Annotated in this window: 95 protein-coding genes (1 of these 95 running past the window's edge); 58 read left to right on the top strand and 37 right to left on the bottom strand. The window is 65.8% G+C overall.

The window, feature by feature from the left end; all coding sequences use genetic code 11:
* Positions 1–283 precede the first annotated feature (283 nt).
* The 6 genes from ACFYOW_RS17715 to ACFYOW_RS17690 all read left to right on the top strand — a co-directional run bounded on the left by ACFYOW_RS17715 (position 284) and on the right by ACFYOW_RS17690 (position 5,414).
* Complete coding sequence (locus ACFYOW_RS17715; RefSeq protein WP_387289098.1) at positions 284–1,204, top strand: tyrosine recombinase XerC; 921 nt, start codon at positions 284–286, stop codon at positions 1,202–1,204.
* 267 nt (positions 1,205–1,471) lie between these two features.
* Positions 1,472–2,200, top strand: coding sequence for an acetoacetate decarboxylase family protein (locus ACFYOW_RS17710; protein ID WP_387289096.1), 729 nt, complete (start codon positions 1,472–1,474; stop codon positions 2,198–2,200).
* Positions 2,201–2,362: 162 nt separating this feature from the next.
* Entirely contained in the window at positions 2,363–2,728 is a 366-nt protein-coding gene (locus ACFYOW_RS17705) for a YidH family protein (RefSeq protein ID WP_387289094.1), read from the top strand.
* Positions 2,725–3,033: a DUF202 domain-containing protein gene (locus tag ACFYOW_RS17700; RefSeq protein ID WP_387289092.1), complete on the top strand. Its 309-nt coding sequence runs from the start codon at positions 2,725–2,727 to the stop codon at positions 3,031–3,033. The genes ACFYOW_RS17705 and ACFYOW_RS17700 overlap by 4 nt, the downstream gene beginning before the upstream one ends.
* A 48-nt stretch (positions 3,034–3,081) precedes the next feature.
* The gene (locus ACFYOW_RS17695) at positions 3,082–4,980 is read left to right on the top strand and encodes an alkyl/aryl-sulfatase (RefSeq protein WP_387289090.1); all 1,899 of its coding nucleotides are present in this window, start codon (positions 3,082–3,084) and stop codon (positions 4,978–4,980) included.
* 254 nt (positions 4,981–5,234) lie between these two features.
* The gene (locus tag ACFYOW_RS17690) at positions 5,235–5,414 is read left to right on the top strand and encodes a hypothetical protein (protein ID WP_387289088.1); all 180 of its coding nucleotides are present in this window, start codon (positions 5,235–5,237) and stop codon (positions 5,412–5,414) included.
* A gap of 172 nt (positions 5,415–5,586) precedes the next feature.
* On the opposite strand, the gene ACFYOW_RS17685 is transcribed toward ACFYOW_RS17690, so the two are convergent.
* From ACFYOW_RS17685 to ACFYOW_RS17675, 3 genes are all read right to left on the bottom strand, one after another.
* On the bottom strand, positions 5,587–6,105 hold the full coding sequence (locus ACFYOW_RS17685; protein ID WP_387289086.1) for a DUF1990 family protein: 519 nt from the start codon (positions 6,103–6,105) through the stop codon (positions 5,587–5,589).
* A gap of 69 nt (positions 6,106–6,174) precedes the next feature.
* The gene (locus ACFYOW_RS17680) at positions 6,175–6,720 is read right to left on the bottom strand and encodes a M23 family metallopeptidase (protein WP_387289084.1); all 546 of its coding nucleotides are present in this window, start codon (positions 6,718–6,720) and stop codon (positions 6,175–6,177) included.
* A 6-nt stretch (positions 6,721–6,726) separates the two neighbouring features.
* Entirely contained in the window at positions 6,727–7,458 is a 732-nt protein-coding gene (locus tag ACFYOW_RS17675; protein WP_387289082.1) for a hypothetical protein, read from the bottom strand.
* Between the two features lie 386 nt (positions 7,459–7,844).
* On the opposite strand from ACFYOW_RS17675, the gene rpsB reads away from it, so the two are divergent.
* The 5 genes from rpsB to ACFYOW_RS17650 all read left to right on the top strand — a co-directional run bounded on the left by rpsB (position 7,845) and on the right by ACFYOW_RS17650 (position 12,584).
* The gene (rpsB, locus tag ACFYOW_RS17670; RefSeq protein ID WP_387289080.1) at positions 7,845–8,690 is read left to right on the top strand and encodes a 30S ribosomal protein S2; all 846 of its coding nucleotides are present in this window, start codon (positions 7,845–7,847) and stop codon (positions 8,688–8,690) included.
* Positions 8,691–8,786: 96 nt separating this feature from the next.
* Positions 8,787–9,611, top strand: a complete 825-nt coding sequence (tsf, locus tag ACFYOW_RS17665) for a translation elongation factor Ts (protein ID WP_387289078.1) — start codon at positions 8,787–8,789, stop codon at positions 9,609–9,611.
* A gap of 249 nt (positions 9,612–9,860) precedes the next feature.
* Positions 9,861–10,589 carry a UMP kinase gene (pyrH, locus tag ACFYOW_RS17660; RefSeq protein WP_063045820.1) on the top strand — a complete coding sequence of 243 codons (729 nt, stop codon included), beginning with the start codon at positions 9,861–9,863 and terminating at the stop codon, positions 10,587–10,589.
* Positions 10,590–10,638: 49 nt separating this feature from the next.
* Positions 10,639–11,196 (top strand): ribosome recycling factor, encoded by a 558-nt coding sequence (gene frr, locus ACFYOW_RS17655; protein ID WP_040693344.1) that lies wholly within the window; start codon positions 10,639–10,641, stop codon positions 11,194–11,196.
* Positions 11,197–11,717: 521 nt separating this feature from the next.
* Positions 11,718–12,584 carry a phosphatidate cytidylyltransferase gene (locus ACFYOW_RS17650; protein ID WP_387290040.1) on the top strand — a complete coding sequence of 289 codons (867 nt, stop codon included), beginning with the start codon at positions 11,718–11,720 and terminating at the stop codon, positions 12,582–12,584.
* Here ACFYOW_RS17650 and ACFYOW_RS17645 read toward each other — a convergent pair.
* A complete protein-coding gene (locus ACFYOW_RS17645; RefSeq protein WP_387289076.1) occupies positions 12,581–12,919 on the bottom strand; it encodes a lipopolysaccharide assembly LapA domain-containing protein in 339 nt (112 codons plus the stop codon). The two genes, ACFYOW_RS17650 and ACFYOW_RS17645, sit on opposite strands and share 4 nt — an antisense overlap.
* 182 nt (positions 12,920–13,101) lie before the next feature.
* Here ACFYOW_RS17645 and rlmN point away from each other — a divergent pair, with 182 nt between their 5' ends.
* Positions 13,102–14,211: a 23S rRNA (adenine(2503)-C(2))-methyltransferase RlmN gene (gene rlmN / locus ACFYOW_RS17640; protein WP_357468738.1), complete on the top strand. Its 1,110-nt coding sequence runs from the start codon at positions 13,102–13,104 to the stop codon at positions 14,209–14,211.
* Positions 14,212–14,228: 17 nt separating this feature from the next.
* On the opposite strand, the gene ACFYOW_RS17635 is transcribed toward rlmN, so the two are convergent.
* Entirely contained in the window at positions 14,229–14,540 is a 312-nt protein-coding gene (locus ACFYOW_RS17635; RefSeq protein ID WP_387289074.1) for a hypothetical protein, read from the bottom strand.
* Positions 14,541–14,673: 133 nt separating this feature from the next.
* On the opposite strand from ACFYOW_RS17635, the gene ACFYOW_RS17630 reads away from it, so the two are divergent.
* The 3 genes from ACFYOW_RS17630 (at position 14,674) to ACFYOW_RS17620 (ending at position 17,897) form a co-directional block, all read left to right on the top strand.
* A complete protein-coding gene (locus ACFYOW_RS17630; protein WP_387289072.1) occupies positions 14,674–15,090 on the top strand; it encodes a CBS domain-containing protein in 417 nt (138 codons plus the stop codon).
* Positions 15,091–15,210: 120 nt separating this feature from the next.
* A complete protein-coding gene (locus tag ACFYOW_RS17625; RefSeq protein WP_387289070.1) occupies positions 15,211–15,777 on the top strand; it encodes a hemerythrin domain-containing protein in 567 nt (188 codons plus the stop codon).
* A 5-nt stretch (positions 15,778–15,782) separates the two neighbouring features.
* The gene (locus ACFYOW_RS17620; RefSeq protein WP_387289068.1) at positions 15,783–17,897 is read left to right on the top strand and encodes a catalase; all 2,115 of its coding nucleotides are present in this window, start codon (positions 15,783–15,785) and stop codon (positions 17,895–17,897) included.
* A gap of 10 nt (positions 17,898–17,907) precedes the next feature.
* On the opposite strand, the gene ACFYOW_RS17615 is transcribed toward ACFYOW_RS17620, so the two are convergent.
* The 3 genes from ACFYOW_RS17615 to ACFYOW_RS17605 all read right to left on the bottom strand — a co-directional run bounded on the left by ACFYOW_RS17615 (position 17,908) and on the right by ACFYOW_RS17605 (position 20,452).
* Complete coding sequence (locus tag ACFYOW_RS17615; protein WP_387289066.1) at positions 17,908–18,861, bottom strand: TIGR03557 family F420-dependent LLM class oxidoreductase; 954 nt, start codon at positions 18,859–18,861, stop codon at positions 17,908–17,910.
* Between the two features lie 88 nt (positions 18,862–18,949).
* A complete protein-coding gene (locus ACFYOW_RS17610) occupies positions 18,950–19,150 on the bottom strand; it encodes a hypothetical protein (RefSeq protein WP_063045826.1) in 201 nt (66 codons plus the stop codon).
* A 273-nt stretch (positions 19,151–19,423) separates the two neighbouring features.
* On the bottom strand, positions 19,424–20,452 hold the full coding sequence (locus ACFYOW_RS17605; protein WP_387289064.1) for an alpha/beta hydrolase: 1,029 nt from the start codon (positions 20,450–20,452) through the stop codon (positions 19,424–19,426).
* A 121-nt stretch (positions 20,453–20,573) separates the two neighbouring features.
* On the opposite strand from ACFYOW_RS17605, the gene ACFYOW_RS17600 reads away from it, so the two are divergent.
* On the top strand, positions 20,574–21,614 hold the full coding sequence (locus ACFYOW_RS17600; RefSeq protein WP_387289062.1) for a hypothetical protein: 1,041 nt from the start codon (positions 20,574–20,576) through the stop codon (positions 21,612–21,614).
* Here ACFYOW_RS17600 and ACFYOW_RS17595 read toward each other — a convergent pair.
* Positions 21,611–22,402, bottom strand: a complete 792-nt coding sequence (locus ACFYOW_RS17595) for an SAM-dependent methyltransferase (protein WP_387289060.1) — start codon at positions 22,400–22,402, stop codon at positions 21,611–21,613. The two genes, ACFYOW_RS17600 and ACFYOW_RS17595, sit on opposite strands and share 4 nt — an antisense overlap.
* A gap of 243 nt (positions 22,403–22,645) precedes the next feature.
* Between ACFYOW_RS17595 and ACFYOW_RS17590 the strand changes: the two genes are divergently transcribed.
* Both ACFYOW_RS17590 and ACFYOW_RS17585 read left to right on the top strand, forming a co-directional pair.
* Positions 22,646–23,185, top strand: coding sequence for an RNA polymerase sigma factor (locus tag ACFYOW_RS17590; RefSeq protein WP_387289058.1), 540 nt, complete (start codon positions 22,646–22,648; stop codon positions 23,183–23,185).
* Positions 23,175–23,441, top strand: coding sequence for a hypothetical protein (locus ACFYOW_RS17585; protein WP_387289056.1), 267 nt, complete (start codon positions 23,175–23,177; stop codon positions 23,439–23,441). The genes ACFYOW_RS17590 and ACFYOW_RS17585 overlap by 11 nt, the downstream gene beginning before the upstream one ends.
* A 49-nt stretch (positions 23,442–23,490) precedes the next feature.
* Here the strand turns inward: ACFYOW_RS17585 and ACFYOW_RS17580 are convergent, their stop codons facing one another.
* Positions 23,491–23,904, bottom strand: coding sequence for a DUF5997 family protein (locus ACFYOW_RS17580; protein WP_387289055.1), 414 nt, complete (start codon positions 23,902–23,904; stop codon positions 23,491–23,493).
* A 154-nt stretch (positions 23,905–24,058) separates the two neighbouring features.
* Here ACFYOW_RS17580 and ACFYOW_RS17575 point away from each other — a divergent pair, with 154 nt between their 5' ends.
* Complete coding sequence (locus ACFYOW_RS17575; protein WP_387289054.1) at positions 24,059–24,982, top strand: LysR family transcriptional regulator; 924 nt, start codon at positions 24,059–24,061, stop codon at positions 24,980–24,982.
* A gap of 40 nt (positions 24,983–25,022) precedes the next feature.
* Here ACFYOW_RS17575 and ACFYOW_RS17570 read toward each other — a convergent pair whose 3' ends face one another.
* Positions 25,023–25,289 carry a DUF2631 domain-containing protein gene (locus ACFYOW_RS17570; protein ID WP_387289052.1) on the bottom strand — a complete coding sequence of 89 codons (267 nt, stop codon included), beginning with the start codon at positions 25,287–25,289 and terminating at the stop codon, positions 25,023–25,025.
* A gap of 161 nt (positions 25,290–25,450) precedes the next feature.
* Between ACFYOW_RS17570 and dxr the strand changes: the two genes are divergently transcribed.
* The 5 genes from dxr to ACFYOW_RS17545 all read left to right on the top strand — a co-directional run bounded on the left by dxr (position 25,451) and on the right by ACFYOW_RS17545 (position 32,127).
* Positions 25,451–26,590 (top strand): 1-deoxy-D-xylulose-5-phosphate reductoisomerase, encoded by a 1,140-nt coding sequence (gene dxr / locus ACFYOW_RS17565; protein WP_387289050.1) that lies wholly within the window; start codon positions 25,451–25,453, stop codon positions 26,588–26,590.
* 191 nt (positions 26,591–26,781) lie between these two features.
* Entirely contained in the window at positions 26,782–27,984 is a 1,203-nt protein-coding gene (locus tag ACFYOW_RS17560) for a M50 family metallopeptidase (protein WP_387289047.1), read from the top strand.
* Between the two features lie 181 nt (positions 27,985–28,165).
* Positions 28,166–29,323, top strand: coding sequence for a flavodoxin-dependent (E)-4-hydroxy-3-methylbut-2-enyl-diphosphate synthase (ispG, locus tag ACFYOW_RS17555; RefSeq protein WP_387289045.1), 1,158 nt, complete (start codon positions 28,166–28,168; stop codon positions 29,321–29,323).
* A gap of 88 nt (positions 29,324–29,411) precedes the next feature.
* A complete protein-coding gene (locus ACFYOW_RS17550; RefSeq protein WP_387289043.1) occupies positions 29,412–30,275 on the top strand; it encodes a GNAT family N-acetyltransferase in 864 nt (287 codons plus the stop codon).
* A 64-nt stretch (positions 30,276–30,339) separates the two neighbouring features.
* The gene (locus ACFYOW_RS17545; protein WP_387289041.1) at positions 30,340–32,127 is read left to right on the top strand and encodes a penicillin-binding transpeptidase domain-containing protein; all 1,788 of its coding nucleotides are present in this window, start codon (positions 30,340–30,342) and stop codon (positions 32,125–32,127) included.
* An 8-nt stretch (positions 32,128–32,135) separates the two neighbouring features.
* Here ACFYOW_RS17545 and ACFYOW_RS17540 read toward each other — a convergent pair whose 3' ends face one another.
* Positions 32,136–33,290 (bottom strand): BTAD domain-containing putative transcriptional regulator, encoded by a 1,155-nt coding sequence (locus ACFYOW_RS17540; RefSeq protein ID WP_387289039.1) that lies wholly within the window; start codon positions 33,288–33,290, stop codon positions 32,136–32,138.
* A gap of 227 nt (positions 33,291–33,517) precedes the next feature.
* Here ACFYOW_RS17540 and ACFYOW_RS17535 point away from each other — a divergent pair, with 227 nt between their 5' ends.
* A complete protein-coding gene (locus tag ACFYOW_RS17535; RefSeq protein WP_387289037.1) occupies positions 33,518–34,633 on the top strand; it encodes a hypothetical protein in 1,116 nt (371 codons plus the stop codon).
* Here ACFYOW_RS17535 and ACFYOW_RS17530 read toward each other — a convergent pair whose 3' ends face one another.
* Positions 34,634–35,140 carry a peroxynitrite isomerase gene (locus ACFYOW_RS17530; protein WP_387290037.1) on the bottom strand — a complete coding sequence of 169 codons (507 nt, stop codon included), beginning with the start codon at positions 35,138–35,140 and terminating at the stop codon, positions 34,634–34,636.
* A gap of 176 nt (positions 35,141–35,316) precedes the next feature.
* Here ACFYOW_RS17530 and ACFYOW_RS17525 point away from each other — a divergent pair, with 176 nt between their 5' ends.
* Entirely contained in the window at positions 35,317–36,621 is a 1,305-nt protein-coding gene (locus ACFYOW_RS17525) for a TIGR03118 family protein (RefSeq protein WP_387290036.1), read from the top strand.
* Positions 36,622–36,681: 60 nt separating this feature from the next.
* On the opposite strand, the gene ACFYOW_RS17520 is transcribed toward ACFYOW_RS17525, so the two are convergent.
* Positions 36,682–37,026 (bottom strand): winged helix-turn-helix transcriptional regulator, encoded by a 345-nt coding sequence (locus ACFYOW_RS17520; protein WP_387289035.1) that lies wholly within the window; start codon positions 37,024–37,026, stop codon positions 36,682–36,684.
* 47 nt (positions 37,027–37,073) lie between these two features.
* Here ACFYOW_RS17520 and ACFYOW_RS17515 point away from each other — a divergent pair, with 47 nt between their 5' ends.
* Positions 37,074–37,847 carry an SDR family oxidoreductase gene (locus ACFYOW_RS17515; RefSeq protein ID WP_387289034.1) on the top strand — a complete coding sequence of 258 codons (774 nt, stop codon included), beginning with the start codon at positions 37,074–37,076 and terminating at the stop codon, positions 37,845–37,847.
* 222 nt (positions 37,848–38,069) lie between these two features.
* Positions 38,070–38,507: a DUF4254 domain-containing protein gene (locus ACFYOW_RS17510; RefSeq protein WP_387289032.1), complete on the top strand. Its 438-nt coding sequence runs from the start codon at positions 38,070–38,072 to the stop codon at positions 38,505–38,507.
* Here ACFYOW_RS17510 and ACFYOW_RS17505 read toward each other — a convergent pair.
* Complete coding sequence (locus ACFYOW_RS17505; protein ID WP_387289030.1) at positions 38,504–39,004, bottom strand: hypothetical protein; 501 nt, start codon at positions 39,002–39,004, stop codon at positions 38,504–38,506. The two genes, ACFYOW_RS17510 and ACFYOW_RS17505, sit on opposite strands and share 4 nt — an antisense overlap.
* A gap of 408 nt (positions 39,005–39,412) precedes the next feature.
* On the opposite strand from ACFYOW_RS17505, the gene ACFYOW_RS17500 reads away from it, so the two are divergent.
* Positions 39,413–40,312, top strand: a complete 900-nt coding sequence (locus ACFYOW_RS17500; protein WP_387289028.1) for an ABC transporter permease — start codon at positions 39,413–39,415, stop codon at positions 40,310–40,312.
* Positions 40,309–41,133: an ABC transporter permease gene (locus ACFYOW_RS17495; protein WP_387289026.1), complete on the top strand. Its 825-nt coding sequence runs from the start codon at positions 40,309–40,311 to the stop codon at positions 41,131–41,133. The genes ACFYOW_RS17500 and ACFYOW_RS17495 overlap by 4 nt, the downstream gene beginning before the upstream one ends.
* Here ACFYOW_RS17495 and ACFYOW_RS17490 read toward each other — a convergent pair whose 3' ends face one another.
* Positions 41,134–41,994 carry a helix-turn-helix domain-containing protein gene (locus tag ACFYOW_RS17490; protein ID WP_387289024.1) on the bottom strand — a complete coding sequence of 287 codons (861 nt, stop codon included), beginning with the start codon at positions 41,992–41,994 and terminating at the stop codon, positions 41,134–41,136.
* Between the two features lie 315 nt (positions 41,995–42,309).
* Between ACFYOW_RS17490 and ACFYOW_RS17485 the strand changes: the two genes are divergently transcribed.
* The 3 genes from ACFYOW_RS17485 (at position 42,310) to ACFYOW_RS17475 (ending at position 43,844) form a co-directional block, all read left to right on the top strand.
* Positions 42,310–42,741 carry a hypothetical protein gene (locus ACFYOW_RS17485; protein ID WP_387289023.1) on the top strand — a complete coding sequence of 144 codons (432 nt, stop codon included), beginning with the start codon at positions 42,310–42,312 and terminating at the stop codon, positions 42,739–42,741.
* A 94-nt stretch (positions 42,742–42,835) separates the two neighbouring features.
* A complete protein-coding gene (locus ACFYOW_RS17480) occupies positions 42,836–43,075 on the top strand; it encodes a hypothetical protein (protein ID WP_387289021.1) in 240 nt (79 codons plus the stop codon).
* A gap of 325 nt (positions 43,076–43,400) precedes the next feature.
* The gene (locus ACFYOW_RS17475) at positions 43,401–43,844 is read left to right on the top strand and encodes a DUF4254 domain-containing protein (RefSeq protein WP_387289019.1); all 444 of its coding nucleotides are present in this window, start codon (positions 43,401–43,403) and stop codon (positions 43,842–43,844) included.
* Positions 43,845–44,095: 251 nt separating this feature from the next.
* On the opposite strand, the gene ACFYOW_RS17470 is transcribed toward ACFYOW_RS17475, so the two are convergent.
* Positions 44,096–44,236, bottom strand: a complete 141-nt coding sequence (locus ACFYOW_RS17470) for a hypothetical protein (protein WP_387289017.1) — start codon at positions 44,234–44,236, stop codon at positions 44,096–44,098.
* Between the two features lie 496 nt (positions 44,237–44,732).
* Between ACFYOW_RS17470 and ACFYOW_RS17465 the strand changes: the two genes are divergently transcribed.
* Positions 44,733–45,152: a hypothetical protein gene (locus tag ACFYOW_RS17465; protein WP_387289016.1), complete on the top strand. Its 420-nt coding sequence runs from the start codon at positions 44,733–44,735 to the stop codon at positions 45,150–45,152.
* A 27-nt stretch (positions 45,153–45,179) separates the two neighbouring features.
* Here the strand turns inward: ACFYOW_RS17465 and ACFYOW_RS17460 are convergent, their stop codons facing one another.
* Positions 45,180–46,064 carry an EamA family transporter gene (locus tag ACFYOW_RS17460; protein ID WP_387289015.1) on the bottom strand — a complete coding sequence of 295 codons (885 nt, stop codon included), beginning with the start codon at positions 46,062–46,064 and terminating at the stop codon, positions 45,180–45,182.
* A 193-nt stretch (positions 46,065–46,257) separates the two neighbouring features.
* On the opposite strand from ACFYOW_RS17460, the gene ACFYOW_RS17455 reads away from it, so the two are divergent.
* Together ACFYOW_RS17455 and ACFYOW_RS17450 are read left to right on the top strand one after the other, a co-directional pair.
* Positions 46,258–47,490, top strand: coding sequence for a cytochrome P450 (locus ACFYOW_RS17455; RefSeq protein ID WP_387289013.1), 1,233 nt, complete (start codon positions 46,258–46,260; stop codon positions 47,488–47,490).
* 19 nt (positions 47,491–47,509) lie between these two features.
* Positions 47,510–48,487, top strand: coding sequence for an AraC family transcriptional regulator (locus tag ACFYOW_RS17450; protein ID WP_387289011.1), 978 nt, complete (start codon positions 47,510–47,512; stop codon positions 48,485–48,487).
* On the opposite strand, the gene ACFYOW_RS17445 is transcribed toward ACFYOW_RS17450, so the two are convergent.
* Positions 48,453–49,658, bottom strand: a complete 1,206-nt coding sequence (locus ACFYOW_RS17445) for a cytochrome P450 (RefSeq protein ID WP_387289009.1) — start codon at positions 49,656–49,658, stop codon at positions 48,453–48,455. The two genes, ACFYOW_RS17450 and ACFYOW_RS17445, sit on opposite strands and share 35 nt — an antisense overlap.
* 194 nt (positions 49,659–49,852) lie before the next feature.
* Between ACFYOW_RS17445 and ACFYOW_RS17440 the strand changes: the two genes are divergently transcribed.
* Positions 49,853–50,488, top strand: coding sequence for a class I SAM-dependent methyltransferase (locus tag ACFYOW_RS17440; RefSeq protein WP_387289007.1), 636 nt, complete (start codon positions 49,853–49,855; stop codon positions 50,486–50,488).
* Here the strand turns inward: ACFYOW_RS17440 and ACFYOW_RS17435 are convergent.
* The 7 genes from ACFYOW_RS17435 to ACFYOW_RS17405 all read right to left on the bottom strand — a co-directional run bounded on the left by ACFYOW_RS17435 (position 50,485) and on the right by ACFYOW_RS17405 (position 57,143).
* Positions 50,485–51,081, bottom strand: a complete 597-nt coding sequence (locus ACFYOW_RS17435) for a DUF4126 domain-containing protein (RefSeq protein WP_387289005.1) — start codon at positions 51,079–51,081, stop codon at positions 50,485–50,487. The genes ACFYOW_RS17440 and ACFYOW_RS17435 overlap by 4 nt on opposite strands.
* Positions 51,082–51,099: 18 nt before the next feature.
* Complete coding sequence (locus tag ACFYOW_RS17430; protein ID WP_387289003.1) at positions 51,100–51,897, bottom strand: ABC transporter permease; 798 nt, start codon at positions 51,895–51,897, stop codon at positions 51,100–51,102.
* 2 nt (positions 51,898–51,899) lie between these two features.
* Positions 51,900–52,793 carry a 2-aminoethylphosphonate ABC transporter permease subunit gene (locus ACFYOW_RS17425; RefSeq protein ID WP_387289001.1) on the bottom strand — a complete coding sequence of 298 codons (894 nt, stop codon included), beginning with the start codon at positions 52,791–52,793 and terminating at the stop codon, positions 51,900–51,902.
* Positions 52,794–52,968: 175 nt separating this feature from the next.
* On the bottom strand, positions 52,969–54,156 hold the full coding sequence (locus ACFYOW_RS17420; RefSeq protein WP_387288999.1) for an ABC transporter ATP-binding protein: 1,188 nt from the start codon (positions 54,154–54,156) through the stop codon (positions 52,969–52,971).
* Positions 54,157–54,183: 27 nt separating this feature from the next.
* A complete protein-coding gene (locus ACFYOW_RS17415; RefSeq protein ID WP_387288997.1) occupies positions 54,184–55,257 on the bottom strand; it encodes a 2-aminoethylphosphonate ABC transporter substrate-binding protein in 1,074 nt (357 codons plus the stop codon).
* Between the two features lie 62 nt (positions 55,258–55,319).
* Positions 55,320–56,006, bottom strand: coding sequence for a phosphonatase-like hydrolase (locus ACFYOW_RS17410; protein WP_387288995.1), 687 nt, complete (start codon positions 56,004–56,006; stop codon positions 55,320–55,322).
* A gap of 9 nt (positions 56,007–56,015) precedes the next feature.
* Positions 56,016–57,143 carry a TIGR03364 family FAD-dependent oxidoreductase gene (locus ACFYOW_RS17405; RefSeq protein ID WP_387288993.1) on the bottom strand — a complete coding sequence of 376 codons (1,128 nt, stop codon included), beginning with the start codon at positions 57,141–57,143 and terminating at the stop codon, positions 56,016–56,018.
* 135 nt (positions 57,144–57,278) lie between these two features.
* On the opposite strand from ACFYOW_RS17405, the gene ACFYOW_RS17400 reads away from it, so the two are divergent.
* Both ACFYOW_RS17400 and ACFYOW_RS17395 read left to right on the top strand, forming a co-directional pair.
* The gene (locus ACFYOW_RS17400; protein ID WP_387290034.1) at positions 57,279–58,001 is read left to right on the top strand and encodes a GntR family transcriptional regulator; all 723 of its coding nucleotides are present in this window, start codon (positions 57,279–57,281) and stop codon (positions 57,999–58,001) included.
* A 123-nt stretch (positions 58,002–58,124) separates the two neighbouring features.
* Positions 58,125–58,673 (top strand): hypothetical protein, encoded by a 549-nt coding sequence (locus ACFYOW_RS17395; RefSeq protein WP_387288991.1) that lies wholly within the window; start codon positions 58,125–58,127, stop codon positions 58,671–58,673.
* Between the two features lie 7 nt (positions 58,674–58,680).
* On the opposite strand, the gene ACFYOW_RS17390 is transcribed toward ACFYOW_RS17395, so the two are convergent.
* Entirely contained in the window at positions 58,681–59,691 is a 1,011-nt protein-coding gene (locus ACFYOW_RS17390; protein WP_387288989.1) for an LLM class flavin-dependent oxidoreductase, read from the bottom strand.
* A gap of 143 nt (positions 59,692–59,834) precedes the next feature.
* On the opposite strand from ACFYOW_RS17390, the gene map reads away from it, so the two are divergent.
* The 3 genes from map (at position 59,835) to ACFYOW_RS17375 (ending at position 63,012) form a co-directional block, all read left to right on the top strand.
* The gene (gene map / locus ACFYOW_RS17385; protein WP_387288987.1) at positions 59,835–60,698 is read left to right on the top strand and encodes a type I methionyl aminopeptidase; all 864 of its coding nucleotides are present in this window, start codon (positions 59,835–59,837) and stop codon (positions 60,696–60,698) included.
* A gap of 127 nt (positions 60,699–60,825) precedes the next feature.
* Positions 60,826–62,355 carry a cobyric acid synthase gene (locus ACFYOW_RS17380; protein WP_387290031.1) on the top strand — a complete coding sequence of 510 codons (1,530 nt, stop codon included), beginning with the start codon at positions 60,826–60,828 and terminating at the stop codon, positions 62,353–62,355.
* A 93-nt stretch (positions 62,356–62,448) separates the two neighbouring features.
* The gene (locus tag ACFYOW_RS17375) at positions 62,449–63,012 is read left to right on the top strand and encodes an alpha/beta hydrolase (protein ID WP_387288985.1); all 564 of its coding nucleotides are present in this window, start codon (positions 62,449–62,451) and stop codon (positions 63,010–63,012) included.
* On the opposite strand, the gene ACFYOW_RS17370 is transcribed toward ACFYOW_RS17375, so the two are convergent.
* Entirely contained in the window at positions 62,992–64,059 is a 1,068-nt protein-coding gene (locus ACFYOW_RS17370) for an alpha/beta hydrolase (RefSeq protein ID WP_387288984.1), read from the bottom strand. The genes ACFYOW_RS17375 and ACFYOW_RS17370 overlap by 21 nt on opposite strands.
* 260 nt (positions 64,060–64,319) lie before the next feature.
* Between ACFYOW_RS17370 and mqo the strand changes: the two genes are divergently transcribed.
* The 6 genes from mqo to ACFYOW_RS17340 all read left to right on the top strand — a co-directional run bounded on the left by mqo (position 64,320) and on the right by ACFYOW_RS17340 (position 72,098).
* Positions 64,320–65,834, top strand: a complete 1,515-nt coding sequence (gene mqo / locus ACFYOW_RS17365; RefSeq protein ID WP_387288982.1) for a malate dehydrogenase (quinone) — start codon at positions 64,320–64,322, stop codon at positions 65,832–65,834.
* Between the two features lie 18 nt (positions 65,835–65,852).
* Positions 65,853–66,302 (top strand): GNAT family N-acetyltransferase, encoded by a 450-nt coding sequence (locus tag ACFYOW_RS17360; protein ID WP_387288980.1) that lies wholly within the window; start codon positions 65,853–65,855, stop codon positions 66,300–66,302.
* A 298-nt stretch (positions 66,303–66,600) separates the two neighbouring features.
* Complete coding sequence (locus ACFYOW_RS17355; protein ID WP_387290029.1) at positions 66,601–68,748, top strand: VWA domain-containing protein; 2,148 nt, start codon at positions 66,601–66,603, stop codon at positions 68,746–68,748.
* 285 nt (positions 68,749–69,033) lie between these two features.
* A complete protein-coding gene (cobO, locus tag ACFYOW_RS17350) occupies positions 69,034–69,648 on the top strand; it encodes a cob(I)yrinic acid a,c-diamide adenosyltransferase (RefSeq protein ID WP_387288978.1) in 615 nt (204 codons plus the stop codon).
* Between the two features lie 241 nt (positions 69,649–69,889).
* On the top strand, positions 69,890–71,596 hold the full coding sequence (locus tag ACFYOW_RS17345; protein ID WP_387288976.1) for a cobyrinate a,c-diamide synthase: 1,707 nt from the start codon (positions 69,890–69,892) through the stop codon (positions 71,594–71,596).
* Complete coding sequence (locus ACFYOW_RS17340; protein ID WP_387288974.1) at positions 71,490–72,098, top strand: cobalamin biosynthesis protein; 609 nt, start codon at positions 71,490–71,492, stop codon at positions 72,096–72,098. The genes ACFYOW_RS17345 and ACFYOW_RS17340 overlap by 107 nt, the downstream gene beginning before the upstream one ends.
* Positions 72,099–72,104: 6 nt before the next feature.
* Here the strand turns inward: ACFYOW_RS17340 and ACFYOW_RS17335 are convergent, their stop codons facing one another.
* The 3 genes from ACFYOW_RS17335 to ACFYOW_RS17325 form a co-directional block, all read right to left on the bottom strand.
* The gene (locus ACFYOW_RS17335) at positions 72,105–72,803 is read right to left on the bottom strand and encodes a hypothetical protein (RefSeq protein ID WP_387288972.1); all 699 of its coding nucleotides are present in this window, start codon (positions 72,801–72,803) and stop codon (positions 72,105–72,107) included.
* A 167-nt stretch (positions 72,804–72,970) separates the two neighbouring features.
* Positions 72,971–74,101, bottom strand: a complete 1,131-nt coding sequence (locus ACFYOW_RS17330) for a hypothetical protein (RefSeq protein WP_387288970.1) — start codon at positions 74,099–74,101, stop codon at positions 72,971–72,973.
* Between the two features lie 8 nt (positions 74,102–74,109).
* On the bottom strand, positions 74,110–75,240 hold the full coding sequence (locus tag ACFYOW_RS17325) for a phosphotransferase family protein (RefSeq protein WP_387288968.1): 1,131 nt from the start codon (positions 75,238–75,240) through the stop codon (positions 74,110–74,112).
* Positions 75,241–75,580: 340 nt separating this feature from the next.
* Here ACFYOW_RS17325 and ACFYOW_RS17320 point away from each other — a divergent pair, with 340 nt between their 5' ends.
* Complete coding sequence (locus ACFYOW_RS17320; protein ID WP_387288966.1) at positions 75,581–76,864, top strand: DoxX family protein; 1,284 nt, start codon at positions 75,581–75,583, stop codon at positions 76,862–76,864.
* A 16-nt stretch (positions 76,865–76,880) separates the two neighbouring features.
* Here the strand turns inward: ACFYOW_RS17320 and ACFYOW_RS17315 are convergent, their stop codons facing one another.
* Together ACFYOW_RS17315 and ACFYOW_RS17310 are read right to left on the bottom strand one after the other, a co-directional pair.
* Positions 76,881–77,333: a nucleoside deaminase gene (locus ACFYOW_RS17315; RefSeq protein ID WP_387288965.1), complete on the bottom strand. Its 453-nt coding sequence runs from the start codon at positions 77,331–77,333 to the stop codon at positions 76,881–76,883.
* A complete protein-coding gene (locus tag ACFYOW_RS17310) occupies positions 77,330–77,512 on the bottom strand; it encodes a hypothetical protein (protein ID WP_387288963.1) in 183 nt (60 codons plus the stop codon). The genes ACFYOW_RS17315 and ACFYOW_RS17310 overlap by 4 nt, the downstream gene beginning before the upstream one ends.
* 114 nt (positions 77,513–77,626) lie before the next feature.
* On the opposite strand from ACFYOW_RS17310, the gene cobA reads away from it, so the two are divergent.
* From cobA to ACFYOW_RS17295, 3 genes are all read left to right on the top strand, one after another.
* A complete protein-coding gene (gene cobA / locus ACFYOW_RS17305; RefSeq protein WP_387290028.1) occupies positions 77,627–78,886 on the top strand; it encodes a uroporphyrinogen-III C-methyltransferase in 1,260 nt (419 codons plus the stop codon).
* Between the two features lie 128 nt (positions 78,887–79,014).
* Positions 79,015–80,565, top strand: a complete 1,551-nt coding sequence (locus tag ACFYOW_RS17300; RefSeq protein WP_387288961.1) for an MFS transporter — start codon at positions 79,015–79,017, stop codon at positions 80,563–80,565.
* Between the two features lie 2 nt (positions 80,566–80,567).
* Positions 80,568–82,049, top strand: a complete 1,482-nt coding sequence (locus ACFYOW_RS17295) for an MFS transporter (protein WP_387288959.1) — start codon at positions 80,568–80,570, stop codon at positions 82,047–82,049.
* A gap of 17 nt (positions 82,050–82,066) precedes the next feature.
* Here ACFYOW_RS17295 and ACFYOW_RS17290 read toward each other — a convergent pair whose 3' ends face one another.
* Positions 82,067–82,474 carry a PPOX class F420-dependent oxidoreductase gene (locus tag ACFYOW_RS17290; protein ID WP_387288957.1) on the bottom strand — a complete coding sequence of 136 codons (408 nt, stop codon included), beginning with the start codon at positions 82,472–82,474 and terminating at the stop codon, positions 82,067–82,069.
* Positions 82,475–82,524: 50 nt separating this feature from the next.
* Positions 82,525–84,141 carry a PucR family transcriptional regulator gene (locus tag ACFYOW_RS17285; protein ID WP_387288955.1) on the bottom strand — a complete coding sequence of 539 codons (1,617 nt, stop codon included), beginning with the start codon at positions 84,139–84,141 and terminating at the stop codon, positions 82,525–82,527.
* Positions 84,142–84,261: 120 nt separating this feature from the next.
* On the opposite strand from ACFYOW_RS17285, the gene ACFYOW_RS17280 reads away from it, so the two are divergent.
* The 4 genes from ACFYOW_RS17280 to ACFYOW_RS17265 all read left to right on the top strand — a co-directional run bounded on the left by ACFYOW_RS17280 (position 84,262) and on the right by ACFYOW_RS17265 (position 89,464).
* Entirely contained in the window at positions 84,262–85,752 is a 1,491-nt protein-coding gene (locus ACFYOW_RS17280) for a CoA-acylating methylmalonate-semialdehyde dehydrogenase (protein WP_387288954.1), read from the top strand.
* A gap of 17 nt (positions 85,753–85,769) precedes the next feature.
* Positions 85,770–87,137, top strand: a complete 1,368-nt coding sequence (locus ACFYOW_RS17275; RefSeq protein ID WP_387288952.1) for an aspartate aminotransferase family protein — start codon at positions 85,770–85,772, stop codon at positions 87,135–87,137.
* 464 nt (positions 87,138–87,601) lie between these two features.
* Complete coding sequence (locus ACFYOW_RS17270) at positions 87,602–88,279, top strand: NADPH-dependent F420 reductase (RefSeq protein WP_387288950.1); 678 nt, start codon at positions 87,602–87,604, stop codon at positions 88,277–88,279.
* A 369-nt stretch (positions 88,280–88,648) separates the two neighbouring features.
* A complete protein-coding gene (locus tag ACFYOW_RS17265; protein ID WP_387288948.1) occupies positions 88,649–89,464 on the top strand; it encodes a hypothetical protein in 816 nt (271 codons plus the stop codon).
* An 88-nt stretch (positions 89,465–89,552) separates the two neighbouring features.
* On the opposite strand, the gene yaaA is transcribed toward ACFYOW_RS17265, so the two are convergent.
* Positions 89,553–90,299 (bottom strand): peroxide stress protein YaaA, encoded by a 747-nt coding sequence (gene yaaA, locus ACFYOW_RS17260; protein WP_387290026.1) that lies wholly within the window; start codon positions 90,297–90,299, stop codon positions 89,553–89,555.
* Between the two features lie 215 nt (positions 90,300–90,514).
* On the opposite strand from yaaA, the gene ACFYOW_RS17255 reads away from it, so the two are divergent.
* A complete protein-coding gene (locus tag ACFYOW_RS17255; protein WP_387288946.1) occupies positions 90,515–92,269 on the top strand; it encodes a proline--tRNA ligase in 1,755 nt (584 codons plus the stop codon).
* A gap of 159 nt (positions 92,270–92,428) precedes the next feature.
* Positions 92,429–94,180: an acyl-CoA dehydrogenase family protein gene (locus tag ACFYOW_RS17250; RefSeq protein WP_387288945.1), complete on the top strand. Its 1,752-nt coding sequence runs from the start codon at positions 92,429–92,431 to the stop codon at positions 94,178–94,180.
* Positions 94,181–94,332: 152 nt separating this feature from the next.
* On the opposite strand, the gene ACFYOW_RS17245 is transcribed toward ACFYOW_RS17250, so the two are convergent.
* Positions 94,333–94,394: the 3' end of a ferritin-like domain-containing protein gene (locus ACFYOW_RS17245; protein ID WP_387288943.1), read on the bottom strand. 373 nt of this gene lie beyond the right edge of the window; 62 of the gene's 435 nt are visible here — the last part of the coding sequence; the start codon falls outside the window, past its right edge — the gene reads right to left on this strand; the stop codon is at positions 94,333–94,335.

Raw genomic sequence — 94,394 nt, 5'->3', positions numbered from 1 at the left:
CGGGGCCGATGAGCGCTCACCCTCCGGGCCAATGAACGCTGACGCCCCGAGCCAATGAACGCTGAGGTCCCGGGCCGATCACAGCTCCGCCATCGGGCGAGCTGACCGGTCGCTACGCGGTGAAGGATTCAGGTCGGCGCCGGATCGGTGCAGGCGGAGGCTCGGAGTGGTTCGGCCATTGCGGTCGGAGGTAAACCCGGTCGAGACGCGGTTCACGCGGTAAACCTGCGGCGTTGCGGCGTGCTTACTTGCCAAGGGGAGTGGGGGCGGTGACGGTGGGGGGATGGAGTTGCCGGAGGATCTCGTGGCGTTGCTGGCGGAGTATGAGCGGCATTTGCGGCTCGGACGGAATCGGTCGGTGCATACGGCGCGGGCGTATGTGGGGGATGCGCGGTCGTTATTGGGGCATTTGGTTGCGCGGTCGGCGGATTCGGCGGTGCGGGAAATGGATTTGGCGTTGTTGCGGTCGTGGTTGGCGGCGCAGTCGGCCGGTGGGGCGGCGCGGACAACCATGGCACGGCGGGCGTCTTCGGCGAGGACATTCACGGCGTGGTTGACCAGTACCGGGCGGCTGTCGATCGATCCCGGGTTGCGGCTCGGGTCGCCGAAGGCGCATCGGGTACTGCCTGCCGTACTCGGCACGCAGCAAGCTGTCGCGGCTATGGATGCGGCGGAATCCGGTGCGGTGCAACGTGATCCGATGGCATTGCGAGATCGGCTGGTCGTGGAGCTGCTGTACTCGACCGGCATTCGGGTGAGCGAGTTGTGCGGCTTGGATCTCGACGATATCGATCGGGAACGGAAGCTGGTCCGGGTCATCGGCAAGGGTAATAAGGAGCGCTCGGTGCCCTTCGGAGTTCCGGCCGACGAGGCGATCGCGAATTGGCTGCAGTACGGCCGTCCCGCCCTCGCGACAGCCGAATCCGGCCGTGCGCTGTTGCTCGGCCGTCGCGGCAAACGGCTCGACCAACGTCAGGCCAGAACGGTTGTCCACGAGGTCGTTTCGGCAATCCCGGGCGCACCCGATATGGGTCCGCACGGCCTGCGGCATTCGGCCGCAACCCATCTGCTCGAGGGCGGCGCGGACCTGCGCGTAGTGCAGGAACTCCTCGGCCACGCCAGCATGGCGACCACCCAGCTCTACACGCATGTCTCCATCGAGCGCCTGAAAAAGGTCCACGACCAAGCCCACCCCCGAGCCTGACCGCCCATAGCGCGGCGGACGAAGATCGCGATGGAGGCGGCCCACTCTTGTGCGGCGGCCGATCGTGTGCGACTTGGACCCGTACTGCCCAGCAAGCGACTCAACTGTAATTCTGAAACGTGTTCGTGCCAATGAAAGTGGTGTGGTAAGCGCGAAATAGTCGCTATTCTGACACGAGTTCTAATTTGGAGGATTCGTGGACGCCGCACGATTTGTCGACCGCTCGGTGGTCGACGCATGCTGCATTGCTGTCTCGGGGTGGAGCCGATGAGTACCCATACTGTGCTGGGCAAGGAAGTGCAGATGCCGGTGCGGATTCGGCTCGCGCATGCCTTCATGGCGACCTACTCGGTACCGGCGGCGGCCGCGCAGAGAGTCGTGGACTACTCCGGCCTGGAGATTCTTCGGCTGCCGGGTGGTCGTGCCATGTGCACGCTCGTCTTCGTCGATTACGTCGATGGCGACCTCGGGCCGTACAACGAGTTCGGTGTCTCGTTCATGGTCCGGCACCACACCGCTGGGCCCGCCGGTACGCTCGGCGATCTGCGTGCTCTGTCCACGGGCGGCGCGGGTGTCTTCATTCATCGTCTCCCGGTCGACGGCGAATTCACGCTGGCCGCCGGCCGCGGCATCTGGGGCTTTCCCAAGGAAATCGCCGCTTTCGACGCACAACACGAGGGCAGCGTGCGACGCGGCGTTTTGCATCAGAACGGGCAGCTGATCGTCGATCTCACCATCCGTCCCGGCCTTGCGGTCCCGCAACGCGGCAAGGGCTCCTCCTTCGACGCGTACTCCCACATCGACGGCGTCACTCGCTGCACACAGTGGCAGATGGAACCGTCCGGCACGCGCGCTCGCCCCGGCGGCGCCGAACTGTCCCTCGGTGAGCATGCCTGGGCCGACGAATTGCGTTCCCTCGGCTTACCCAAGCGCGCACTCATGGCCTCGACCGTCGATCGGCTCGCGATGACCTTCCAGGACGCCATACCTGTCTGACCGGGAGTGCGGCATCCGCGATGGTGATCTTCGTAGACGACGACAACGCCGCTCGTTAACCTGACGTAGCGGAGCGTTCGCATGCGGCAGTAAACCGACCAGCGATGGAGAGGTGCCCGTGAATTCCGACGACGACCATGGTGCAGTCCGAGCCGAGGCACCATGACACTGCCCAACCCCGCCGAGGAATCCGAGGAGGGGGAGGAGGAGGTCGATTACCGCTTCACCCTCGCCAACGAACGCACCTTCCTGGCCTGGATGCGCACCTCGCTCGGCCTGCTCGCGGGCGGTGTCGCGGTGCATACGCTGGTGCAGCCGGTGCGGATGTCGGGGTTGCGCCGGACACTCGCGATGAGCTGCATCGTGCTCGCCGTGATCATCGCGGTCGGTGCGTATGGACATTGGCGGCGCGTCGGTCGGGCCATGCGAAACGGTGAACCGCTACCCGACACCATCATGGTGCCGATTCTGTCGTGCGGTATCGCCGTCGTGTCGGTATTTGCCTGCGTGGTGGTGTTGATCCGATGACCCCCAAGAGTCTGGCCGCCGAACGTACCGCATTGGCGTGGCGACGTACGGCCATTGCCGCGATGGTCGTCGCCGCGCTTTTCCTCAATCATGCCGCGACCAACGGGTGGCGTGCCGTCGCCATCGCACCGACGGGGGCGGCGATCACCATGGCAGCCGTTGCGGCCCTGTCTTTTTCGCGCAATCGCGCCTTGCATCAGGGGCGCGTCGGTCACGGCGGGAGAGTCATCGCGGCGACGATGCTGGCGGTGCTGGCCGTCGCATGCATCGCGGCCGCAATCGGGTTTACGGATCCACGGCCCTAATGCGTTGCGGGCCGGACATGTTCGGCTGACAAGCACAGGAGGATGGATATGAGCACAGCGACCGAGCCGAGCGAATTCATCGTCGCCGAGCAGCAACGAGCGGCGGCCGCACTGCCCACGGATACGGCCGATCTCGCGGATGCGGACCGCGGGTTCATCGCGGCACTCGAGCCCGGAGAGGTGCGCGCATCCGACGGAAAAGTGGTGTGGAACAGCGTCTCCTACGCTTTCCTGCAGGGAACCTGCCCGGCGTCGGTCAATCCGAGCCTGTGGCGGCAGTCCGGGCTGGTCGTCAAGCAGGGGCTGTACGAGGTCGCAGCGGGCATCTATCAGATCCGCGGGCTCGATCTGTCGAATATGACGCTGATCGAGGGAACCGCCGGTGTGCTCGTGATCGATCCGCTGATCTCAGCGGAGACCGCCGCGGCGGGCTTGGCGCTGTATCGAGCGCACCGAGGCGATCGGCCGGTGACCGGGTTGATCTATACCCATTCGCACGCCGACCATTTCGGCGGTGCGATGGGTGTGACGACGGTCGACGATGTTGCGGCTGGCCGCTGCCCGGTACTCGCACCGGCCGGATTCCTCGAACACGCGGTTGCCGAAAACATCTATGTGGGAACTGCGATGGGGCGTCGGTCTGCCTATATGTACGGCGCCGCACTGCCGCGGGGACCGAAGGGACAGGTCGGGGCCGGACTCGGACAGACCACATCGCTGGGCACGATCACCTTGATTCCGCCGACGGTGGATATCACCAGCACCGGTCAGGAAGAAACGGTCGACGGAATCCGGATCGTCTTCCAGCTCACCCCGGGCACCGAGGCGCCCGCCGAGATGAACTTCTACTTCCCCGAGATGCGCGCGCTGTGCATGGCCGAGAACGCAACGCACACACTGCACAACCTGCTGACGCTGCGTGGTGCGCTGGTCCGTGACCCGCATGTGTGGGCCAAGTATTTGACCGAGTCGATCAATCTGTTCGCCCGCAAGTCCGACGTGGTCTTCGCCTCGCATCACTGGCCGACCTGGGGTACCGAGCGGCTGGTGGAATACCTTTCGCTGCAACGGGATCTGTATGGATATCTGCACGATCAGACGGTGCGCAGGCTCAATCAGGGTTATCTGGGTGGTGAGATCGCCGAGATGCTCGAGCTGCCACCGGCCATCGCCGATGCGTGGCATACGCACGGGTATTACGGTTCGGTCAGCCACAATGTCAAGGCCATCTACCAGCGCTACATGGGGTGGTTCGACGGCAATCCGGCGCACCTGTGGGAGCATGCGCCGGTCGAATCCGCCAGGCGTCATGTGGAATTCATGGGCGGTGCCGACGAGGTGCTGCGTAAGGCGCAAACCGCTTATGACGCAGGGGATTACCGGTGGGTCGCGCAGGTGGTCAACTACGTCATCTTCGCCGATCCGGCCAATGATGTGGCGAAAACGTTGCAGGCCAACACCTTCGAGCAGCTCGGCTATGGTGCGGAGAACGCCACCTGGCGCAACTTCTATCTCAGCGGAGCCTATGAGTTGCGCAACGGCTCGTTCGGCACGCCGACGACGACGAATGCGCCCACGATGCTCGACGCGCTGACTATCGAGCAGATCTTCGATGCGATCGCGCTGCGCATCGATGGACCGAAGGCGTGGAATCTGCGCGTGGTGATCGACTGGCACATCACCGACGAAAAACGCACCTACCGCCTCGAGTTGCGCAACGGCCTGATGGTCCACTACGACAAGCCCGACGGCGCCGACTTACCCGATCCAGACGCCTCTTTCACCTTGACGAGGTCGATCCTGATCCGAGCCTTATTGGCGGGGGAGAATCTCGGCGCACTGGTCGCCGCGGGCGATATCGCCATTGCCGGGGATCCCAGCGGGCTGAACGCGGTGGTCGGTGTGATCGACGTGCCGGATCCGGACTTCGCCATCGTCACCCCCTGAGATAGCGCTCGCGTGCCGCTCGGCTGAATCGCTCGACCCGCGAGGTACCGGTGCGTACGGTCGGCGACCATGTCCACCGAAGCTATCGACAGCTCCGTACCTCTGCGTGCGCGCCTCCGCACCGCGTTGTCTGCCGCTATGAAGACCCGCGATCGCAGCGCGATCTCCGGACTGCGCTCTGCGCTCGGTGCCATCCATAACGCCGAAGCCATCGACACGGTGGACATCAAGACCGGTGCCGTCGAGAGCAGCCGGTGGGACTCGGCGCCGCCGAAGCTCGCCGTCGCGATCTCCCCGAGGCCGATATCGAACAGATCGTCCGCACCGAAATCGCCGACCGGCAACAGGCGGCCGCCGAATACGACACCCTTGGACGCGCCGATCACGGTGACCTGTTGCGTGCCGAAGCTGCCGCACCCGAGGCGCAGCTCTAGGTACCCGAGCCGTGCGCTCTTGCGTGAGCCGAGCTGGTTACGCGACGTCCGGATGGCCGTCGAGCACATCATTGCCGCATGTTTTTGGTGTTGCCGCCCATCCAGACAACTGCGCTGAATTCGGCTGCCCTGCAGCGGAATCCGGTGTTCTGACCTGGGCGTTGTGCGGATCCTAGGCCGAGGTCGGGAGCGTGTCGATGTACTTTCCGGCGATGACGCGTTGGATGGCTCGCACCACCGGTCCGCCGAGTCGGACGTACCAGGCCCCGGGGCGGGAGAAGGCTGTGACCAGGCCGTAGACGGTGTCATCGGTGGGGTCGTATTCGACGGCGAACAGTTCCTCGCCGATCTCTGGATGTCCGGGCAGCGTGCCGTACGCGAAGCCGCGCCGGTCGGGTTCGTCGAGGACGTAGACGACCCGGCATGGTGCGGTGATGCTGACCGGACCGACGCCCAACCGCACGGTCAGCCGAGTCCCCGGCTCTGCGGTCGGTGTGTCGGCCTCCCGAAAGATGCCGATGCCCTTCTGCATTCGATATGACAGGATCTCCGCACCCGCGCGCTCGAACAGTGCCCGCCCGGACCCGATACGGCGGCGCAGCCGAAACCGGTGATAGCCCGCAGGCAGCACCTCCTTCGTCGCGCCGACCTCGATATAGGTGAACGGCGGATCTCCGAACGCATATCCCATAACCCGATCCTCGCGCCGAAACCGTCACTGCGGAAGAGGATCCTCCGAAGCTGCTGCTCGGCCCTGAAGTCAAGTCACCGGCTTCAGTCGCAGGGGAGTCGGGTGCAGTAGTCCGAGTGGATCGATGTACTCACGTCGGCTGTGACCGCTTGCTTCTCGTCTCGCACCCCAATGCAGGCACGCGGCCGCCACGCAACCCGCGTGTCCCGGCTCCAAAGCGCCGATTCGCGTTCCGCGACCGACTCGCATGCCTACCGAAACCTCTGCTTGCACCGGCTCGTACGTGGTTCGCAGCCCGCTGGGGTGATCGATCGATACGACCGGTTTGCCTGCCACCGTTCCCGCGAACACCACAATTCCGTCTCCGGCCGCGAGTACCGCCTGCCCAGGCGCACCTGCCAGATCAACCCCGCGATGTCCGGGCAGCCAGTCCTGCGCCGGTTTGTCGAATTGCCGCTCGACCGCGGGCCGTGGTTGCAGCGGCCAGCTGAACTCCCCGTGCGGAGCAGCCGAAACCGACTGCTCCGCAACGAGTCCCAGCAGAGCGATGACCCCGAGGACGATCGAAATCAGCCGCCGCCCATGCGGGCCGCCGATTCTGCTGAGGCGGTTCATCCGAGATCAGCGCGACAGCGGGAGCGGAGCCCGCTGAACCAGATCCAGCAGCCGCGACAGCAGATCGCTGAAAACCGGCGGCAAGGAACTCGCCGACCCTGTGCTGGCCCCACGTGCAATGTCGGTGGCGAGCGGCGTCGCGCCCTCCTCAGGGACCGGTGTCTGCGCCCCGTCGGCTGAACGCAGGTCGGATGCAGTGTCCACCCGGAGCATGTTGGGTGCAATGCCCACGCGAAGTGCGTCGGGCGCCATATAGACGCGGAAAGCGTCCGGCGCGACGTTCACGCGCGGTGCATCGGACGCGACGTTGACCAGTGGCTCGGAGGCGACACTTCCGCGGAGTCCGTCGGAAGAGATGTTCACGCGCAATGCATCCGGCGCGACGTTCACCCGGAGCGCATTCGGCGCGACGTTTACGTGAATAGCATTTGGCGCGACGTCCAGGTGCAGTGCATCGCGCGCGACGTACGCGCTCAGCGCACTAGGCGCGACATTCACAACGAGCGGCGCGGCACGAAGCGGAGCCGGCACCCGCGCAGGCCCGCCGCCCGCCGAACAGGCCGAACCCGTGCACTCCCCGAACACGACTTCCGATCCAGGGAAACCGCCATCAGGCGCAGTGGTTGCCGCAGGTCCCCAAGGCAGCGCCACCGGAGCCCCGCCATTCGGTGGTGCGGCCGAAACCGGCTGTGCCAGAGCCAGTGACAGCAGGAACAGCGGTGGGATGAGCATGGTCATCGAGATAGCTATGCGATTCATGTTTCAAGCGTCGGCCGCGTACGGCACCCGCAGTACCCTCGCTTCGGCGAGTGTGGACAACTTGCTCGGTTGTGGAGATTGCCCGTTTCGACCCATGACAGGGCGATTTAGAAACTCACCCCCTCAGCCCGTAGACTGGTCGAGCGGTCTGTGCCTGCACGGACCGACTTCGCGCGCCACCCCGTGCTTGTTCGTAACGGCGCTGTTCGAACCGGAGCTCGACTTCGTGAATCGGCAGCGCATGCGGAGCAGGGAATCATCGGCTGGTCCTGATCTTCGTGATCGGGTCCGATGGTTCGGAGGCGCCAGGGCGGCGGATCACCGATTCGCCGCGGCAACCGGCAACGAAAGAGAGATACGGCACCATGGCTGTCGTAACAATGAAGCAGCTGCTCGACAGCGGCGCACACTTCGGACACCAGACCCGGCGCTGGAACCCGAAGATGAAGCGGTTCATCTTCACCGACCGCAACGGCATCTACATCATCGACCTGCAGCAGACGCTGACCTACATCGACAAGGCCTACGAGTTCGTCAAGGAGACCGTCGCCCACGGTGGCACCGTTCTCTTCGTCGGCACCAAGAAGCAGGCCCAGGAGTCGATCGCGGCCGAGGCGACTCGCGTCGGGATGCCCTACGTCAACCAGCGTTGGCTGGGTGGCATGCTCACCAACTTCTCCACCGTGCACAAGCGCCTGCAGCGCCTCAAGGAGCTCGAGGCGATGGAGCAGACCGGTGGCTTCGAGGGTCGCACCAAGAAGGAAATCCTCATGCTCACGCGTGAGATGAACAAGCTGGAGCGCACCCTCGGCGGTATCCGCGATATGGCCAAGGTGCCCTCGGCCATCTGGGTCGTCGACACCAACAAGGAGCACATCGCCGTCGGCGAGGCGCGCAAGCTGAACATCCCGGTCATCGCGATCCTGGACACCAACTGCGATCCCGACCTGGTCGACTACCCGATCCCGGGTAACGACGACGCGATCCGTTCCGCCGCTCTGCTGACCAAGGTCGTCGCCTCCGCGGTGGCCGAGGGCGTGCAGGCGCGGGCCGGTATCTCCTCCGGTGACGAGAAGCCGGAAGCCGGTGCGGGCGAGCCGCTCGCCGAGTGGGAGCAGGAGCTGCTCGCGCAGGCCGCCCCCGCCGCGACCGAGGCCGAGGCTGCCGTCGAGGCCCCCGCTGAGGCCCCTGCCACCCCGGCTGACGCCTGATCGTCGCGTTTGTTCACCTTGCCGACCTCTCCTGCATAGGAGCGGTCGGCAAGGTGGTGTTACCACCCGAAACAACACACAGGAGGATCGCCACCCATGGCGACATACACCGCCGCTGACGTGAAGCGGCTGCGGGAGCTCACCGGCTCCGGGATGATGGACTGCAAGAACGCGCTGGTCGAGACCGACGGCGATTTCGACAAGGCCGTCGAGGTGCTGCGCATCAAGGGTGCCAAGGATGTCGGCAAGCGCGCCGAGCGCGCCACCGCCGAGGGCCTGGTCGTCGCCAAGGACGGCGTGCTGATCGAGATCAACTCCGAGACCGACTTCGTCGCCAAGAACGACGAGTTCCAGGGCCTCGCCGACAAGATCGTGACCGCCGCCGCGGCTGCCAAGCCCGCCGACCTGGACACGCTGAAGGCGCTGAAGCTGGACGGTCAGACCGTCGAAGAGGCGCTGCAGGCGCTCGCCGCCAAGATCGGCGAGAAGCTCGAGCTGCGTCGCGTCGTCGCCTTCGACGGCCCGGTCGCCGTCTACCTGCACAAGCGTGCCACCGACCTGCCGCCCGCCGTCGGCGTGCTGGTCGAGTACCAGGGCGAGGGTGACGCCGCCGCCGACGCCGCGCGTGCGGTCGGCATGCAGGTCGCCGCGCTCAAGGCCAAGTACCTGACCCGCGAGGATGTGCCGGCCGACGTGGTGGAGAACGAGCGCCGCATCGCCGAGCAGACCGCCAAGGAAGAGGGTAAGCCCGAGGCCGCGCTGCCGAAGATCACCGAGGGCCGCGTCAACGGCTTCTTCAAGGACGTCGTCCTGCTGGAGCAGGCATCGGTCACCGATTCGAAGAAGACCGTCAAGGCGCTGCTGGACGAGGCCGGTGTCACCGTGACCCGCTTCGCCCGCTTCGAGGTCGGCCAGGCCTGATAACGCCCCGCGAAACCCCTCGTGCTCCGGATGCGGTGCACGAGGGGTTTCGGCTGTCCGGACGCCGGCCGTTCATCCGCAATTCCCGAGCCTGACCGGGCGAGTTCGTTGCGTCCGAGGGGGTCTTCTACCCACATCGAATCCGAGTAGGGCAGGATAAGGGCGCTCCGTATTGAGCCTCCGCGTTGCCATCCGGCCCACGTGCTGTGTCGACAGACCGAAATCTATCGCCGAAGGAGACGAACACCCATGACGGACCCCGGGACCGACCGCCCAGGATATCGCCGGGTGCTCCTCAAATTGGGTGGGGAGATGTTCGGCGGCGGCAAGGTCGGGCTCGACCCCGATGTGGTGCAGACGGTCGCCGAGCAGATCGCCGAGGTGGTCTCCAGCGGTGTTCAGGTCGCCGTGGTGATCGGCGGCGGCAACTTCTTCCGCGGCGCCGAACTCGAGGAGCGCGGTATGGAACGCGCCCGCTCGGACTATATGGGCATGCTCGGCACCGTGATGAACAGCCTTGCGCTGCAAGACTTTTTGCAGCAGCAGGGCATCGACACCCGGGTGCAGACCGCGATCACCATGGGGCAGGTCGCCGAGCCGTATCTGCCGCTGCGCGCCAAGCGGCATCTGGAGAAGGGCCGCGTTGTCATCTTCGGCGCGGGCATGGGCATGCCCTACTTCTCCACCGACACCACTGCCGCCCAGCGCGCGCTGGAGATCGGTGCCGATGTGGTGCTGATGGCCAAGGCCGTCGACGGGGTCTTCACCGCTGATCCCCGGGTCGACCAGAGCGCGACCATGTACACCGAGATCACGCATAAAGAGGTCATCGAGCGTGACCTCAAGGTCGCCGACGCGACGGCCTTCAGCCTGTGTATGGACAACCAGATGCCCATCCTGGTGTTCAATTTGTTGACGAAGGGCAATATCGCCCGTGCGGTCGCCGGTGAGAAGATCGGCACATTGGTTCGGTCCTGACCCCGCGCCCGCGGATCATGACGATGACGACGCTGTGGAGGAAACGGTCGTGATTGAAGAAGCGCTCTTCGACGCCGAGGAGAAGATGGAGAAGGCCGTCTCGGTGGCGAAGGACGATCTGGGGTCCATCCGCACCGGTCGGGCGAATCCGGGCATGTTCCAACGGATTGTCATCGACTACTACGGTTCGCCGACCCCGATTACCCAGGTGTCGAGCATTACCGTGCCCGAGCCGCGGATGGTGGTGATCAAGCCGTACGAGCAGTCGACGCTCGGCGCGATCGAAACCGCGATCCGCAATTCGGATCTCGGTGTCAATCCCACCAACAACGGTGACATCATCCGGATCTCGGTCCCGCAGCTCACCGAGGAGCGGCGCCGTGAACTGGCCAAGCAGGCCAAGGGCAAGGGCGAGGACGCCAAGGTCTCGATTCGGAATGTCCGCCGTAAGGCCATGGACGAACTCTCGCGGATCCAGAAGGATGGCGAGGCGGGTGAGGACGAGGTCGGGCGCGCCGAAAAGGAACTCGACAAGACCACCGCGAAATATGTCGGCCAGGTCGATGAACTGGTCAAGCACAAGGAAGCTGAACTGCTCGAGGTCTGAGGTCCGAAGCCGGATCTTTCGGGCCCGCCCGGGCGGGGGACGAACGGAACGACGAGTTGAGCGACGGGACAATCGTGGCCGAGAACGCCGCCGCGACCGGTGCGGCCGAGGAGCCGAGGCCGGCCAACGGCACTGTTGATGCGACGGACGGGCGCGCGGTCGATGCCGCGATTCCCGAAGCCGCACCTCCCGAACCCGTGCACACCGACTCCGTGACGTCTGAGGCCGAACGTCGGGGATCCTCGGCGCGGGTGGCCCCGACCGGTCGGCCCGCGACTCCGGGCGATGCGACCGTCGCACCCTCAGGACCGACGACATCCGGACCGGCGACCGATGGTGTCGCGACCGTCGGCCCCGCGACACTCGGCTCGGCGACCGATGGTCCCGCGACACCCGGCCCCGCGACTGATGACCCTGCGACTCCGGGACCTGCGACCGATGGGCCTTCGACCTGGGGGCCGGCGACGCCCGGACCCGAAAACGACGGTTCCGTGACCTCCGAATATTCTGCCGCCGAGCCCGTGAATCCCGCAGCCCAGCAACAGAACTCGGACGAACCCGCGGCACCCGCCTCGCGCGCCGGCCGCAATCTCCCCGCCGCCTTGGCCGTCGGTTTCGGCCTCGGGCTCTCGCTCATCGCGATCCTGCTGTTCGTGCCGAAGGTATTCATCGGCGTTGCGGCCGCCGGAGTCGGCGTCGCCACCTGGGAGGTCGCCAAGCGACTGCGGGAGGCTGATGTCCTCGTCCCACGGATCCCGCTCATCGTCGGTGGTCAGGCGGTGTTCTGGCTCGGCTGGCCGTGGGGCGCCAGCGGCGTGGCGGGCGCCTTTGCCGCGACCACGCTGATCTGCATGGTGTGGCGCCTCTTCGATCACGGCTTGCAGACCGCGCCGCGAAACTTCTTGCGCGACACCGCGATCACGATCTTCACCCTGGCCTGGATTCCGCTGCTCGCCTCGTTCGCGACGCTGCTGCTGCTCGAGCCCGACGGCAATCTGCGGGTGCTGACCTTCATGATCCTGGTGGTCTGCTCCGATGTCGGCGGTTACGTCGCGGGTGTGCTGTTCGGGCGGCATCCGATGGTGCCCGCGATCAGCCCGAAGAAGTCCTGGGAGGGCTTCTGCGGTTCGCTGGTGTTCAGCGTGATCGGCGGTCTGCTGACGGTGACCCTGCTGCTGGAAGCCAATTCGATGATCGGCGTGGTGCTCGGCGTCGGTTTGGTGCTGGTCGCGACGGTCGGCGATCTGATCGAATCCCAGGTCAAGCGGGAACTGGGCATCAAGGATATGGGCACCCTGCTGCCCGGCCACGGCGGCATCATGGATCGCCTCGATTCGATGCTGCCCTCGGCGTTCGTGTCGTGGCTGGTGCTCAGCAGCTTGATCTAGCGCTTCGCGGCGTGGCGGAGCTGAATGATTCGCACCCCGCCGACGAGCGCCATCACCAGCGCACCGGCGATCACCGACAGCAGCATCATGATGCCGACCGGCATGGAGAAGCTCCAGAACAAGAGATCCACCCGCTGCTGTTCCAGGTTCTGCAGGATGAAGATCAGCAGCACGATCCCGATCAGCGTCGCGGCGGTCAGGGCGACCCAAGTGTCACCGGTCCGGCTCTTCACCAGCGACTTGCGACCGGTCGGCTCTACCGGCTTACGGCCGGTCGACGCAGGTGCGACGTCTTCGGTGCGCTCCGGCTCGGATGGCTCGGCGTGACTGGTCATACTTCGATCATTGCCGATGGCTATCTCGGGTGCACGTATTTCTGCGCGCTGACCGGTATGTCGTTATGTCCTGGCAGGGGGTGCGCAGCCAGCCCGATCGAAGGTGACGTTCGTCGCGTAGGGCGTCGTGATGGTCACCTTCGGTCCGGGCCGCGCACGCGAGATGGGACACTGGAGAGACTATGACCGTCTCCCTGCCCCTCGTCTTCGATGCTCCGCGCCGTGGCATGCCGCCGCGGCACCTCGCCGACCTCGATGCCGACGGGCGCAAGGCCGCGGTCGAGGAGCTCGGTCTGCCGAAGTTCCGTGCCGATCAGATCGCGCGCCAGTACTACGGCCGGCTGCAGGCCGATCCGGAGCTGATGACCGATCTGCCCGCCACTGTGCGCGAAAAGGTCGGCGCGGCGCTGTTTCCGCCGCTGATGTCGGTGGTCAAGCATGTCGCGTGCGATGGCGGCGAGACGCGAAAGACCCTGTGGCGTGCGGGCGATGGCACCTTGCTGGAGAGCGTGTTGATGCGCTACCCGGACCGCGCCACTCTCTGCATTTCCAGCCAGGCAGGCTGCGGTATGGCTTGCCCGTTCTGTGCCACCGGTCAGGGCGGCCTCAACCGCAATCTCTCCACCGCCGAAATCGTCGACCAGGTCCGCGCCGCAGCCGCTGCCATGCGTGATGGCGAGGTCTCGGGCGGTCCGGGCCGCCTGTCCAATATCGTCTTCATGGGCATGGGAGAGCCGCTGGCCAATTACAAGCGGGTGGTCGCCGCGGTTCGTCGCATCACCTCACCCGCGCCCGACGGCTTCGGTATCTCTCAGCGCAACGTCGTCGTTTCCACCGTCGGCTTGGCTCCGGCGATCCGCAAGCTCGCCGACGAGGACCTCTCGGTGACCCTCGCGGTGTCGCTGCACACCCCCGATGACGAACTGCGCGACACCCTGGTGCCGGTGAACAACCGATGGCCGGTCGCCGAGGTCCTCGATGCCGCCCGCTACTACGCCGACAAGAGCGGTCGCCGGGTGTCCATCGAATACGCGCTGATCCGCGATATCAACGACCAGCCGTGGCGCGCGGATATGCTCGGCGCGAAACTGCACAAGGCCCTCGGCTCCCGCGTGCACGTGAACGTCATCCCGCTGAACCCGACGCCGGGCAGTAAGTGGGATGCCAGCCCGAAACCTGTTGAGCAGGAATTCGTTCGGCGCGTCAACGCACAGGGTGTTCCGTGCACCGTGCGCGATACGCGGGGCCAGGAAATCGCCGCGGCCTGCGGGCAGTTGGCCGCAGAAGGCTAGGCTGCTTCCCTTACGCGTCAGTGGCCGCCCGGCTCGAGGAGTTCGCGGCCTTCGTCGGCTTTGACGCGGCGGTGTTCGGCGAGGATGAGTCCGCCGCCGCAGATCAGGCACAGAGCGGTGGCGATGCCGGCCACGACGGCCCAGCCCGCGAATCCGTAGCCTGCGGCGGTGAGCGTCAGGGCGGCGCCGACTACGCCGAGCAGCACCAGGATGACGCCGGGCCAGTTATGGGTGTCGGCGATCATTTCGCCCGCGTGATTTCTGGTGTTGCGTGCGCGGTCGGGGAAGTCGGAACGCAGCCGATCGGATGCGTCGGATCCAGGAAACATGGCGTCCTCTCCGTTCGGATGGATCGTCTCGTTCGAACGGATACCCGACATGTTCCGGATCAATCAGGGTGTATCGGCGACCGCGTCGGGTACCGCGAACCCGAATCTGCTTGCGACGAACAGGAGGGCAACCATGGCAACCGCGCGGGAACTCATGACCGAAGGCGTGCAGTGCGTGCGATCCAGCGATTCGGTGGTCGAGGCCGCCAAGCTGATGAAACAGCTGAGTGTGGGCGCACTGCCGATATGCGGTGAGGACAATCGGTTGAAGGGCATACTGACCGACCGCGACATCGTCGTGAAGGTGCTTGCCGAGAACAAGGACCCGATCGGCGTCAAGGCGGGGGAACTGGCCGAGGGCACACTGATCACGGTGCAGGCGGGCACCGATGCCGATGAGGTGCTCAATGTGATGGCGGTGCATCAGATCCGGCGGGTGCCGGTGCTCGACGGTGACCAGTTGGTCGGCATTGTGGCGCAGGCCGATGTGGCCGTCGCGCTCGGCAACGCCGATACCGGCGGCGTGGTGGAGGCGGTGTCGACGGACTGACCGCGACCTGCGAACCGTCTCGTCCGCGCTGCCCTGAGTGCAGGTGTGAGTATGCCGCTTGCGGGTATGCGCGGACGAGAGGAGCCGCGGTGGCTCCGTCCCCGATCGAGGAGGTACGCAATGGCCACCGGTCAGAAGGAAGACGTCGTCACGCTCTTGCTGGCACAACACGAACTGATCAAGGGGCTGATCGAGAAAGTACAGCTTGCGCAGGGTGCGGCCAAGCGCGAGCCGTTCGAGGAGTTGGTCCGCGCACTGGCCGTGCACGAGAGCGCCGAAGAGGAAGTGGTGCATCCGGCATCACGGCGCGCAGCTGTGCCCGCCGGCGTGGTCGACGACAGGCTGCACGAAGAACAAGAGGCCAAACGCGTGCTCGCCGAGCTCTACGACATGGGTGTGCAGCACGAGGATTTCGATACCGAATTCCGCAGCTTCGCCGAATCGGTGATCGAACACGCCGATATGGAGGAGAAGGAGGAATTCGAGCAGCTGCGCCAAGTGCTTTCCGCAAACGAGAGCGCGGTGCTCGCCGATGTCGTTCGGGTCGCCGAGGCCGTCGCCCCGACCCGGCCGCATCCGGACGCTGGTGCGTCGGCGCTGGTGAATATCGTTGCCGGACCGCCACTTGCGCTCTTCGACCGGATTCGCGACGCGGTGCGCGATTGGCGCCGTAAGACCGAGGAGTGAGCGACATGCCCGACGGAACCGATAGGAACGGCGCACCGAATGACAAGCAGCGCCAGCTGGATCGATACCGGGTGGATCGCGAACAGGGGAAGCTGACCACACAGCAGGGCGTACGGGTGGACAGCACCGACGATGCCCTGAAGGTGGGGGAGCGCGGGCCGACGCTGCTCGCGGATTTCCATGCCAGGGAGAAGATCACCCACTTCGATCACGAGCGGATCCCGGAGCGAGTGGTCCATGCCAGAGGTGCGGGCGCCTACGGACACTTCCGGCCATATGACGGCTGGCTCGGCGACTTCACCACCGCCCGCTTTCTCATCGATGCGAGCGTGGAAACGCCGGTGTTCGTGCGATTTTCGACCGTCGCCGGTTCGCGCGGATCCGCGGATACCGTGCGCGATGTGCGCGGCTTCGCGACGAAGTTCTATACCGCCCAAGGCAATTACGATCTGGTCGGCAATAACTTCCCGGTGTTCTTCATCCAGGACGGAATCAAATTCCCCGACTTCGTGCACGCGGTGAAACCCGAGCCGCACAATGAGATTCCGCAGGCCGCCTCCGCGCACGACACACTGTGGGACTTCGTGGGCCAGCAGCCGGAGACACTGCACGCGATCATGTGGCTGATGTCGGACCGGGCGCTGCCGCGCAGCTATCGCATGATGCAGGGCTTCGGCGTACACACCTTCCGACTTGTCAACAGCGAGGGCCGAGCCACTTTCGTGAAGTTCCACTGGACGCCGAAACTCGGCGTGCACTCACTGCTGTGGGATGAATGTCAGCAGATCGCCGGGCGTGATCCCGACTTCAACCGACGCGATCTGTGGGACTGCATCGCGGCCGGCCAGTATCCGGAGTGGGAACTCGGCGTGCAGCTCGTTTCGGACGAAAGCGAATTCGGCTTCGACTTCGACCTGCTCGATCCGACGAAAATCATTCCGGAAGAACAGGTTCCGGTGCAGCCGGTCGGCCGCATGGTGCTGGATCGCAACCCGGACAACTTCTTCGCCGAGACCGAGCAGGTGGCCTTCCACACCGCCAATCTGGTGCCCGGTATCGATTTCAGCGATGATCCGCTGCTGCAGTTGCGCAACTTCTCCTACCTGGATACCCAGCTGATCCGTTTGGGCGGGCCGAATTTCGCCCAGCTGCCGATCAACCGACCGGTCGCCGATGTGCGCAATCACCAGCAGGACGGCTACGGTCAGCACGCCATTCCGCAGGACGAGGCCGCATATACCAAGAACACCATCGGTGGCGGTTGTCCGGCATTGGCGGATACCGAGATGTTCCAGCACTACGCCGAGCCACTATCCGGTTCTACTATTCGAGAGCGCGCCAACAGTTTTCGTGAGTACTATCGGCAACCGCGGATGTTCTGGCGCAGTATGTCGCCGCCGGAGGCCGACCACATCGTCGCCGCGTTCGCCTTCGAACTGGGCAAGGTAGAGCGGCCGATCATCCGGACCAGGGTGCTCGAACATCTGGTGCGGATCGAGCCCGAACTGGCCGAGCGGGTCGCGAGTGAACTGGGTATGCCGGTGCCGCAATCGGACTCGAATGATCGCGAGGCGGTGGTATCTCCCGCGCTGTCGCAACTGAATACGATCACCGACACCATCGCGACCCGCAAGATCGCTATCCTGGCCGCCGATGGCGTCGACACACTCGGTGTGCGCCGCATCAAATCGTGGTTGACCGACCGTGGAGCTGTTCCCGAAGTTCTTGCGCCGCATGCCGGTACGTTGGGCGGCGACGGTAGTGACGGCGAAACCCTCCCGGTGGACCGGTCGCTGGCCACCGTTGCCTCGGTTCTCTACGATGCGGTGCTGGTCGCGGGTGGCGCACGGTCCGCCGAAACCCTGGTGGGCAATGGCGCGGCGGTGCACTTCGTCCTGGAGGCGTTCAAACACGCCAAACCGATCGGCGGCTTCGGCGACGGTGTCACGCTGCTGCGGGTCGCCGGTGTGCTATCCGATACCGATCACGACGCGCAAACAGGTGTCTTCACCACGACCGCCATCGGCGCGGGCGTGTCCGATGAGTTCATCGAGGCGTTCGCGAATGCGCTTGCCCAGCACCGGGTCTGGCGCCGGTCGACCGTAGCGGTACCCGCCTAGCCGTCGCGGTTCAGCTCAGGGCGGGCTGGATCTCCTTCTCCCACGCGGTGCAGAAGCCATCCAGATCGGGCCCGATCTGCTGGACGTACAGTTCGTCGACACCGGCATCGAGATACTGCCGGAGTCGGCGGATATGACGTTCCGGATCGGGGCCGGTGGCGAAGTGCTCACGGGTGGATTCGCGATCGACCAGGCTCATCGCGTCCTCGAAATCGCGTGGCCGCGGCAGAGTTTGGGAAAGTTGGCCGGGCAGCAGCTCATTGGCCCAGAGGCGATGTGCGGCATCCAGACCAGACTCCTCGTCGCGGGACCAGCTGACCTTGGCGCCCGCCTGTACCGGTTTCGCGCCGCCGCCCGTGGTGCGGAAGGTGTCGATCGCTTCGGCGTCGGGCAGTACGGTGCAGAAGCCGTCGCCGATCCGCGCCGCCAATTGCGTTGCCTGCGGGCCGAATCCGGAAATGTAGATCGGTACCGGAGCATCGGGCAGTGTGTAGATTCTGGCGTCCTGCACGGTGTAGTACTCGCCGCGGTGATTGACATTGCCGCCGCGGTGCAGCCGCCGAATCAGCTGGACCGCCTCCTCCGGCATTTCGAGCCGGACCGCGGGCGACGGCCACGGATCGCCGAGAATGTGCTCGTTGAGCGCCTCACCGCTGCCGACGCCGAGTATGAAATTGCCGTCGAGTTGGACGGCGGCGGTCGCCGCGGCCTGCGCGATGATCAGCGGGTGGATGCGGATGGTAGGGCAGGTGACCGCCGTGGTGATCGGCAGATCGGTGGCCTCCGAGAGCGCACCGATGGTGCCCCAGACGAAGGGGCTCTGCCCCTCGGCGTCATTCCACGGATGGAAATGGTCGGAGATCCACAGCCGCTCGAACCCGGCCTGCTCGGCGCGTTTGGCCTGCTCGACGAGTTCTTTCGGCCCGAACTGTTCGCTGGCTAGGAAATATCCGAAGGTGACCATGTCGGGCGCTTACCCAGGTTCGCACGTGATATTCGACGCATGCGGACGGGCCCCGGATATATCACCGAGGCCCGTTCGACAGGTTGACCTAGCCGCCGCTGTGGCTGTGCTGGCCACCTTTCTGCTTGGCCGCCGTCGGCTGTGCCTGTGCGCCCTTACGACCTGCCTCGTGCGGGTCGGCCGCGTTGCGCTGGCCGAAGCTGCCGGTACTGGCCTTGCCGCCCTTGCTGGCCTGCTCATGGGTGTCCTTGCGATTGCCGAACTGCCCGGGGTTCTTCGGATCTGCCATGTCGGCACTCCTCTCGGTAGTTGGAACTATCTGCGGCCCCGGTTCGGACCACATGTGCGATCTACCCGGGATCCGGTCGGCTAATCGAGCGGATATCACCCGATGGTCAGGCTGTTTCGCGGCTTGAAAATGGTGTTTACCAGTGGTATTCGCGGGTAAGTCGACAGCGGGGAGGTGGCCGAATCCGACATCGCGGCCGCGGCGGTGCGCCCGTACCCTCTGCAGATCGGTCCGCTGTGATCACGGAAATCGGACTGCCGCAGGCAGATCCAGCTATCCGGCGACCGACTTCATCCAGTCGATGACGGCGGCATGATATTGCGCGGTGTTCCGTGCGAGATTCACCGAATGTCCGCTGCCGGGCAGCACGAAGGTATGCAGCCGCGCGGCCGGACTGAAAAACGCGGCCTCCGCGGCCTGCAGGGTCGTGCTGTCGGCGCAGATCGCATAGGCGGGTCCGCACGACAACCGGTCCAAACTGCCATTGACGACCATGACCGGGGCGGTGATCAAGCTGGACATCCCTGGCAGGGTAGAGGTGAGGCCGTCGGGATATTCGGTGAGCGAGAAGGTTTCCTTCGTGGCCTCATCGATCGCGAGCACCTGCGGATCATAATTATCCGGCCCGAAGAAGTCACTGGCCCGGGTGCCCGGCCGGGTCACGAGATAGCCCGAATCGTATCCGCGGCTGGCGAATACGGGATCCTGCACCGCCTGGTAGTACGTGCCGATCACGCCGAGGACATCCGGCACGCTCAGGGTGTGCGAATATCCGGTGAGCAGCACGCCGTCGACGTCATGGTAGGTGGTGGCCTCCATGACCGATGTGCCGGAGCTCAGCGAATGACCACCGGTGACGACCTTGCCGAACGGCTGTGCGCCCGCGAGTCCGTGGCGCAGGGCCTGCACGATGTTGTGCAGGGCTTCCGCGGTGGCGGACGCGGTCAGTGACATGCTCGGCGGCCGGGTGCTCACGCCGTTACCGAGCCGATCGGCCACCAGCGTCGCGTAACCGGCTGCATTCATCGCGCGCCGGAAGTTGTAAGTCTCTGGGGCGTAAGGGAAATCCCAGTAGGTGTGGTTGTAATTGGACCCCGCCATCAACACCATGACGGCATCGGTCGGCCGGTCCGGCAGGCACAGGGTCGCGCCCAACGTCCCCTGCGGTACCGGGAAAGAGATCTCCTGACAACGGTCGGGCGAGGTGGCCGGATCAGCACTGGCCCCGCCCGGCACCACACCGAGCATTGTCGCCGCCGCGGTAGCGGCCACCAGCATTCGGGCGTAGAGCTTCTTCGTCACCGCGTTCCCTCCGAATGGGAAATATCGTGCGCCGCGCCATCTTCTGGCGAATCACCATACCGCACACGAAGATCCGTAGCTATGGGGTTGCGTGACGAAGATACGATCTACGATGCACGGCATGGGTTCGCGTGGTGTGCACTTTGTCGGCAGCTTTCCGGGTACGAGTACCGACGATGCGATGCGCGCGATGCTCGATGCCGCGGGGCCCCGCCTACGCACGCTCCCGACTGGGGAAACGCGTCGCTACGAGTTCTACATCCAGCCGATCATCGAGGATCTGGTGGCGCAGGGCGCATTGGAAGTGAAGAAGTCGGGTACGTGGCGCTCGAGTCGGGAGCGGACCATCCATCGCGTTCCGACTGGTCGCGAGCTGACGGGCGACATGATGGAGCTCGGTTATCTCGCCGAGGCCCAGGAGGCGCTGCCGATATTCCAGGGTTTGCGTACGGCGCGCGAGCTGCCCGAACTCACTCTCCAGATCGGGATGCCGACCGATTTCACCCTGGCCTTCATCGCCATGGGCATTCCAGGTGTCCGGTCGCATCGCAAGGCATTTCGTGACGCGACCGTGCGCGATATCGCGGCCATCCACGAACTGGTCGGTACCGAGGACGTGGTCGTGCAATTGGAGGCGACCGCGGAAATGGTGCTCATGGCGAAGGCGCAGCCACTGCACCGACGGCTGGAGGCGGCATTGCGCCTCGGCGAGGGGATTGCGGCGCTGGCCGAATCCACGCCTGCGGGAACCAGATTCGGCGTGCACCTGTGCGTCGGAAGTATGCGCAACAAGTCCCGGGCCAGCATGCGTGATCTGCGACCCTTCGTGGACCTGGCCAATTCCGTTGCCCGGCAGTGGCCTTCGGATCGCCCACTGACCTATGTGCACGGTCCGCTTGCGGCCGGAGATATCCCGCCGTCGGCGGATCCTGCGTTCTACGCACCCCTCGCGGACCTCTCACTCGGCGAGGGCACCAATTTCTACGCGGGATTCGTCCACGACACTCCCACGGTGCCAGAGCAGGTCGAGACCTTGCGGTTGATCGAGAACGCGCTGAGTAGACCGGTGGACGGCGTCGCGAGTGCATGCGGACTCGGTCGCCGTCCACGTCCGATCGCCGACGCGCTCGCGGCGCGCGCCGATACGCTCGCCGCGAGCTAGGGCTTGCGACCGACTCCGCCCAACAGCACCAACTTGGTGCGCGGCAGGTCGTCGTCGAGCCAATTCTGTACCGGCACCAGACCGGGTTCGACTATTTCGAAGCCGTCCAGGTAGGCGGCCACCATATCCGGGGTCCGGAATTGGACCTGCGCCGAGCTGCCGTTGGTATCGCCGGTCGACTGTGCGACGAACTCCGCGTATGTGTCGACCGATCCGTGGGTGAAGGCCAGGATGCTTCCCGGCGCCATCACATCGCGCAGTCGCGCGATGATCTCGGCCGGGTGTTCGTCGTCCATCACGAAGTGCAGCACGCCGACGATCAGAATCGCTACCGGCTGGTCGAAGTCGATCTGTCCTTCGGTCCGCGCCTTCTCGATGATCTCGTCCGTGCGGCGAATATCACCGAGTACCGATGTGACACCGGACGTGCCGGACAACAGCGCGTTGGCGTGCACGTACACGACCGGGTCGTAGTCGATCATCACGACGCGTGCCGAGGGGTCGACCTTCTGCGCTACCTCGTGCACGTTGGGCGAGATGGGGATTCCGGCACCGATATCGATGAACTGCCGAATCCCCGCCTGGGCCGCCTCTTCCACGGCGTTGAGCAGGAATTTGCGACTGAACCAGGCCGTCGTCTTGGTGTCCGGCGCGACCGCGAGCATGCGCTCGGCGACCCGCTGGTCCACCTCGTAGTTGTCTTTACCGCCGAGTAGGTAGTTGTACACCCGAGCAGCGTTCGGCTTGGATGGATCGACGCGAACCGGCGCCCGATCGGCCTCAGCCACCGCACCTCCCTTGATGCCCCTCGGCACATCGTAACAACGTCTGGTCGTTTGTCCGTATGGATCGGGCTGCCATGCCCGATTGCGGTGAATCCTTTGTGCGGGTTTACACCTCTCATACTTGTGTCGGCAACACGGTCGGCACGAAATCGGGAGGTTTGTCGTGATCATAGCCGCGATTGTTGTTGGGGCGCTGCTCATTTGCGCGTGCAGCATCACCGTGCTGCGGCGGCGGAGCCGGTCGGAATGACCGAGGTGTGCTGGCCCGACGAACATCTCGTCGCCGCGGCGCGGGCGGGCGATATCGAGTCGATCACCTCGCTGGTGTCCGGATCGCATCCGCATGTGCGGCGCTTCGCGTATTCGCTGTGCGCGACGCCGGAGGATGCCGAGGATGCGGCGCAGGAGGCGCTGATCATTCTGTACCGAAAGATCGGGACATTGCGAGCATCGGGTGCGTTGGCCTCGTGGATGTTTCGCATTGTGCGCAATGAATGCCTGCGGCAACTGCGGTTACGCGTGCGTCGGGCCGAACCGATTCCCGACTCGGCCATCGCATCGGCGGAACAGGAGGCGCTCAATCGCTGGGAGGCCGAGCGGGTGGCCGCGGCGATCGCCGCACTGCCCGGCGACCAGCGGCAGGTGCTGATCATGCGAGATGTGCAGGGGTACAGCGGTCGGATGGTCGCGGATCTGCTCGGGCTGAGCACCGCGGCCATGAAATCACGGCTGCATCGGGCGCGTGCGGCGGTGCAGGGGAGTTTGGAGGTCGGCAATGAGCTTTGAGTTCGCCAGTGCGTCGCTATCGCGCCATTTGGCCCGTGGCGCAATCGGATTCGGCGCTGTGGTCGGTTCGTTCGCACTGATGCCGGCGGTCGGCCCCATCGGTCTGCTGCTCCTGCCGGTCGGTCTCGTAGCACTGCGTGGCTGCCCGACCTGCTGGGCGATCGGCTTGCTCCAGACGCTGTCCCGCGGCCGACTGCAGCGCTCGTGCACCGACGGATCCTGCCAACTGGTTACGACGAAATCCGGTGCGACATAACCGCTTCCACCACCGGAACACAGCCGCACCCAAGTTGGGTGCGGCTGTTCTACGTGCGGTTCTTGGCGGGCCGGTTGGAAGCGGCGCGGCGTTCGGCCTGTTGGGTTTTGATGCGCTCGTTTTCCTTCAGCACCGCGGCGTAGTTCTCGCGTTCGCGGATCAGCCATTCGGGCGGGTCGGCGAGCAGGGCGGCGATTTCCTCGGCGTTCATCGCGTCCGAGACTTCGGCGCGGGCCAAGCCGGTATTGGAAACTCCGAGTTTGCGGGCGACGATATCGCGGGGGAAGGGGCCGGTCTTGCGCAGTTCGGTCAGCCAGGCCGGGGGATTGGTGCGCAGCTCTTCGAGTTCGGCGCGGGAGATCGGGGAGTTGCGGAATTCCTCGGGCGTCGCCGGAAGGTAGATGCCGAGCTTGTTCGCCGCGGTCTGCGGCTTCATGGTCTGCGGTTTCTTATCCGGGCTCACCGGTACAGCCTAATGGGCACGGCCGGACGCAGTCCGCCCGCAGTCTGTTGCGCTTGGACGAGCGAATGCGAGGCCACCGCGTATCCGGCCCGTGCGTGCCCTCAGACCACCCGCCTCGCGAGTCGACAGCCCCGATGGCAATACCCTCATACGAATGAACCCCGAGTCCATCGACGTGACCCGCCTGCGCTGGTTTGTCGCGGTCGCCGAGGAACTGCATTTCGCCCGTGCGGCGAAATCGCTGCACATTTCGCGACAGAAGTTGAGTCACACGGTGATCGACTTGGAGCAAGAATTCGGAACGAAACTCTTTGTGCCCGGAGCGCAGCCGACGCAGCTGACCGAGGCTGGACAGCAGCTGCTGCGCGACGCCAGGGATATCATCGCGCGCGCCGAGGAGAAGCCCGCGCCCGTGGCTGCCGGGGATGTGGCATTGCGGGTCGGCTTCGTACCTGGTGTGACGGTCTCCAAATGGACGCGGATCTGGAGTGAGCGGTTCCCGGACACCCCGCTCGAGATTCTCCCGATCCCGATGGCCGAACAACTCACCGCGCTGCGTGACGGGCGCGTAGACGCCTGTTTCGTCCGTCTGCCCATCGATCGCGAAGGTCTGAGCGCGATTCCGCTCTACCGCGAGCTTCCCGTCGTGGTGGTGCCCAAAGACCACACCCTGTCGCTTTTCGAACAGGTGGGCATGGGCGATCTCGAAGGTGAACGGATTCAGGACTCGAGCGATATCGATGCGATCGCGGGCACCCTCGAATTGGTCGCGGCCGGTGTCGGCGTCGCCGTCGTCCCGCATTCCATTGCCCGGTTGTACGCCCGCCGCGACCTCGTCTACCGGACGATGATGGGCGTCCCGGCCACGGAAATCGCCCTGGCCTGGCCGGCCGCACACACCACCGAACTGATCGAACAGTTCGTCGGCATCGTGCGCGGCCGTTCGGAACGCAGCTCGCGGGCCCAGGCTCAGCGCAAGAAGACCGAGCCGAAGAAGACCACCGCCAAGCGTTCGACGAGGAATGTCGTCAAGAACGCCGGAGCCAAGAAAAAGCCCGCCAAGCGACGAGGGCGTTAGGCGGGCGAATCCCCCAGCGAGTCGATACCTTCGGTGTGGACTACCGAGGCTTGCGGCGCAGGATCGAGTCGCGGATCATGATGCCCGCGATCACGGCGGCGAAACCGACCAGGAACAGGTCTTCGATGTGGCCCTTGTGGTTGCCGATCGTCATGGCCACCAGGATCACGCAGACGATCCAGCCCGCGACACGGAAGGTGCGGCGCGATTCCCCGCTCCAGCCCCATTCGGCGGACGGAACCTCGGCGGTATCCACGTGGGTGACGATTGCGCGGTCACTGGTGGGTTCGAGTTCCGTGGCGGCCACGATCGCTCCTTAGCTCGGTGTAAGCGTTGCTGCCGATATCGTGGCATACGACCGCTCGTCGTAGCCAGCAGGGCTGTGTTCGATCGGCGGCCGGCGCCCTCCGTGGTTACGCAGGCTACCGCCTCCGGGCGCGTCGCTAGCCCCGCTGCCACAATGGGGCCGTGTCCGACATCGTGAGAGTCCTTCTGCTCGGTAGCACCGGTTCCATCGGTACCCAGGCGCTCGAGGTGATTGCCGCCAATCCCGACAAGTTCGAGGTGGTCGGCCTAGCCGCGCGCGGCGGCAATACCGAGCTGCTCGCGGCCCAGATGGCCGCCACCGGGACCCGCAATGTCGCGGTCGCCGATCCGGCCGCGGGCACCCGACTCGACCTGGCACTGAGCGGTCCCGGCGCGGTCACCGAACTGGTGCGCCGCACCGAGGCTGATGTCGTACTCAACGCGTTGGTCGGTTCGCTCGGTCTGGAGCCGACCCTTGCCACGCTGCAATCGGGCACCCGACTGGCGCTGGCGAATAAGGAATCCCTTGTCGCGGGCGGCTCGCTGGTGACCCGCGCCGCGGCACCCGGGCAGATCGTGCCGGTCGACTCCGAACATTCCGCGCTCGCCCAGTGCCTGCGCGGCGGCCGGGCCGAGGAGGTGGATCGGCTGGTGCTGACCGCGTCGGGAGGTCCGTTCCGTGGCTGGAGCACCGAAATGCTGGAATCGGTGAATCCGTCCGAGGCGAAGGCGCATCCGACCTGGTCGATGGGCCTGATGAATACGCTGAATTCGGCCTCGCTGGTGAACAAGGGCCTCGAACTGATCGAGACGCATCTGCTGTTCGGAGTGCCCTACGACCGCATCGACGTCACGGTGCATCCGCAGTCGATCGTGCACTCCATGGTCACCTTCAAAGACGGCTCCACGCTGGCCCAGGCCAGCCCCCCGGATATGAAGCTGCCGATCGCACTGGCACTCGGTTGGCCCGATCGCGTACCGGGGGCGGCCGCCGCCTGCGACTTCAGCACCGCGTCGACCTGGGAATTCGAGCCGGTCGACAATGCGGTATTCCCCGCGGTCGAGCTGGCCAGGCAGGCGGGCACCGCGGGCGGCAGCGTCACCGCGGTCTACAACGCGGCGAATGAGATTGCGGTGCAAGCCTTTCTGGACGGGATCATTCGTTTCCCGGATATCGTGCGCACCGTCGCCCGCGCGGTCGAGGCGGCCGATCGGTGGCGCGCCGAACCGGAGACATTGCAAGACGTACTCGCCGCCGATACCTGGGCGCGCGACTACGCGCGCACCCTCGTCGATCGCTGATAGAACCGTATCGGGCGCGCCGCAGGACGGCGGCCTGGCAGACTTACCGGAGAGGGTTGGTCGGCGTCCGGTTACTGTGGTCGGGGTGCCCGCGGCGCGGACGGACGCGCCTGTGCGGGTAATCGCGGCCGCTGCGGGCTGCCGCACTTCATTCGAGGCGAGCTGCGCAACGCAGGAGGGCTGTACAGCAAATGGTGTTCGCGTTGGGGTTCGTACTGTTCGCCCTCGGCATCACGATTTCGATCGCGCTGCACGAATGCGGGCATATGTGGGCCGCCCAGTCCACCGGCATGAAGGTACGGCGCTATTTCATCGGCTTCGGTCCCAAGATTTTCTCGTTCCGGCGCGGTGAAACCGAATACGGTCTCAAGGCACTCCCGCTCGGCGGCTTCTGCGATATCGCGGGCATGACCGCATTGGACGAACTCGCACCCGAGGATCTCGACCGGGCCATGTACCGCCAGGCCACCTGGAAGCGCCTGGTCGTGATGTTCGGCGGGATCGCGATGAACTTCGTGCTCGGTTTCCTCCTGCTGGTCGTGCTCGCCATCGGCTGGGGACTTCCGCGTTTCGACCAGCCGCCCGCGACCACCATCGGCGCGATGAAATGCGTCGCCCAACAGAATCCGGACAAATCGCTGGCAGACTGCCAGGGCACCGGACCGGCGCAGCAGGCCGGCATGCAGCGCGGTGACGTGGTCAAGGCCGTCAACGGCGTGAAGGTGACGACCTGGCAGCAGTTCACCGCCGAAACCCAGAAGCAGACCGGCCCGTTCACTTACACCATCGAGCGCGACGGTCAGACCAGGACCATCGAGGTCACCCCGGAGCGCGTCACCCGCTATCCCGATGACGGCGGGCCGGGCCGGGAGGTCAGTGCGGTCGGCGTCGGTTCGGAGTACTACGAGCCGCTGAAGTACAACGCGCTGGCCGCGATTCCGGCAGCGGGCGCGTACACCGGGCAGATGTTCGTGCGCACGGTGGAATCGCTGGCTCAGATGCCGCAGAAGGTTTCCGCGCTGTGGACCGCGGTGACCGGTGGCGAACGCGATCCGGAAACCCCGGTCAGTGTCTACGGCGCGAGCAAGATCGGCGGCGAGACCGCCGAGCGCGGCCTGTGGGGCGTATTCATCCTGGTCCTGGCCAGCCTGAACTTCTTCCTCGGCGCGTTCAACCTGCTGCCGCTGTTGCCACTGGACGGCGGCCATATCGCGGTGGTGCTCTACGAGAAGGTCCGCAATACCGTGCGCGGCTGGAAGGGACTGGCACCGGGCGCTCCGGTCGACTATTTGAAACTGCTTCCGGTGACCTACGTCGCAGTGGTGATCGGCGGTGCGTATATGGTGCTCACGCTGGTCGCCGACATCGTGAATCCGATCCAGTTGTTCCGCTGACGCGCTAACCTGTCCCGGTTGTTCCGCGATAACCACCGCGTACGCCGGATTGCTGGCCTTTCGGGACATCTGTGTGTCATGACTCATGTCATGGCTGTCACAGGGTGGGCAGCCGCAACACGCGGCTATCCTCGGTAGGCGAACGGCCCGAAACAGTACGCACGAAAGTAGGCAGCCGAAAGTGACCAGCACAATCGGATTGGGGATGCCGACCGCACCCGTGGCCGTTCTCGCGCCTCGCCGCAAGACCCGCCAATTGATGGTGGGCAATGTGGGCGTCGGCAGCGATTACCCGATTTCCGTGCAGTCGATGACCACCACCAAAACCCACGACGTCAACGCCACCCTGCAGCAGATCGCCGAACTGACGGCCTCGGGCTGCGATATCGTGCGCGTCGCCTGCCCGCGCCAGGAGGACGCCGACGCACTGGCGACCATTGCGCGCAAGAGCCAGATCCCGGTCATCGCGGATATTCATTTCCAGCCGCGCTATATCTTCGCCGCCATCGATGCGGGTTGTGCCGCGGTGCGCGTAAACCCGGGCAATATCAAGGAATTCGACGGCCGGGTCGGCGAGGTGGCCAAGGCCGCGGGTGCCGCGGGCATCCCGATTCGCATCGGCGTGAACGCCGGTTCGCTGGATAAGCGGATGTTGGAGAAGTACGGCAAGGCGACCCCGGAGGCGCTGGTCGAATCGGCGCTGTGGGAGGCGAGCCTGTTCGAAGAGCACGGCTTCGGCGATATCAAGATCTCGGTCAAGCACAACGATCCGGTGGTCATGGTCGAGGCCTACCGCCAGTTGGCCGCGCAGTCGGACTACCCGCTGCACCTCGGTGTGACCGAGGCCGGTCCGGCGTTCCAGGGCACGATCAAGTCCGCCGTCGCCTTCGGCTCGCTGCTGTCGGAGGGCATCGGCGACACGATCCGGGTGTCGCTGTCCGCGCCGCCGGCCGAGGAGGTCAAGGTCGGCGGGCAGATCCTGCAGTCGCTGAACCTGCGCCCGCGCAAGCTCGAGATCGTCTCCTGCCCGTCCTGCGGTCGCGCCCAGGTCGATGTTTACACGTTGGCCAATGAGGTGAGCGCCGGTCTGGAGGGCATGGAGGTGCCGCTGCGGGTGGCCGTGATGGGCTGCGTGGTGAACGGTCCGGGTGAGGCACGCGAGGCCGACCTCGGCGTCGCCTCGGGCAACGGCAAGGGCCAGATCTTCGTCAAGGGGCAGGTCATCAAGACCGTGCCGGAGGCACAGATCGTGGAGACCTTGATCGAAGAGGCCATGCGCATTGCCGAAGAGATGGGCGAGACCGAAGGCGCGGGCGAACCCGTCGTCACCGTCGGCTGACCTTTCGAGCGACCCGCAAGCGGTCGTTACGGGCGGGAGTTCCCGAGTAGCCGTACCACAGTCGACCGATTCGTGGCAGGCTGTCGATGTGCGGAGTCTGCTGGAGCCGGCGCGACGGGCCAAGGATGCCCCCGCGCGTCAGCTCGCGAATCGGGATCTGGCACAGGTGCTGCGGGTGCTGGATAGCGATCCGATCGCCTCGTGCATGGTGGCGGCGCGGTTACAGGAATTCGGCTTGGATACCGGCGTCGGACACGGTGAATTGTGGAGTCGGGGTGGTCCGTCGGAATCGCTGTGCTTCTCGGGTGCGAATCTGGTGCCGTTGCGCGGTGACGAGGATGCGTTGCGCGCCTTTGCCACGCGGGCGATCCGCTGGCCCCGGGTGTGTTCGTCGGTGGTCGGGCGTCAGGAATTGACGCTGCCGCTGTGGGAGATGCTGTCCGCGCATTGGGGACCGGAACGCGAGCTACGCGGTGCGCAGCCGCTGCTAGCCCTCGGCCAGCCCGCGCTGGCCCCCGCCGATGCGCAGGTCCGCCGGGTTCGGCCGGATGAGTTGGAGCGCTATCTCGCCGCGGCGATCGCCATGTTCATCGAGGAGGTCGGGGTCGATCCGCGCGCCGGTGACGGCGGCCGCGGCTATCGGCGCCGGATCAAGAGCCTGATCGAATCCGGCCGCGCCTGGGCGCGTTTCGAGGACGGCGAAGTGGTGTTCAAGGCCGAGGTCGGATCGCTGTCCCGGCGGACCGGGCAGATCCAGGGCGTGTGGGTACATCCGCAACGTCGCGGCGCCGGTCTCGGCACCCGCGGTACCGCCGCCGTGGCGAATGCGGTGGTGGCCTCGGGCCGCACCGCGAGCCTCTACGTGAACGACTACAACAGCATCGCCCGCCGGGCCTACAGCCGGGTCGGATTCCGGCAGATCGCCACCTTCGCGACCGTGCTGCTCGACTGAACGCGGTACCGAACATCGGTGTGCCACAGCCGTTTGCTCGCGGTTGACTATACGATCGGTGCCGATGTCGACTCGCATGCTCATTACGCTGGCCGTCGCGGCTTTCGCGGCGGCGGGATCCGGCTGCTCGGCCGACCCGCAGGGACCCGTGCCCGCAGCCGATGCCTTCCTTGCCGCCTTCGCCGGCCACGACATCGAGGCCGCGGCCGAACTCACCGGTCAGCCCGAGAAGGCAACCGCCGCACTGCGTTCCGCGTGGGACGAGTTGCAGGCCGAGAAGTTGACCGCGCATACCGGCGCGGCCAGGGTCACCGGCGATACCGCGACCGTCGAGTACACCTACGAGTGGCGCCTGCCCAAGGACCGGATCTGGAAATACACCGGCCAATTGCAGATGGGCCGCAGTGACGGCCGCTGGATGGTGCGCTGGACCTCCGCCGATATCCACCCCAAACTCGGCGCCACCCAGACCATGGCACTGCGCGCCAACCCGGCCCCGCGCGCCAGGGTGAACGAGCAGTCCGGCAGCGATGTGCTGGTGCCGGGCAAGGTATCTCGGGTCGCGTTCACCGTGGCCTCCGCACCGGATCCGGGCTATACGGCGACCTCGCTGGCGGCGGCGTTGAACCGCTTCGACGACCGGCTCACCCCCGAGGCGATCCTGAACGCGGCGTCCGCCGCCAAAGGCGAGTACACCGTCGCGCTGTTGAGCGAGTACGAATTCGACCAGGTGAGTGGAGATCTCATCGGTCTGCCCGGGGTAACGCTGACCCAGCAGTGGGATATGGTCCCCACCGACCGGGATTTCGCACCCGATCTGCTCGCGCAGGTGCGCAAGACGGTGATCGCCGAGGTGGACGGCAAGGCGGGCTGGAGCGTTGTCACCATGAACGCCAACGGCGCCGATACCGACGTACTCACCGAGGTGCCCGCACAACCCGCCCCGTCGTTCTCGCTCAGCATCGACCGCAATGTGCAGAACTCCGCACAGCGTGCCGTCAGCGGCCGCGAGGAGCAGACCATGATGGTGGTGCTGCGGCCGTCGACCGGCGCGATTCTCGCTGTCGCACAGAACAGGGCGGCCGACCGTGCCGGACCGGTGGCCACCATCGGCCAGTATCCGCCGGGCTCGGTCTTCAAGACGGTGACCGCAGCCGCGGCGATGTCGCTCGGAAAGGCAACGCCCGAAACGGTTTTGCCGTGTCCGAGCCGAATTGTCGTCGGGGAGAGGACAATTCCGAACTACAACCTATTCCAACTCGGTGACGTACCGATGGCCACCGCCTTCGAGCGGTCCTGCAATACCGCATTCGCGAAACTTGCCAGCGACCTGCCCGGCGACGCATTGCGCGATACCGCCGCGAAATTCGGTGTGGGACAGGGGTATACAGTTCCGGGCCTGCTGACCGAATCGGGTTCGGTGCCACCGGCCGACGATATGATCCAGCGCACCGAGGACGGCATCGGCCAGGGCAAGGTGGTGGTGAGCCCGTTCGGAATGGCGGTGCTCGCCGCGACCGTCGCGCACGGGGCGGCGCCGGTGCCGTATCTGATCGCCGGACGGACCACGGAGATCAAAGGGGACCGTCCGGCCATCGGGTCCGAAGTGATCGATGGTTTGCGCATGATGATGCGCAAGGTGGTCACCGGCGGTACCGCCGAACGCATTGCCGACCAGGGCGAGGTATACGGGAAGACCGGGGAGGCCGAGGTCGACGGTGGCTCGCATTCGTGGTTCGTCGGCTACCGCGGGGATTTGGCCTTCGCGACCTTGCTGGTCAAGGGCGGCAGTTCGGACAATGCCGTCGCCGTGACGCGCGATATGCTCGCCGCCCTGCCCGCAGGGTACTGAACCCCGACTCAGTTGGTGCGACTGGTGGACTCCGGCGGGGCTCCGCGATCGGGCATCTCGTAACGCAGTGTGGTGGAACCGATTCGGATGACATCGCCGTGCGCGAGTGCGGTATCGGCACCGATCGGCACACCGTTGACGTAGACGCCGTTGGCCGAATCCCGATCCCGGATGAAGATCCGGTTCTCGCGCGGCACGATGCGCGCGTGCTTGCGGCTGACCCGGGCATCGTCGAGCACGATGTCGTTATCCCATTCCCGGCCGATCCGCAGCCCGGTCGCCGGAATGGCGATCGCCTCACCGTCGCCGACTCGCAGCCAGGCCTGCCGCAGCACATCGGGCAGATCCCGCTTGGTCGCCCCGGGGGAGGAGGAGACCGCGGGCAGTGCCTGCTGGCTGCGGATCGCCGCCTCCAGTGCCAGCGTGCGCGGATCCGGGTCGATGCCCTGCTGGTCGGCCAGGTTGCGACGGATGCGCAGACAGGCGGCGAGTGCGTCGGCCTGGCGGCCCGTGCGGTAGAGCGCGGAGATGAATAGTCGCCAGAGCCGCTCGTTCACGGCGTGTTCGGTGGTCAGTGCGGTCAGTTCGCCCAGGACCGCGCCTTCGCGCCCGCATGCGATATCCGCGTCCAGGCGATCGGCGATGGCATTCAACCGGCGCTCGTCCATATCGGTGGCGAAATTATCGGCGAAACGCAGTCCGCGTAGTCCGGCGACCGCCTCACCACTCCACTCCGCGAGCGCGTCGGCGAAACATTCGGCCGCGGTTTCCAGATCGCCGGTGGTGAAGGCCAGCGAGCCCTGGGTCCTGGCCCGCTCGAAGCGGCCGACATCGCATTGATCCTCGCCGATATCGAGGAGGTATCCGGCGTGCACGGTGCGCAGAATGGCCCGGTCGTCGACCCCGGCCGAGCGCAGCACGGTGCGCAGATTCGAGACGTAGGCGTAGAGGCCGTCGACGGAGCGATTCGGCATCTCCTCTTCCCAGATGCTGTTCGCCAGTGTGGTTTTCGCGACGGCATTGCGGCGGTTGATGACGAGCATGGCGAGCAGCGCGCGAAGTTTGGCGCCGGGCAACGGTATCGCTCGAGCGTCGACCAGCAGGCGCACCGGCCCGAGCACTCGAAGATCGAGCGCCGGCCGATTCGAGCCCGCAGAGCCCACCAGATTCCCTCCGAACGCACTCTGCTTCCGGACCGCCGCTGCCCCACGGCTGTTTCGCCGACGGAAGCGTCACGCGATGGAATTCAGCATACGCACCGATGGCACGCCCTGCCCGTCGCGACTACGCCGTCGGCGAAATGACTACGCACCGTGCCGGATTCGGATCGATAATGTGATCGTCCATCGCCGTGGTGGACGTCGTCGGCGATCTTGTTGGAGTTGACCGGATGGAAGATGTACTGCTGACCCCGCCCGATGCGGCCGAAGTGGAGCTGCTGGCCAGCGGTGTGGTCGCCGCGGCGTCCGGCGCGGACGGGCTGACCCCGCTGCAGCAGTTGCTGATTCCGTCACTGTTCCTGTCGATGACCGGACATCGAGTCGAGTTGGAGACGCTGCCGCCCGTCGATGCCGAGAGCTTCGCGGTCGGGCTGGCCCGGCGCAATCGGATCTTCCGGGAGCGGATCGTGCAGACGATGCTGCTATCCGCGCTGGTGGTGCGGCCGTTGCCGCCCGCGGTCGCGACCAAACTGCGGGAGTTCGCCGACGCGCTCGAGGTCGACGACGAGATGATCGCGGTGGCGCAGAAATACGCCGAGGGCGCGATCGAACTCGCCGCGGTCGACTTCGACCGCAACGGTTATCTCGGCGGGCTGGATCCGAGCCGGTTGACCGCGCTGCACACCGAAAGTCTGGATTCGTCCTGGGGGCAGGTCAGCGATGATCCGGCTTTGGCCGCGCACTGGGCTACCCTGCGCGAGTTGCCCGTCGGTACGCTCGGCCGCGGCGTCTCCGATTTCTATGCCGACCGTGGCTTCGTCACGCCCGGCCTGCCGGGTTCCGCGCCGCCGCTGCTCGCCCAGCACGACTGGGTGCATGTGCTCGCCGGATACGGCACCACGCTGGAAAACGAGATCGAGGTATTCGCATTCATGGCGCGCGCCAATGACGACCCGCGCGCGTTCAGCCTGCTCGCCATGGTGATTTCGCTCTTCGAAACCGGCTACCTACATGCCGGAGCTGGATTGTTCGAAGCCAACGAAGGACATTTGAGCACCGCGGGCATGGCGACGCGCCTCGGCGATGCCATGCGGCGCGGGGCGCTCACCCACGGCAGCCACGATTTCCTCGACCTGGACTGGTTCACGCTGGCCGATCGGCCGATCGCGGTGGTGCGCAACGAGATCGGATTGACCGCGAAGTCACATGATGCCGTTGCGGCGGGTTCCGTCGGCGCTTGGGAGACGGGCGGTATCACGCCGTACCAACTGCATTCGGCCGAGGCCGCCGCTCGGGCCGCGGGCCGGCCGTATGCGCCCTGGCGTCCTGATCCGTCCCGCGACTGATCAGGCGCGGTGCAGCGTCGCCGCGAGGTGGTGGGTCAGTGGTTCGCCGACCGCGGCCATGCGCAGGGTGTAGTCGATGGTGTCGCCGGCCAACTTGATCGAACGGCCGAGGGCGGTCACCACTTTCGCCGTACTGCTGCGGCCGATGCTGGTCGATTCGAATTCCATTTGCAGTTCACCGTCGACGATAGTGAGGCTGCCCTCGCAGATCTCGGTGATGCCGGTCGGGTGGGCCAGGATCAATTCGACGTGATCCGGGCGCGGGCACCGCAGATAACCGGTTTCGGCATGCATCGGTCGGCTGCCGTCGGCGGCGCGGGTGCGCTGCCGGTAGGTGAGGAACGGTCGGCCGAGGTGGCCGAACTTGATTTCCTCGACATAGTCGAATGACTCGATGGTCGGGTACTCGCCGTGCCCTGGTCCGCGCCATGTGCCGAGCAATGGAGCGAGCGGAGCGATATCCGGATGAGGGGCGACGGAAGGTTGGGGGGCGACCACGCGCGACAGCTTAAACCCGTCGGATCCGGGACGTTCCGATACGGTCGAAATTCCTCCGAGCTAAGGTTAGCATCGCCTAATCGCCAAATGAGGGTTGCGAGAGGCTGGAAAGGACGAAGAAGTTGAACGCACGCCTTAGTGAATTGCGCCGCAACGGTGCCTGGCGGTCGCGGGCCCGCAACGGTCTGCTGCGCGCCTCGGTGCTCGGCGCTGCCCTGGTCGTGGCCGCGGCATGCTCGGATTCGAAGTCGTCTGACGATGAAGTGCCTGCCCTCGACGGCAATCACTACGCGCAGACCAACCTCGCTGCCAACACTGCCGAATACAAAGCGCAGTACACCTTTCCGGATATGGTGAACGCGTGGGGCCTAGCCGATCGCCCGAAGGGTGCGGGCGGGCACTTCTGGGTCGGCGCGGGCGGTAAATCGTTCCAATTCGTCGGCGATGTCAGCGCGTCCGCGGATCCCAAGGTGCAGAAGCTGTTCCAGGATCCGCTGAAGATCGTCACGGTTCCAGGTGCGGATGCCGACACCTCGGACAAGAGCATCGGCAAGACCACCGGCGTCTTGTTCAACGGCGCTCCCATCACCTCCGATCTGTTCGTCGTGCGCGACCAGCCGGTGGATGTCGACGGTGCGCCGGTGCTGCTGACCGGTTCGTCGCGGTTCATTTTCGCCACCGACTCCGGCAAGATTTCGGCCTGGACCGAGCAGGGGCCCGAGGGCGCGATCATCCGGCACGACGGTCCGGCGAATCTGGTCTTCGACGGCGAGTCCCAGGGCATGGCGTTCTTCGGCATCGCGCTCGCTCCGTCCGGTGACAAGCTGCTCGCCGCCGACTTCGGCGAGAACCCGCAGGTCCGCACCTTCGACAAGGACTGGCAGCTGATCCCGACCGTCGGCTTCGCCAACCCCTTCGCCACCGGCGACCAAGTCGACGCGGCCGCCCCGGATAAGGGCAAGAAGGCCAAGCCCGGCGATCCCGCCCCGTTCAATGTGACCACCATCGGCAACCGTGTATTCGTCTCGTACGCGGACACCAAGCCGGATGAGCAGGACGCGTCCAAGTTCGACAAGGCCGAAGAGGATTCGCTCGACAAGGACCAGGAGAAGGACGTCAAGGGCAAGCCCGCCAAGGGCAAGGTCGCGGAATTCGACGGCAGCGGCAAGTTGGTCCGTATCCTCGACGACGGCGGTCGCCTCAATGCGCCGTGGGGTGTCGCGCTCGCGCCCGCGAACTTCGGTCCGCTCAGCGGCAAGCTGCTCGTCGGCAACTTCGGTGGCCTCGGCCACGTGCTCGCCTACGACGACGCCACCGGTAAGTTCGTCGACTACCTGCGCGATGAGAAGGGCCAGCCGGTCGAGATCGAGGGTCTGTGGGCGCTGATGTTCGGCAATGGCGAGAGCCTCGGCGATGCCGACTCGCTGTACTTCACCGCGGGCCCGGATGACGAGAAGGAAGGTCTGTTCGGCAAGCTCCGCTTGAAGTAACCCTGTCTTAGTCGAAGGCGGTTCACGGCAGTGCGCCGGGAACCGCCTTTGTCGTACGCACTACTCGGGATCGGGGGATGGCGGGGGCCATCGTTCGGACCAGCTCCAGAGTGGCCGCAGCGCCGCGGTGAGGTCGAGGCCAGCGGGGGTGAGTTCGTAGGTTTTGTCCGCGTTCTTGGTGATCACGCCCGCGGTCTGGAGGTGTTGCAGGCGGGTCGAGAGCATGCTCGACGAGCAGTTGCCCATGCGACGGCGCAATTCGAGGAAGCCGAGGCGGCCGGGTTCCAACTCCCAGAGGACGCGCAGGATCCAGCGTTGGCCGATGAGCTCCATGGTGGCCAGCATGGGCGCGTGCGCCGGGTCGTCTCGCCCGCGCGACGGCTTGGCTCCATTTGCACTTCTCATTTCGAACTACCATAGTGATTCTAAATTAGAAGCGTTGCTGTGGGCTGATGAACGAGAGGCAGATGGTGGGCGACTCGACGGAACGACGGATTGTGCTGATCACCGGCGCGTCGCGGGGGATAGGGGCCGAGACGGCGAAAGTGCTGGCGACGGGCGGTGATCACGTGATCATCAACTATCGGGAGAAGCGCAAGCGCGCCCAGACGATCGCCGATGAGATCGGCGCTGCCGGCGGCAGTGCCTCGATCGCCGGTGCCGATATCGCGGATGCGAACGCCACATCGGCGATGATCGCCGATGTGGTGATGGAGTTCGGTCGGCTGGATGTGTTGGTGCTCAACGCATCCGGCGGTCTCGAGCGCAATGCCGCCCCCGACTACGCGATGGCGTTGAACCGTGACGCGCAGGTTCGTCTGGTGCGGGAAGCCTTGTCGCACCTGCCGTCCGGCGGCCGGATCGTCTTCGTGACCAGCCATCAGGCCCACTTCCACGGCCGCAAACCCGTTCCGGCGGACTATGAGCCGATCGCCGCGAGCAAGCGTGCGGGTGAAGACGCCTTGCGCGCAATGATTCCGGAGCTGACCGAGCGTGGTATCGGGCTGAATGTGGTGTCCGGCGACATGATCGACGGCACGATCATTGTCCGCTTGCTGGAACGCCGTAATCCCGAGGCGGTTTCGGCTCGTCGCGATCACGGTGCACTGCCGACCATCGAGGCGTTCGCCGCCGTCGTCGGCGAGGCCGCAAGTGCCGCAGGCGAATCCGGTCGCACATTCTATGTCGGTGGTCAGGATTATCTGGCGGAGGGCGTACCCGCGTAGTCGAAGCCGCGCGGTCGCTGATCATCGGACCATAGTTCGGGTTACTGCGCATTTGCCACGGACGCGCCGGTCTGTAACAGATTGATATCGGCGTTTCCGGTCGCGGGCACGGATCTGGGTCGATAATCGAAGTGTGACGTGCGGTCGTGCGGTGCGGAAACGACATTGCTGGTCGGGAGGTTCGCCGATGGCGGCGCATTCCGGCGTCGGTGGGAGGCTCAGATGAGGGATGTCGGAGATAACCAGATGGTTCCGGGCCGGGATATGTTGCTGGCCGCATGCCGCGGTCTACCGCACGACGATCATCCGATGCTGGAGGCGGCGGGGGAGTTGGCGCAGCTGCACGAAATCCGCGAGCGGACGCCGGTGCGCGAGATCCCCAAGCTGGATCGGCGGCGCGGCCAACTGGTGCGGTCGATCGATATGTGGGTGACGCTGGCGATGCCGGTGCCGTGCTCCGAGGCGCAGTTGCACTCCGAAACCGTCGGCGAGGTCGTGGATCGGCTGGCCAGAATGATCACGCAGGCGTTCGTACCGCTGTCCGAGGCGCCGGAACCTGTCTTCTATGACGCGTGGGTGCAGCTCAACGAGCTGGCGGATAGCTATCAGGATCTCATCGACGGATTACGTGCGGGCACCCGACGATTGCCCGGTGGCTAGCGCCCGCGCCCGAAAAGTCGGAACGAACGCGCCGGGCGGCGCGGCAAGGTGGCGTAGACCATCGTCATATCGGCGAATACCTCCGCTTCCCGTTCGCGGTCGGCGCCGAAGTGCTCGCGGCCGAGTACATGCTTGATGGAGGACGACGAGATGGACGGCAGCAGTGCGGCCAGCGACGGTGTGATCGGCTCGCCTGCCTCCGTACCGTCCTTACCGTGCCCGAATAGCATGTGGCCGATCTCGTGCAGGATGATGTGATCCGCATTGCGCTCGGTGGCGGATGCGTCGTAGACGATGATGTCGTCGTGACCGCGCGCGATCCAGAGTCCGCTGCCACGGCACCCGATGTCCGCGAGCGCGGCCGCGGGGATCGCCTGCAGCGAGATGGAACGACCACGGTGCGCGGCGACACTTGCGAGGTAGGCGGACAGATTCCAAGGACTGGGGAGGGGCACGGTCCGCGCTGCTTCACGGAAACGGGCTTCCATGCTGGTCATCGGGGCATACATTACTCACCCCGGGCACGGTAGTCACCTCGCGAATCGGACATTCCGTCGAAACCGATAGCGACACTGCATAATTCACGCACCCGTGAGACGCCGTTCTGCTCGGGTCGGCAAAACACCTTGGTGGGATTCATCGCCCCCTCGGTGTCGTCGTTGCGACACCCGGGGGCGGTATCGAAACGTCATCGGTGCGGCGAGATTGGACGACGAGCCGCTCGCCCGACGCGGTGGCGGCGCGCCCGATTGCGGTGGGCACGGATGATAGTGAGCGAGATCGATCATGCGATACGTACTCGAAGAGTGCGGAAAGCGGTACCGGCTGCGGCTGCGTGCGACATGCTGAGAACAGCCGGTTCCCCACCGACAAGCACGGTTGACGCGCAGGATGGGAGCGTGCGGATGAGCATCGGTAACGACGCGGTATCGAGCACCGTTCAGCAGGAACGCGGCGACGGGGAAAACCGCCGCCTGAGCAGCGAGCGGCTGGTGGACGCGCCACCGCCGCGGATGGCGACGGTGGCGCAATGGTGGGCGCTGACCGCGCGCCTGGTCCGGCCGTCTTGGCGCAATGGTGAGCTATTCACCGCGCTGCTCGCGCCAGTGGTCTTCACCGTCGGCTTCTACGTCCCGCTGAACCTCGTGATGTCGCTGAACCCGCTCCGGCGGGGCGGGCTGAGCAACTACGCGCAATTCCTCATGCCCATGATCGCCATGCAGGCGATCGCCTTCTGCGCCATCACGGCCGCATTCCGAGCGGCCTCCGATGCCAAGGACGGGCTCAATGTTCGGTTCGGATCGATGCCGATGCTTTCGACGGTGCCGCTGGCCGCGCGAGTCACGACCGCGCTGGGTCGGGCGGGGATCGCGCTGGCCGCGGCCCTCGTGTGCGGCCATGTGATCGGCTTCCGCTTCTATGGAAGCTGGTGGGAAACAATCGGTTTCATCGTGTTCGCGATGCTGATCGGGCTGGCGCTGTGCCTGGGTGCCGATCTGCTCGGGAGTCTGACCAAGAGCCCGGAGGCGACCACCCAGGCGCTGATCCTGCCGCAGTTGATCCTCGGCATGGTGTCGAGCGGACTTTCCCCGGTCAGCCAATTCCCGCACTGGATCCAGGGGTTCGCACGCAACCAGCCGGTCTCGCAATACGTATACGGGCTGCGGGCGCTGGCCGGTGACCCATCGGGCCACGCGGGCGTGGTCGGCTGGTCGACCCTCGGGCCCGGGCTGGCCTGGATACTCGGTCAGATCATTCTCTTCGGTGCGGGCGCGGTATTCGTTTCGATCCGGAGGTCGGCATGACCGAGGTACTGACCCCCACGGCGGAACTGCCCAAGGTCTACGGTCGCACCGAGACCTGGCGTCTGCTGCTCCCACAGACAATGATCCAGACCAAGCGGCTGCTGATGCGCTGGTGGCGTGATCCGCTGACCGTCGTGCAGTCGCTCGTCTTTCCCGCACTCCTGCTGATCGTACTGAATACCGTTCTCGGAAAACAGATTTCGGAGTTCTCCGAGGTGAGTGCGCTGTACGGTTTCGTGCCGATGTCGGCGCTGGTCGGTGTGATGTCCGGTTCGGTGGCAGGTGCCATCACCCTCGGACGCGAGCGCGACGAAGGTCTGCTGGCCCGCTTCTGGGTGCTGCCTGTGCACCGCGCGTCCGGACTGATCGCGCGCATTGTCGCCGAAGGGATCCGGATTGTGCTGTGCACGGCGGTGATGTTCGCGGTGGGCGTTGCGCTCGGCTTCCGATTCCAGCAAGGGCTGCTCGCAGGTATCGCGCTGTTCGGGGTGCCGCTGCTGTTCGGCATCGCCTTCGCCACCGTGGTCACCGCAGTGGCCGTGTTCAGTGCGAAAGCCGCACTGGTGGAGGCTGTTTCGCTCGGATCATCGTTGATGATGTTCTTCAGCACCGGGTTCGTGCTACTGGTCGCCTATCCGCCGTGGGCCCAGCCGATTGTGAAGCATCAGCCGATGTCCTACGCCATCAATGCCATGAAGGGGCTATCCGTCGGCGGGCCGGTACGCGACCCGCTACTGGCCACCATCGCCTGGTGTATCGGCGCGCTCGTAGTCTTCGCGATCCCGGCGGCGGTCGGCTATCGACGAGCCAGCCGCAGCTGATCAGCTCATCTCTTTGGAGGCCCTGTCGATCAGCGCCATGGAGTCGCGCGGGCTGAGCGCCATGGCGCGCAGCTGGTCGAAAATAATGCCGAAGCGGCGGATCTGGGGATGGCCCTCGATCAGCTGATCACCCGCGATGCCCTCGACGTACACCAGCTCCGGATCGGCCGGATCCTTGAAGTCCAGCAGTGTGAAGGATCCGGCCATGCCGGGGTGCACCCCCGCGCTGAACGGAAGTATCTGCAGGATGACGTTTTTCATCTGCGAATCGTCGAGCAGCCGCTTCAGCTGTGCCTTCATGACATCGGGGCCACCGACCATCCGCCGGATGGCGGCTTCGTCGAGCACCACCCACAGTTCCAGCGGATCCGCCTTGGTGAGATGCATGGCCCGATCCATCCGCGCCCGCACATTGTGCGACACCGTGGCTCCGTCCAGCTTCGGCATATTGGTGTCGATGACCGCCTCGGCATAGTCCGAGGTCTGCAATAGCCCTGGGATGTAGGAGGTTTGGTAGTGCCGAGCCGAGAGCGCCTCGGATTCGAAGTTGATATAGGCCGCGTGCACCTCGGTCAGCGTCGCCTCGTATGGCCGCGACATCCCGGGCTTGAGTGCGTCCGATAGGAGTTCGAGCGCATCGTCACGTTGCTGTTCGGTGACGCCGTAGAGATCCAGCATCGCCATCAGCGTGCGCCGCTGCGGGCGCGCCTGCGCCGTCTCGATGCGGTACAGCGTGGTGATATTGATGCCGGTCTTGCCGCTGACGTCCTCTTTGCTGAGCCCCGCGTGTTCGCGCATCTCGGTCAGCAGCACCGAGAGCCGCCGCAAACCCGCGGTGAGGACTGTGCGCTTGCCTGCCATGACAACCCTTTCGCCCGGCGCACCCGTTAGCACTCTTGCGTACATGTCTGTAGTAAGTGCCCCGCCACACACGCAAATATGCATTCGCAGCGTGGTCAGAGACTACCGCCTTTCACAGCAATGAAGTTCGGAGTTTTCGCTGCGATATTCCCTTGTCACGGTAGATCGCGGCTCGGTGGCCGGATCTATGGGGTGCTCGTCCTTGTAGTCGCGGCACCGTCTTCTCGAGACCGGGGATGGGATCGACCTAGCGCGGCGACTTCGTGGTGGCGGTTCGGATGGTGTGCTGCTGCTCGATTTTGCCGGGCATTCGTCTTGGCCGAGGCCGCGGTCCTCGACGGGCGACCGGCCACCTGGCGCTGGCCGGCATGCGGTGAGCGCGCGGCGCACTATCCCGGAATCGATGTGGACGCCGATGCCATTTGCGTGCGCGATGGTCCGATCGTCACCTCGGCGGGCGTGGCCGCGGGCATCAATATGGCACTCGCGCTCGCTGCGGATCACGGCGCCGAATTGGCGCGCGCATTGGCCGAACATCCGGTTTCTACGAATCAGGAGGCACGCCCAGATCAGGAGTTGACCCATGCCCGTTTCGCGCCGAACTGTCCTCGGGGTCGGATCTACGCTGCGGTGGTCAGGAAGACCGGCTGCGGCACAACCGGATTCATTGTCATCGACGTTGGCTCGTGCCGCACGGAATCGGTCGCGCACGAACAGGGCTGCACGATATCGGCATCGCCGAAATAGCCCACGATGAACAGCGATTCGAAATGGACGGCGCGGATTTCGCCGCGAAGTTCCTCGAGGACCGCGGCCTCACCGATGAGCGAGTGGATATCGTGTGGGACGGAATCCCAGCGCATACACCGGACTCGGCGATTCGCCGACGTACCGGCGCCGGCGTCCAGTGGAGATCTGGATCGCGGTGTCGGGCACCGGTATCGACGTGGCCGCCGGTCTGTCCGAGCTGCCGCCGGGTACGCCGATCGAATGCACCGCGCGTATCCGCGGCGGGGTGGCACGGGCGCTCGGCCACGCGCAGGCCGACGCCGATCCGAACAAGGCGCCGCTGGGTGACTAGTTACCTCGGGACTCCCCGACCGTAGGCGGCGATCGCATACTGCCCACGCGCTGGGCGATGATGTGGCAAACTCTTGGCCACCGGTCCAGCTCCCTGCGAGTATCGCGCGTGAAAGTCGTTGTCGCTAGCTGTCTGTGGGGTCGCTGCTCGGTGACCATGTCGTTACCGCAGCAATGAGAACGCACTCTTGCGTTCTTGCATATGTAAGAGCATGATCCAGCTACGCTAGTTGTGAAGAACCGATCCGCTGACCGGGATAACCGAATCGAGAGCCAATCATGTTGGTACAAAGCGCGTTGGTGTCGGGTGAATTCGAGGTACGGCGATGAGCGCGCCTACGGTGGGGGTGTTGCCGACCGCTCCGCAGATATTGTGTGCATTTCAGGGACGACGTTTTCAAGATCGTGAATTACTGCGTTCCGCACACGCCCTCGCCGAACTGCACGCACGCCGTGCCGAGATTCAGGACATGAATCTCGTGGCCGAAATCGATTGCCGTCGTGGCGAACTTGTCGACGATATCAATGAGTGGATTGCGCAGGAGATCCCGCAGCATCGCAATGGTGCTTCGCTACATACCGAGAGCCTCGGTGCGGTGGTGGATCGGATGGCGCGCAGTTGGGTGGATGCCAACACGGCCATCGATGTCGATGGCGCGCGTAGCGACAATACCCATAAACACTGGTACCACTTGGCGGAACTCGTCGACGGCTACACTGATCTGGTAACCGACGTGGCCGGTGGCCGCCGCCGTTTGCCTGAACAGTAAAGTCTCGACGGCGACTTTCGTCCGCAATAGTGACACTGCCCCGACAGCGTTACTGCTCAATTGGCGACGTCCCGGGTCCGCGTTGTCCGACCAATGACCCGACCCGGACGCCAACGTCGCCGGCACAGTGACGGCGGGCGCAACGGGGCGCCCCGCCCGGCGTGCCGCGTGGTCGACTGGCGCGGCACGCCCGCCACGGAATTCGCCACTACTGGCGAATTCGACAGTGTCCGAACTCATTCGGCGACCATCTAGACCGCTGCTGCCGCGGCGCGAATATCGATCGTGTCGTGTGCGCGTAGTGCGCCGGGCAGTTCGACCCACGGTGCCGACCAGTCGAAGTGATTCCTGCACTGCTCGATCAGCGTCACCGCGGCAAGCAGGCTGGCCAACTCACTGCTACCGATAGGGCACCCGCAATCGCGAGCATGGTCTCCGCGCATTGCGCACGGCAAGGTCGCCTTCAATCGCTGCGCGGGACGGTCGATCAGCGCGCAACCCCGCGCGACCGCACCCGCCTGTTGAATCGACCGCGCGGTCGGTTTTCTTTCTGCTCAGCCGATTTGGGCCAGATGCAGACTGGCCGGCACTCGCGCCATAACGGCTCGGTCGCCAGCGGGCCCGCCGCGGACCTGGCCGCATCGGAGAGTTCGGTCGCCGTGCCGAGTGCGGTGGTCAGCGCGACGAGGCGCTTCGACTACCGAATTCCGTTCCGCTCGAATCGAGTTCGCCCAGCAGAGCCGTTCGTAGCGACGACCGCGGCCATTATTGCCTGTGACGACGGCGGTACCGAGCGCATCGGCATCGGGCCGAACGTCAGGTATGCGGCTATCGTGGCTCGCGAACGATGAAGGCCATTCTCGGGGATTTCGTGAGTGAGGATTACCGATGTCGTATAGCCCGCCGCCGGAACCGGCCAACCCGACCTGGCACCCCGGCCCGAACACCGGATACTCCGCGCCCGGCCCGCCGCCGGGTCCGAACCCTTATCAGCAGCAACAACCCTGGGTGTATACCAACGATCCCGGATGGCAAGGCGGTCCGCACGCGACCGGTCAGCGGCAGGGGCCATGGTTCGCCGTAGCGTCGGCGATCCTCGGCATCATCGGTTGCGTACTCCCGTTCCTGCCGATCGACCTGACCGGCGTGCGGCCGTTGGTCGGCCTCCCCTTCGCAATTCCCGGACTCGTCCACGGGATCGTCGGCTGCACCGGACAGCGCAGTGCCAAGGCACTGGCGGTCACGGGAATCGTCCTGTCCGTCCTCGCGCTTACCGCAGAGTTCATCATGCTGCCCCAGCTGATGTGAGCAGCCTCCGTTACCGAGTCGTCGCGATCAGGAAGTCGCGATGATCGTGCTGGCGAGCAACGCGGCGGCCAGCCCGATGATTTGGCTCCGGCGCAGTCGCTCCTGCAGCGCGGACACGCCCAGAATCACCGGGACGATCGGATAGAGCGAAGACAGCACGACTGCCACGGCCAGGTATTGAGTCCGGGTGGCGAAGAGGTAGGACACCAGCGCTACGGCGGCGAGCATGCCAGAACATCCGGCTACCAGATCGTTCCGATGTCGTTGAGCTGGTGCGGTATCCCCGGATTCGGACGCGAGTTGCCATGCGAGCAGGGCGACGAGCGCAACGGCCGCGGCCCGGCCCGCCGTCACCGGCCAGATCCCGGCCGCGGGCGCGGCTTGTGCCAGCGCCAGATACTGCACGGCGATGCCGAGGCCGGCGATCAGTCCGTCACCGATGGCGGCCCCGGCCATCGGTCCGGTGCCTGTGGTGCCGCCCGCGACGAGCCAGAGAGCGGGCAGCGCGAGCATAATCCCGGCCCATGCCGACGGTGCCGGATGTTCACCGAGCAGGACGGTTCCGATCAGAACCGGCAGGGCGACACCGCCAACGGCGCTCACCGGTACGACCACCGACATTGCTCCGCGGCTGATTCCGCGGAACAGGAAGGTCATCGCGATACCGGTCCCCACGCCCGATAGAGCTCCCCAGCCCAGATCCACCGGCCGAGGCACTGTGTGCGAGACGAATGGGCCGACGAGAGCGGTGCCGACGAAACCTCCGAGTTGGCCGAGCAGGGCAACACGCTCGAATCCGACACGCCGTGACGCGACCCCACCCAAGAAATCCGAAATCCCGTAGCTCAACGCAGAAACCAACGCCAGTAGCGTGCCCACGATCAGATTCGCCGGTCGTTGTGCATAACTCATGCGTAACCCGGGGGCTGGGCCTATGTCAACGTGGCGCGGCAGCTGAGGTCCGATCCCTTCCGTCGGCGAACGCTGGTTCGGTGCCGATTATGTTTCGGGGCAGAGAACTTGTGTTTTGCGGTGTGCTGTGAATACGCGAGTTCGGCTGTCGGGCAGGATATCTGCTGCATCGATCGAGCGACAGGCAGGCAGCATGTCAGCGGAATTTCCCTTCGCGCAATTGACTCCCAATCAGTTGAGCTACTCCGAACGTGACGAGGGGTACCGGCGGCTGCATGCGTGGCCCGAACCCAGCTATCACCATGATTCCGGGCTACGCATGGTGTGGCGCTACGACGATGTGCGAGAACTGCTGGAAGCCGGCGCCCCGGAGATCTCGAATGCGCAATCATTGCAACCGCTGGTCGGTTTCGGGCGCATTTCCGCGAATCCGCGTGCCGTCGGCCATCTTTGTCGGCACCTGCTCCCGCTGCCAGCGAAGGCTACAGCGGACCTGACCGACGACGTCCTGCACCAGCGGGTGTGGGCCGCCATGGCGGGTCCGACCGGATACTTCACGGTGCCTGCGCACATGCGATCCGAGCGGGCCGAGTCGCTCGCCGAGCATTTCCGGCAATCGCTGCAGGCAGGGCCAACCGAACCGCTCGACGTGGCGGCGATGTCGATCACTTACGCCAGCCGTATCATCGGCGAGACTGTCGGTCTGCCCCAACGAGATTGGTCTGCGGTGGCGGATTGGAGCGGTGCTCAGTCGGGGCTGCTCGGTCGGCGGATGCGCGGACGCGAGTTGGCCGACGCGGTCGGCGCACTCGGCCGGTTATTCACGGTCAGCGGCATGGCGGTTGCGCACAGCAGACAGCACGACACGGGGTTTCCTCGGCACCTTCGTGCGGCCGGTATCCCGCCCAGAGTGGCCGTGTCCGCGGTCGCGAACTCGCTGGCGGCTGGTGTGCATACCATCAGCGGCACCATCCAGCAGGGCCTGCTGCGGCTGCTCGGCGACCCGGATCGGCAGTGGTGGAAGCTGCTCGGCGAACCCGCGGGTATCGCACGCGTCGCGGCCAAGGTGCTACAGCTGGACCCGGGGCTGGTGGGATGGAAGCGGTATGTCGTGCGTCCCATCGCCTTGCGAAGCGGCACAACGCTTCCGAGAGGACCGGTGCTGGTGCTGATCGCCGCCGCCAATCGCGATCCCAGGGCATTCGCGGATCCACTGGTCATGGACAGCACCGGAAAAGCGCCACTCACCTTCGGATTCGGTAGGCATATCTGTCCAGGAAGACAGTTGGCACAGCTGGCGGTGGAAGTGTTTCTGCGCGAACTGCACAGCCGGGCACCGCACGCGCAGCTGGTGGCCCCGGCACCGTCGCCTCGAATCCGTCCGGCCGACCTTTTGTTCAGCGGAGCGGATATCGTTATTCGTTGAGGGTGATCGGGGTGTCGGCATGAGATATGACGAACTGCAGGTGACCGGCGTCGATGAATGGACCGCCGTGGCGAACAGCATCGTTCCGATGGATCATCGGTATCGCGACCGGAACCGGTGGCAGGTCACGCTGATCACCCAGCACGCGGGGAGCTACAACCTGCTGCGCTGGGATCAGCCCGGTGATCGGCTGGCCTTCCGCACGCCGTCGAATATCCGCAGGGCACCTGCCGATAACTTCTACTGGCTGGTGGTCCCGGAGCGCGGCACATTCACGGTCGCCGATGATCGCGAAATCACTTGTATCGCACCGGGTCAGGCGGTGCTGATGGGTTTGGATCAGACCCTGCGGCTGGGGGTGCCCAGCTCGGTGGCATTCGGCTTCCAGATCCCACGCACCGAGGTCGACCACGCGATATCACCCCTCGGCGCGCGCCGTCCGGTATTCGATCTCGACTCCGGACTCGGACGCATCACCCGGAGCATGATCCGCGACACCCATGCCGAGCGATCCCGGCTCACGGGTAGGCAATTCAACGCGGTTTGCGACCGGACCACCGAACTGCTGTGCATGATGGCCATGGGCGACAGCACCCCGCAGCGGCCCCAGCTGGCCGAGACAGCCGAGGCCGTGCGCCGGTATGTGCGTGAGAATACCGGCGTCGCCGACCTCCGGCTGGCCGCGGTGGCTCGGGCATTGAGCTGGTCGCCACGGCAGTTGCGCACGGCGTTGGAGCAAGCCGGAACCACGTATCGTGAAGTGCGTCAGGATGAATCACTGCGTGCGGCGCGCGCCATGCTCGAAAGCCCGAGCACGACATTGACAATCGGCGAAATCGCCGCGCGCAGCGGATTCACCGTCACCTGGTTCTCCGCCGCGTTCAAGACGCGCTACGGCGAAACCCCGAGGGACTTCCGCAAACGCCGGCTGGCCGAGACCACCAACCAGCCGGCACCGGTGATCACTCGTCCGGATGCAACCGCACCGGCAGAGTGAGCGGGCCTGCGGTCAGGATCTGCGGACTGACCTGCAGTGACGCTGAGTCACCCGCCAGGCGCAACTGCGGGAAGCGGTTGAACAGTGTGGACAGCGCGATGCGCGCTTCCAGCCGGGCCAGCGGAGCGCCGAGGCAGATGTGCGGCCCGCGGCCGAAGGCCAGCTGACCGCGGTGATCGTGATCGATATCGAAGACATCGGCGTTCGGGTATCGGTCCGGGTCCCGTCCGACATTGCCGTTCCAGATGACGATCGCCCCCTTCGGCAGGTCCACGCCCGCGATGGTGACATCCTGCTGGGCGTAGCGAAGATTGGCGCTGTACACCGGGGACCGGTATCGCAGTGCCTCCTCGACCACATCCGCCCAGCGGTCCTCGGTGCGCGCCTTTTCCAGCTGCGTGGGGTTCTCGCTGAGGGCGATGATCGCATTGGCCAGCAGGTGCACCGTCGTCTCGTGTCCGGCCACGATCACCAACCACAACATATTGACCAGCTCGTCGGTGGTCAGATTGTCGGTATTGGCTGCAATCAGGGCGGAGGTCATATCGTCGCCCGGCTCGCGCCGCTTGCCTTCGATGAGCTCGGTGAAAAACGCGATCATCTCGCCCATGGCCGTCTGCATCTGCTCGATGGTGCTGGTGTGCGACACGATCGTGGTGGACCAGTCCCGGATTCGGGACCGATCGGCCTTCTCCACACCGAACAGTTCACAGATCACCCGCACCGGAAACGGCGTGGTGAAGCGCGGGACGAGATCGAATTCGCCCGGCTCGTCGGCGAAGTCATCGATGATCTCGGTGGCGATCTGATGAATCCGGGGCTCTAGTCCGGCCACCCGAGCCGGTGTGAAGGCGGCGCTGATCGTCTTGCGTAACCGCCGGTGGTCCTCGCCGTCCTTGTTCAGCATATGGTCGATATCGGTCAGCGCACGCATCGGCCAGTCGGCCGGAATGGTGCCGTCGTGCAGGGCCGGACAGTTCTTGGCGTTCTTGCTGAAGATTGTGCCGTCACCGGCGAGTACTTCACTCACCGCCTGGTAGCTCGCAGCGCTCCAGGCGGCGACGCCGCCGGCCAACTCGACCGGAACCAGCGTCCCGCGTCGAGCGATTCGCTCATAGGTTTCGATAACCGTTTCGCCGTCGGTGGGCAGCTGGATGACCGACTCGGACATTCTGTCTCCAAATTGGTGTGATCGACGGATGGCATCCCCGTCCATCCGAGTTCGTGCAAGGTCAGTGTCGATCAGCCGCCACGCCGTGGCGCACCCGATCGATAACCTCTGCTCCGCAACGGAATTTCGCCGCGACCGGAACATAATTTCGGGCGCGGAAGTACTTTCGGCAGACGCGTGGCAGGGTGTGCTGGATGAGCAAGTTCAAGTGGAGTCACAACGCGTACTACCAACGGTTTCTGATACGGCAGCTGCCCACCCCGTGTACTCGGGTGTTGGACGTCGGTTGTGGGGCCGGGGCTTTCGCGGGGGAACTTGCGCGGCGGGTCGAGCAGGTCGATGCGATTGATCGGTCACCGGTGATGATCGATGCCGCGAAGCAGGCGACGCCGGACAATGTCGGTTGCATCCTCGGGGATGTGTTGACGGAGCCGCTGGCCGAGGGCGCCTATGACGCGATCGTGTCGATCAGCACGTTGCACCATATGCCGCTCGATGAGGTGCTGCCGGTGTTGGCAGCGGCGGTGCGGCCGGGTGGTGTGATCGCTGCGGTGGCATTGCCGCGGCCCGATCTGCTTCGGGAATTGCCCGTCGAGTTGGTGGCGGTGATCGGGCATCGGTTGTTCGGGATGGTGTTTCGGATTCTTCGGGCGCGTGGGCGGGGAAGTTGGTATGCGGTCGAGGAGACCCATGATGTCATGCCGGTTGTGCTCGATCCGCCGCTGACGACACGGCAGGTGCGGGCGCGGGTCGCGGCGGTTCTGCCGGGTGCGCGGGTGCGACGGCTGGTCTTCTGGCGCTACTCGTTGGTGTGGCGCAAACCCGCCTAGACGGCCGCCATGCGTTTGGCCTCGCGCCGTTGTCTGCGGCGAATGCGGTAGCGGCGGATTCGACTCGCCAGCAGATAGACCAAAAGCACGCCGATCAGCAGCAGTGTGCCCGCGCAGACGGCCGCTACGGCCGGGTGGAAGACCGCGATGGTGACGATGCCGCCGACGGTCAGATCCTCCACGAGGCTCATGACGATATTGCTCGCGGGCTCGGGCGAGGTGTTGATCGCCATCCGTGTTCCGGCCTTCACGAGATGGCTTGCCAGGGCGGTGGTTCCGCCGACCGCACCGGCCGCCAGTTGGGGCAGCGATCCGTCCTGGCCGGCAAGCAGTGCCGCGACGACCGCACCTGATGCCGGGCGCACGATGGTGTGTACCGCATCCCAGAAGCTGTCGAGATAGGGGACCTTGTCCGCGACGGCCTCGATGAGGAACAACACACCGGCCGCGATCAGCACATCGGTGCGCTGCAGCGCGTCCGGCACCTCATCGGACAGGCCGGTCACGCCGAAGATGCCGAGCAGCAGGACCACCGCATAGGCATTGACCCCGCTCGCCCAGCCCGCGGTGAAGATCAGGGGCAGTGCTGACATGGGGCCATCGTATGGTGCTCAGCGCAGCGCGGCGCGACCACGCAGCCGACCGAGTGCGACCAAAGCGACCAGTGTCACCGCCAACAGCAGGCAGGTACTCGCGGCCGCATCGAATACCTCACCGCGATCGGTGAGCCCGAAAATGGTGACCGGCAATGTTTTCCAGGTGGCCGGATAAACCATGACGGTCGCGCCGAGCTCGCCCATCGACAGCGCGATCGCCAAACCCGCGGCAGCGCCGAGTGCGGGCAGCAGTAGCGGCAGCGTGACCTGGAACAGCACCCGAACCGGACCCGCACCGAGGGATTCCGCGGCCTGCCGGTAGGCGGGATCGAGCCGGTCGAGTGCGGCCGAGACCGCGCTGAAGGCGTAGGCCAGCACCAGCACCGAATGTGCCACTATGACAATCCATTTGGTGCCGCCCAGCAGCAGCGGCCGCTCATTGAATGCGATAAGCACGCCGAGGCCGATGGCCACCGACGGCACCGCCACCGGCAGATGGAAGACCGCGTCGGTGAGTTTGCGCCACCAGCCGGGGGCATCGTACGCGGCGAGTGCGGCCCAGGTACCCAGGATCAGGGCGACCCCGCCGGAGAGCAGTGCGGTCTGCAGACTGACCGAAAGACTCGCGGCCTCTTGGCCGGACAGCGCTGCACGGAAGTTGGCGACGCCGAGATTCGAGGGCAGCGGTCCGGTCCAGCTGCCTGCCAGCGCGGCCGCAACCACCGTGGTGATCGGCCCGACGAACACCACGGCCACGACAAGCGCGAAAATCGCCAACACGATTCCCCGGCCACGACGCGTCCAGACCAGCATGGTCAGCTCTCCCTTCCGGGGCGGCCGGCGAAGCGGGCGAAGATCAGCCGGTACCCGACGTACAGGCTCAGCGACAGCAGCACCTGCACCGAGGCCAGTACTGCCGCGCCCGGCAGGTCGAAGGTCACGATGCCGCGGGTGTAGATCAGCGCGGGCAGGGTTGTCACGCCCTTCGCGCCGGTGAACAGCACGATGCCGAATTCGTTGAGCGTCAACAGCAGTACCAGACTGCCGCCCGCCGCCAGCGCGGGCCATGCCTCCGGCATGACCACCCGGCGTAGCACCCGCCACGGCGATGCGCCGAGGCTGGCCGCCACATCCAATTGTTCGCGCGGCAGTTGAGCGAATCCGGCCAGGAGCGGGCGTACCACGAACGGCGTGAAGAAGGTGATTTCGGCGAGGATCACACCGAGCGGTGTGCTCAGGAAATCCAGTTCCGGCGTCTTGTCCCCGGTGATCCTGGCGATCAGCGCGTTGACAGCACCGGCGGTGCCGTACAGAAACGTGAAGGCCAAGGTGATCAGGAATGACGGCAGCGTGAGCACCGTATCGATCAATCTACCGACCAGCGCCGAACCGGGAAGCGGCACGAATGCCAGCACAATCGCGAGAAACGTGCCGAGCACCAGACACCCGAGGGTCGAGCAGACCGCAATGGAAATGGTGCGCCACAACGCATTACGGAACGATTCCGAGCCGAGCACCTGCGACCAGACGGCGGTACCCCGACCGTCCTCGGTCTCGGTCGATTCGGCGAGTACCCGCACTATCGGATACACCGCGATGAGCAGCACAACGAGTAGCGGCGGGAGGGTCCACAGCACCGGCCGCCAATTACGCTGAACTGGTGGAGCTTTCGCGGTGAGCTGTGGTTCCAGCAGGGCAGAAGTGCTCATGCCTGAGCCTCACTGCCGCCCGGATCCGACACGCCCGTCGAGGTGAGTTCCGCCGTCATCCCGGCGAAGACCAGCACCCACTCGGCGGTTGGGCTCTGGTGGTCGCCGGGACAACGGAGATGTCCCCTGACAACGGGGAACACGGCGCCCCGCCGACCCGGAATCGTGCCGCCCCTCATTTCGGCACGCCTGGCTCGTGCGCGGCCGAAGTCCCTGCCGTCGACGGGATCAAGACTCCCGCCGGGTCCGGGAACCGTACGCCGACGATCGCGCCGACCTCGGTATCGAGATGGCCGGGCACATCGGCGGTGATCTCGTCACCCAATCCGTCGACCGTCAGCCGCAATCGCGTCGAAGCCCCACGCCACACATTCGATACAACGATGCCGCGTACCGCATTCCGCTCGGAGGTGGCACCGATCTGCACAGTATGCGGACGCACACAAAGCAATCCGGGTGCGTCCACGCCCCAACCGCCGGGGGTATCCGGTGCCTCGGCCCGCAGCGTTAAAGTCCCGACGGTAACCAGCGCTGCAGTGCCGGATACCCGATTCATGATGCAGGGCAACAGGTTTGCGCCACCGAGGAAAGCCGCCGTGAAGTCGCTCGGCGGTCGCCGCCACAGATTTTCGGCGGTGTCGATATCAACCAGCCGGGCATCGCGCATCACCGCAATCCGATCCGCCAAGGCCAGCGCCTCGGCCTGATCATGGGTGACATACAGCATCGCCGTATCCGGCAACGCCTTTCGCAACTCCTGCAACTCACCGAGCATCGTCTGCCGCAACTGGGCATCGAGCGCGGCCAGCGGTTCATCGAGCAGCAACACCTTCGGCCGGATGGCCAGCGCACGCGCGATCGCCACCCGCTGCTGCTGACCACCGGACAGTTCACGCGGCAACCGCTTGGCATAGGCCGCCATGCCGACCATTGCCAGGGCTTCGGCCACGCGCCCGTCGATTTCCTTGCGCGGCACCCGATGCGCCTTCAATCCGAACGCCACATTGTCGTGCACCCGCATATGCGGAAACAGTGCATACGACTGCACTACCACACCGATCCCGCGCTTGGCGGGCGACAGGTCGGTGACATCGCGCCCGGCCAGCCGCACCGCACCCGAGGTCGGCCGGACGAATCCGGCCAGCGCCTCGAGCGCGGTCGACTTGCCCGAACCGCTCGGTCCGAGGAGCGCGACCGTCTCACCGGCGGCGACGCGCAGATTGAAATCGGTCAGTGCGACCGTGGTCTTACGGCCGTGGCCGTAGCTGACTCCCACCCGATCGAACACAATCGCGGGTTCGGTTGCGGTGGTGAGTATTTCGGCTGCAATGACCGATCTGGGATGCGCGTCGCCGACGGACATGATTGCGGCTCCTCGGTTTCAGTGGTTCTACTGCCCGGTTGCCTTGTTGTAAGCCGCCACATCGGCGTCCAGGTCCGAAAGCACCTTGGTCCAATCGACATTCACGACCTCGACTCCTTTGAGCACGGCGCTGGCCGAGGGACCGGAACCGGTCGCCGGGGCATCACGCAACTCCTTGCGGGTAGGCACCGCGAAGGTGTCGGGCAGCGACTTCTGAGCGTCGGCCGAGAGCAGGAACTCCATGAGCTGCTTCGCCTCGCTCTGGTGCGGAGCGCCCTTGGCCAGGCCCATTACGTACGGCACGGCCACGGTGGAGCGCTTACCGTCGGCGGCGGACGGGAAGAAGATATTGAACTTCGAGCCCTTGTCCTTAACGGTGGTGAGGTTCATCTGGACATCGCCATTGGCGACAACCAGCTCACCCTTGTCGACCTTGGCCTGCAGCTTGCCGGTGGACGAGGACGGGCCGACATTATTGGCCTGCAACTTGGCCAGGTAGTCCAGTGCGCCCTGCTTGCCGAGCAGATTCTGCAGCAGGATCAGCACCGCGGTGCCGTCACCGGCCTGACCCGGCGTCGAATACTGCAGCTTGCCCTTGAACTCCGGCTTCAGCAGGTCTTCCCAGGTGAGATTGCTGGTGTCGACCGACGGATTGGCAATGAAGGACAGGTAGTTGCCCGCCAGCGTGACGTACTTGCCGTCGGCATCCTTATCGCCGACCGCGACGAAGCTGGTGTCGATTCCGCTGTCCTGCAACAATCCCGAGCTCTTCGCTTTCTGAATGAACGGCGGCAGTGTCACCAGCACATCGGCCTGCGGGTTGGACTGTTCCTTGTCCACCCGGTTGACCACCTCACCCGAACCGGCCTCGACCAGGTTGACCGAGATGCCCGTCTTCTTCTTGAATTCGTCGAATTGGGTCGTGTACCAGCTGCCGACGCCGTCGGCGGAGTACACAGTGATGGTTTTGCCGCCGCCGCCGCTGTCGGTGCCGGTGCCGCCACAGGCCGCGGTGAGCGCGACGGCGGTGACGGCGGCGACGGCCAGCGCGGTCCGGGAAATGGTGCGTGCCAGACGGCCCTGCGTGTTCGAAGTACGCACGATGACTGCAACTTTCGGTTCGTGTCGGGTGTGGAATCGAAGGGACGGGGGATTCGGGGCGATCAGGTTCGGTCGAGGATCAAGTCCGCGAATTCGGTTACAGAGGCCACCACATGGGTGGCTCCCGCCGCACGCAACTGCGCTGCGTCATGTGCGCCGGTGAGCGTCCCCGCGACGATTCGCGCACCCGCGGCCAGACCACTGGCGATATCGCTGGTCGTATCACCGAGTACCGCAACCTGATCCACGGCATCGATACCGAGCCGCAGCAGCGCGGTCAGGATCATGTCCGGGTACGGGCGGCCGCGTCCGGCATCTGCGGGGGACAGCGTCAGATCGGCGATCTCGTTCCAGCCCAACGCATTCAGCAGCCGATCCCGAGTAGTGCGGCTGAAGCCCGTGGTGAGCGCGACCTTGACTCTCGCCGCCCGCAGTGCGGAAATCGCGTCGGCCGCACCGGGAATCGGAGTGATATCGACCTCGTCGATCAGTGCGTCATAGGCGGACTCGAACGCGAGGTTGGCGGCCCGTGCGCGCTCCTCGTCGCCGAGCAGGGCCCGGAAGACCGCGATCTTCGACTGACCCATTGTGTCGAGCACATACTGGCGGGCCCTATCGCGTTGCGGCCCTTCGTTTTCGATACCGGCACTGGTTACGGCGGCATCGAAGGCGCGCAGTACCAGTCCGCCGTCGGCGACCGTGGTGCCCGCCATATCCAGGACGGCGAGGGTGATGTTCGTATCCGACACGAGTGCTCCTCAGAGATTCAGCAGGTCGGCGGTTTCCGCGCCGATCGCGGGGCCGAGGGTCATGCCGCGGCCGCCCGGACCGGTGACGACCCAGATGTGCGCATCGGCCTTCGCGCGGGTCACGATGGTGGCTGGATCGATGCTCTGGCTGTAGACGCCCGCCCAGCGCCGCACCACCTGCGGGAGTTTGCGTCCCAGCAGCTCTTCGGTGATAGCGGTGAGGTGTTCGTACGGTTCCTCGTCCACATCGAAGGTGAAGGGTTCCTCGTATTCGTGGGTGTCGCCGATGGTGAGACCACCGTTGAGGCGCTGTACACACAGCAGCTGCATCCTGTGCTCGGCGGCGATCGCGGTCTGCGATTGTTCCGCGTTCAGCACGTCCAACTCCGGACCGGCGAAGCCCGGGTAGTAGCGGAAGCTGTCGCCGTCGGCGATCGCGGTGGTCAGTGGCTCGCCGAGCGGTGCGGTCTGCATCATCTGCAGCCGGACTCGGCGCACCGGGATGGTGCCGACGAGTTCGCGGGTCAGGCCGGTATGCGCGGCGCCCGGACAGACCAACACCAGATCTGCTTCGAAGGTGCGGCCATAATCGTCGAGAACCGTTGCGCCGGAGCCAGTATCGGTGACCTGACGCGCCTCGGTGCTCGCATGGAAGGTGTAGCGGTCCGATGCGGTCAGATATGCGCGCAGCGCGGGCAGTGCCTGCCGTGATTCGACGGCGGCATCGGTCGAACAGTGCAGTCCGGCAAGGAATTTGCCGCGCAGGGCCGGATTGATCGCGCGCACCTGTTCGGGTTCGAGCAGTTCGAAGCCGCGTGCAGCGGTATGTGGGCTCGCCGCGGCGGCCTCGGCGACCGCGAGCTCGGTGGGGGTGCGCACCAGCGTGATCGATCCGGCGGGCCGGAATCCGACACCGGGCACCTTGCCACCGATTTCCTCCCACAGTTGCCGGGAGCGCAGCGTGAAGTCCAGTTCGGTGGCCGAGCGTCCGGAAACCCACACCAGGCCGAAATTGCGCACCGTCGCACCGCGTGCCTCGGGCTCCCGCTCCAGCTGCACGACCTCGTGACCACGGCCGATGGCGGCCAGGGCGTGCGCGGTGCCGAGGATTCCGCCGCCGATGATGACCAATCGCATGAATACATAGTGCGCAATGGTCTAGACCAACGAGTGTTGCCCGCGCGAACGCTGGGTTAACAATTGGTATAGACCAATTCGGGGTAGGCTGTCGGTATGGACACATCAGGTGCGACGAGAGCCGAGGCCGATGAAATGCGCGGCGGGCGCATCGATTCGGCGCCGCGGCTGCCGAAGTCGTACCTGGTGCGCACCGAACTCGAGCAGCTGCTGACCGATCTGGAGGAGGGCGACCCCGTCCCCTCCGAGCGCGACCTCGCGGTTCGATTCGAGGTCGCCCGCGAAACCGTCCGGCAGGCGCTGCGAGATCTATTGGTGGAGGGCCGAATCCGCCGCCAGGGCCGGGGGACCGTGGTGTCCCGGCCGAAGATGGTGCAGCCGCTGTCGCTGCGTTCCTACACCGAGGGGGCCATCAGTCACGGACGCGTGCCGGGCCGCCTGCTGGTCGGCTGGGACGACGTGCCCGCTGACGCCGATACCGCCCGTGACCTAGGGCTCACCCTGGGCACCCCGGTCATGCACCTGGAACGCGTACTCCTCGCCGACGGCGAACGCATCGGCCTGGAGAGCACCTTCATGCCCCTCGACCGGTTCGGTCGCCTACGGGATACCTACGATCCGACGACATCGCTCTATGCGGCGGTGCGCGCCTCGGGCGTGGTACTCGGCAAGGCCACCGAACGCATCGAAACCGTCCTCGCCTCCCCGCGCGAGGCCGCCCTGCTCGAGTGCACCACGGCCCTACCGCTGCTACTCCTGCACCGGCGCAGCGTGGACCAACAGGGTGCGCCCGTCGAACGCGTCCGCGCGCTCTACCGGGGCGACCGCATCGCCTTCGAAGCGCAACTCGGCGGATAGGCCCCTGGGCTACATCCACCGCTCGCCGCGACGGCTCGAGCCTCGGTACCGCGCGGCGCGAGTGCGACCGCTGCGGCCGAGATCTGTTGCGCGCGTGGATGGTCGGCCAACTACGCTGTGCCGGTGTTTGCCCTCTACAGTGCTGCGATCGCGATCGTGACCGGTACCACCTCGGCCTGGATCGGTTACTACTTCAACATCCGCAAGGACCGCTTGCAGTGGGACCGCCAGCATGCGACACGATGGGACGGCGCTCGGCGGGAGGCCTACGTCGCCTTCGCCGCGGCGATCAAGCACGAGGTTCGGCTGCACATCAAGATGGCGGCGGCCAGACATCCGCAACTGTGGCCGGGGCATGAAACATTGGAACTGTCGGAAGGCTGGCCGATGCTGGTCGCGGCCGAAGACGCCCGCGCTGACCTGCTCGAAGCGATACTCCTGCTCGCCGACGGTCCGACCGTGGCGGCGGCGCGGACCTGGCAGCAGAAGGCGTGGGACCTGCGGCTACTGCACACCGATCGGTCGGTCTCCGCGGAGGCTGTTGGACTGGCACTCGCGACGGCGTCGGAAGCCAGGGACCGCTTCTATGCCTGCGCGCGACCCGATTTGGGAATTCGCACCGCGCTTCCGACGCCACAACCACGGCACCAGGAGAATGTCCTTACCTCGTGAGGGTCCTTCAGCGCACCTGCGGTGCGACCTTCGCGCCGAGCAATTCGATATTGTGCAGCACCTTTTCGTGCGGCAGGGTGCCGACGCTGGTGTGCAGCATGAAGCGGTCCAGGCCGAGGGTGTCGCGGATGTCGGTGATCTTTTCCGCGACGTAGTCCGGGGTGCCGACGAAGAGGGAACCGCTCTGAGAGCGCAGGGCATCGAACTGTGCGTGGGTCATCGGGCCCCAACCGCGTTCGCGCCCAATGGTGCTCATCGCTCCGGCGTACGGCGCGTAGAAGTCGGCGACGGCCTGCTCGTCGGTATCGGCGATATAGCCGTGCGCGTGTACCGCCACTGGCTGCTTCTCGTGGCCGCCCTCTTCGAGTGCCCGGTGGTAGAGATCGACCAGCGGCTTGAAGCGTGCGGGTTGGCCGCCGATGATCGCGATCGCCAGCGGGAGGCCGAGCAGCCCGGCGCGAACCACGGATTCCGGGCTGCCGCCCACCGCGATCCAGACCGGCAGCGGCCGGTCGTCGGTGCGCGGGTAGATCACCGCATCGCGCAGCGGGGCACGGAATTTGCCGTTCCAGGTCACCGGCTCGTCCGCGCGAATGTGCAGCAGCAGCGCCAGCTTCTCCTCGAAGAGCTCGTCATAGTCGCTCAGGTCGTAACCGAACAGGGGGAAGCTCTCGGTGAACGAACCGCGTCCGGCCATCAGCTCGGCGCGACCGTTCGAGAGTCCGTCCAGCGTAGCGAAATCCTGGTACACCCGTACCGGATCGTCCGAGCTCAGCACGCTGACCGCGCTGGTCAGCTGGATGCGCTCGGTCCGTGCCGCGATCGCGGCCAGCACGACCGCCGGCGCGGATGCCGCGAAATCCTTGCGGTGATGTTCGCCGACGCCATAGACGTCGAGTCCGGCGCGCTCGGTGGCGACCGCCTCGTCCACCACCTCGCGCAGCCGTTCGGCCGCGGTGGGCGCCGGTCGGTCGCCGACCGGGTACAGCTCCGCGAAAGTCGTGAGTCCCAGTTCCACAGCTCGAGTCCTGTTCGTGTGAAGTTTCTACGTCAACCACTAGCCTAAACGGACCGTGGTCCGCGACTATTCCTTCGGTTGACCGCGCGTTCGCGGCGCAGGCAAGGACAGTGCGCGATGACCGGTGCGGATACTCTTGTTCCATGTCAGTGCGTACCCGCCAGCCGCTTGTTCCCGGCACGCTCTCGCCCACCCGTGAGGTTCCGCGCTCGATCGAGCGTCCGGAGTATGCGTGGAAGAAGACCGTGAACGAGGGCCGTGAACCCTGGGTGCAGACCGCCGAGACCATCGAGAAGATGCGGATCGCGGGCAAGATCGCGGCGCAGGCGCTCGAGGAGGCGGGCAAGGCGGTCGCGCCCGGTGTCACCACCGATGAGCTGGACCGGATCGCACACGAGTTCATGTGCGATCACGGTGCCTACCCATCGACGTTGGGGTACAAGGGTTTTCCGAAATCGTGCTGCACCTCGCTGAACGAGGTGATCTGCCACGGCATTCCGGATTCGACGGTGATCCAGGACGGTGACATCGTCAATATCGACGTGACCGCCTACATCGACGGCGTGCACGGGGACACCAATAAGACCTTCCTGGCCGGTGATGTCGACGAGGAGGTGCGACTGCTGGTCGAGCGCACGCACGAGGCGACCATGCGGGCGATCAAGGCGGTACGGCCGGGCCGGGCGCTCAATGTGATCGGGCGCGTCATCGAGTCCTACGCCAACCGCTTCGGCTACGGCGTAGTGCGCGATTTCACCGGGCACGGCGTCGGCCCCACCTTCCACAGCGGCCTGGTCATCCTGCACTACGACCAGCCCGCCATCGAATCGGTCATCGAGCCCGGTATGACCTTCACCATCGAGCCGATGATCAACCTCGGCGGTATCGACTACGAGATCTGGGACGACGGCTGGACCGTGGTCACCAAGGACCGCAAGTGGACGGCGCAGTTCGAACACACACTGGTCGTGACCGACACGGGCGCCGAAATTCTGACCTTGCCGTGACGTGTGGACCGCGCAGTTCGAAGCTCGCGCTGTTGGGTCGTGATCGACACGGGCGCCGAAATTCTGACTTTGCCGTGACGTGTGGACCGCGCAGGCTCGCGCCGTGACCGGCGCAGTGACGGGCGCGATGCTGATCGCCGGAACAACCTCCGATGCCGGGAAAAGCGTTGTGGTGGCCGGACTTTGCCGCTTGCTCGCCCGGCGCGGCGTTCGAGTCGCGCCGTTCAAGGCGCAGAACATGTCCAACAATTCGGTGGTCACCCTCGACGGCGGCGAGATCGGTCGCGCGCAGGCCCTGCAGGCGGCGGCGTGCGGGCTCGAGCCGAGCGTCCGATTCAATCCGGTCCTACTCAAACCCGGCAGCGACCGACGCTCCCAACTCGTGGTGCGCGGCAAGGCCATCGGCACCGTCGGCGCGCGTGACTATTTCCAGCATCGCCAGGATATACGCGAAGTCGTTGCCGCCGAACTGGATTCGCTGCGCGCCGAATTCGATGTGGTGATCTGCGAGGGCGCCGGTTCGCCCGCCGAAATCAACCTGCGCGCGACCGATCTGGCGAATATGGGGCTCGCCCGGGCGGCGCGACTGCCGGTGCTCGTGGTCGGCGATATCGACCGCGGCGGCGTGCTCGCGCACCTGTTCGGCACCGTGGCCGTCCTCGAGCCCGAAGACCAGCAACTGATCTCCGGCTTCATCGTCAACAAGTTCCGCGGCGATGTCGAATTGCTGCGTCCCGGACTCGACCGGCTCACCGAGCTGACCGGACGCCGCACACTCGGCGTCGTTCCCTACGCGGACGAACTGTGGATCGACGCGGAGGACTCGCTCGGCACGGTCGCCGACGCGCCGGTCGGCCGTCCCAGCCCGCCGGTCGGCGCCGAATGGCTCACGGTCGCCGCGATCCGTCTGCCGCGCATCTCCAATTCCACCGATATCGAAGCGTTGGCCTGTGAGCCCGGTGTCGCGGTGCGCTGGGTCGGCGAACCGTCCCGGCTGACCGATGCCGATCTGGTGGTGCTGCCGGGCAGTAAGGCGACCGTCTCGGATCTGGAGTGGTTGCGGCGCACCGGAATCGCCGATGCACTACAGGCCAGAGCGGCATCCGGGCGGCCGATCCTCGGCATCTGCGGCGGATATCAGATGCTCGGGAGTCGCATCGTCGACCGGGTCGAATCGGATGCCGGGACGGTCGCGGGTCTGGGCCTGCTCGATCTGGAGATCGAATTCGCCGACCCAAAGGTGCTGCGACGCAGCACCGGGCGGGGTAACGGAATCCCCGTGCACGGCTACGAGATTCACCATGGTCGCGTCGAGCGCAGCGGTGATCCGTCCTGGCTGGAGCTGGACAGCTCGCCGACCGCAGAGGGCACTGCGCGCGACGCGATCTGGGGCACCCACCTGCACGGCCTGCTGGAATCGGATGAGTTCCGTCGCTCCTGGCTCCGTGGGGTCGCCGCCCGCGCCGGACGGCATGGTTTCGTCGTCGCCGAAAATACTTCGGTAGCCGCGATCCGCTCGTCCCAACTCGACCTGCTCGCCGACCTGATCGAACAGCACCTCGACATCGCCCACATCGAACGCCTGCTCACCGACGGTGCACCTGTTGATCTCCCCACCATCGTCTCCGGCCTGGGAGTCGGCAGCACACCACTCTGACCAGCCCGTACAGCCACCGAAATGTTTACGTTCCTGACTCGCGGGTAACGGACACGCGGTTCCGTTCAATTAGGACGTGTACCGTACTCCGGCATGAAATCTCGGCGGATCACGGTCGGTGACCGGGCATGGACCGTACGGGTCGACGGCCCGGAGTCTCGGCACAGCGTGCTGCTGTTGCCCGATGCCGGTGATCCGGTCGACGTCTACGACCAGGTGTGCGCGCGGCTGCACACCTCGGACCTGCGCACCATTGCGGTGGAATCGATAGCGGACCTGGATCCGGCGGGCGTGCACGCCATCCTCGACGAACTCGGCATCCCCTGGGTGAATGTCGCAGGACGCGGCGCGGGCGCGCAGCTTGGCTGGCAGGTCTGCGCGGGCGGTTTCGGCCGGTTCATCAGCCTTGTCGTCGCCGATCGCGGCCATCCCGCGATTCCGGCTGCCGACGGCACCGTCGCGGACCCCACGTGTCGTCCGGTCGAGGTCGCCGCCACCGTGCTGGTCACCAAGAATCTGCCGCGTTCGGTCGCGGATGCCTCCGGGCGCTTCGTCTACGGCGAATTCCGGGTCGTGGAGATCGACGTCGACAATGTGGCGACCGAGGCCGACCACGAATTGGCCACCGAGATCGTGCTACGCACCAGCCTCTGGTGATCCGGCGGTCTTCCGATGGAAGGCCGCCAGCCAGTCGAGCCAGCTGTCGAGTTCGGCGAAGGCCTTGGCCAGCGGTTCGGCCGAGGACAGGAAGACATCGTGGCGGGCGCCGTCGATCGGAACGATATTGGTCCGATCACCGAGGCAGCCCGACCAGCGCTGGATCTGACGCACATCGAGCACCGCATCCGCCACATCCACGGCCGGACCGTATTTGCGCGCGAATTTCGTGATGCGCGAACGCAGAATCAACGCGGGCACGCCGACCGAGAGCCCCGCCTGCAGTTGGGCGTGCCCGTTGCGGATCGCGCGCAGCCAGCCGAGCCGGACCGGGAAGCCCGCCAGCGGCTTCCAGTCCAGGTTGTAATCCCACTCGCCCGCGACGCTGTGGTGCAGGCTGTCGCCGTAGGAGCTGATCTTGTTGCCGGGTAGCTCGACCATCGACCGGATCCGGCCGAGCATCTTGATCACCGGGGTGCCGATGGTCCGGTAGTACGACGGGCCCTGCAGATCGAACCAGGGACTGTTGAGCACGAGCCCGACAATGCCGGACTTGGCCGTGCCCTTCGCCTTGTTGAGGCGGTTCAGCCAGAGCGACACGATGAGTCCGCCGGTCGAATGCGCGACCAACAGCACGTTGTCGCCCGCCTCTTCCTGGACGATGCGCAGCGACTCGTTCAGCTCGGCGTCGTAGAGCGCCAGATCGGTGACGTAGTGCGGCGTCTGGCCGTCGCGCAGCGAGCGACCGCACTTGCGCAGATCCAGCGCGTAGAAGCGATGTCCGCGCCCGGCGAAGTGTTCGGCCAGATGCTGCTGGAAGAAGTAGTCGGTGAAACCGTGGACGTACAGCACCGCGGGTTCGGTGGTGGCGGCAACGGTGTCGGGGGTGTAGCGAACGAGGGTCGCGACGGCCTCGCCCTCACCATCGGGGTCCGGACCGAGCGGCAGACTGCGCTGCTGATAGCCCGCACCGAGGACATCGGGCTGCCATCGCTCGGCTGCCGGGGCGGTGATATCGGACACGCTGAGCGAAGCTTTATTCGTCACAAGGATCAATCTAGGCGACGTCAGCGCGGTTTCGAAGGTCGAACCCAGGAAGGAATCTATGTCACATTCAGTAGGTTCGTTGTCGGACTTCGAACAGGTGAGGTGCACAATTGGGCTAGGTGAACGGCGGGTAACCTACACCTCGCCGAGTCACGCAGGACTCGCAACAACCACATAGCGCCCGTGCCCAGCAGGCCCACCGTGGGGGTGGGCGTGCGCAGAAGGACAAGGAAGTCGATCTACCCGTGCCGAACGCTGCCATGACTGAAAAGACCGATGTAGTACTCATCGGTGCCGGCATCATGAGTGCCACTCTCGGCGCACTGCTTCGGCAGCTGCAGCCGGAATGGTCGATCTCCCTATTCGAGCGGCTGGACGCGGCCGCCGCCGAGAGCAGCGATCCGTGGAACAACGCGGGCACCGGACACTCCGCACTGTGCGAACTGAACTACAGCCCGCAGAATCCGGACGGCTCGGTCGATATCAGCAAGGCCATCGACATCAACGAGCGCTTCCAGGTCTCGCGCCAGTTCTGGTCCTACGGCGTGGAGAACGGCATCCTCGGCGATCCCTCCGCCTTCATCAACCCCATCCCGCACGTCAGCTTCGTGCACGGCGCGGACAATGTGGACTACCTACGCAAGCGGTACGAGGCGCTGTCGCGGCATCCGCTGTTCTCGACGATGGAATACGTCGACAGCCCCGACGAATTCGCCAAGCGGCTGCCGCTGATGGCCAGGGGCCGCGACTTCTCCGATCCGATCGCGCTCAACTGGACCGATGAGGGCACCGATATCGACTTCGGTTCGCTCAGCAGCGAACTGCTGGCCTACCTCGGCCGTTCCGGCGTCGATCTGGCCTTCGGTCACGAGGTGCGCGACCTCACCAAGCAGTCCGACGGTTCCTGGCTGGTCAAGGTGCGCAACCTGCGTACTCGCCGAACCCGGAGGCTCATCAGCAAATTCGTCTTCGTCGGCGCCGGCGGCGGTGCGCTGCCGCTGCTGCAGAAGTCGGGCATCAAGGAGGCCAAGGGTTTCGGCGGCTTCCCGATCAGCGGTCAGTTCATCCGCTGCACCAACCCGGATCTGATCTACAAGCACGAGGCCAAGGTCTACGGCAAGGCCGCCGTCGGTGCGCCGCCGATGTCGGTGCCGCACTTGGACACTCGCATCATCAAGGGCCGTCCCGGCCTGCTGTTCGGCCCGTACGCCGGGTGGACGCCGAAGTTCCTCAAGGACGGTAAGAACACCGATCTGTTCAAGTCGGTGAAGCCGAACAACATCTTCTCGCTGCTCGGCGTCGGCGTCACCGAACTCGGCCTGACCAAGTACCTGGTCAGCGAGCTGCTCAAGTCCGAGGCGGGCAAGGTGGCCACGCTGGAGGAGTTCATTCCGCGCGCGGACGGCCACGACTGGGAGCTGATCACCGCGGGGCAGCGCGTGCAGGTCATCCGACGCAAGGGTGCGGGCGGTGTGCTCGAGTTCGGCACGGCGGTCATCGCCGCCGAAGACGGCACCATTGCCGGTCTGCTCGGCGCGTCACCCGGCGCGTCGACCTGTGTGAGCGCCATGATCGACGTGCTGCAGCGGTGCTTCCCGCGCGAGTACGACGACTGGTCGCCGAAGCTGAAGGAAATGGTGCCCTCGCTGGGTGTGAAGCTCTCGGAGAATCAGGCGCTGTTCCAGGAAGTCTGGGATTGGTCGACCAAAACCTTGAACCTGAACGGTGTGTCGGACAACACGCCGAAGCACGCAGGGGTCGCGCCGATCGCGTAGTTGTGATAGCAAGACGCGATGATGTCAACGGTTGCACTCAAACGGTCCTGGGCGCTCGATCTCGACACCGCCACCCTGTACCAGCTGTTGAAGCTTCGCGTCGAAGTATTTGTCGTCGAGCAGAAATGCGCGTACCCGGAGCTGGACGGTTTCGACCTGCTGCCGGAGACACGCCATTTCTGGCTCGATGACGAGGGCGAGATCATCTCGACGCTGCGGTTGACCGAGGAGCACGAGAACGGTGTGAAATCGTTCCGCATCGGCCGGGTGTGCACGTCGGCTCCGGCGCGCGGGCATGGGTACACCACCCGGCTGGTGCAGGCCGCGCTCGCCGAGGCGGGTTCGGCGACCGTGCGCCTGAGTGCCCAGACCTATCTGGTCGACTTGTACGCCAAGTTCGGCTTCAAGCCCGACGGCGACGAGTTCGAAGAAGACGGCATTATGCATCTGCCCATGCGCAAGGGCTGAGCTGTGTTGCTGGCCGCGCGGGCGCGGCGTGTTCGCGGCCTCTGGTGTCTCGCGTCCGATCCTTTCGAGCGACCTGCAAGCAGTCGCTAGCGGCGCGGCCGAGACTCGCGACTACGTCGCATGCGCTTCGGCCACTCGGACGCGAGACGGCCGCGAACGGTCGCTCGTAAGACTCGCTCCGTGGTGGTTGATTGAATGGAAGGCTCGCTCTTTCCCTTAGTGCGGCCCTGGAGGTGTCCCGCAGTGGAGGGTGCTGGAGGGTGGGTGTGGTGGCGCTAATAGAGTCTGGGGCGTGTCAATGTCCCGTACCGAAACCGCGCCGCATGCCTCTTCGCTGACCGGGGCGCGTCCCGGTGCTGATGGTGATGCGGGCTTTCCGTTCTCGGCGGTGGTGGGGCAGGAGCGGTTGCAGCTGGCGTTGATCCTGTGTGCGGTGCATCCCGGGATCGGCGGCGTCTTGGTGCGCGGGGAGAAGGGAACCGCGAAATCGACTGTGGTGCGGGCGCTTGCGCAATTGCTGCCGCCCGTTGTCGATGAGACGGGTGCGCGGCCGGCTCGGCTGGTCGAGTTGCCGGTGGGGGCCACAGAAGACCGAGTGGTCGGTTCTTTGGATCTGGAGCGGGTGCTGCGCGACGGCGAGCAGGCGTTCCGGCCCGGACTGTTGGCGGCCGCGCATCACGGCGTGCTCTACGTCGACGAGGTGAATCTGCTGCACGACCACCTGGTGGACGTGCTGCTCGATGCCGCCGCGATGGGGCGGGTGCATATCGAGCGCGATGGGGTCTCGCATTCGCATCCGGCACGGTTCGTGCTGGTCGGCACCATGAATCCGGAGGAAGGTGAGCTGCGGCCGCAGCTACTGGACCGGTTCGGGCTCACCGTCGATGTCACGGCATCGCGGAACGTGGACATGCGGATGTCGGTGGTGCGGCGTCGGCTGGACTACGAGGCGGATCCGGCCGGATTCGCCGCACGCTATGCCGCGGCCGATCGGGAGGTGGCCGAGCGGATTCTCACCGCCCGCGACCGGGTCGCGTCCGTCGCGCTCGATGATGTGGAGTTGCGGCGGATCGCCGCGCTGTGTGCGTCATTCGATGTGGACGGGATGCGGGCAGACCTCGTGGTTGCCAGGACCGCAACCGCGCATGCGGCCTGGCGCGGGGCGGACGCGGTGGCCGAGGCGGATGTGCGGGTTGCGGCCGAGTTGGCATTGCCGCATCGGCGGCGGCGGGATCCGTTCGATGAGCCCGGGATCAGCGAAGAGCAGCTGGACGAGGCGATGCGTGCGGCGGGGGAAGAGGCGGAAAAGTCCAGCGAGCGTGCGGAATTGGAGCACGGTGCGGAGGACCTTGCAGGAGATGATCTCGACGGCCGGTCGAACGGTGGGGGTTCGCGTGGTGGTCCGGACGGCGGCCCCAGCGATGTCGACAGTGCGTTGAGCAATGCGGACGATCGGGATGGTGGTCCCGCTAACGGTGGCCCGGATGATCAAGGCCCGGACGACGATCCGGATGGCGGTCCAGGCCCCGGAGGTCCGGGTGCACCAGCCCCCGACGGCGATGGATCGGATTCGCCGGACGGCGGGCAGTCACCGTCCGCGCGCGAGGGTCGTATCGGCGCTCCCGCGACATCCGTTGTGACACCGCCGCGTTGGGAGGTGCCCGGCATCGGCGAGGGTGCGGCGGGCCGCCGTTCGCGCGCACAGACCAGGCAGGGACGCACGGTGCGGTCCAGTACCGATACCTCCGGCGGTCTGCACCTACTCGGCACCGTATTCGCCGCCGCACCGCACCAGCACTCCCGAGGCCGAGCCGGCGGCCCGTTGAAACTGGCCGCCGAGGATCTGCGCGGTGCGTATCGCGAAGGGCGCGAAGGCAATCTGGTGGTATTCGTGGTCGATGCCTCCGGATCCATGGCGGCGCGCGACCGTCTGTCTGCGGTTACCGGTGCGGTCGTCGCTCTGCTGCGCGACGCCTACCAGCGACGGGACAAGGTCGCCGTGATCACGCTGCGTGGCCTGGAAGCCGAACTCGTCCTGCCGCCGACCTCCTCGGTGGATATCGCGGTGCGACGCCTATCCGGTATTCGCACGGGCGGCAAAACCCCACTCGCCGCAGGGCTTTTGAAGGCCCGCGAGGTCGTGCACCGCGAACGCGTCCGCGATCCGCGCCGCCGCCCGATGCTGGTCCTGCTCACCGACGGCCGTGCCACCGGCGGCGTCGATCCGGTGCCCCGCGCCCGCGCCGCCGCGAATCTGCTTGCCGCCGAGGCGATCACCTCGATCGTCGTGGATTGCGAACGCGGCATGGTCCGCCTCGGCCTCGCCGCCGACCTGGCCCGCACCCTCCGCGCAGGCTACCTCCAACTCGCCGAACTGACCGGCGACTCGGTCGCCGACGTCGTCCGCGCCGGATCCGGTCGCCCCGGCGTGACACGAGCCGCCTGATCGTGGCGGATCTACCTACCGAACCCGTAGCCCGGCATTCGGCCTTTCGGCGCATGATCGCATCGGCATCGGCATCTCGATCCGTCTTGCGTCATCACGTCGCGGAGAAGGCTGGCCGGCGAACCAGTGTGGGGGATTCTCCGCGCCCTCGGTCGTCGATCGGCTCGGAATCACCGCCGATCGGGTTGCTTGCGCGCGAGCGCCTTGGGGGCCATTACTTTTCGCCAGTTCGGCCGCCGTGCGGTCGGATGGAAGTTCTGACCGATGGGCTATCAAGGAGTTTCGATGCCTAAGGGTGTGCCGGAGACGGTTCCGGATGACGGGCTGACCACGCGGCAGCGGCGGAATTTGCCGGTGCTCGCGGTGCATACGGGGCCGGGGAAGGGAAAGTCGACGGCCGCGTTCGGTATGGCGTTGCGGGCGTGGAATCAGGGATTCGATATCGCGGTATTCCAGTTCGTCAAGAGTGCCAAGTGGAAGGTGGGGGAGGAGGCGGCATTTCGCACCCTCGGCCGCCTGCACGAGGAGACCGGTGTCGGTGGGCCGGTCGAATGGCACAAGATGGGCGAGGGGTGGTCGTGGACCCGCAAGCAGGGCACCGATGAGGACCATGCGGCCGCCGCACTGGCCGGGTGGCGCGAGATCGCGCGCAGGCTGCAGGCCGAACAGCACCGCTTCTACGTCCTCGACGAATTCACCTACCCCCTCAAATGGGGCTGGGTCGATATCGACGAGGTAATCGAAACCCTCCGCAACCGCCCAGGTAACCAGCACGTAGTCATCACCGGCCGCGACGCCCCCGAAGCCCTCGTGAATGCCGCCGACCTCGTAACCGAAATGACCAAAGTCAAACACCCCATGGACGCAGGCCGCAAAGGCCAGCGAGGCATCGAATGGTGACGCCGCTCGAGAATGCATTGGTGGCGCGCGGCACTCGACGTTTGCCTGCACCAGTTCATAGTGATCACTCGACCTACAGGCCGCGGGGCGGTACTCCGAATTCGTGTGCGGGAGTGCGAGGTGATCGCTGGACTTGTTGGCGTGCGGGCTGGTACCGGGCACCGCATAATCGGCACCCTGTGTCGGGCTCCGTGCCCGGTGTGGGCGCACACGAGGGGGTCCTAGAAAGCGTGCGGCGGCCGTGAGCACAGGGCAGGTTCCGGCGGTGGTGATCGCCGCGCCCGCTTCGGGCAGCGGGAAGACGACGTTGGCGACCGGTTTGATCGGCGCACTGCGGCGGGCCGGGCATCGGGTGGCGCCGTTCAAGGTGGGGCCGGACTATATCGATCCGGGGTATCACGGCTTGGCGGCTGGGCGGCCCGGTCGCAATCTCGATCCGGTGCTGGTCGGCGCGGAACGTGTGGTTCCGCTGTACCGGCACGGTGCCCACGGGTGCGATCTGGCGGTGGTCGAGGGCGTAATGGGCCTGTTCGACGGCCGCATCGACGAGAACCACGCCGCACCGATCGCCGAGGGTTCCACCGCACAGGTCGCCGGATTACTCGGCGCCCCAGTGGTTTTGGTCGTCGATGCGCGCGGCCACAGTCAGAGTCTCGCCGCCCTCCTGCACGGCTTCGCCACCTTCGACTCCGCCATCAGCTTGGGCGGCGTCATCCTGAACCGCGTCGGCAGCGAGCGTCACGACCAGGTACTGCGCGCCGCGTGCGACCGAGTCGGCCTCCCGGTCCTCGGATCACTACCACGCATGGCCGAACTCGAGGTCCCCTCCCGCCACCTCGGCCTCATCCCCGCGGTCGAACACGGCCACGCCGCCACCGCCGCCGTCGAAGCAATGACCGACCTCGTCGCCGCCCATGTCGACCTCCCCACCATCGCCCGCCTCGCCCGCTCGACCGTCACCGCCCCCGCCTGGGATCCGGTAACCGCGATCCGCGAATACGAGGACTCGATCACCGCGGTCGCGCCGAGCGTGCGCGGAGCGATCGACGCGGACACGACCAGCACGTATACGGCTACCGCGAGTCATCCGAATGCCGAGGCTCGCAACGGCACTGCCGTTGCGGGTACTGCGGGGGTCGCCGGTGAAGCACGTGCAGCAACAGAACTCGCGAATCCGGCAGCACCAACGCCTGCTGCCGAGGCTCGTGACGGCGCCGGCGTGGTAGCTCCTGCCGGCGTTGGTGAGGGAGTGCGCGCAGCCACAGAACTTGCGAATCGTCCGCCGCCAACGTCCACACGCGGCCAGGATGCGGCCACCGGGCTCGATCCCGTGATCGCCATGGCCGGAGGGCCGGCGTTCACCTTCGGGTACGCCGAGCATCGGGAGTTGTTGCAGGCCGCAGGGGCACGGGTTGTGGTCTTCGACCCGATGCGGGATGAACTTCCCACGGGCACAGCCGGTTTGGTGTTACCCGGTGGGTTTCCAGAGGAGCATGCGGCAGCATTGGCGGCCAATGATCGGCTGTTGGCGCAGGTCGCCGCGCAGGCCAGGGCAGGCCTTCCGGTGCATGCCGAATGTGCCGGACTCCTGTATCTCTGCCGCTCGCTGGACGGCCATCCGATGGCAGGGCTGGTCGATGCGACAGCCGAATTCGGCCCCCGCCTGACTCTCGGCTATCGAGATGCCGTGGCACTGGCCGATTCCGCCCTGTGGCGCACGGGAGAACGGGTGCGCGGCCACGAATTCCACCGCACCCGCCTGGTCACCACCGGCACCGATACCCCCGCCTGGGGCTGGCACGCCGCAGGCGACCGGATCCGCGAGGGCGCTCTCATCCACCGTGTCCACGCCTCCTACCTGCACACCCATCCCGCCGGAAACCCCGGAGCCACAAGCCGTTTCGTCGCCGCAGCCGCTGACTACGCCCGCACCCGTGCCGCCGTCTGACACGCCCGAGTTGCACACAGCCGCACCGGTGATTCGGCCTAACTCGTTCGCGGCACAGCTTGATCCGGCGGTAGATCCACACGATCCCGTGGCAGCGCTGTGCGATGCGACGGCAGCGCCAGCAGGATATCCGCGAGCGCCTGAACTGGCTGTTGGTCTCGGCTTCCGGCCGGGCACGTCTAGTGAACGGATTCTCGAGGCGCTGGGAGAAGTGCTGGGCGACAAGCCCATTGCTTGCCTCGCGACTATCGATCGACGCGCCGAGGAACTTCGCGCTGCCGCCGCTGGCTTGGGCGTCTCGGTCCGCGCCTTCACAGCGGCCGAGCTCGCCCAGGTCGGCGTACCGAATCCCTCGGCACGCACCGATGACGCACTCGGCACCGCCAGCGTCGCCGAGGCGGCCGCGCTGCTGGCCGCCGACGGTCCGCTCGTTATTCCCAAGCGGACCATCGACGGAATAGTGATCGCGGCCGCGCTCACCCCGAAATCGCCACTGACATAACGAGCGTCAGGACACCTTTCCCAATTCGATCGGCAGGGACAACGGGCCGACGGTGAAGAACGACGGCTGCTGGCGCTGCACCAATTCGTGCAGGAAGGCCCCGAGTTCGTTCTGGGTCGCGAACGCCACCTCCGGCAGGGTGGTGTGCGCCAACAGAGTGGAGGTCCATTTCCGCAGCCGCGGCCGGTCCGCAGCTGGCACACCGAACAATTCGGCGATGACCGCCATCGGCAGCGCGTCGGTGAAGGCTGGTACCAGATCCACGCCGTCACCTGCGGCGATCACCTCGTCCAACAGGCCATCGATGAGCTCTTGGATGCGCGGTTGCATCGCCTGCACCCGTCGAGGTGAAAATCCCTTCCCGACCAGACCACGCAGCCGACGGTGATCCTCACCATCCTTCGTCGACAGGTGGTCGCCTTGGACGATGGCCCGTAGCGGCCAGTCCTGCGGTATCGATCCGTCGTATAGCGCGGGCCAATTCTTCGGATCCCTGGCGAAGGTCTTGTTGTCGCAGGCGAGGACTTCCGCAACGGCGTTGTGCGTCAAGGCCAAATAGGCGGGCACGCCCGGGAATTCCACTTCGACCGCGGGCGCGGTCTGCTGTAGCCGGATGCAGGTGTCGATCGGGCTTTCGTCGGCGGCGGGAATGCGGGAAGACTTGTCATGATGACCCCTCGGGCGGTGCCGCCGGTGGAGCCGCATAGTGCCAGGCGTCGGGCGCGTCCGCCGGCGTGACAGTTCTCAGCCGCGGGAAGCCGATCGATTCGTGGCCGTTCCAGTAGACCGGCGTGGTTCGGTGGGGTGATGGATATCCGAGGGTCGACAAGCTGAATCCGGTGGGCACGTACGAGTACGTGCCCACCGAATCCTTACGGCGCGACCGAACCCCAGTCGGCGAACCCGGTCGGATCGTGCCGCCCGAGACTTCCGTGTTCGAACAGGCCCCACCCCTCGGAATCCCCGCAGCGCGCGTGCGCGACATGATCGATGACCCCGAACGGGATGCGCCCCGCGATGGCCGGATCGGTGAGGTCGTAACTGCTGCTCGAGGACCAGTCGCGACCCATCCATCGACCGTGCAACCAGTCCGGATCTCCACCGTATCCGCAGCCGACGTGCAGGGGGATATTGGTGACGGTCCGGACTTCGACCTCGAGCGGCTTACCGTCGGGGGTGGTCATCTCCAGCCGTGCGCCGATGGGATGCCTTGTACCGGAACGGTATTCGATGTGGTAGCGCGGCCACCCCAGCTGCTCGGTGCGACCGTCCGGGAAGATGCGGACGGCGTCGTTGAGGGTGCGTTTGCCGTCCGGTTCCTCCTGCAGGATCAGCACGATGGCGAAATCGTCGAAGCGCAGCGGCACGTACATCCACCAGAATCCGCCGGATGGTTCGGCGGCGGCCCGGCCCGGCGGCTCGGGTTCGCCGACCGGGCGAATGCCCCAGGAGCGGTCCCTGGTGCCCATCCAGACGGCCGGGTCGACGGTGAGATCCGTGCCGTCGACGTGCAGCGTTCCCTCCCACGAGCCGACCTGTGCGAACCGGGTGGCCTGGATGATCGGGCGGTTGCCGTTGAGGATCAGATGCGGTTGTTCCTCGACGGTGGGGAAGGATCCGTGCCAGGTGAGGTCGAAGCCGAGGTCATCGTGCTCGCAGATCACCCGGATCCGCTGCAGCGGTTCCTGCACCTCGATGCGGTAGCCGCCGACGCGCAGGTCGACGTCGCGATCGCCGAGCGCGTCGGAGAAGCGGACCGTGCGCTGGATGTCGCCACGCCGGACGCAGGCGTACGCGTCGATCACCCCGAGGTTCGGATATACCCCGCCGCCGGTGACGAAGAAGGTGCCGCCGTCGCGGTCGTGACCGTTGAAATAGCTTCTGTCGTAGAAGTTCCGGTCGCTGCTTGCGACTCGGGACATCGACAGGTGGGTCTGGTGGATGGGGTATTCGTCAAGGGGCGAGGGAGCGGAGCCTGCGGAGCGACCATCAGATGCAGCCATGATTTCCTCTAATCCCATTCGTAGGTTCCGTCGAGCAGCGCCTCCAGGCTTGCTCGGTGCATCACGTAGTCATCGCGATCGGGGGTGTCGGTGTCCTCACCGAAGTGGATCATCCGGCGCTTGACCCTGGCCATCACGATCGCGTGCCGCAGCGCGGCGTACACGATGTAGAAGTCGAGATCCCGAACCGTATATCCGGTGGTCTCCTCGTATTTCGCGACGACATCCGCGCGCCGCAGGAAGTCCGGCAGTCCGGGCTGATCGAAGCGGGTGGCAAGGTCCTGGAAGAAGCGGTGTATGAAGATGACCCAGGCGACATCCAGTTCGCGCGGGCCGAGTCCGGCCATCTCCCAATCGAGTACACCGACCGGGGTGAAGCCGTCGTACAGAATGTTGCCCGGTCGCGAATCGCCCCAACTCAGTACGTCCGGACCCGGATCGGCGGGCCAGTGCGCGTCGAGCCAGTCGAAGGTTCGCTCGATCAGGGGAATCGGGTAGCCGTCGTCGGCCAATGCCCAGCGGTACCAGTTGCGGTGCCATTCGACATGTCGGCGCAGCGCTTGACCAGGACCGTCCAGCATCGGGAATCGTGTTGCCGGATCGGGGATTTCGTGCACCTTCGCAATGACCTCGACGGTCTTGGCGGTCAATTCCGCCCGCTCCTCGGGACTGGCGTCGAAGAGCCAGCCGATGAACACATACGGCGGATTGTCCGACGGCACCCGTCCATCGACGCGCCGCATCACGAAAAACTTTGTGCCGAGCGGCTTCTCGTCGGTCTCCAGCCAACACAGCTCGGGGACCGGCACCGCCGAGGCGGCCGCGACCCCGGCCATGATCTGGTATTGCAGCTCCAGGTCGTAGTTCTCGAAGACCGGGAACGAGTCGGCCTCAGGTGTCATCCTGGCCACGAACGAACCACCGTCCGTGCGCCCGTCCACACTCCATTCAGCATCGAAGAGCACCGTCGGACTCGACATCCCCGCACCCTGCGGCCGCGACAGCGCCGAAATCTTGGGCGGGTGATCCGCGTGGACCTTGCCGTCCAGCCACCGGGACAGGTCCTCGGCGAGGGTGTCGAGGTCCCGCGCGCTGACGGTCAACTGCCGTCGCGCGGTGGGATCGGGATCGTCGGCCATTCTTTGTCCTCCTGACGCATGTGCCTGCGGAAACTGTAACGCGTTCTAGTCGGTGCTTACCGCAGAAATTCGAAGAAATCGAGCGACCCTCACTGGGTGATATTCGGTATTGACAATCCACTGCACCGGGTGGGGGTCATACTTCCGGCGGAGTCGCGTACGCCGATGGATGGGGGTTCGAATCGGGGTTTTCCTGGAAGCGGCCGGGGCTTCGTCGCCGATACCGTCGGCTGACGTGGAGTCGTGAGAGGGAGGGTTCGGTGTGAGCGCGGTCGGTACAGAGGTTCTCGATCGGGAAGAAAGCGTCATACCGCCCGAGCCGCCCGTGCGGTGGAATCCGTTGACCAGGATCGCTTTCCGGTTCTCCTTCGGCTATTTCGGACTGTTCTGCCTGCTGTTCACCCAGATTCCGTTCGCCTTCGCCGGGCTGCTCGCCGGATCGCTGTCCGAGAATGCGGTGCTCTGGGAATTTCGCGCCTTGCGCCCGATCATCGAGCCGGCCGGACGACTGTTCTTCGATACCGATGTCGTGCTGCGCGAGGATTCGGGCAGCGGCGATCAATACTTCATCTGGACCTTCGTCTACTGTCTGCTGATCGCCGCCGCGGTGGCGACCCTCATCTGGACCGCGCTGGACCGGCGCAGGCCGAACTATCGGCAACTACAGGCCTGGTTCCTGCTCTTCATCCGGATGTGCCTGGGCGGTCAGATGCTGCTCTACGGGTTCGCCAAGGCGATTCCGACGCAGATGCCGACGCCGACGCTGGCGAAACTGCTGCAACCCTACGGTGAGTTCAGCCCCGCCTCGGTGTTGTGGAACCAGGTCGGGAGTTCACCCACCTACGAGATCCTGCTCGGCTGTGCCGAAGTGCTGGGCGGACTGCTGCTCTTCCTGCCGAGGACCGCGACGCTCGGCGCAATGCTGAGCCTGGTGAGCTTGGCGCAGGTGTTCGTGCTCAATATGACCTTCGACGTCCCGGTCAAGATCCTGGCCTTCCACCTCATGCTGCTGAGCATGGTGCTGCTCGCACCGCAGGCGCGGCGGTTGGCGAATGTGCTGGTGCTGAACCGGCCGGCCGAACCCACCACGCAGCCGGATCCATTCCGCGGCAACCGAACTCGCCGGATTGCGATCGCGCTGCAAGTCGCCCTGGGCCTGTGGATGGCAGCGGGCTTCGTGCACACCGGCCTGAAGTACTGGAACGAAGGCGGCGGTGGCAGCCCGAAGCCGCCGCTGTACGGGATCTGGGCGGTATCGGAATTCACCGAGGACGGTGTGCCGGTCCCTCCGCTGACCACCGACAAGACACGTTGGCAGCGAGTCGTTTTCGACGTAGCCGGGATGACCTACCAGAAGATGGACGGCACCCTGGTGCCCGCCGTCCCCTCCGTCGATACCGCCGCCCACAAGATCTCGGTGTCCGCCCTGCCGGAGCAGCCGGACGCGCAACCCGCCCAGATCGCCGACTTCACCTTCGAACAGTCCGCGCCCGACCGTCTGAAGCTCAGCGGGCAGCTGAACGGTCAGCCGGTGAGCATCATCTTGCAGCAGGTCGATCTGAACAGCTTCCCGCTGCGCGGCCGTGGGTTCAACTGGGTGCAGGACTATCCGTACTTCCGCTGAAATCGTTTGTCCGACATCAATCCTCAGCTACCCCGATGTCCTCGTGCCAGAGCAGCGGTTGTTCGGCGATGAATTCGGTCATCAGGTCGATGCAGCGCTGGTCCTCGAGCACGGTCACCGCGACGCCGTGCTCGGCCAGCCAGTCATGCCCGCCGTAGAAGGTCTGTGCTTCCCCGATGATCACCGCACCGATCCCGAACTGGCGCACCAGCCCGCTGCAGTACCAGCACGGTGACAGTGTGGTCACCATGATGGTCGAGCCGTAGTCGCGGCGGCGGCCGGCATTGCGGAAGGCATCGGTTTCGGCATGCGTGCTGGGATCGCCGGACTGCACCCGCCGGTTGTGCCCGCGTCCGAGCAGGGTGCCATCGGCCGCGAACAGGGCTGCGCCGATCGGGATCCCGCCTTCGGCCCGGCCGCGCAATGCCTCCTGGTATGCGACCTCCAGCAGTTGCTCTACCTGTGTCATGGCGCCAACCCGTAGTCGAACCCGATCTGCTCCGTGACCGCCTGCGGTCCCACCTGAAAGTGGGTCGCCTCGGTTCCTGCGGCGCGGACATAGGACCCCGGATCCGCCTGTGCGGCACCGCCCGTCGCGAGCCACCCGATCAGCGCTGCCGATACCGCCGCCCGACCCCAGCGATTCATGCGCAGAAGTATAGGGAGGCAGTCCCTGGTGGGTGATTGCCGGGCACGCGCACGCAGGACGTAGGCTCGAACATTGTGCCGAACACGTCAGTACCTATCGATGACCAGCCGGAAATCAACCCGGCCGACCGTCCCGCGAGTGATCCGAACTACCTGGTCGGGCTCGATCTCATTGGGCGGCGCGTCGTCGTGGTCGGCGGGGGGACGGTGGCGCAGCGCAGGCTCGGCCTATTGATCGCCTCGGGGGCGGACGTGCACGTCATCAGTCGCGAAGTCACCCCGGCTGTGGAGGGAATGGCTACGTCGGGGCAACTCACGCTGACATTGCGCGCCTACGCCGAGGGCGATCTCGACGGTGCCTGGTATGCGATCGCATGCACCGACGAACCCGAGACCAATGCGGCGGTCGTCGAGGAGGCCACGCGGCGACGGATCTTCTGTGTGCGCGCCGACGTCGCGCGGCTGGGCACCGCGGTAACTCCGGCGACGGCTCGGCACGACGGCCTCACCCTCGGCGTGCTCGCCGGTGGTCAGCACCGGCGGTCCGCCGCGGTGCGCAATGCGCTGCTCGAGGCGCTGCAATCAGGTGTGGTGACCGATGATTCGACGCCGATCACCCCGGGTGTCGCACTGGTCGGGGGCGGTCCCGGCGATCCGGATCTGATCACGGTGCGCGGCCGCCGCCTGCTGGCCCGCGCGAATCTCGTTGTCGCAGACCGGCTCGCACCGCCGGAGCTGCTCGCCGAACTCGGCCCGGACGTCGAGGTGATCGACGCGGCCAAGATTCCGTACGGGCGGGCAATGGCGCAGGAGGCGATCAATTCCGCGCTGATCGAGGGCGCCAAGGCGGGCAAGTTCGTGGTGCGGCTCAAGGGCGGCGACCCGTATGTGTTCGGACGCGGCTACGAGGAACTCGAGGCCTGCGTCGAGGAAGGCATTCCGGTGACCGTGGTCCCCGGCATCACCAGCCCCATCTCCGTCCCCGCCGCCGCGGGCATTCCGGTGACCCATCGCGGCGTCACCCATGAATTCGTGGTGGTCAGCGGCCACGTCGCACCCGACCATCCGGATTCCCTCGTCGACTGGCCCGCCTTGGCCCGCCTGCGCGGCACCATCGTGCTCATGATGGCGGTCGAGCGGATCGAACAATTCGCCACCGCTCTCATCGAGGGCGGCCGACCGGCTGACACCCCGGCCACGGTGATACAGGAGGGCACCCTGCGCACCCAACGCGTACTGCGCGCGGACCTCGGCACTGTCGCCGCTCGCGTTCGCGAAGAAGCCATCCGCCCGCCCGCGATCGTTGTGATCGGCCCCACAGCGGGCTTCTCAACCGAATCCGCCGCACCGCGAGCCGAGTCCTCCGCCGGGTGATGCTGCACAACCGCTGGACTCCCGCAACTGGAAGGTCTCACAACCGCCCAGTGACTTTCGCTATGACTAGATGAATCGCACCCGCGGGAGCGGAGACCCAGGTTCCGGATCAATTACAGTGGCACACCGTGCTCGATAACCCTCCTGCGAAGACGCAGTACCCGGTGACGCAGCGGGCCTTCGGGCTCGCCATTCTCGTGCTGAGCGGGCTGCAGCTGATGGTTGTGCTCGACGGCACCGTAGTCATCTTCGCGCTGCCCCGGCTGCAGGAGGAGATGGGCATGTCCAGCGCGGGCGGCGCGTGGACGGTGACCTCCTACGGTCTGACCTTCGCGGGGCTGATGCTGCTCGGCGGGCGACTCGGGGATGCGTTCGGTCGCAAACGCATGCTGATCCTGGGCGTCGGGATGTTCACCATCGCCTCGCTGCTGTGCGGGTTGGCGCAGAGCCAGGCCATGTTGATCGCGGCCCGTGCCGTGCAGGGCGCGGGCGCGGCGATTGCGGCGCCGACGGCATTCGCACTGGTGGCAACCACTTTCGCGCCGGGAAAGGCGCGCAATCAGGCCATTGCGATCGTCGGTTCGATGGTCGGTATCGGCTCGGTCGGCGGTCTGGTGGTCGGTGGTGCGCTGACCCAGCTGTCCTGGCGGTGGATCTTCCTGATCAATGTGCCCATCGGTGTATTGATCATTCTCGGTGCGCTGTCTCAGCTCGCGGATACCGAACACCACCGATCGCCACTGGATATCCGCGGCGCGGTGCTCGGCACCGTGGCCTGCGCGTCGATCGTGTTCGGCGCGACCGAGGGGCCCGAATTGGGCTGGGGGAGTCCGGCCGTTATCGGTGCACTGGTGGCGGGTGCGGTGTTGCTGATCGTCTTCGTGGTCGTCGAACGCACCGTCGATGATCCGCTGCTGCCGTGGTCGCTGTTCGACAGCCGCGATCGGGTCACCACCTTCATGCTGATCTTCCTGGCCGGCGGCGTACTCGGTGCGATGACCTTCTTCGTCGCGCAGTTCCTGCAGAATGTGCTCGGCTACGGACCGCTGGTCGCGGGTATCGCTTCGATCCCGTTCACGATCGGCATCGGCATCGGCGGCGCGGTGGCCTCCAAGGCGGCGCTGTTCGTCGCACCGCGCTGGTTGGTGTGCGGCGCGGCATTCGTCCTGGCCGCCGGACTGCTGGTCGGCTCGCAGCTCGACGGTGGCGTGAATTACCTGACCACCCTGCTGCCGCTGTTGATCGTGATCGGCTTCGGTGTCGGCGTGGCAATGGTGCTCGCGCCGCTGTGCGTGCTCGTCGGGGTGCCTGCGTCCGATATCGGTCCGTTGTCCGCGGTGGGGCAGATGTTCATGAACTTGGCGACGCCGGTATTCATCGGTCTGCTCACTCCCATCGCGGCATCGCGCACCATGTCGATGGGCGGGCGCACCGGTAAGGCGGCCGATATGAACGAGGCCGAGATCTTCGCGCTCGGCAGCGGATACACGCTGGTGCTCGCGGTCTGCTCGCTGGTCGCGGTGCTGGCGGGCTTCATCGCGCTGACATTGCGCTATACGCCCAGACAACTGGCCGAGGCACAACACGCGCAAGAGGAATCGCAGCGGACCGGCTCCATGCCGGTGGTGCCACGGACGGGGCCGCTACCTGTCATCCGTCGCTCTGACTACAGTGGCTGACTGTGCCAGACAATCCCGCTACGACGCCATATCCGGTGACGCGGCGGGCCTTCGGCCTGGCGATCCTGGTGCTGAGCGGGCTGCAATTGATGGTCGTCCTCGACGGCACGGTGGTGATTCTCGCCCTGCCCCGGCTACAGGACGAACTGGGTCTATCGAGTTCCGGTAGCGCCTGGATGGTCACCGCCTACGGTCTGCCGTTCGCGGGTCTGATGTTGCTCGGCGGCCGGATCGGCGACTCGTTCGGCCGCAAACGCATGTTCATCGTCGGCGTCGCACTGTTCACACTGGCCTCGCTGCTGTGCGGACTCGCGCAGAACGAAGGCATGCTGATCGCGGCTCGCGCGATCCAGGGCACCGGTGCCGCGCTCGCGGCGCCGACCGCACTCGCCCTGGTGGCGACCACTTTCGCGCCCGGCCGGGTGCGCAATCAGGCGATCGCGATCTTCGGCTCCATGATGGCGGTCGGCTCGGTCGGCGGACTGGTGATCGGGGGCGCGCTCACCGAGGTGAGCTGGCGCTGGATCTTCCTGATCAATGTGCCGATCGGTGCGTTGATCCTCACGGGTGCGGTGCTGCGGCTGCGCGACACCACCCACCACCGACTACCCCTGGACGTACGCGGGGCCGTACTCGGCACCCTCGCCTGCGCGTCCCTGGTATTCGGCGCGACCGAAGCGCCCGAATTCGGCTGGGACAGTCCGGTGATCATCGGTTCGATTGTCGCCGGTCTGGTGTTGTTGATCGTCTTCGTGCTCGCCGAACGGTGGGTGGACAACCCGCTGCTGCCCTGGTCGCTGTTCGACAAGCGCGATCGGGTCGCCACCTTCGGCGCTATCTTCCTGGCCAGCGGAGTGCTGGCCGCGACAACCTATTTCGCGGGATTGTTCGTGCAGAATGTCGTCGGCTACAGCCCGCTGGTCGCCGGGGTCGCGTTCATCCCGTTCACCATCGGCGCTGGTATGGGTACCGCCACGGCTTCGCAGCTGGCGATGACGGTCGCGCCGCGCTGGCTGTTGAGCGGTGCCGCGGCGATTCTTGTCGTCGGGCTGTTGTTCGGCTCGACGCTCGAACGGGGTGTGCCGTACTGGCCGACCCTGTTGGGGCTGTTCATCATGATCGGATTCGGCATCGGTATGGCCGTGGTGATCGTCCCGCTGTGCGTATTGGTCGGCGTCGCGCCGGAGAATATCGGCCCGCTATCCGCGGTCGGCCAGATGTTCATGAACCTCGGCACACCCGTCGCGATCGGCCTGCTCGCGCCGGTCGCCGCATCCCGGACGGTGTCGCTGGGCGGGCGAACGGGTAAGCCCGCCGGTATGACGCCCGCGGAGTTGGATGCGCTCGGAAGTGGTTACACGCTGGTGCTTTTCGTCACCGCCTTCGGCGCACTGCTGGTGGGGATGGTGGCACTGACACTGCGCTACACGGCAGCCGAGGTAGGCCAGGCGCAGCACGCAAGGGAAGAGGCCGGGCAGAGCTGAGCCGCCCGGCCGTGAGCTCACAGGCGACCGGCGACCTTGCGCGGGGTCACCCGCACGATTACGCGTGGTCCGTCATTGACGGAGGCGGGGTTGAATTCGACGTATGGCAGCCCGGTGTAGTGGTGCGACAGCTTGTCCGGCAGCGTCTTGTCGGGATCTGGGGTGATCGTGGCGGTGCCGCGAATCTCCGCGTACGCGTACGGATTATCCGGCGGATTGATCATCACCGTGATCCGCGGATCACGGGCGAGATTCTTGCCCTGCTGCCGATCCACCGTCGTGGAGAACAGCAGATCGTCGCCATCGCGCTCGAGCCAGATGACGGTCAAATGGGGTTGTCCGTTCGGTCCGATCGTCGCCGCGGTCGCGAAGACCTTCGACTCGTCCAGGTACTTCTTCAATTCCTCGGAGAGCACAGCTGTCATGCGTCGATGAAACGATCGCCGACTCGAGAACATTCCCGATCCGGTCGAAATCACCTGTCGGTCCTGGAGTTCGAGTCGGCGGTCAGATCGCGAATGAGCAGTGCGGTATGCAGTGAGGTGCGGGATTCGCCGTCCTCGAGGTCGACGTCGAGAATGCGCTCGATGCGGGCGAGCCGGTCGTAGAGGGTCGGTCTGCTGATATTGAGCCGCTTGGCGAGTTCGGTCTTATTGCCCGCGACGTCGAGGAACTGTCGCAACGTGTGGGTCAGATCGGCCGCATGCCGAATGTCGTAGCGCAGCAATGCGCTCAGCTCCGTTTCGGCGAAGCTCTGCACACCGGGTTCATCGCGGATCAGCGAGAGCAGTCCGCGCAACCGGATATCGCCGCTGCGATAGAACGGTCGCGGCCGATCGGATGCCGCGTCCAGCGATAACGCGACCTCGGCGATGTGCGCCGCCTGCGCCAATTGGCGTGCGGTGTCGAGCAGTGAATCCGCTTGCGCGCCAACGCCTATGACCACCCGCCGCACCCCCTCCACCCGCCGCACCTCGGCGATGATCGCCGAGCACACGGTGCGGAGCGTGTCATCGAGATCGGCGCTGCGCGGGATCGCGAGCACCATGCCGACGCGGTCGCCGTGCTCGGCCGCGGTCAATGCGGTGGCCTTCGACAGTCCGAGACCGTGGGTGACCGCGTCGAGCACGCCCGCGCTGCGGCGCTGCCTGGCGACCTGATCGGATTCGGCAAGGGCGGCAACGTCAATCGCGAGCGGAACGTAGTGCGCGCGGCGGGTCAACAGGCCCAATGCGGCCGCCCTGGCCTGCGCATCGCGTTCGTCGAGGACGCGGCCGTTGACCATATCGTCGATCAGTCCGGTCTGCGCTTGGCGATGCAGGCCGAAGCGATCCTTATCGATCATCCGATGCAGCGTCAGCGTCTGTGCGGCACGCTCGAGCACCATGCGGGCGCGCGGCGTCGCCAACCCGCTCGAACGCAGGATCAGCCGACCCCAGCGCTGGGTATGCGGGCCGACCTGCACCACATCCCAGCCCTCGGGCAGCAGTCGCGAGGTGGTCTCCCAGTTCTCCAGAATCGCCGAGGTGCTGGTATGCCGGGCGGTCAGCGCCAGCACCCGGTGCGCCAGATCTTCCAGTACGACCGAGGAATCGAGCATGTCCGCGGCCGTCTCGACGATTTCGGCCAGCGCGGCGCGGCGCACGCTGAGCTCGGTGAACGTCTCGTGCACGGTGCGCGCGAATTCGAGTTCGGCGTACTGGTCGGCCACGATCACCCGGTGCACCGCCTCGGTGATCTCCACGAAGCGAGTGACGCGATGCAGCGCGATGACCGGGAGTCCGAGTGCGTCGGCCGTCTCGGCGACGATCGGTGATAACCGCGGCACGGCCTCGCCGAGCTCGATGACCAGTCCGGCGACCCCCGCGGTGGCCAGCGAATTCAGATACGTGACCGTCGACTCGTCGCTGCCGGTCAATGCCAAGCCCGTAGTCAGCATCAGCTCGCCGCCGACCAGCAATTCGGCGACCTCCGGCAGGTCGCTGACGTGCACCCAGCGCACCGGCCGATCCAGCGCCGCCGCACCGACGACCTCTGGCTCGCCCGCGCGCACAACCGGCATTGTCAGCACATCGGCGACAGAGAGCAGCATCCGACAAATCGTAATAGGAAATCCGAAATCGCATACAGAACGTCGGGTCGAAATCGGGCATCGATGGTGCAGAGTCGAAACCACGACACCATCCGGAGCTCGGGATCGAATCGAGGAGATATGCAGACAATCGCGCACTGGCTCGACGGCAAACCCTTCGCGGGCACGAGCTCGGCGACCGCGCCGGTAACGAATCCGGCGACCGGGGTGGTGACCGGGCAGGTAGCGCTGGCCGGTGTCGAGGATGCCAGGGCGGTGATCGCATCGGCGAAGGCGGCGTTCCCGGAATGGCGCGACACCTCGCTGGCGCGGCGCACACAGATCCTGTTCCGGTTCCGCGAACTGCTCAACGAGCGCAAGGAAGAACTCGCCAAGCTGATCACCACCGAACACGGCAAGGTGCACGCCGATGCGCTCGGCGAAGTGAACCGCGGCCTAGAAGTGGTCGAATTTGCCTGTGGTGTACCGCATTTGATCAAGGGCGGCTTCACCGAGAACGCCTCGACGAAGGTGGATATCTTCTCGATCCGTCAGCCGCTGGGGCCGGTCGCGGTGATATCACCGTTCAACTTTCCGGCGATGGTGCCGATGTGGTTCTTCCCGATCGCGATCGCCGCCGGGAATACCGTGGTGCTCAAGCCGAGCGAGAAGGATCCGTCATCATCGCTGTGGCTGGCCGAGCTGTGGCACGAAGCCGGTTTGCCCGCAGGGGTTTTCAATGTGCTACAGGGCGATAAGGTCGCGGTCGACGAACTGCTCGACAATCCGCATATCAAGGCCGTCTCGTTCGTCGGCTCCACACCCGTCGCGAAGTACGTCTACCAGCGCGGCACCGCCGCCGGTAAGCGCGTGCAGGCGCTCGGCGGCGCGAAGAACCACATGGTGGTGCTGCCCGATGCCGATCTGGATCTGGCCGCCGATGCCGCGGTGAATGCCGGATTCGGTTCCGCGGGGGAGCGCTGCATGGCGATCAGTGTGGTGCTGGCGGTCGGTGCGGTCGGCGACGAACTGGTCGCCAAGATCGCCGAGCGCGCGAAGACCATCAAGACCGGTGACGGCACCCGCGATACCGATATGGGTCCGCTGGTGACCCGCGAGCATCGCGATCGCGTCGCCGCCTATATCGATGCGGGCGAATCCGCCGGTGCCAGTGTCGTTCTCGACGGCCGCGGCGTCGAAGCCGATGGTGCAGCGGATGGATTCTGGCTCGGCCCGACGATTCTCGATCATGTGGGCACCGAGATGAGCGTCTATACCGACGAAATCTTCGGCCCGGTCCTGTCGGTCGTGCGCGTCGACGGCTACGACGAGGCGCTGGCACTGGTCAACGACAATCCCTATGGCAACGGGACCGCCATCTTCACCAATGACGGCGGTGCGGCCCGGCGCTTCCACAATGAGGTGGAGGTCGGCATGGTCGGCATCAATGTGCCGATCCCGGTTCCGATGGCCTACTACAGCTTCGGCGGCTGGAAGAATTCGCTGTTCGGCGATTCGCATGCGCACGGCATAGAGGGCGTGCATTTCTTCACCCGTGGTAAGGCCGTCACGACGCGTTGGCTCGATCCGAGCCACGGCGGTCTCGAACTCGGATTCCCGCAGAACAAGTAGCTACGCAGGAGAATTCGATGACCCTCCCGAATGGATCGGCACCCGAACTCGCCCGGCAGGCCGCCACCCGCGCCTACGAGCTCGACCGCCGCCACGTATTCCACTCGTGGTCCGCGCAGGCGCACCGGATGCCGATGACCATTACGGCAGCAGATGGCTGCTACGTATGGGACGCCGACGGTAATCGGCTGCTCGATTTCTCGTCGCAGATGGTGAACACCAATATCGGTCACCAGCATCCGAAAGTCGTTGCCGCGGTGCAGGAGCAGGCCGCCAAGCTGTGCACCGTCGCACCGCAGCACATCAACGATGCCCGCTCCGAGGCCGCCCGGCTGATCGCCGAGCGGACCCCGGGCGAACTCGACAAGATCTTCTTCACCAATGGCGGCGCCGATGCCGTGGAACACGCGGTTCGGCTGGCGCGCCTGCATACCGGCCGCTACAAGGTGCTTTCGCGCTACCGGTCCTATCACGGCGGCACCGAGACCGCGATCAACCTCACCGGCGACCCGCGGCGCTGGCCCAACGACCACGGCAACAGCGGCGTCGTCCATTTCTTCGGTCCGTTCCTGTATCGCTCGCAATTCCATGCGAGCACCGAAACCGAGGAAGCCGAAAGGGCTTTGGCGCATCTCGAACAGACAATTGTGTTCGAGGGACCGGACACGATTGCCGCCGTCGTGCTCGAATCCATCCCCGGCACAGCGGGAATCATGGTCCCGCCGCCCCGGTATATGGCGGGTGTCCGGGCGCTGTGCGACAAATACGGCATCGTCTTCATAGCCGATGAGGTGATGTCGGGGTTCGGGCGCACCGGAAAGTGGTTCGCCATAGAGCATTTCGAGGCCGTCGTTCCCGACCTGCTGACCTTCGCCAAAGGGGTGAACTCCGGTTATGTGCCGCTCGGCGGTGTCGCGATCAGTCCCGCCATCGCGGCGACCTTCGATGATCGTCCGTACCCTGGCGGGCTGACCTATTCAGGCCATCCGCTGGCGACGGCCGCGGCGGTCGCGACCATCAACGCGATGCGGGACGAGCGCATCGTGGAGAACGCCGCCGATATCGGTACCCGCGTCCTCGGCCCCGGCCTGCGTGAACTTGCCGAACGCCACCCCAGCATCGGTGATGTGCGCGGGGCCGGTGTGTTCTGGGCACTGGAACTGGTGCGGGACAAGCGAACTCGCGAGCCGCTGGCGCCCTATGGCGGGACCAGCGCGGCCATGAACGAAACGGTTGCCGCGGCCAAGGCGGCGGGCCTGCTGCTGTTCGTCAACTTCAACCGACTGCATGTGGTTCCGCCGTGCATCATCGACGAGGCCGAGGCCAAAGAAGGTTTGGACATTCTCGACCGTGTACTCGTGCTCGCCGACGAGCACACGCTCTGACCTGTTCCAACGCAAGGGAACCCGAGTGCGTAGCCTGCCCCCGGGTTTCTTCGCCACCGACCGGTTCAGCGGAAGAGGTAGCGGAAGATCACATCACCGGTCTTGCGGTCGGTGACCTGGCTTCCGTTCGCCTTTGGCGGTCGAGGCAATCACGCCGGAGGACAGGCGAACCTAGCTTCGCGCCACGTCGACCACCCGGTTCTCTGCTGCGATGCGCGCATGGAGCCTGGCGTCGGCGCCTTGCAGCGGTCGTCAGAGCCAACCTCGACACCGAATTCGGTTCGTCGGTCGCCTTGGCCGGCTCCGATGCGTCGAGTGCGTCGGATTGCCGCCGGCGAGCTGGTGGCGGCGTTGTTCATCGCCGCGGAACCGTCGTCGAAGCCGGTGTGACCGTCAGCCGCGATATCGGAGCGCACCGATGGCATGTCGGAACAATCGCGGCCTCAACTCGGTTGGGACCGGGCATGACAACGCTTGGATTGATCGGTAGCGGGAATATCGGCGGCACCCTGGCACGGTTGGCCGTCGCGGCCGGACTCGATGTCGTGGTCAGTAATTCACGTGGTCCGGAAACGCTGGCGGAGCTGGTGGCCGAGCTCGGGCCGCGGGCGCGCGCCGCAACGGCCGCGGAGGCGGCCGCGGCCGGTGACATCGTCGTGGTCACGGTGCCGTTGAAGAACTACCGGCAGGTCCCGGTGCAGCCGCTGGCAGGCAAGGTCGTCATCGACACCAACAACTACTACCCGGACCGCGACGGCACCTTCCCCGAACTCGAGGACGGCACCACCACCAGCAGTGAGCTGCTGCAACGCCACCTGCCGACCTCGAAGGTCGTCAAGGCCTTCAACAATATTTTCTATCCCCACTTGGCCACCCTCGCCCGCCCCGCCGGTGCCCCCGACCGCTCGGCCCTGCCCATCGCAGGCGACGACGCCGACGCGAAAAAAGCCGCCACCGAACTACTCGACACCCTCGGCTACGACATTGTCGATGCGGGCCCCCTCACCGAAAGCTGGCGCTCCCAGGTAAACACTCCCGTCTACGGCGACCCCTACGCCGCGGACCTCCCGTTCTGGGAGCACCCCGCTGCCCCCGCTCCCGCCGAAAAGATCCGCGCCGCCCTCACCGCCGCGCAGCGCTGACAGCGCTCTGGACGACACCACGCCGAGCACCCGAGCACGCCACGGGTGGTGTCGCATATCCACTGGACGTCGCGCATAGGTTGCAGCTTGTGCGCGGCGTTGCCCTGTTCTGCGCCAACCTCTGTCACTGTGGCTCGCGTGGCCAGGCAGGGGGAGCAGAGTTATGCACAGGGTGCGAGTTATCCACAATCCGTGGGTTGGGGCTTTCGGCTTGGTGGGGGTGGTCGGGAACATCGGGGGGTGGAAATACCTCGAACTATTTCCCGGCGGAATGCGCTGGAAGCTGGATTCACCGGACGTGAGCTGAGCAGGCGGCCTTGGCAGCGGGTGTGTCGGGGGCAGTACCTGAGTGCGGTCGATATCGGCGAAATGACTACTGAACAAAGGCATCTGGTGCTGACCGGTGCTGTCGCCGCGGGCTCCAGTTCAGCTGCCGTCGTCAGTCACATCTCCGCGGCTGTCGTGCACGGTCTGCCGGTGTGGTCGATCCCGTTGGCACGGGTTCATTTGACCCGCGATAGAAGAACCGGGGCACGCACGGGTAGGCGGGTCATGATGCACGCCGCGTCCATCGAGTCGGACGAGGTGGTGCAGATCGGCGATCTGCGGGTGACGACAGCGGCGCGCACGATCGTCGACCTGGCCAGAACCGTGCCCTTCGAACAAGCTGTCGTGGTGGGTGATGCCGCACTGCGCCTCGGGCGTACCAGCAGTGCCGAACTGGCGGAACAACTACTGCGCGCGAACGGCCGCCCGGGCTGTCCGGCCGCGCGCCGCGTCATCGACTTCCTCGACGGCCGCGCCGAGAGCCCCGGCGAATCGCGGAGCCGGGTTGTCTTGTGCCGTGCCGGACTGCCCGCACCGGAACTCCAGCCGACCGTCCTGGATATCAACGGCGGATTCGTCGCCCGAGTCGATTTCCTGTTCCCGACGCTGGGCGTCATCGGCGAGTTCGATGGAATGATCAAGTACCGCAACAACTCCCGCCACGCTTCGCCCGAATCCACCGTGATCGCCGAAAAGCTCTGCGAGGACGCCCTGCGCGCCCTGGGTTGGGCCGTTGTCCGCTGGACCTGGCCTGACCTGGACACCCCGGACCGCTGGCTGACCCGGCTGGCCCGAGCCGCCGCCTTCGCCTCCCGAATCCACCGAGCCGGCACCTGGTGTGCCACCGAGCGCGGATGACCGACGCAACCCACCGCCTTCCGCGAGTGAAGCGGTCACACAGAGCCAGCGCATACCTCGCAGAAGGTAGGGAGGCCGCGGCCGTACCTCAGCTGGTGATGATGAGGAGTTCGGTGGGGGAGGCTATTTCGGCGCGGAGGCCGGATTTGGTGGCGATGCGGGCTACGGCGCGGATGTCGGTGGGGTCGGCGCGGGTGAGGACGAGGGCGCGGGCGAGTAGGCCCTTGTGGTGTTTGTTGAAGTGGCTCACCACGGTTCGTGAGCCGTCCGGATGTTCGGTGAGGACATTGGCGGTGATGGCATCGGGGATGCGGCCGAGCTGCTGGTATGTGCCCGAGCGCAGGTCGATGACGAGTTCACCGGCGGCCTCGGCGACCAGCGCGTCGGGCAGGACATCACGCCAGATGGCGGAAAGTGTCGGGAGGCCGGGAAGTTTGGCACCGCCGGAGAGCCGGTAGGCGGGGATGAGGTCGTCGGCGCGGACGGCGCCGAAGAGAGCGGAGCCGATGCCGAGGCGGGTATAGGCCTTGGCGCGTTGGACCTTGGTGAAGGAGCGGGCATCGAGGGCGTCGTAGAGCACGCCGGTGTAGCGCTCCAGTGCGGGCCGGGTGGCTGACGTGCGCAGCGTCGCATTGCGCGCGATCTCGGTATCGGCCCCCTTGCCGAGGCCGAGCACCGCGCGCGAAGCGTCCGGGTCGGCGGCCAACTTCACGACCTCGTCGATGAGCCGGTCGCGCACCGCCGTGAGCTGCGGCATCGCCAGCGACTCCAGCTCCAGCGGCACATCGGTTCCGCCATCGGACTTGGTTTCGGAAGGGGGCAGCAGCACCAGCACGAGCGGATAGGGTACCGCGTGAGCGAGCGTCAGCGAGTGAACCATCAACACAGCGCGCAATCGCGCACGGCGGAGCCGAGCGCCAGCGAGGTGGAGTCGTGAGCGGTCAGGGCTCGGAGGCGGTAGCTTGCGTAACCACGGAGAGCCCCCGGCTCATGCCGAAATGGGCCAATGCGTTGCAGACATCGTCGGGCCAGCGACTACCCTGTCGTTCCGTGATCACCCGCCTCTCCCACCTGTTCCTGCGTACCCTGCGCGACGATCCCGCCGACGCCGAGGTGCCCAGTCACAAACTCCTCGTCCGCGCCGGATATGTGCGGCGCATCGCCCCGGGCGTGTACTCGTGGCTGCCGCTGGGCCTGCGGGTGCTGCGGCGGGTCGAGCAGGTCGTGCGGGAGGAGATGAACGCCATCGGCGCACAGGAGATCTCGCTGCCCGCGCTGCTGCCGCGCGAGCCGTACGAGACCACCAACCGGTGGACCGAATACGGCGACGGACTGTTCCGGCTGCAGGACCGCAAGGGCGCGGACTATCTGCTGGGGCCCACGCACGAGGAGCTGTTCGCGCTCACGGTGAAGGGTGAATACAGCTCGTACAAGGATCTGCCGGTCACGCTCTACCAGATCCAGACCAAGTACCGCGACGAGGAGCGGCCGCGCGCGGGCATTCTGCGTGGCCGCGAATTCATCATGAAGGACTCCTATTCCTTCGATCTCGACGAGGACGGACTCAAGGCCAGCTACAACGCGCATCGCGAGGCCTACCAGCGCATTTTCAACCGGCTCATGGTCAAGTACGTCATCGTCGCGGCCACCTCGGGCGCGATGGGCGGCAGCGCGTCGGAGGAATTCCTCGCCGACAGCCCGGTCGGCGAGGACACCTACGTGGTGTGCCGCGAGTCCGGCTACGCCGCGAATGTGGAAGCGGTGGTCACGCCCGCTGCCGAACCGCAACCCATCGAGGGCCTGCCCGCGGCCGTCGTACACGACACCCCGAACACCCCGACCATCGCGACGCTGGTGGATTGGGCGAACGGTGCGGGCTTCTCCGCGCAACCGGTCACCGCGGCCGACACCCTGAAGAACATCATGGTCAAGCTGCGCCACCCGGACGGCAAGACCGAACTGCTCGGCATCGGTATTCCGGGCGACCGCGAGGTCGACGACAAGCGCCTCGGCGCCTCGGTCGAACCGGCCGAGGTAGAACTGCTCACCGAGGCCGATTTCGCCGCCAACCCGTTCCTGGTCAAGGGCTACATCGGCCCGAAGGCATTGCAGGCCAACGGTGTTCGCTATCTCGTCGACCCGCGCATCGGCACCGGAACCAGCTGGATCACCGGCGCCGACGAGCCGGGCAAGCACGTCGTCGGCCTGGTCGCTGGCCGCGATTTCACCCCTGACGGCACCATCGAGGCCGCCGAGGTGCGTGACGGCGATCCCTCGCCCGACGGGCGCGGCGTCCTGGTATCCGCCCGCGGCATCGAGATCGGCCACATCTTCCAGCTCGGCAACAAGTACACCGACGCGTTCGAGGTCGATGTGCTCGGCGAGAACGGCAAGCCGGTGCGGCTCACCATGGGCTCCTACGGCGTCGGCGTCTCCCGCATGGTCGCGGTGATCGCCGAACAGCAGCACGACGAGAAGGGGCTGCGCTGGCCGCGCGAGGTCGCGCCGTTCGACGTGCACGTGGTGATCGCGAACAAGGACGAATCCTCGCGCGAGGGCGGCGAACAGGTTGCGGCGCTGCTGGATACGGCCGGACTCGACGTCGTCCTGGACGACCGCAAGGCCTCGCCCGGTGTGAAGTTCAAGGATTCCGAGCTGATCGGCGTTCCGCTGGTCGTGGTCGTCGGCCGCGGCTGGGCCGAGGGCAAGGTCGAGATCCGCGACCGCTTCACCGGCGAATCGACCGAGGTCCCGGCCGATTCGGTAGTCGAATCGGTGCTCGCGCAGGTCCGCGGCGGGCGGTAGGTCTGCCTTCGACAACCGATGGGGAAGCCCGGTCGACCGAGCCCAGTCGGCCGGGCTTCTCGCATTCGTCCGGACCTACGGTTCCGTAGGCACGATTCGTGGCGCGCGGTAATCCCGGACCCGCTTCTTACTGCTATTACCCGCTGGTAAGTTAGCGGCATGACGAGCACCGACGCGTTGTTGTTCAACCCCACCAGCTATGACCCGAAGCAGTTCGACGCCGAGACGCGGCGGCTGCTCAAGGCCACCATCGAGTGGTTCGAGTCGCGGGGCAAGCGGCAGCTGCTGGCCGATGACGCGGACGCGGTGTGGGTGTCGGATTTCCTCGAGTTCGTCAAGAAGGAGCGTCTGTTCGCGACCTTCCTGACGCCGGCCGCCTACGCCGACGGTGACGCGAGCCGGCGGTGGGACGGTGCGCGCAATGCGGCGCTGTCGGAGATCTTCGGCTTCTACGGTCTCGCGTACTGGTATGCCGAGCAGGTCACCATCCTCGGCCTCGGCCCGATCTGGCAGAGCGATAACGAGGACGCCAAGAAGCGCGCGGCCGCCGATCTCGCCGATGGCCAGGTGATGGCATTCGGTCTGTCCGAGCGCGATCACGGTGCCGACATCTACAACACCGACCTGATCCTGACGCCGACCGAGCCGGGCAGTGCCGATGCCGAGGCCGGCATCCTGTTCCGCGCCAATGGCGTCAAGTACTACATCGGCAATGGCAATGTCGCATCGATGGTGTCGGTGTTCTCCCGCCGCGCCGATATCGAGGGCGCGGACGGCTATGTGTGGTTCGCCGCGGACAGCCGCCACGACAACTACGAGCTCATCGACAACGTCATCCACGGTCAGCTGTATGTCAGCACCTTCGCGCTGCACGACTACCCGGTGACCGCCGCCGACATCCTGTCCACCGGTCCCGAGGCCTTCTCCGCCGCGCTCAACACCGTCAATGTCGGCAAGTTCAACCTGTGCCACGGCAGCATCGGCATGGTCGAGCACTCGTTCTACGAGGCCATCACGCACTCCAACAACCGCATCCTCTACGGCCGGGCCGTCACCGAATTCCCGCATGTGCGAACGAATTTCGTGGATGCGTACGCGCGCATCGTCGCGATGAAGCTGTTCAGCGACCGCGCCGTCGACTATTTCCGCAGCGCCGGCCTCGAGGACCGCCGCTACCTGCTGTTCAACCCGATGACCAAGTCCAAGGTGACCTCCGAGGGCGAGACCGTCATGACGTTGCTGCTGGATGTGCTCGCCGCCAAGGGGTTCGAGAAGAACACCTACTTCGCGCAGGTCGCCCGCTATATCGGCACCTTGCCCCGGCTCGAGGGCACGGTGCACGTCAATGTCGGCCAGATCCTGAAGTTCATGCCGAACTACCTGTTCAACCCGAAGGACTACCCGGAGATCGGCACCCGTGTCGATGCCGCCGACGACGAGTTCTTCTTCCGGCAGGGTCCGGCTCGTGGCGCGGGCAAGGTGCAGTTCGCCGACTGGACTCCGGTGTATGAAAAGCACGCCGATCTGCCGAATGTCGCGCGCTTCTACGAGCAAGCCCAGGCCCTGCGCACCCTGCTGACCACGGCAGCACCCGATGCCGATCAGCAGAAGGACCTCGACTTCATGCTGACCATCGGCCACCTTTTCTCCCTGGTGGTCTACGGCCAGCTGATCCTGGAGCAGGCCGCTGCCACCGGCTTGGACCGCGACATCATCGAGCAGATCTTCGACTTCCAGATCCGCGACTTCAACGGCCACGCCACCACCCTCTACGGCAAGCCCTCCGCCACCCCCGACCAGCAGGCCTGGGCCGCCTCCGCCCTGCGCCCGCCGGTCACCGACCGTCCCCGCTTCGACCGCGTCTGGGCCGAAGTCGCCGCCTACGACGGCACCTACGAAATGCGCCCGTAGTCACTCGCGCGCGGCGCGAAATCTGCCTACCGGGCGCTGCGGGTGTCGAGATCCGCGGCGGTGGTCGCCATCGGACAGCAGGCCCCGAGCTGTTCGTAGTCCAGGTCTGGCAGTGGGTGTCGCGTTCGAGAAATTCGGCACGGAGCGCGCAATCAGGCCTTGCCGGGAAAGGCGACTGTCGGCGGGTTGGCGCCGAGGATGGCTTGCCAGGTGG

Origin of the sequence: Nocardia sp. NPDC006982, from assembly GCF_042869435.1 — a bacterium.
Taxonomy (GTDB): Bacteria; Actinomycetota; Actinomycetes; order Mycobacteriales; family Mycobacteriaceae; genus Nocardia.
The sequence above is the reverse complement of the archived record's forward strand: the minus strand, read 5'-3'. Positions and strand labels throughout refer to the sequence as shown.

What these genes read in the sequence shown, in the direction of transcription:
- ACFYOW_RS17715 (WP_387289098.1), top strand. Translation starts at nt 284, where the DNA reads ATGGAGTTGCCGGAGGATCTCGTGGCGTTGCTGGCGGAGTATGAGCGG.
- ACFYOW_RS17710 (WP_387289096.1), top strand. Translation starts at nt 1,472, where the DNA reads ATGAGTACCCATACTGTGCTGGGCAAGGAAGTGCAGATGCCGGTGCGG.
- ACFYOW_RS17705 (WP_387289094.1), top strand. Translation starts at nt 2,363, where the DNA reads ATGACACTGCCCAACCCCGCCGAGGAATCCGAGGAGGGGGAGGAGGAG.
- ACFYOW_RS17700 (WP_387289092.1), top strand. Translation starts at nt 2,725, where the DNA reads ATGACCCCCAAGAGTCTGGCCGCCGAACGTACCGCATTGGCGTGGCGA.
- ACFYOW_RS17695 (WP_387289090.1), top strand. Translation starts at nt 3,082, where the DNA reads ATGAGCACAGCGACCGAGCCGAGCGAATTCATCGTCGCCGAGCAGCAA.
- ACFYOW_RS17685 (WP_387289086.1), bottom strand. Translation starts at nt 6,105, where the DNA reads ATGGGATATGCGTTCGGAGATCCGCCGTTCACCTATATCGAGGTCGGC.
- ACFYOW_RS17680 (WP_387289084.1), bottom strand. Translation starts at nt 6,720, where the DNA reads ATGAACCGCCTCAGCAGAATCGGCGGCCCGCATGGGCGGCGGCTGATT.
- ACFYOW_RS17675 (WP_387289082.1), bottom strand. Translation starts at nt 7,458, where the DNA reads ATGACCATGCTCATCCCACCGCTGTTCCTGCTGTCACTGGCTCTGGCA.
- rpsB (WP_387289080.1), top strand. Translation starts at nt 7,845, where the DNA reads ATGGCTGTCGTAACAATGAAGCAGCTGCTCGACAGCGGCGCACACTTC.
- tsf (WP_387289078.1), top strand. Translation starts at nt 8,787, where the DNA reads ATGGCGACATACACCGCCGCTGACGTGAAGCGGCTGCGGGAGCTCACC.
- pyrH (WP_063045820.1), top strand. Translation starts at nt 9,861, where the DNA reads ATGACGGACCCCGGGACCGACCGCCCAGGATATCGCCGGGTGCTCCTC.
- ACFYOW_RS17645 (WP_387289076.1), bottom strand. Translation starts at nt 12,919, where the DNA reads ATGACCAGTCACGCCGAGCCATCCGAGCCGGAGCGCACCGAAGACGTC.
- rlmN (WP_357468738.1), top strand. Translation starts at nt 13,102, where the DNA reads ATGACCGTCTCCCTGCCCCTCGTCTTCGATGCTCCGCGCCGTGGCATG.
- ACFYOW_RS17635 (WP_387289074.1), bottom strand. Translation starts at nt 14,540, where the DNA reads ATGTTTCCTGGATCCGACGCATCCGATCGGCTGCGTTCCGACTTCCCC.
- ACFYOW_RS17630 (WP_387289072.1), top strand. Translation starts at nt 14,674, where the DNA reads ATGGCAACCGCGCGGGAACTCATGACCGAAGGCGTGCAGTGCGTGCGA.
- ACFYOW_RS17625 (WP_387289070.1), top strand. Translation starts at nt 15,211, where the DNA reads ATGGCCACCGGTCAGAAGGAAGACGTCGTCACGCTCTTGCTGGCACAA.
- ACFYOW_RS17620 (WP_387289068.1), top strand. Translation starts at nt 15,783, where the DNA reads ATGCCCGACGGAACCGATAGGAACGGCGCACCGAATGACAAGCAGCGC.
- ACFYOW_RS17615 (WP_387289066.1), bottom strand. Translation starts at nt 18,861, where the DNA reads ATGGTCACCTTCGGATATTTCCTAGCCAGCGAACAGTTCGGGCCGAAA.
- ACFYOW_RS17610 (WP_063045826.1), bottom strand. Translation starts at nt 19,150, where the DNA reads ATGGCAGATCCGAAGAACCCCGGGCAGTTCGGCAATCGCAAGGACACC.
- ACFYOW_RS17600 (WP_387289062.1), top strand. Translation starts at nt 20,574, where the DNA reads ATGGGTTCGCGTGGTGTGCACTTTGTCGGCAGCTTTCCGGGTACGAGT.
- ACFYOW_RS17590 (WP_387289058.1), top strand. Translation starts at nt 22,646, where the DNA reads ATGACCGAGGTGTGCTGGCCCGACGAACATCTCGTCGCCGCGGCGCGG.
- ACFYOW_RS17585 (WP_387289056.1), top strand. Translation starts at nt 23,175, where the DNA reads ATGAGCTTTGAGTTCGCCAGTGCGTCGCTATCGCGCCATTTGGCCCGT.
- ACFYOW_RS17575 (WP_387289054.1), top strand. Translation starts at nt 24,059, where the DNA reads ATGAACCCCGAGTCCATCGACGTGACCCGCCTGCGCTGGTTTGTCGCG.
- ACFYOW_RS17560 (WP_387289047.1), top strand. Translation starts at nt 26,782, where the DNA reads ATGGTGTTCGCGTTGGGGTTCGTACTGTTCGCCCTCGGCATCACGATT.
- ACFYOW_RS17545 (WP_387289041.1), top strand. Translation starts at nt 30,340, where the DNA reads ATGTCGACTCGCATGCTCATTACGCTGGCCGTCGCGGCTTTCGCGGCG.
- ACFYOW_RS17535 (WP_387289037.1), top strand. Translation starts at nt 33,518, where the DNA reads ATGGAAGATGTACTGCTGACCCCGCCCGATGCGGCCGAAGTGGAGCTG.
- ACFYOW_RS17520 (WP_387289035.1), bottom strand. Translation starts at nt 37,026, where the DNA reads ATGAGAAGTGCAAATGGAGCCAAGCCGTCGCGCGGGCGAGACGACCCG.
- ACFYOW_RS17515 (WP_387289034.1), top strand. Translation starts at nt 37,074, where the DNA reads ATGAACGAGAGGCAGATGGTGGGCGACTCGACGGAACGACGGATTGTG.
- ACFYOW_RS17510 (WP_387289032.1), top strand. Translation starts at nt 38,070, where the DNA reads ATGAGGGATGTCGGAGATAACCAGATGGTTCCGGGCCGGGATATGTTG.
- ACFYOW_RS17505 (WP_387289030.1), bottom strand. Translation starts at nt 39,004, where the DNA reads ATGACCAGCATGGAAGCCCGTTTCCGTGAAGCAGCGCGGACCGTGCCC.
- ACFYOW_RS17500 (WP_387289028.1), top strand. Translation starts at nt 39,413, where the DNA reads ATGAGCATCGGTAACGACGCGGTATCGAGCACCGTTCAGCAGGAACGC.
- ACFYOW_RS17495 (WP_387289026.1), top strand. Translation starts at nt 40,309, where the DNA reads ATGACCGAGGTACTGACCCCCACGGCGGAACTGCCCAAGGTCTACGGT.
- ACFYOW_RS17490 (WP_387289024.1), bottom strand. Translation starts at nt 41,994, where the DNA reads ATGGCAGGCAAGCGCACAGTCCTCACCGCGGGTTTGCGGCGGCTCTCG.
- ACFYOW_RS17475 (WP_387289019.1), top strand. Translation starts at nt 43,401, where the DNA reads ATGAGCGCGCCTACGGTGGGGGTGTTGCCGACCGCTCCGCAGATATTG.
- ACFYOW_RS17465 (WP_387289016.1), top strand. Translation starts at nt 44,733, where the DNA reads ATGTCGTATAGCCCGCCGCCGGAACCGGCCAACCCGACCTGGCACCCC.
- ACFYOW_RS17460 (WP_387289015.1), bottom strand. Translation starts at nt 46,064, where the DNA reads ATGAGTTATGCACAACGACCGGCGAATCTGATCGTGGGCACGCTACTG.
- ACFYOW_RS17455 (WP_387289013.1), top strand. Translation starts at nt 46,258, where the DNA reads ATGTCAGCGGAATTTCCCTTCGCGCAATTGACTCCCAATCAGTTGAGC.
- ACFYOW_RS17450 (WP_387289011.1), top strand. Translation starts at nt 47,510, where the DNA reads ATGAGATATGACGAACTGCAGGTGACCGGCGTCGATGAATGGACCGCC.
- ACFYOW_RS17445 (WP_387289009.1), bottom strand. Translation starts at nt 49,658, where the DNA reads ATGTCCGAGTCGGTCATCCAGCTGCCCACCGACGGCGAAACGGTTATC.
- ACFYOW_RS17440 (WP_387289007.1), top strand. Translation starts at nt 49,853, where the DNA reads ATGAGCAAGTTCAAGTGGAGTCACAACGCGTACTACCAACGGTTTCTG.
- ACFYOW_RS17435 (WP_387289005.1), bottom strand. Translation starts at nt 51,081, where the DNA reads ATGTCAGCACTGCCCCTGATCTTCACCGCGGGCTGGGCGAGCGGGGTC.
- ACFYOW_RS17430 (WP_387289003.1), bottom strand. Translation starts at nt 51,897, where the DNA reads ATGCTGGTCTGGACGCGTCGTGGCCGGGGAATCGTGTTGGCGATTTTC.
- ACFYOW_RS17425 (WP_387289001.1), bottom strand. Translation starts at nt 52,793, where the DNA reads ATGAGCACTTCTGCCCTGCTGGAACCACAGCTCACCGCGAAAGCTCCA.
- ACFYOW_RS17420 (WP_387288999.1), bottom strand. Translation starts at nt 54,156, where the DNA reads ATGTCCGTCGGCGACGCGCATCCCAGATCGGTCATTGCAGCCGAAATA.
- ACFYOW_RS17405 (WP_387288993.1), bottom strand. Translation starts at nt 57,143, where the DNA reads ATGCGATTGGTCATCATCGGCGGCGGAATCCTCGGCACCGCGCACGCC.
- ACFYOW_RS17400 (WP_387290034.1), top strand. Translation starts at nt 57,279, where the DNA reads ATGCGCGGCGGGCGCATCGATTCGGCGCCGCGGCTGCCGAAGTCGTAC.
- map (WP_387288987.1), top strand. Translation starts at nt 59,835, where the DNA reads ATGTCAGTGCGTACCCGCCAGCCGCTTGTTCCCGGCACGCTCTCGCCC.
- ACFYOW_RS17380 (WP_387290031.1), top strand. Translation starts at nt 60,826, where the DNA reads ATGCTGATCGCCGGAACAACCTCCGATGCCGGGAAAAGCGTTGTGGTG.
- ACFYOW_RS17375 (WP_387288985.1), top strand. Translation starts at nt 62,449, where the DNA reads ATGAAATCTCGGCGGATCACGGTCGGTGACCGGGCATGGACCGTACGG.
- mqo (WP_387288982.1), top strand. Translation starts at nt 64,320, where the DNA reads ATGACTGAAAAGACCGATGTAGTACTCATCGGTGCCGGCATCATGAGT.
- ACFYOW_RS17360 (WP_387288980.1), top strand. Translation starts at nt 65,853, where the DNA reads ATGATGTCAACGGTTGCACTCAAACGGTCCTGGGCGCTCGATCTCGAC.
- ACFYOW_RS17355 (WP_387290029.1), top strand. Translation starts at nt 66,601, where the DNA reads ATGTCCCGTACCGAAACCGCGCCGCATGCCTCTTCGCTGACCGGGGCG.
- cobO (WP_387288978.1), top strand. Translation starts at nt 69,034, where the DNA reads ATGCCTAAGGGTGTGCCGGAGACGGTTCCGGATGACGGGCTGACCACG.
- ACFYOW_RS17335 (WP_387288972.1), bottom strand. Translation starts at nt 72,803, where the DNA reads ATGCGGCTCCACCGGCGGCACCGCCCGAGGGGTCATCATGACAAGTCT.
- ACFYOW_RS17330 (WP_387288970.1), bottom strand. Translation starts at nt 74,101, where the DNA reads ATGGCTGCATCTGATGGTCGCTCCGCAGGCTCCGCTCCCTCGCCCCTT.
- ACFYOW_RS17325 (WP_387288968.1), bottom strand. Translation starts at nt 75,240, where the DNA reads ATGGCCGACGATCCCGATCCCACCGCGCGACGGCAGTTGACCGTCAGC.
- ACFYOW_RS17315 (WP_387288965.1), bottom strand. Translation starts at nt 77,333, where the DNA reads ATGACACAGGTAGAGCAACTGCTGGAGGTCGCATACCAGGAGGCATTG.
- ACFYOW_RS17310 (WP_387288963.1), bottom strand. Translation starts at nt 77,512, where the DNA reads ATGAATCGCTGGGGTCGGGCGGCGGTATCGGCAGCGCTGATCGGGTGG.
- ACFYOW_RS17290 (WP_387288957.1), bottom strand. Translation starts at nt 82,474, where the DNA reads ATGACAGCTGTGCTCTCCGAGGAATTGAAGAAGTACCTGGACGAGTCG.
- ACFYOW_RS17285 (WP_387288955.1), bottom strand. Translation starts at nt 84,141, where the DNA reads ATGCTGCTCTCTGTCGCCGATGTGCTGACAATGCCGGTTGTGCGCGCG.
- ACFYOW_RS17280 (WP_387288954.1), top strand. Translation starts at nt 84,262, where the DNA reads ATGCAGACAATCGCGCACTGGCTCGACGGCAAACCCTTCGCGGGCACG.
- ACFYOW_RS17275 (WP_387288952.1), top strand. Translation starts at nt 85,770, where the DNA reads ATGACCCTCCCGAATGGATCGGCACCCGAACTCGCCCGGCAGGCCGCC.
- ACFYOW_RS17270 (WP_387288950.1), top strand. Translation starts at nt 87,602, where the DNA reads ATGACAACGCTTGGATTGATCGGTAGCGGGAATATCGGCGGCACCCTG.
- ACFYOW_RS17265 (WP_387288948.1), top strand. Translation starts at nt 88,649, where the DNA reads ATGACTACTGAACAAAGGCATCTGGTGCTGACCGGTGCTGTCGCCGCG.
- ACFYOW_RS17250 (WP_387288945.1), top strand. Translation starts at nt 92,429, where the DNA reads ATGACGAGCACCGACGCGTTGTTGTTCAACCCCACCAGCTATGACCCG.